93 protein-coding genes and 9 tRNA genes (2 of these 102 cut by a window edge) are annotated in these 115343 nt (G+C 41.6%); 30 read left to right on the top strand and 72 right to left on the bottom strand.

Going from position 1 to position 115343, the window contains the following annotated elements; all coding sequences use genetic code 11:
- A protein-coding gene (locus PSE69_RS05700) for a tripartite tricarboxylate transporter permease (RefSeq protein WP_004921210.1) crosses the window boundary here: on the top strand, positions 1 to 662 show its 3' portion. The gene continues 856 nt to the left of window position 1, outside the view; the window shows 662 of its 1518 coding nt (coding positions 857-1518); its start codon lies beyond the left edge, outside the window; the stop codon is at positions 660 to 662.
- A 177-nt stretch (positions 663 to 839) separates the two neighbouring features.
- The gene (locus PSE69_RS05695; protein ID WP_121874602.1) at positions 840 to 1283 is read left to right on the top strand and encodes a hypothetical protein; all 444 of its coding nucleotides are present in this window, start codon (positions 840 to 842) and stop codon (positions 1281 to 1283) included.
- A gap of 58 nt (positions 1284 to 1341) precedes the next feature.
- On the opposite strand, the gene fabB is transcribed toward PSE69_RS05695, so the two are convergent.
- A complete protein-coding gene (gene fabB, locus PSE69_RS05690; protein WP_121874601.1) occupies positions 1342 to 2556 on the bottom strand; it encodes a beta-ketoacyl-ACP synthase I in 1215 nt (404 codons plus the stop codon).
- A 204-nt stretch (positions 2557 to 2760) separates the two neighbouring features.
- Between fabB and mnmC the strand changes: the two genes are divergently transcribed.
- Positions 2761 to 4815, top strand: coding sequence for a bifunctional tRNA (5-methylaminomethyl-2-thiouridine)(34)-methyltransferase MnmD/FAD-dependent 5-carboxymethylaminomethyl-2-thiouridine(34) oxidoreductase MnmC (gene mnmC / locus PSE69_RS05685; RefSeq protein ID WP_204282975.1), 2055 nt, complete (start codon positions 2761 to 2763; stop codon positions 4813 to 4815).
- Positions 4816 to 4950: 135 nt separating this feature from the next.
- On the opposite strand, the gene PSE69_RS05680 is transcribed toward mnmC, so the two are convergent.
- The 11 genes from PSE69_RS05680 to hutI form a co-directional block, all read right to left on the bottom strand.
- Positions 4951 to 5475, bottom strand: coding sequence for a GNAT family N-acetyltransferase (locus PSE69_RS05680; RefSeq protein ID WP_104873584.1), 525 nt, complete (start codon positions 5473 to 5475; stop codon positions 4951 to 4953).
- Positions 5476 to 5533: 58 nt separating this feature from the next.
- Positions 5534 to 5806 (bottom strand): YfcL family protein, encoded by a 273-nt coding sequence (locus tag PSE69_RS05675; RefSeq protein WP_272675150.1) that lies wholly within the window; start codon positions 5804 to 5806, stop codon positions 5534 to 5536.
- 29 nt (positions 5807 to 5835) lie between these two features.
- Positions 5836 to 6384, bottom strand: coding sequence for an elongation factor P hydroxylase (locus tag PSE69_RS05670; RefSeq protein ID WP_004921221.1), 549 nt, complete (start codon positions 6382 to 6384; stop codon positions 5836 to 5838).
- 16 nt (positions 6385 to 6400) lie between these two features.
- Complete coding sequence (locus tag PSE69_RS05665; RefSeq protein WP_014656286.1) at positions 6401 to 7204, bottom strand: TSUP family transporter; 804 nt, start codon at positions 7202 to 7204, stop codon at positions 6401 to 6403.
- Between the two features lie 170 nt (positions 7205 to 7374).
- Positions 7375 to 8472: a chorismate synthase gene (gene aroC, locus PSE69_RS05660; RefSeq protein WP_104873585.1), complete on the bottom strand. Its 1098-nt coding sequence runs from the start codon at positions 8470 to 8472 to the stop codon at positions 7375 to 7377.
- Between the two features lie 74 nt (positions 8473 to 8546).
- Positions 8547 to 9479, bottom strand: coding sequence for a 50S ribosomal protein L3 N(5)-glutamine methyltransferase (gene prmB / locus PSE69_RS05655; RefSeq protein WP_004921227.1), 933 nt, complete (start codon positions 9477 to 9479; stop codon positions 8547 to 8549).
- 161 nt (positions 9480 to 9640) lie between these two features.
- The gene (locus tag PSE69_RS05650; RefSeq protein WP_014656287.1) at positions 9641 to 11038 is read right to left on the bottom strand and encodes an amino acid permease; all 1398 of its coding nucleotides are present in this window, start codon (positions 11036 to 11038) and stop codon (positions 9641 to 9643) included.
- Positions 11039 to 11244: 206 nt separating this feature from the next.
- Positions 11245 to 12777, bottom strand: a complete 1533-nt coding sequence (gene hutH, locus PSE69_RS05645; RefSeq protein ID WP_104873586.1) for a histidine ammonia-lyase — start codon at positions 12775 to 12777, stop codon at positions 11245 to 11247.
- A gap of 12 nt (positions 12778 to 12789) precedes the next feature.
- Positions 12790 to 14475, bottom strand: coding sequence for a urocanate hydratase (gene hutU / locus PSE69_RS05640; protein ID WP_004921233.1), 1686 nt, complete (start codon positions 14473 to 14475; stop codon positions 12790 to 12792).
- A gap of 380 nt (positions 14476 to 14855) precedes the next feature.
- On the bottom strand, positions 14856 to 15599 hold the full coding sequence (gene hutC, locus PSE69_RS05635) for a histidine utilization repressor (RefSeq protein ID WP_004921235.1): 744 nt from the start codon (positions 15597 to 15599) through the stop codon (positions 14856 to 14858).
- Between the two features lie 365 nt (positions 15600 to 15964).
- Positions 15965 to 17203 (bottom strand): imidazolonepropionase, encoded by a 1239-nt coding sequence (hutI, locus tag PSE69_RS05630; protein ID WP_121874599.1) that lies wholly within the window; start codon positions 17201 to 17203, stop codon positions 15965 to 15967.
- Between the two features lie 243 nt (positions 17204 to 17446).
- Here hutI and smrB point away from each other — a divergent pair, with 243 nt between their 5' ends.
- Entirely contained in the window at positions 17447 to 17989 is a 543-nt protein-coding gene (gene smrB, locus PSE69_RS05625) for an endonuclease SmrB (protein ID WP_004921238.1), read from the top strand.
- 97 nt (positions 17990 to 18086) lie between these two features.
- Here the strand turns inward: smrB and sixA are convergent, their stop codons facing one another.
- From sixA to PSE69_RS05605, 4 genes are all read right to left on the bottom strand, one after another.
- On the bottom strand, positions 18087 to 18572 hold the full coding sequence (sixA, locus tag PSE69_RS05620; RefSeq protein WP_004921240.1) for a phosphohistidine phosphatase SixA: 486 nt from the start codon (positions 18570 to 18572) through the stop codon (positions 18087 to 18089).
- A gap of 424 nt (positions 18573 to 18996) precedes the next feature.
- On the bottom strand, positions 18997 to 21186 hold the full coding sequence (gene fadJ, locus PSE69_RS05615) for a fatty acid oxidation complex subunit alpha FadJ (protein ID WP_004921242.1): 2190 nt from the start codon (positions 21184 to 21186) through the stop codon (positions 18997 to 18999).
- Positions 21186 to 22505, bottom strand: coding sequence for an acetyl-CoA C-acyltransferase FadI (fadI, locus tag PSE69_RS05610; RefSeq protein ID WP_004921245.1), 1320 nt, complete (start codon positions 22503 to 22505; stop codon positions 21186 to 21188). The genes fadJ and fadI overlap by 1 nt, the downstream gene beginning before the upstream one ends.
- A gap of 386 nt (positions 22506 to 22891) precedes the next feature.
- Positions 22892 to 23188 carry a YfcZ/YiiS family protein gene (locus PSE69_RS05605; protein WP_004921249.1) on the bottom strand — a complete coding sequence of 99 codons (297 nt, stop codon included), beginning with the start codon at positions 23186 to 23188 and terminating at the stop codon, positions 22892 to 22894.
- Between the two features lie 352 nt (positions 23189 to 23540).
- Between PSE69_RS05605 and fadL the strand changes: the two genes are divergently transcribed.
- Entirely contained in the window at positions 23541 to 24872 is a 1332-nt protein-coding gene (gene fadL, locus PSE69_RS05600) for a long-chain fatty acid transporter FadL (RefSeq protein WP_102780937.1), read from the top strand.
- Between the two features lie 918 nt (positions 24873 to 25790).
- Here the strand turns inward: fadL and mlaA are convergent.
- Positions 25791 to 26543, bottom strand: a complete 753-nt coding sequence (mlaA, locus tag PSE69_RS05595; protein WP_014656294.1) for a phospholipid-binding lipoprotein MlaA — start codon at positions 26541 to 26543, stop codon at positions 25791 to 25793.
- Positions 26544 to 27081: 538 nt separating this feature from the next.
- Here mlaA and PSE69_RS05590 point away from each other — a divergent pair.
- Together PSE69_RS05590 and PSE69_RS05585 are read left to right on the top strand one after the other, a co-directional pair.
- Positions 27082 to 27156, top strand: a tRNA-Arg gene (locus PSE69_RS05590).
- A 946-nt stretch (positions 27157 to 28102) separates the two neighbouring features.
- On the top strand, positions 28103 to 28315 hold the full coding sequence (locus PSE69_RS05585) for a HEAT repeat domain-containing protein (protein WP_104873590.1): 213 nt from the start codon (positions 28103 to 28105) through the stop codon (positions 28313 to 28315).
- Positions 28316 to 28895: 580 nt separating this feature from the next.
- On the opposite strand, the gene PSE69_RS05580 is transcribed toward PSE69_RS05585, so the two are convergent.
- Positions 28896 to 28962 (bottom strand) — tRNA-Lys (locus tag PSE69_RS05580).
- A gap of 848 nt (positions 28963 to 29810) precedes the next feature.
- Between PSE69_RS05580 and PSE69_RS05575 the strand changes: the two genes are divergently transcribed.
- The 4 genes from PSE69_RS05575 to PSE69_RS05560 all read left to right on the top strand — a co-directional run bounded on the left by PSE69_RS05575 (position 29811) and on the right by PSE69_RS05560 (position 35364).
- Positions 29811 to 31043: a YjgN family protein gene (locus PSE69_RS05575; protein ID WP_121874597.1), complete on the top strand. Its 1233-nt coding sequence runs from the start codon at positions 29811 to 29813 to the stop codon at positions 31041 to 31043.
- Positions 31040 to 32080 carry a M48 family metallopeptidase gene (locus PSE69_RS05570; RefSeq protein WP_121874596.1) on the top strand — a complete coding sequence of 347 codons (1041 nt, stop codon included), beginning with the start codon at positions 31040 to 31042 and terminating at the stop codon, positions 32078 to 32080. The genes PSE69_RS05575 and PSE69_RS05570 overlap by 4 nt, the downstream gene beginning before the upstream one ends.
- Before the next feature lie 346 nt (positions 32081 to 32426).
- Positions 32427 to 33740: an NAD(P)/FAD-dependent oxidoreductase gene (locus PSE69_RS05565; protein ID WP_014656296.1), complete on the top strand. Its 1314-nt coding sequence runs from the start codon at positions 32427 to 32429 to the stop codon at positions 33738 to 33740.
- A gap of 373 nt (positions 33741 to 34113) precedes the next feature.
- On the top strand, positions 34114 to 35364 hold the full coding sequence (locus tag PSE69_RS05560; protein WP_036940952.1) for an SLC13 family permease: 1251 nt from the start codon (positions 34114 to 34116) through the stop codon (positions 35362 to 35364).
- A 41-nt stretch (positions 35365 to 35405) separates the two neighbouring features.
- Here the strand turns inward: PSE69_RS05560 and PSE69_RS05555 are convergent, their stop codons facing one another.
- The 4 genes from PSE69_RS05555 to PSE69_RS05540 form a co-directional block, all read right to left on the bottom strand.
- Complete coding sequence (locus PSE69_RS05555; RefSeq protein ID WP_053110511.1) at positions 35406 to 36200, bottom strand: MoaF C-terminal domain-containing protein; 795 nt, start codon at positions 36198 to 36200, stop codon at positions 35406 to 35408.
- Positions 36201 to 36209: 9 nt separating this feature from the next.
- Positions 36210 to 36989, bottom strand: a complete 780-nt coding sequence (locus PSE69_RS05550; RefSeq protein WP_004921272.1) for an SDR family NAD(P)-dependent oxidoreductase — start codon at positions 36987 to 36989, stop codon at positions 36210 to 36212.
- A 184-nt stretch (positions 36990 to 37173) separates the two neighbouring features.
- The gene (locus PSE69_RS05545; protein WP_040133306.1) at positions 37174 to 37911 is read right to left on the bottom strand and encodes a cyclase family protein; all 738 of its coding nucleotides are present in this window, start codon (positions 37909 to 37911) and stop codon (positions 37174 to 37176) included.
- A 208-nt stretch (positions 37912 to 38119) separates the two neighbouring features.
- Entirely contained in the window at positions 38120 to 38965 is an 846-nt protein-coding gene (locus PSE69_RS05540) for a MetQ/NlpA family ABC transporter substrate-binding protein (RefSeq protein ID WP_227698385.1), read from the bottom strand.
- Positions 38966 to 39179: 214 nt separating this feature from the next.
- On the opposite strand from PSE69_RS05540, the gene PSE69_RS05535 reads away from it, so the two are divergent.
- The 5 genes from PSE69_RS05535 to PSE69_RS05515 all read left to right on the top strand — a co-directional run bounded on the left by PSE69_RS05535 (position 39180) and on the right by PSE69_RS05515 (position 45665).
- Positions 39180 to 40304 carry a CMD domain-containing protein gene (locus tag PSE69_RS05535; protein ID WP_121874594.1) on the top strand — a complete coding sequence of 375 codons (1125 nt, stop codon included), beginning with the start codon at positions 39180 to 39182 and terminating at the stop codon, positions 40302 to 40304.
- A gap of 4 nt (positions 40305 to 40308) precedes the next feature.
- Positions 40309 to 41769 carry an NAD(P)-binding domain-containing protein gene (locus PSE69_RS05530; protein WP_121874593.1) on the top strand — a complete coding sequence of 487 codons (1461 nt, stop codon included), beginning with the start codon at positions 40309 to 40311 and terminating at the stop codon, positions 41767 to 41769.
- Positions 41770 to 41772: 3 nt separating this feature from the next.
- On the top strand, positions 41773 to 42786 hold the full coding sequence (locus PSE69_RS05525) for a methionine ABC transporter ATP-binding protein (protein WP_004921283.1): 1014 nt from the start codon (positions 41773 to 41775) through the stop codon (positions 42784 to 42786).
- Positions 42783 to 43451 carry a methionine ABC transporter permease gene (locus tag PSE69_RS05520; protein ID WP_004921285.1) on the top strand — a complete coding sequence of 223 codons (669 nt, stop codon included), beginning with the start codon at positions 42783 to 42785 and terminating at the stop codon, positions 43449 to 43451. The genes PSE69_RS05525 and PSE69_RS05520 overlap by 4 nt, the downstream gene beginning before the upstream one ends.
- Before the next feature lie 486 nt (positions 43452 to 43937).
- Entirely contained in the window at positions 43938 to 45665 is a 1728-nt protein-coding gene (locus PSE69_RS05515) for a potassium/proton antiporter (RefSeq protein ID WP_076914141.1), read from the top strand.
- 367 nt (positions 45666 to 46032) lie between these two features.
- Here the strand turns inward: PSE69_RS05515 and PSE69_RS05510 are convergent, their stop codons facing one another.
- The 6 genes from PSE69_RS05510 to PSE69_RS05485 form a co-directional block, all read right to left on the bottom strand.
- Positions 46033 to 46326: a helix-turn-helix domain-containing protein gene (locus tag PSE69_RS05510; protein WP_014656306.1), complete on the bottom strand. Its 294-nt coding sequence runs from the start codon at positions 46324 to 46326 to the stop codon at positions 46033 to 46035.
- 1871 nt (positions 46327 to 48197) lie between these two features.
- Positions 48198 to 48273, bottom strand: a tRNA-Lys gene (locus tag PSE69_RS05505).
- A 29-nt stretch (positions 48274 to 48302) separates the two neighbouring features.
- A tRNA-Lys gene (locus PSE69_RS05500) sits at positions 48303 to 48378 on the bottom strand.
- A 52-nt stretch (positions 48379 to 48430) separates the two neighbouring features.
- Positions 48431 to 48506, bottom strand: a tRNA-Val gene (locus PSE69_RS05495).
- Positions 48507 to 48540: 34 nt separating this feature from the next.
- A tRNA-Val gene (locus PSE69_RS05490) sits at positions 48541 to 48616 on the bottom strand.
- Positions 48617 to 48653: 37 nt separating this feature from the next.
- Positions 48654 to 48729: transfer RNA gene (locus tag PSE69_RS05485), tRNA-Val, on the bottom strand.
- Between the two features lie 444 nt (positions 48730 to 49173).
- Here PSE69_RS05485 and gltX point away from each other — a divergent pair.
- The 3 genes from gltX to PSE69_RS05470 all read left to right on the top strand — a co-directional run bounded on the left by gltX (position 49174) and on the right by PSE69_RS05470 (position 50989).
- Complete coding sequence (gene gltX, locus PSE69_RS05480) at positions 49174 to 50595, top strand: glutamate--tRNA ligase (RefSeq protein WP_004921297.1); 1422 nt, start codon at positions 49174 to 49176, stop codon at positions 50593 to 50595.
- 204 nt (positions 50596 to 50799) lie between these two features.
- Positions 50800 to 50875, top strand: a tRNA-Ala gene (locus tag PSE69_RS05475).
- 38 nt (positions 50876 to 50913) lie between these two features.
- Positions 50914 to 50989, top strand: a tRNA-Ala gene (locus tag PSE69_RS05470).
- A 203-nt stretch (positions 50990 to 51192) separates the two neighbouring features.
- Here PSE69_RS05470 and PSE69_RS05465 read toward each other — a convergent pair.
- Positions 51193 to 51945 carry an SDR family NAD(P)-dependent oxidoreductase gene (locus tag PSE69_RS05465; RefSeq protein WP_014656307.1) on the bottom strand — a complete coding sequence of 251 codons (753 nt, stop codon included), beginning with the start codon at positions 51943 to 51945 and terminating at the stop codon, positions 51193 to 51195.
- Between the two features lie 132 nt (positions 51946 to 52077).
- Between PSE69_RS05465 and PSE69_RS05460 the strand changes: the two genes are divergently transcribed.
- The gene (locus PSE69_RS05460; RefSeq protein ID WP_004921302.1) at positions 52078 to 52494 is read left to right on the top strand and encodes a MarR family winged helix-turn-helix transcriptional regulator; all 417 of its coding nucleotides are present in this window, start codon (positions 52078 to 52080) and stop codon (positions 52492 to 52494) included.
- A gap of 10 nt (positions 52495 to 52504) precedes the next feature.
- On the opposite strand, the gene PSE69_RS05455 is transcribed toward PSE69_RS05460, so the two are convergent.
- The 4 genes from PSE69_RS05455 to zipA all read right to left on the bottom strand — a co-directional run bounded on the left by PSE69_RS05455 (position 52505) and on the right by zipA (position 57293).
- Positions 52505 to 52720: a DUF3820 family protein gene (locus PSE69_RS05455; RefSeq protein WP_004921304.1), complete on the bottom strand. Its 216-nt coding sequence runs from the start codon at positions 52718 to 52720 to the stop codon at positions 52505 to 52507.
- Positions 52721 to 52790: 70 nt separating this feature from the next.
- The gene (locus PSE69_RS05450; RefSeq protein WP_014656308.1) at positions 52791 to 53975 is read right to left on the bottom strand and encodes a NupC/NupG family nucleoside CNT transporter; all 1185 of its coding nucleotides are present in this window, start codon (positions 53973 to 53975) and stop codon (positions 52791 to 52793) included.
- A 231-nt stretch (positions 53976 to 54206) separates the two neighbouring features.
- Positions 54207 to 56222, bottom strand: coding sequence for an NAD-dependent DNA ligase LigA (gene ligA, locus PSE69_RS05445; protein ID WP_040133311.1), 2016 nt, complete (start codon positions 56220 to 56222; stop codon positions 54207 to 54209).
- A gap of 57 nt (positions 56223 to 56279) precedes the next feature.
- Positions 56280 to 57293, bottom strand: coding sequence for a cell division protein ZipA (gene zipA / locus PSE69_RS05440; RefSeq protein ID WP_171830977.1), 1014 nt, complete (start codon positions 57291 to 57293; stop codon positions 56280 to 56282).
- Between the two features lie 348 nt (positions 57294 to 57641).
- Between zipA and cysZ the strand changes: the two genes are divergently transcribed.
- The 5 genes from cysZ (at position 57642) to crr (ending at position 62678) form a co-directional block, all read left to right on the top strand.
- Entirely contained in the window at positions 57642 to 58406 is a 765-nt protein-coding gene (gene cysZ / locus PSE69_RS05435) for a sulfate transporter CysZ (protein WP_004921313.1), read from the top strand.
- A gap of 277 nt (positions 58407 to 58683) precedes the next feature.
- The gene (gene cysK, locus PSE69_RS05430) at positions 58684 to 59637 is read left to right on the top strand and encodes a cysteine synthase A (RefSeq protein WP_004921315.1); all 954 of its coding nucleotides are present in this window, start codon (positions 58684 to 58686) and stop codon (positions 59635 to 59637) included.
- Between the two features lie 354 nt (positions 59638 to 59991).
- Positions 59992 to 60249 (top strand): phosphocarrier protein Hpr, encoded by a 258-nt coding sequence (ptsH, locus tag PSE69_RS05425; protein ID WP_004921318.1) that lies wholly within the window; start codon positions 59992 to 59994, stop codon positions 60247 to 60249.
- A 142-nt stretch (positions 60250 to 60391) separates the two neighbouring features.
- Positions 60392 to 62119, top strand: coding sequence for a phosphoenolpyruvate-protein phosphotransferase PtsI (gene ptsI, locus PSE69_RS05420; protein WP_004921320.1), 1728 nt, complete (start codon positions 60392 to 60394; stop codon positions 62117 to 62119).
- Between the two features lie 49 nt (positions 62120 to 62168).
- Positions 62169 to 62678: a PTS glucose transporter subunit IIA gene (gene crr, locus PSE69_RS05415; RefSeq protein ID WP_004921322.1), complete on the top strand. Its 510-nt coding sequence runs from the start codon at positions 62169 to 62171 to the stop codon at positions 62676 to 62678.
- A gap of 171 nt (positions 62679 to 62849) precedes the next feature.
- On the opposite strand, the gene cysM is transcribed toward crr, so the two are convergent.
- The 8 genes from cysM to PSE69_RS05375 form a co-directional block, all read right to left on the bottom strand.
- Positions 62850 to 63734 carry a cysteine synthase CysM gene (gene cysM, locus PSE69_RS05410; protein WP_004921324.1) on the bottom strand — a complete coding sequence of 295 codons (885 nt, stop codon included), beginning with the start codon at positions 63732 to 63734 and terminating at the stop codon, positions 62850 to 62852.
- A 298-nt stretch (positions 63735 to 64032) separates the two neighbouring features.
- Positions 64033 to 65121, bottom strand: coding sequence for a sulfate/thiosulfate ABC transporter ATP-binding protein CysA (cysA, locus tag PSE69_RS05405; protein WP_014656309.1), 1089 nt, complete (start codon positions 65119 to 65121; stop codon positions 64033 to 64035).
- The gene (gene cysW / locus PSE69_RS05400) at positions 65118 to 65984 is read right to left on the bottom strand and encodes a sulfate/thiosulfate ABC transporter permease CysW (protein ID WP_004921327.1); all 867 of its coding nucleotides are present in this window, start codon (positions 65982 to 65984) and stop codon (positions 65118 to 65120) included. Before cysW ends, cysA begins: the two co-directional genes overlap by 4 nt.
- The gene (cysT, locus tag PSE69_RS05395) at positions 65984 to 66814 is read right to left on the bottom strand and encodes a sulfate/thiosulfate ABC transporter permease CysT (protein WP_004921329.1); all 831 of its coding nucleotides are present in this window, start codon (positions 66812 to 66814) and stop codon (positions 65984 to 65986) included. The genes cysW and cysT overlap by 1 nt, the downstream gene beginning before the upstream one ends.
- On the bottom strand, positions 66814 to 67836 hold the full coding sequence (locus tag PSE69_RS05390; RefSeq protein ID WP_004921332.1) for a sulfate ABC transporter substrate-binding protein: 1023 nt from the start codon (positions 67834 to 67836) through the stop codon (positions 66814 to 66816). Before PSE69_RS05390 ends, cysT begins: the two co-directional genes overlap by 1 nt.
- 263 nt (positions 67837 to 68099) lie before the next feature.
- A complete protein-coding gene (locus PSE69_RS05385; RefSeq protein WP_036940983.1) occupies positions 68100 to 68996 on the bottom strand; it encodes a Dyp-type peroxidase in 897 nt (298 codons plus the stop codon).
- A gap of 278 nt (positions 68997 to 69274) precedes the next feature.
- Positions 69275 to 69871, bottom strand: a complete 597-nt coding sequence (locus tag PSE69_RS05380) for an RpoE-regulated lipoprotein (RefSeq protein WP_004921336.1) — start codon at positions 69869 to 69871, stop codon at positions 69275 to 69277.
- A gap of 93 nt (positions 69872 to 69964) precedes the next feature.
- Positions 69965 to 70396 carry a GNAT family acetyltransferase gene (locus tag PSE69_RS05375; RefSeq protein ID WP_014656314.1) on the bottom strand — a complete coding sequence of 144 codons (432 nt, stop codon included), beginning with the start codon at positions 70394 to 70396 and terminating at the stop codon, positions 69965 to 69967.
- A 136-nt stretch (positions 70397 to 70532) separates the two neighbouring features.
- Between PSE69_RS05375 and hemF the strand changes: the two genes are divergently transcribed.
- Complete coding sequence (gene hemF, locus PSE69_RS05370; protein WP_004921339.1) at positions 70533 to 71450, top strand: oxygen-dependent coproporphyrinogen oxidase; 918 nt, start codon at positions 70533 to 70535, stop codon at positions 71448 to 71450.
- 155 nt (positions 71451 to 71605) lie between these two features.
- Positions 71606 to 72754, top strand: coding sequence for a M4 family metallopeptidase (locus PSE69_RS05365; RefSeq protein WP_014656315.1), 1149 nt, complete (start codon positions 71606 to 71608; stop codon positions 72752 to 72754).
- A 79-nt stretch (positions 72755 to 72833) separates the two neighbouring features.
- Here the strand turns inward: PSE69_RS05365 and rluF are convergent, their stop codons facing one another.
- From rluF to trmJ, 23 genes are all read right to left on the bottom strand, one after another.
- The gene (gene rluF, locus PSE69_RS05360) at positions 72834 to 73709 is read right to left on the bottom strand and encodes a 23S rRNA pseudouridine(2604) synthase RluF (RefSeq protein WP_121874592.1); all 876 of its coding nucleotides are present in this window, start codon (positions 73707 to 73709) and stop codon (positions 72834 to 72836) included.
- Positions 73710 to 73857: 148 nt separating this feature from the next.
- The gene (gene der, locus PSE69_RS05355; RefSeq protein ID WP_004921345.1) at positions 73858 to 75330 is read right to left on the bottom strand and encodes a ribosome biogenesis GTPase Der; all 1473 of its coding nucleotides are present in this window, start codon (positions 75328 to 75330) and stop codon (positions 73858 to 73860) included.
- Positions 75331 to 75468: 138 nt separating this feature from the next.
- Positions 75469 to 76641, bottom strand: coding sequence for an outer membrane protein assembly factor BamB (gene bamB, locus PSE69_RS05350; RefSeq protein ID WP_004921347.1), 1173 nt, complete (start codon positions 76639 to 76641; stop codon positions 75469 to 75471).
- Positions 76642 to 76784: 143 nt separating this feature from the next.
- Complete coding sequence (locus PSE69_RS05345; protein WP_004921349.1) at positions 76785 to 77408, bottom strand: YfgM family protein; 624 nt, start codon at positions 77406 to 77408, stop codon at positions 76785 to 76787.
- A gap of 10 nt (positions 77409 to 77418) precedes the next feature.
- On the bottom strand, positions 77419 to 78711 hold the full coding sequence (gene hisS, locus PSE69_RS05340; protein WP_004921351.1) for a histidine--tRNA ligase: 1293 nt from the start codon (positions 78709 to 78711) through the stop codon (positions 77419 to 77421).
- 215 nt (positions 78712 to 78926) lie between these two features.
- Positions 78927 to 80048: a flavodoxin-dependent (E)-4-hydroxy-3-methylbut-2-enyl-diphosphate synthase gene (gene ispG, locus PSE69_RS05335; protein WP_004921354.1), complete on the bottom strand. Its 1122-nt coding sequence runs from the start codon at positions 80046 to 80048 to the stop codon at positions 78927 to 78929.
- A gap of 153 nt (positions 80049 to 80201) precedes the next feature.
- The gene (rodZ, locus tag PSE69_RS05330) at positions 80202 to 81146 is read right to left on the bottom strand and encodes a cytoskeleton protein RodZ (RefSeq protein WP_004921357.1); all 945 of its coding nucleotides are present in this window, start codon (positions 81144 to 81146) and stop codon (positions 80202 to 80204) included.
- Positions 81147 to 81339: 193 nt separating this feature from the next.
- Complete coding sequence (locus PSE69_RS05325) at positions 81340 to 82521, bottom strand: bifunctional tRNA (adenosine(37)-C2)-methyltransferase TrmG/ribosomal RNA large subunit methyltransferase RlmN (protein WP_004921358.1); 1182 nt, start codon at positions 82519 to 82521, stop codon at positions 81340 to 81342.
- A 152-nt stretch (positions 82522 to 82673) separates the two neighbouring features.
- A complete protein-coding gene (ndk, locus tag PSE69_RS05320) occupies positions 82674 to 83099 on the bottom strand; it encodes a nucleoside-diphosphate kinase (protein WP_004921360.1) in 426 nt (141 codons plus the stop codon).
- A 243-nt stretch (positions 83100 to 83342) separates the two neighbouring features.
- A complete protein-coding gene (pbpC, locus tag PSE69_RS05315) occupies positions 83343 to 85664 on the bottom strand; it encodes a peptidoglycan glycosyltransferase PbpC (protein ID WP_272675143.1) in 2322 nt (773 codons plus the stop codon).
- 73 nt (positions 85665 to 85737) lie between these two features.
- Positions 85738 to 90786, bottom strand: a complete 5049-nt coding sequence (locus PSE69_RS05310; protein WP_014656318.1) for an alpha-2-macroglobulin family protein — start codon at positions 90784 to 90786, stop codon at positions 85738 to 85740.
- A 327-nt stretch (positions 90787 to 91113) separates the two neighbouring features.
- Entirely contained in the window at positions 91114 to 92076 is a 963-nt protein-coding gene (locus PSE69_RS05305) for an Rpn family recombination-promoting nuclease/putative transposase (RefSeq protein ID WP_014656319.1), read from the bottom strand.
- A gap of 426 nt (positions 92077 to 92502) precedes the next feature.
- Complete coding sequence (locus PSE69_RS05300) at positions 92503 to 92961, bottom strand: enhanced serine sensitivity protein SseB C-terminal domain-containing protein (RefSeq protein WP_004921371.1); 459 nt, start codon at positions 92959 to 92961, stop codon at positions 92503 to 92505.
- Between the two features lie 99 nt (positions 92962 to 93060).
- Positions 93061 to 94356 (bottom strand): aminopeptidase PepB, encoded by a 1296-nt coding sequence (gene pepB, locus PSE69_RS05295; protein WP_004921373.1) that lies wholly within the window; start codon positions 94354 to 94356, stop codon positions 93061 to 93063.
- 162 nt (positions 94357 to 94518) lie between these two features.
- A complete protein-coding gene (gene iscX / locus PSE69_RS05290) occupies positions 94519 to 94719 on the bottom strand; it encodes a Fe-S cluster assembly protein IscX (protein ID WP_053110534.1) in 201 nt (66 codons plus the stop codon).
- Between the two features lie 33 nt (positions 94720 to 94752).
- Positions 94753 to 95088: an ISC system 2Fe-2S type ferredoxin gene (gene fdx / locus PSE69_RS05285; RefSeq protein ID WP_004921377.1), complete on the bottom strand. Its 336-nt coding sequence runs from the start codon at positions 95086 to 95088 to the stop codon at positions 94753 to 94755.
- 2 nt (positions 95089 to 95090) lie between these two features.
- A complete protein-coding gene (gene hscA, locus PSE69_RS05280) occupies positions 95091 to 96941 on the bottom strand; it encodes a Fe-S protein assembly chaperone HscA (protein WP_014656322.1) in 1851 nt (616 codons plus the stop codon).
- A gap of 11 nt (positions 96942 to 96952) precedes the next feature.
- A complete protein-coding gene (hscB, locus tag PSE69_RS05275; RefSeq protein WP_272675142.1) occupies positions 96953 to 97474 on the bottom strand; it encodes a co-chaperone HscB in 522 nt (173 codons plus the stop codon).
- A gap of 157 nt (positions 97475 to 97631) precedes the next feature.
- Positions 97632 to 97955, bottom strand: coding sequence for an iron-sulfur cluster assembly protein IscA (iscA, locus tag PSE69_RS05270; RefSeq protein WP_004921385.1), 324 nt, complete (start codon positions 97953 to 97955; stop codon positions 97632 to 97634).
- A 148-nt stretch (positions 97956 to 98103) separates the two neighbouring features.
- The gene (gene iscU, locus PSE69_RS05265; protein ID WP_004921389.1) at positions 98104 to 98490 is read right to left on the bottom strand and encodes a Fe-S cluster assembly scaffold IscU; all 387 of its coding nucleotides are present in this window, start codon (positions 98488 to 98490) and stop codon (positions 98104 to 98106) included.
- A 24-nt stretch (positions 98491 to 98514) separates the two neighbouring features.
- Positions 98515 to 99729, bottom strand: coding sequence for an IscS subfamily cysteine desulfurase (locus PSE69_RS05260; protein WP_014656323.1), 1215 nt, complete (start codon positions 99727 to 99729; stop codon positions 98515 to 98517).
- A 117-nt stretch (positions 99730 to 99846) separates the two neighbouring features.
- Positions 99847 to 100344, bottom strand: coding sequence for a Fe-S cluster assembly transcriptional regulator IscR (iscR, locus tag PSE69_RS05255; RefSeq protein WP_004921396.1), 498 nt, complete (start codon positions 100342 to 100344; stop codon positions 99847 to 99849).
- Between the two features lie 106 nt (positions 100345 to 100450).
- A complete protein-coding gene (gene trmJ, locus PSE69_RS05250) occupies positions 100451 to 101182 on the bottom strand; it encodes a tRNA (cytosine(32)/uridine(32)-2'-O)-methyltransferase TrmJ (protein WP_004921401.1) in 732 nt (243 codons plus the stop codon).
- A 125-nt stretch (positions 101183 to 101307) separates the two neighbouring features.
- Between trmJ and suhB the strand changes: the two genes are divergently transcribed.
- Positions 101308 to 102111: an inositol-1-monophosphatase gene (gene suhB, locus PSE69_RS05245; RefSeq protein WP_004921404.1), complete on the top strand. Its 804-nt coding sequence runs from the start codon at positions 101308 to 101310 to the stop codon at positions 102109 to 102111.
- A gap of 219 nt (positions 102112 to 102330) precedes the next feature.
- Here suhB and PSE69_RS05240 read toward each other — a convergent pair whose 3' ends face one another.
- The gene (locus tag PSE69_RS05240; RefSeq protein ID WP_004921405.1) at positions 102331 to 103482 is read right to left on the bottom strand and encodes a 3-phenylpropionate MFS transporter; all 1152 of its coding nucleotides are present in this window, start codon (positions 103480 to 103482) and stop codon (positions 102331 to 102333) included.
- A gap of 81 nt (positions 103483 to 103563) precedes the next feature.
- The gene (gene glyA / locus PSE69_RS05235) at positions 103564 to 104817 is read right to left on the bottom strand and encodes a serine hydroxymethyltransferase (protein ID WP_004921412.1); all 1254 of its coding nucleotides are present in this window, start codon (positions 104815 to 104817) and stop codon (positions 103564 to 103566) included.
- 351 nt (positions 104818 to 105168) lie between these two features.
- On the opposite strand from glyA, the gene hmpA reads away from it, so the two are divergent.
- Positions 105169 to 106368: an NO-inducible flavohemoprotein gene (gene hmpA / locus PSE69_RS05230; RefSeq protein WP_004921414.1), complete on the top strand. Its 1200-nt coding sequence runs from the start codon at positions 105169 to 105171 to the stop codon at positions 106366 to 106368.
- Between the two features lie 221 nt (positions 106369 to 106589).
- On the opposite strand, the gene glnB is transcribed toward hmpA, so the two are convergent.
- The 5 genes from glnB to PSE69_RS05205 all read right to left on the bottom strand — a co-directional run bounded on the left by glnB (position 106590) and on the right by PSE69_RS05205 (position 112302).
- Positions 106590 to 106928, bottom strand: a complete 339-nt coding sequence (glnB, locus tag PSE69_RS05225) for a nitrogen regulatory protein P-II (protein WP_004921424.1) — start codon at positions 106926 to 106928, stop codon at positions 106590 to 106592.
- Positions 106929 to 106940: 12 nt separating this feature from the next.
- Positions 106941 to 108563: an NAD+ synthase gene (locus PSE69_RS05220; RefSeq protein WP_121875211.1), complete on the bottom strand. Its 1623-nt coding sequence runs from the start codon at positions 108561 to 108563 to the stop codon at positions 106941 to 106943.
- 118 nt (positions 108564 to 108681) lie between these two features.
- Positions 108682 to 110022 (bottom strand): two-component system response regulator GlrR, encoded by a 1341-nt coding sequence (gene glrR / locus PSE69_RS05215; protein ID WP_004921431.1) that lies wholly within the window; start codon positions 110020 to 110022, stop codon positions 108682 to 108684.
- Complete coding sequence (qseG, locus tag PSE69_RS05210; protein WP_004921434.1) at positions 110009 to 110860, bottom strand: two-component system QseEF-associated lipoprotein QseG; 852 nt, start codon at positions 110858 to 110860, stop codon at positions 110009 to 110011. Before qseG ends, glrR begins: the two co-directional genes overlap by 14 nt.
- A gap of 2 nt (positions 110861 to 110862) precedes the next feature.
- A complete protein-coding gene (locus tag PSE69_RS05205; protein WP_014656328.1) occupies positions 110863 to 112302 on the bottom strand; it encodes a sensor histidine kinase in 1440 nt (479 codons plus the stop codon).
- Between the two features lie 903 nt (positions 112303 to 113205).
- On the opposite strand from PSE69_RS05205, the gene PSE69_RS05200 reads away from it, so the two are divergent.
- Entirely contained in the window at positions 113206 to 114237 is a 1032-nt protein-coding gene (locus PSE69_RS05200; protein ID WP_014656329.1) for a methyltransferase, read from the top strand.
- Between the two features lie 54 nt (positions 114238 to 114291).
- Here PSE69_RS05200 and purL read toward each other — a convergent pair whose 3' ends face one another.
- Positions 114292 to 115343: the 3' end of a phosphoribosylformylglycinamidine synthase gene (gene purL / locus PSE69_RS05195; RefSeq protein ID WP_121875312.1), read on the bottom strand. It continues 2836 nt past the right edge of the window; only the last 1052 of its 3888 coding nucleotides appear in the window; the start codon falls outside the window, past its right edge — the gene reads right to left on this strand; its stop codon occupies positions 114292 to 114294.

The raw sequence follows: 115343 nt of genomic DNA, 5'->3' as shown, positions 1-115343 counted from the left end.
AAATCAGTGGGGCTAACAACCAGTTTGGTAACGGTGATGTACGAGGTGTTGCAGCGCCGGAAGCCGCTAATAATGCTTCAGCCTGTGGCTCATTTATCCCGATGTTGACCCTTGGTGTTCCCGGTTCAGGTACGACCGCCGTTATGATGGGCGCATTAACACTGTATAACATTACTCCAGGTCCTGGCATGTTCACGGAACAACCGGATATTGTGTGGGGATTAGTCGCGGCATTGTTGATAGCCAATATCGTTTTATTGATCATGAATATTCCATTAATTGGGCTATTCACACGCATGCTCTCTGTGCCACTTTGGTTCTTAGTACCGACAATCGCCACCATATCAGCCGTTGGAGTATACGCGGTTCACAGTACTACATTTGACTTACTACTCATGATGGGACTTGGCATATTTGGCTATATCCTACGGAAAATGAATTTCCCATTATCGCCGTTGATCCTTGGCTTTGTTCTTGGCGAGATGTTGGAACAAAATTTACGTCGCTCTTTATCTATCAGTAATGGTGATTTCGATATTCTTTGGAGTAGTTCGATTTCTCAATGCTTACTGGTAATGGCTGTACTTGTTCTCGCTCTACCACCAATTATTAAATTAATACGTAAAAAGCGCCAACACCAACCATCCACCCTCTCGGATTAAGCTTATATTATCTCATCGATTTCTCTGTAAACTTTGCCCCGACCGGTAGTTAGGGGCATTTTTTATTACTGAGCATCACATTGTATTTAGTACAAGGCGTTAAACATTCAGCAAGTCAGCCAATGTTCCCTTTACCTATTTATACTCAGTGAGCACTCTTAGACGACATTATTTGTTATGCTTAAATTGTTACAAGCTTTTTTTAAATGGCAGCCTAAGCCACTTTATCATAATCAATTTGTGACTGTATTCAATAACCTATACCAAATCAGTAGCGAGTACCCTGCCACAATAACGTATAAAGATAATGGTGAGCTATTAGCGAAGGCGGTTGGTAAAGTCCATCTGTATTGCGATGGCAAATTGGTACTACGCCTCACTAAGAATGTCAGTGTCATTACAATTGGCGTAGTGGATAACAAAGCAAAAGTGATTAATATTAAAAAAGATGTGTTCCGTTTTCCGTCAAATACATCATCATCACATCCGCCCTATTTATCACCAAGCAGTGATTCAGACAGCCATCATCATACAAGTCGTTCTGACGATAATCATAGTGGCCACTTTTCAGGCGGTGATTCAGGTGGAGGAGATTGTGGCGGTGGCGGCGGCGGTGATTGACCATAAAAAAAGCGAGAATCGAGGTTCTCGCTTTTAATTTGATAGCGTGAAAGACCAATTAGCCTTTATATTTGCTCATCACTAACGTTGCGTTAGTCCCCCCAAAGCCAAAGCTGTTAGACATAACTGTCTCTAATGCTTGCTCTGTCGGTTTCGTAACAATATTCAGCCTTTGAGCTTTAGGGTCTAAGTTTTCGACGTTGATACTTGGTGCAATAAAGCCATGCTCTAACATTAATAAGCTATAAATGGCTTCGTGAACACCCGCAGCACCTAAAGAGTGCCCTGTCATTGCCTTAGTGGCAGAAATAGCGGGTGAGTCATTACCAAATACTTCTTGAATCGCTTCGAGCTCTTTCGTATCCCCCACAGGGGTAGAAGTACCATGTGTATTGATGTAATCAACCTTACCATCAATGCCTTGCATAGCCATTTGCATGCAACGTACTGCACCTTCACCTGAAGGGGCAACCATGTCCGCACCATCTGACGTTGCGCCATAACCAACAATTTCAGCGTAGATATGGGCACCACGAGCGAGCGCGTGCTCAAGCTCTTCAACCACCACAATACCACCGCCACCTGCAATAACAAAACCATCGCGGTCAGTATCGTAGGTTCTTGATGCTTTGCTTGGAGTATCATTGTATTTTGTTGACAATGCACCCATTGCATCGAATTCACAGGTCATTTCCCAGCTCAACTCTTCACCGCCACCTGCAAATACAACGTCTTGTTTACCTAACTGGATCAATTCAACTGCATGACCAATACAGTGTGCAGAAGTGGAGCAAGCAGAGCTGATTGAGTAGTTCACCCCTTTAATTTTAAAAGGTGTTGCTAAGCAAGCTGAGATCCCAGATGCCATAGCTCGTGTAACCATGTAAGGGCCTACACCACGAAGGCCTTTTGCACGCATACCATCAGAGCCAGCAACTTGGTTACGCGGAGAGCCCCCGCCAGAACCAACCACTAAACCAGTACGTAAATTCGAAACTTGTTCGTCTGTTAAACCCGAATCACTAATTGCCTGCTCCATAGACAGATAGGCGTAAACTGAGCAATCACTCATGAAACGGCGGATCTTACGATCAATCAGACCGTCAGTATCCATTTTTACATTACCCCAGACGTGGCTACGCAGCCCCGCCTCTTTGAATTCTTCTGAGAAAGTGATCCCGGAACGACCTTCCTTCAGAGAAGCCAGTACTTCTTCCTGGTTATTACCAATACTGGAAACAATACCCAGGCCAGTGATGACTGCACGCTTCATTCATTACCTCATGTCTTTTAATAATGTGAGTACGGGATTACAGGTTGTCACTTTAGCTTACACTTGTAAGCTGAACAAGTCCGATCAGGGTAAATATTTGTATTTTTTTTTCATCGAACATAATAACATTTTTGTTCAAAGGTAGCCTTGATGCCTGTTCGGCGCTAAAATTCAATGATTATTTGGATAAGAACAGGCATAAGTGTGAAAAAGTCAGCCGTGCAAACAGCCCGCCTTAGCTGGAATGATGAAGGTACGCCAGTATCAGAACAATTTGATGATGTCTATTTTTCTAATCAAGATGGACTTGAAGAAACTCGCTACGTTTTTTTACAAGGAAATCAATTTCCAACGCGCTTTGAAACACATCCTTTTGAAACCTGTGTTATTGCCGAAACAGGCTTTGGTACTGGGTTAAACTTTCTTACTTTATGCCAATGTTTTGAAGAGTTTAAGCAAAATCATCCCAACGCAAAACTACAACGCTTACACTTTATCAGTTTTGAAAAATACCCCCTCAGCCAAGAAGACCTAAAAGCAGCCCACAGCCGTTGGCCTGAGCTAGATCCACTCTCCCAAATGCTCTGTGAAAAATGGCCTGATCCCCTACCCGGTAACCAACGTATTATCTTAAAAAATGGGGAAATCATTCTTGATTTATGGTTTGGTGACGTAAATGAACAATTACCTCTACTTAATAGCAATTTAAACAATAAGATAGATGCTTGGTTTTTAGATGGATTTGCACCTTCTAAAAACCCACAAATGTGGAGCGAACAACTGTTCACTGCAATGGCTAAATTTGCCCGCCAAGGAGGCACTTTTGCGACCTTTACCTCTGCGGGTTTTGTGAAACGCGGATTACAACAAGCGGGTTTCACTATCAAAAAAATTAAAGGTTTTGGTCGTAAACGGGAAATGTTAACAGGCAGCTTAGCGGATAAGCATGACGAAATGATGACACCTTGGTTCGCTCGTCAGCCAGCTGCAATACCAACCGATGTTGCTATCATAGGCGGAGGTCTCGCCAGTTTAACCACCGCCTATGCCTTAAATCAGCGCGGTGCTAACGTCACGCTCTATTGCAAAGACCAACAAGTGGCACAGAATGCTTCTGGCAACCGCCAAGGGGCGGTCTACCCACTTCTCAATGGGCGTGATAACCCTCTAGAGCGTTTTTTCGTCAGTGCGTTCCCTTATGCGCACCGCTTTTATCGTCATCTTTCCCAATCGGGGATCCCATTTGATAGCCAGTGGTGCGGTGTTTCTGAGCTAGCCTACCATGAAAGAAGCCGCAAAAAAATTGATGCGATGCTGCAAACTGAGTGGCCTGCTGCGTTCGCGGCTGCAAAGACACGTGAGCAGTTAACCGAGTTAGCAGGTCTTGATGTTAACCATGCTGGTATTCATTATGCTAAAGGGGGATGGCTTTGCCCCGCTCAATTATGTGAAAGCCTTATGCGCTATCTCGCTGAAAAAGGCGTTCAATTTCATTTTAATCACGATGTTGAGCAATTACAGCATTCTGAGGAAGGGTGGACTTTATCTGCGAATGTTTCCGGCAAACAGCAACAATATTTACATCAAACGGTTGTCATTGCTAATGGTCATTTACTTACCCAGTTTCAACAAACCCAACAACTTCCAGTGACCCCCGTGAAAGGGCAAGTGAGTCATATCCCAACGACACCATCATTAAGCCAACTTAACAATGTATTATGCTATGAAGGTTATTTAACCCCAGTAAATCCCAATAACCAGCAGCACTGTATTGGGGCAAGTTATCAGCGTAACCACTTAGATTTTGCATACAGTGAAGTAGACCAGCAAGATAATCGCCAAAAACTGCTCAATAGTTTGCCCGATGTGAGTTGGCCAGAAGAGGTTGATGTTTCTGCTCAACAAGCTCGCCAAGGGATCCGCTGTGTGATCCGCGACCATATGCCACTAGTGGGGAATATCCCTCACTTTACGCAATTAATGGCAGCTTATGAAAATTTACCTGAACAGATGGAAAAACAGGCAAATATTGTACTCGCCCCAACCTATCCTAATCTCTTTATCTTAGGGGCGTTAGGCTCACGAGGGCTTTCAACCGCGCCTTTGTGTGGTGAGTTACTCGCCGCACAAATCTTTAATGAACCACTGCCTTTAGATGATGAAACGTTAGCCGCATTGCACCCTAACCGCTTTTGGGTGAGAAAATTGCTCAAAGGCCGTGAAGTTAAAGTGATGCCACAAGAAAACATCATAAAATAACAGAATCCTGTGCTCTATTGACGTAATAATATCGAGCGCTTTATCGCTTAAAAAGCGATATGAATGAACAGCAAAAAATAGCCGCATTCGTTCAATGCGGCTATTAACGTCTAAAAACAGTAAGTTACTGCTATCTTAATTCGGACGGACTGTTTTAATCCTCATTGCACAACGATCAGCAGCATTAAACCCAGCATCAATTTCTTGTTGTAGAATTTCTTCTAACTCAGTGGGTAGAGCCTCTTCATCAATGATAGAAAATCCAAAACGCTGATAATACGGTGCATTCCAAGGGATTTCACGGAAAGTGGTTAGCGTCACATAGTCAAAGTGATGTTGTAACGCATATTGGAGAATATGCTGAATTAATGCCCGACCTACGCCCTTACCCTGCCACGATTGGCACACAGAAATTTCACCAATATGGAGGCTATGCGTTAATTTGTCGACATTAATAAAGCCAATGGGCTGATCGTCATTATCTACCGCCACCCATTCCCTATTGTCCTGAATAAACTGTAGATGATCTTGCTCTGATTGCACTTCATCGTCAGCAATCCAAGCAAATTGATGATGACCACGAAATACTTGCGCGGCAGAGCGCTCGATAGTAGGGAGTTTTTTTGCGTCGCACGGCTGTGCTTGGCGAATATGAAACATAAAATAAACCTATAAAAAAGAGGAGCTTCCTCCTCTTAATAATCAATATAGTGTGTGATTAACGCACGTCATCCAGTAAGGATTTCCACATACCTAAAACCAGCACTTGATCTGGTGGGGTGAGCTCTCCCCCTTTAATTGCCTGCTGAATACTCTCTTCAACACGTTGATAAAGTGCATCAACACTGGTTTCATTCTCTTGTTCAAGCTCTGGGACAGCAAGGGTTAGATGCCCACGCAAATAGCCGCCCGCAAATAATTCATCGTCACTTGCGTGTTCGACCATATCATCAATTTTTGTCAGTATGCGTGTTTCAAAATCCGCAAGCATGCTTAATCCTTACTCTCGTTAATGTGTCATTAGGCAAAAATATCTTCCGGATAAGGGAAGTCTTCTGCACAAAGTGGTGGAGTATTGTAAAACGTTTGTAACGCGTTCACAAAGCGTAATGGCCTTTCAGGAATACCATTTGCTAAATATTCCATCACTTGGCCATGTACTTTGCGCTGAAATGCGATACGGTCAGGCTCAAAATCCCCTTCTAGATTGTCGCAACTGACATTAAAAGGAATGCCAGCCGCTACACAAAATAACCAATCTAACGCCTGAGGTTTGATTTCAACGACTTCAAATGCACATTGCGTTTTTTCATCACGACCATCGGGGCAATACCAGTAGCCATAATCGACTTGCTGGCGTCTTGCCTCTCCCGCAATGCACCAATGCGAAATTTCATGCAGTGCGCTGGTGAAAAAACCATGTGCAAAGACAATGCGATGATAAGGTGTTTGCTCATCGGCCGGTAAATAAACTGGCTCATCGTCACCTTTCACCAATTTGGTGTTGTACTCTTCGCCAAAGCACTGTTCAAAAATATCAATCAACTGCTGATAATGATGTTTAATCATGGAAATTCAAATCATTTTAAAATAATGAAACAACCCAAGCTTTGATAGCATCGCCATGGCTGTCATGGAGCAATTTAATACTCATCAGCAAAGAGATGATCACAATCATTGGCCTGATCAGTTTTTGCCCTTTCGTTAACACCAAGCGAGCGCCTAGTCTTGCGCCAACCATTTGGCCGATAAGCATAACAAAACCGAGCACCCAAAGAACATGACCTCCGATAATAAAAAATATTAAAGAGCCAAAATTTGAGGCAAAGTTCAGTAACTTAGCATGGGCAGTCGCTTTAGCAAGGTTATACCCCAACAATAACACATAGCCTAATGCTAAAAATGACCCAGTTCCCGGCCCAAATGCACCATCATAAAAACCCATCGTCATACCAACAGCAACCCCAAAAACAGGCATACTAATACGTTGCTTACGATCTTGTGCACCAATTGACGGTGTTAACAAAAAGTAAAGGCCAACGCAGATAACCATGATAGGCAAGAGCTGTTTGAGAAAATCCGTATTAATCATTTGGATCAAGATGGCGCCTAACATGGCACCAATGATCGTCATGATAAAGGGGAACATTTGCTCTCGTAAGTTAATCGCTTTACGTCGAACAAAATAGAGTGACGATGAGAACGAACCTCCAACTGCTTGGAGTTTGTTAGTTGCAAGTGCCTCAACAGGCGTTATACCGACAGAAAGTAATGCAGGGATAGTTAATAACCCCCCGCCGCCAGCTATGGAGTCAATAAATCCCGCGAACAATGCAACACAGAAAAGTAATAAATAAATTTCAGGTGCAACAACAGTCAGCCAATCCATTTTTAATCCAAGTAACAGAATTGCCATTACGGCGATACGTAATCTACTCTGCCGCTGATAAACAAATACAAGCCCACAGAGTATCACTGCCCAGATGAGGTATTTTTAAGGAGGCGTCATCCAAACCTTCATATTAACAATAAGGGAGACTATGCCCCCTTACGCACTCTTTACGACAATCCTGAAAATGGTTTCATTGTGGGTATAACATCAGCACATTGCCCACGGTGACGTAAATAGTGATCCATCAATACAATCGCCATCATTGCTTCTGCAATAGGTACGGCTCGAATACCAACACAAGGGTCATGTCGACCTTTGGTGATCATTTCGACTTCTTCACCATCACGATTTAGCGTTTTACCTGAAACGGTAATACTGGAGGTTGGCTTCATCGCGATATGCGCAATAATAGGTTGGCTGCTACTTATCCCCCCTAAAATTCCCCCAGCGTGGTTTGAAGTGAAGCCCTCGCGAGTGATTTCATCGCGGTTTTCACTCCCTTTCAGGCCAATTACTCCAAAACCATCCCCAATTTCAACCCCTTTAACAGCATTAATACTCATTAAAGCATGAGCAATATCTGCATCTAAGCGGTCAAATACAGGCTCTCCCAATCCTGCTGGTACATTCTCAGCCACGACAGTCACTTTCGCGCCAATCGAATCTCCCTCTTTTTTTAGCCCTCTTAGTAACTCATCTAGCGCTTCTAATTGACTAGGGTCAGGGCTGAAAAAAGGGTTTTGCTCAACAATAGACCAATCTTTGATTTCACATTTCACTGACCCCATTTGTGTCAAACAGGCACGTATCGTGATCCCCAATTTTTCTTGTAGGTATTTTTTAGCGATTGCTCCAGCCGCAACACGCATAGCCGTTTCACGAGCAGAAGAGCGCCCGCCTCCACGGTAGTCGCGCTGACCATATTTTTGTTCGTAGGTATAATCTGCGTGCCCTGGTCTAAAGACATCTTTAATTGCGCTGTAGTCTTGAGAACGTTGATCGGTATTTTCAATCAATAGGCCTATGCTGGTTCCCGTAGTGACACCATTAAATACCCCAGATAGAATTTTGACCTGATCAGGCTCTCGACGTGCAGTAGTATAACGAGACGTTCCCGGACGGCGGCGGTCAAGATCCCCTTGTAGATCGGCTTCTGTTAATGCTAGCCCTGGTGGCACACCATCAATGATGCACCCCAAAGCCAAGCCATGAGATTCCCCAAAAGTGGTAACCCGAAACAGTTGCCCTATTGAATTTCCTGCCATACCAAATTCCTAATTAATATTTCATGATTGTTATTTTGATGTTGTGGTTGATTAGAATGCCGCGCAATATTTTCTTAATCAATATAAAGTTGAAAATGAGCATGATGTTCAACTAATTGCTCACGCGTCAACATAAATACTCCATCACCACCATACTCAAACTCTAACCAAATAAAGGGAATTTCTGGGTATTGTTCAATCAGATGTACCATACTGTTACCGACTTCGCAGATCAATACACCCTCATCACTCAGAAAGCGTGGTGCATTTGCTAAAATACGACGCACCAATTTTAAACCATCGCTTCCCGCCGCTAGCGCCAATTCAGGCTCAACGCGGAACTCTTCCGGTAAATCATCCATATCCTCAGCATCAACATAAGGTGGATTAGTCACAATTAAATCATACTTAACGTCAGGCATATCCCTAAACAGATCAGAGCGGATAGGAATAACGCGGTGCTCTAAACCATGATTCGCAATATTGTGTTCAGTAACGGCAAGCACATCGGTCGAGATATCGACCGCATCCACTTCCGCTTCAGGGAATTCATACGCACAGGCGATTGCGATACAGCCACTCCCTGTACACATATCAAGTATCGTTCGCGGCTCATCAGCCAACAAGCCAACAAAATGGTTGTTGATAAGCTCTCCAATTGGTGAACGAGGAATTAATACACGCTCATCCACATAGAACTCATGTCCACAGAACCACGAACAGTTAGTCAGGTAAGCCACTGGAACACGCTCATTAATACGACGCAATACACGTTCAATGATACGATGACGCTCCGTTGGGGTCAGGCGCGAGGTCAATAGTTCATCCGGTACATCAAGAGGTAAGTAAAGCGTTGGTAGCACTAATTGTAACGCTTCATCCCATGCATTATCAGTACCGTGACCATAATAAACATTGGCAGCATTAAAGCGGCTCATTGTCCAACGTAAAATGTCCTGAATGGTATGAAGCTCAGCAACAGCTTCATCAACGAAGATCTTTTCCAAGAAGGGTTTCTCCAGACTGTATATCGAAAGTGTTCAAGTTTGCCACGAAGTGAGACACAAATCAGCAGATTAATACAATAAAATCGCGAGGAAAACAGAGGGGAAGCTATTTAATGTCAAGAGGCCCCCTGTTTAAACTGGAGGCCTCTTAGGATAAGTCGTTATTCTACCGACTCAGCGTTGTAATTTACGTCAGTCTCCGCATTGGGTTGTTTAACCCACAGTGCATAAACGACGGCTAAAATCACCAACCAAACAATACCCACATATAAAGCAATACGTGTATCTTCAAAATAACCGAGTACCCCAAAGATAAATAGCATAAATATGATGGCAAGTGCTGGACCAACTGGCCATAATGGTACAGGGAATTTCAGTTTACTCACCTGCTCTGGCGTCATTTTGCGGCGCATGGCTACCTGTGATACCAAGATCATCAGCCATACCCAAATCGTGGCAAAGGTTGCAATCGATGCAATCACTAAGAACACTTTTTCAGGGATCAGATAATTCAATACCACCCCAACCAGCAAAATAATTGACATCACCAGTACGGTCATCCATGGCACACCATTTTTGGTCAGTTTAGTGAATACTTTCGGTGCCTGCCCTTCGTGTGCCATACCATACATCATACGGCCCGCCCCAAAGATGTCACTGTTGATAGCGGAGATTGCTGCGGTGATCACTACCACGTTCAAAATGTTTGCAGCCGATGCAATGCCTAGGCTATCAAAAATTTGTACGAATGGACTGCCTTGGTGACCAATTTGATTCCAAGGGTAGATACACATTAAGACAAATAAAGTTAAGACATAAAAGAGTAGGATACGAATTGGTACCGCATTGATAGCACGAGGAATTGTTACGTCAGGATTTTTAGCTTCACTTGCCGTAATACCAATGACTTCAATGCCCCCAAAGGCGAACATTACCACGGCAAACGATGCGATAACCCCTCCGATCCCATTTGGCATAAAGCCACCGTGCTCAAATAGGTTTGTAATACCGACTGCATGCTCAGAGGCTTGCCCAAAGCCAAACACCATAATCGCCGCACCGCCGATGATCATCGCGATAATTGCAACAATTTTGATGATAGAGAGCCAGAACTCCATTTCACCAAATACTTTTACATGACAAAGGTTAATTGCCCCGATAAAACAGATGATACTCAAAACCCAGATCCACTGAGCGACCTCAGGAAACCAGAGCTTCATATAAAAACCAAATGCGGTGACGTCTGCTAAGCAGACAATGAGCATTTCAAAAACATATGTCCAACCAGCAAAAAAACCTGCTCGTGGACCTAAATAGTGACTTGCATACTGTGAGAAGGAGCCAGCAAGGGGGTTATGTACCGCCATTTCCCCTAGGGCGCGCATCACCATAAAAACTGCCGCGCCACCAATAATATAAGCAATTAAAACCGCAGGGCCTGCCGTTTCAATCGCTTTTGCTGAACCATAAAAAAGACCTGTACCAATCGCTGCCCCGAGGGCCATAAACCGGATGTGACGCGCAGAAAGTCCACGCGTAAGTTTTGTTGTGCTTTGCATGATTTATCCTTCGTTTTTTATATACCCTAAATCATTCAAGCTACTTATCAGAATGATGAGTAGACACTAGCTCACTAAGGTGACAGACAGATATCTATCTCTCATGTCGCTTGAAGATTAATGGGTACTATTTTTAATAATGGTCGTGCAGATAAATACTACAAGCGGCCGATACATTGCCGACCGCTTATTATTTGCGTGATGTATTATTTAGGAAAAACCGAGTTTTCAGGGAACAATGTTGATAGCTTTTGTTCCGTAATGAGCTGAATTGCCGCATCAATATCAGGGGCAAAATAGCGGTCTTTATCATAATACGCGACTTTATCACGCAATATGTGACGGGCTTTTTCTAATACCTCGCTTGATTTTAAGCCCTCACGAAAGTCGATCCCTTGACATGCCGATAACCATTCAATGGCTAAAATGCCTGTCACATTTTTTGCTATTTCCCACAAGCGGCGGCCTGCTGCTGGCGCCATAGAGACATGGTCCTCTTGGTTTGCCGAGGTCGGTAAACTATCAACACTGGATGGATGTGCTAATGCTTTATTTTCACTCGCCAATGCTGCCGCAGTTACCTGAGCAATCATAAAACCAGAGTTGACCCCGCCATTATTAACGAGGAATGGTGGCAATTGAGACATGTGCGTATCCATCAATAACGCAATACGTCGTTCAGACAGTGCACCGATTTCGGCTAAAGCAAGCGCGATGTTGTCCGCAGCCATTGCCACTGGCTCCGCGTGGAAGTTACCGCCAGAGATAATGTCACCATTATCAGTAAAGACTAATGGGTTGTCAGAAACAGCATTCGACTCGATTAAAATTACCTCAGCCGCTTGACGAATTTGCGTCAAACAGGCCCCCATCACTTGAGGCTGGCAACGTAACGAATAAGGGTCTTGTACTTTAACGCAATTTTCATGAGATTGAGCCAACTCACTCGTTGGTGTTAACACCTCACGAAATAGTCTTGCAACATCAATTTGCCCTTTTTGACCACGCACCTCGTGGACGCGCGCATCAAATGGTTTGCGTGACCCCAATGCCGCTTCCACACTCAGAGAGCCACAAACAATACCGCTTAGCAGCAAGTTCTCAGCTTCAAATAACCCTTTTAGCGCAAACGCCGTTGATACTTGGGTGCCGTTTAATAGTGCTAGACCTTCTTTCGCTTCCAGTTTCAACGGTTTTAGCCCTGCTTTTTCAAGTGCCGATTTAGCGCTGAGCCATTTACCTTGATAGCGTGCTTTCCCTTCACCAAGTAGCAGCAAACTCATATGCGCTAAAGGTGCTAAATCACCAGAGGCACCAACTGAACCTTTAGCAGGAATAAAGGGATAAACTTGGTGATTCACTAACGCAATTAGGGCTTCAATCACTTCTAATCGAATACCAGAGAAGCCACGAGCTAAACTATTAATTTTTAAAACCATAATCAGACGAACCAATTCGTCATCAAGCGGTTCACCCACGCCCGCTGCATGTGACATCACAATAGAGCGTTGCAGCGATTGCAGATCTTTTGCAGCGATTCGGGTATTGGCTAATAAACCGAATCCTGTATTAATACCGTATGCCGTCTTATCTTCAGCAATAATCTTATTTACCGTTGCCACACTTTTTTCGATTGCCAAATGAGAGCGTTTATCGAGAGCAACCGTTACAGGCTGTGCAAGTACAATACGCAAATCATTCAGTGACATTTTTCCTGGATGGATAGTTAACTTAGTCATGCCCGGCTCCTCTTAGCGTGTTTTTAACATCGGTAGGTTAAGATTTTTTTCTTGTGCGCACTGAATCGCTATATCATAACCCGCATCAGCATGGCGCATGACACCTGTCGCAGGGTCATTGTGTAGAACACGAGCAATCCGCTCAGCAGCTTCATCAGTGCCATCGCACACAATCACCACCCCTGAATGTTGAGAGAAGCCCATACCGACCCCTCCACCATGGTGTAATGAAACCCATGTTGCTCCACTTGCTGTATTTAATAAGGCATTCAGTAAAGGCCAATCAGAGACGGCATCTGAACCATCTTTCATCGCTTCTGTTTCGCGGTTTGGGCTAGCAACTGATCCTGAATCAAGGTGATCTCGACCAATCACGATCGGCGCTGAAACTTCACCGCTTCTTACCATTTCATTAAAAGCTAAACCTAATTTCGCCCTATCCCCCAAGCCAACCCAACAAATACGTGCGGGTAAGCCTTGGAAACTGATACGTTCACGCGCCATATCTAACCAACGATGTAAATGCTTATCGTCAGGTAAAAGCTGTTTTACTTTTGCATCTGTTTTATAAATATCTTCAGGATCACCGGATAACGCCACCCAGCGGAAAGGACCAATACCGCGACAGAATAATGGGCGAATATAAGCAGGTACAAACCCTGGGAAATCAAAAGCATTTTTGACGCCCATTTCAAGGGCCATTTGACGGATATTGTTACCATAATCAAATGTTGGAATGCCTTGTTTTTGGAAGGCGAGCATCGCTTTAACATGTTCAGCCATCGATGCTTTTGCTGCTTTCGCTGTGCCTTCAGGATCTTTCACGCTACGCTCGCGATACTCTTCCCAACTCATCCCAACAGGTAAATAACCATTGAGAGGATCGTGAGCACTCGTTTGGTCGGTAACCATATCTGGGCGAACGCCACGTTTCACTAACTCTGGTAAGATTTCAGCCGCGTTAGCACATAAGGCGATTGATACAGCTTTCCCTTCCGAGGTGTATTTTTTGATACGCGCCAATGCATCATCCAGATCGGTCGCTTGCTCATCCACATAACGGGTACGCAAGCGAAAATCAATACGGCTTTGTTGACATTCGATATTCAGTGAACAGGCACCCGCGAGTGTTGCTGCTAACGGCTGCGCCCCGCCCATACCGCCTAACCCTGCCGTGAGCACCCAGCGCCCAGTTAAGTCACCATTATAATGTTGGCGCCCTGCTTCAACGAAAGTTTCATAAGTCCCTTGAACAATGCCTTGGCTACCAATGTAAATCCAGCTACCCGCCGTCATTTGGCCATACATTGCCAACCCTTTCGCATCCAATTCGTTAAAGTGTTCCCAGTTAGCCCAATGTGGTACAAGGTTTGAGTTTGCGATTAATACGCGAGGGGCATTTTCATGGGTTTTAAAGACGCCAACGGGCTTGCCAGATTGGACCAGTAGAGTTTCATCACTCTCTAAATTTTTAAGTGTTTCAACAATTTTGTCATAGCACTGCCAATTACGTGCCGCACGACCAATACCGCCATAAACGACCAGTTCATGTGGATTTTCGGCAACATCAGGATCTAGGTTATTCATCAGCATACGTAAAGGGGCTTCAGTCAACCAGCTTTTCGCGCTGAGAGTGTTACCTCGTGGTGCTCTGATATCACCATTTCTGTATTTATTATTTATCGTTGTCACATTCATACCCTCTTTCGATAGATTCAGCTTGTACTGATAACGTCTTTATATAGGTATAGTTGTATATACATGTACAATCAATACCCTATTTAACATCAAAATTGAGAATGAAATGCAGATAAATAATAATTACACATTATGTTTCAATGGATTATGAAAAAACCACATCAAATTGGTGGTTAAATTTTCTTCTAAATCTGCCAGTGAGATCACATTAAATTTACAATTAATTCACATCTTTCAAGGGTTTTAGCGGGAAATATCAAAATTCACCATGAGATTAAGATAAACCTTCTACTCATGGTCAATATAGCCGTAATTTTCAACATTTATTCGATAAAATACGCTAGGAAAGCAACCCCATAAAATAGCGTTGCCTTGAGATACTAAGAGGTAAAATGCCCTTTCAATTTATAGCGATGCCCCGGAAATAATAATTTCGTGCTAGTCACCACAAATGATTGGGACCATGTACGTCTTGAAATTAATAAGCAAGAAGAGCCTAACGCAATATTCAGCCATTTAGCGGCGCGCTCATCGGCTTCAATGGCCTCAACGATATGCTCACCTTCTGTTAATGGCGCCACCATTGAAAGGTAGTCATGAGGAGTGATAGTCAAAAAGTCTTGTTGTAGATAATCAGGAGCCGCTAGCGCATTGACATACCGATCTTCAATTTGCACTGGTACATCATTTTCGTAATGAATAATAATTGAATGGAATACCCTTGTTTCAGGGGCGATATTCAATTCCGCAGCCAACGAAACCGATGCAGCAACCTCTTCTAGCTTGATAATTTTACAGCTATATTGATGATTTCTTGCCAGAATTTCGGACTCGATGCTATGAACTTCAAATAGCGCTGATTGGCCTTTTGGCTCTGCGACGAATGTACCGACCCCTTGAACCCTAACTAACAGCCCTTCTGCTGTCAGCTCCCTTAATGCACGATTTGCCGTCATACGGCTACATTCGAATTGTTTGACCAATTCAGATTCCGAGGGAACACGATCATTCGCCTGCCACTCACCTGTATGGATTTTTTCTGTTATTAACTGTTTTACTTGCAAATAGAGCGGGATCGGGTTGTCTCTATTACCTTTTTTTTCTGCTGTCACAATCGTTTCCATTTTAAAAAGTAAAATGCCAAACCCTTAAAGTAAAAACTTAGGGTTACCGTTATACTATTAAGTTGTGCTATCAAATAGCGGATATTCTGACAGTCGCAAATAAAACTTAACCCTCTGTAAATACCCTACAAGTCTATTTACCAATTAAAGGCTAACAAAAACCCCTTACGGCATATATTACCACACAACAAATTGATAATGTTGGCAACACCAAACAATAGGAATTTTATGATTTAATGAATTTCTAACAAAAATAACTAATAATCAGCTGATTTTATCGACATTATTCTATTTGAAGGAACGGTTTATATTCTCATCCCGTTCCTACTCCACCAGCGTGCAAACTATCTGATACTTTAATTCACTTATGAGTTATGATGACTAATATTGCCTTGATAAACTCGCATATATAATGGCTGGCTACCTTGCTCATAAATCATCTCAACGGGGTCAACCGCATTCCAAACCACAAAGTCAGCCTGATAGCCGACCTTAAGCTGTCCATGGCTTGCCTCGCGACCTAATGCTTTCGCAGCATGACAAGTAACTCCAGCCCATACTTCTTCAGGTGTTAATCTAAATAGTACAGCAGCCATATTCATGATCATACGTAGTGAAGCGAAAGGGCTTGTGCCAGGGTTAAAATCCGTTGATACCGCCATTGGTATTTGATGTTCACGCAACAGTTCTATAGGTGGCAATTTTTTCTCTCTCAAGAAATAAAAGGCGCCCGGAAGTAAAACGGCTACTGTTCCACTCTCTTTTAGTGCACGAATACCATTAAGATCAAGATACTCAATATGGTCAACCGACACCCCCCGATAGCTAGCAACCAGTTCGCTGCCTCCAAGGTTGGACAACTGCTCAACATGCCCCTTGACTGGGATCCCCAATTTTTGTGCGGCTGCAAATAGTTTTTGGCTCTGTTCTAGCGAAAAGCCCACCGTCTCACAAAAGACGTCAACGGCTTCAAATAACCCTTGCTGCCACAATGTTGGCATAATATCCGTACAAATTAGATCAATATATTCATCAGCTTTATCTCTATACTCAGGCGGTACCGTATGCGCTGATAGCAAAGTTGAACTGACTGTTACTGGGTATGCTTCGGCTAATTTTTTGGCAACCATGAGCTGTTTTTGCTCACTCTTCAAATCCAAGCCATAGCCTGACTTCATCTCAATGGTTGTGACACCTTCACGGATCAGCGCCTCTAATCGCGGTTGTGAAACCTGATAGAGTTCATCTTCATTTAACGCTCGCGTGGCACGTACAGTAGAGTTAATCCCACCACCTTGTTGGCTAATAGTCTCATAAGAGACACCATTCATCCGCTGCTCCCACTCGGCCGCACGATTGCCACCAAAAACCAAATGCGTATGGCAATCAATTAAACCTGGTGTAATTAAGCGCCCTTCTAGATCCACTACTTTACAATTAGCTGTATCTAACTCACCTTTTGGTTCAATCGCCACGATCTTATTCTCTCGCGTGACCATATCGTGATTTTCTAAGAGTCCATATGCCACGTTAGATCCCAGATCCATTGTAGCAATGCGGCCATTTCGCCAGACGACATCATGAGCAAGTGTTTTAAATGACATAACAGATCCTATGGGTTTAATAAGTACATTTACCACTGCAATAGATAACAGGTATATATATGTATATACAATTAGTCAATACAGCTACAATTGTCAATGTAAACTGCCCATAACGTTAAAATTTTGTTAGTTAAATCTTATAATCCACAGCTATAACCTTCGTCATCAAAAATAGGTTACACTAATGTAGATAAGTACTATCTGAAAAAGATAATTAAACAGCTAGCTAAGATAATTAATCGAATGAAAAATAAATTTGAATTAGACAAAGATGACATTCATCTATTTAAAGAAGCTATTCGCGGCACAAAAAAGATAGCACAAGATCAAATCTTGCATACTCCTGTGCGAACAAAAGTCACTCATCCTTCAAGTAAAAAAGTCCAACAAGAACAAATCGATGCTTCATTTTATTTTTCAGATGAATTTCAACCTCAATTGGAAGATGAAGGCCCAACTCGCTATTTGAAACCCGGCTCTAGCCCTTACGAGCTGAAAAAATTGCGTCGAGGCGATTATGTTCCTGAACTTTTTCTTGATTTGCATGGCTTAACACAATTAGAAGCGAAACAGGAAATTGGGGCGCTGATTGCCGCATGTAAACGCGAAAATGTCTTTTGTGCGTGCATTATGCACGGCCATGGTAAGCATATTTTAAAGCAGCAAACGCCCCTGTGGTTAGCCCAACACCCAGATATTCTTGCTTTTCATCAAGCACCTAAAGAATGGGGCGGGAATGCGTCACTACTCTTATTAATTGAAACTCAAGAACACATTAGGCGCTAGCAATTTTCAGCGTCTTCATATTACACAATACAACGTTAGCCATTTTTCATCACGACAACAGACCGTTTAAAAGCCCCTAGGGGCTAACTGGTCGCCATTACTGATTGACTGAGAGTAATTGAGCTGGGCTGAGCATCCAATCTAAATGGGCTTTATGGTGCTTCACATCCATTTCAATGCAGGCAATCGAAGAAGTGATAAACATCGGAGGTGCTTCATGAGGGCATAACTCTGAAACTAAATACCCGACAAGAGGTAGATGAGACACCACCAATACGGCATTCGCTCCCATTATTGCTAGGTCACGAATATGATCTGCCACAAATGCCGCATTCCCACCGGGTGTTAACATCTCCATTACCGTAGCTTGTTCAGGTAGGCTAAGATGCTCACGGACAGTTTGTAGTGTTTGCTCTGCTCGAAGATAAGGACTTACTAGGACATGATCAATCTCTGGATGACGTTTATTCAACCATTGAGCCATCAATACCGAATCATCTTTCCCTTTTTGAGTTAACGCTCTTGCCGCATCACTTGCGGCCTGTAGTGCGGCATCACCATGACGCATAATATAAACTTGCATAATCCACCATCTGAGTAGCCTAGCAAATAACACTGGCTAATCTTTTTGTTAAAATAATTTATTGTCAGAGTCACCATCAGTGGGGCGAAAAGTGATTCTGCATCAAACTACCGACAAATAAAATGATTTAAGTAATTTTTTGCGTTTAATTTTGTCTGAAAAGCATGCAGCAGTGGCCTAATTATCTTATTGCTCCCGCTCCCATCGGCCCCTCTGACCTACCAATTAACTACATTAGAGACCATCTAGCTTTTTCTATTTTCAATCAATAAAAAACCCGATGATTGCTATATTAAAGCAAATACATCAGGCTTTTTGGTTACATCATCGTACCTTAAAATACACAGTTGTACGCTAAGTGGTATTTCAGGTTGTTAATTAAAGAAGCCACCGTTATGGCTGCTTGAAAGTGGCTTCACAATACTCAACTTTTGTTTGCTGGAAAAAAGGTTTCATTTGTTTGTGCCATCTGACACAAGCGTTCACAAGGGCGGAATTTATCACCGTAACGCTCAGCTAACTGATTCATCGTATCTACTGTTTTTTGAATACCTAAGTTATCCATATATCGGAATGGCCCACCAAAGAATGGCGGGAAGCCAATACCAAATACCGCGCCAATATCCCCATCTCGTGCATTTTGGATAATATTCTCATCTAAACAGCGAACAGCCTCATTGAGCATCAACATCACACAGCGTTCAGCAATATCAATTTTGCTCAAATGATTTTGTGGCTGAATACCGATTAATGAATAGATACTGCTATCTACCTGACGCTTTTTAGATTTTTTCCAGAACATCAATTTAGATGCGGGTTGATGCCCATACAAATAAAAGCCTTTCCCATTTTTCTTGCCTTTACGGTCGTCTTTATTCACTTTATCCAGAAGCTCAGGAGCCTTAAACCTATCACCAAAGCGATTGACTAAAATAGGTAAAATTTTAGTTCCGACATCAATACCGACTTCATCTAATAAGTTAAATGGCCCAACAGGGAAGCCAAAATCAACAAGCGCACTATCAATATGTTCAATTGATTCGCCACTCATTAAACATTCAGCCGCTTCACACAAATAAGGCGCTAAAATACGATTCACATAAAAGCCTGCATCATCCCCCACAACAATGGCCGTTTTACCTTGGCGTTTCGCAAAAGCCACCACCGTCGCAATGGTTTCTGCATCTGTTTGCTGATGAGGGATCACTTCAACCAGTGGCATTTTGTCAACAGGGCTAAAATAATGTAGGCCAATCACTTTTTCAGGGTGAGCTGCATTTTCAGCGATTTGATGAATAGGTAATGAAGAAGTGTTCGAGGCAAAAATCGCCTTCCCGTGGGTGACCTCTTGTACCTCTGCAACCATCTTTTGTTTTAGTGAAAGATCTTCAAAGACAGCTTCAACCACAATATCAGCGTGCTCAAACCCTTGATAATTTAGCGTGCCAGATATTTTTGCCATCACTGCATTACGCTCGCGAGCAAGCATGCGCCTTTTATTAACTCTTTGCGTTAATAGATCCCAGCTATAACGCAGTGAATGGGTAATGCCTTTCTCATTAATATCTTTAATACGGACAGGAAGATCACCTTTCATTGCGGTGACAAATGCAATCCCCCCTCCCATTAAACCGCCACCTAACACACCAATCTGCTTAAATGCGAGTGGTTTTGCACTAGAGCCCGTTTCATTTTTTAATGCCGTTGTCGCAAAGAATAAGCTTCTTAGTGCGGCTGACTCTGGTGTCATCACTAACTCGCCAAACGCTTTGGCTTCTGCCTCATATCCGGCTTTAGCCCCTTTTTCTACCCCTGTTTTGACAACCTGAATAATTTTCTCTGGAGCAGGATAATGGCCTTTCGTTTTGCGCATTACGGTTTGTTTGGCGCTGGAAAAGACTTTATTACGTAATAAATTACTGCTTAATAAACGATGTTGCCAATGAATAGGCGCGCGTTGGATTTTACCTTTTTTCGCCATTGCAATAGCGACATCTAACAGAATGGTTTCAGGCACGACATCATCCACTAACCCCATTTTTAGTGCCTGTTTCGCGCGTAACTGTTTACCCGTTAACATCATATCCAGTGCATTTGGTATGCCAATTAATTTTGGTAAACGTTGGGTTCCACCTGAGCCGGGAAGTAAGCCTAATTGGACTTCAGGTAGGCCTAAACGCGTTTTATCGTCATTCGAGCACACTCTGACATGGCATGCTAATGCAAGTTCTAACCCACCACCGAGACAGGCTCCATGGATTGCCGCAACAATAGGTAAAGGATAGTTTTCTAGCTTTTCGAAAAGCAGGTGCCCTTCTCGAGATAACTCACTGGCTTGCTCTTTACTTTGGCAGTTAGCAATCATGCTAATATCCGCGCCCGCGATAAAACTGTCTTTTTTCCCAGAGGTGATCACCAATCCTTTTAAACCAGGTGTCGACTGTGCTTGCTGTAAAATAGAGAGGAACTGTTGTGCAAACTCAGCCTTCAATGTGTTGACCTTTTCATTTGGTACGTCAATGAAAATGACACCCACTGTTTGGGCATGAACTTCAAGGCGAAAAGCTTCATGCACGAGGCCGGCTTGAACCCCTGTTTCTGAATGGTGCGTCATTATTCCACCTCCAAAATCATTGCAGCGCCCAACCCACCAGCAGCACATGCTGTTGTTAAACCAAACCCACCACCTCGGCGACGTAATTCATGCAGTGTTTGTGTCACCATACGCGCTCCTGTTGCAGCGAATGGATGACCATAAGCAATAGACCCACCAAGCACATTGAACTTATCCATATCTACTTCACCAATTTCTTTTGATAACCCCAATTTTTCTTGAGCAAATTGGCGACTAGAAAAGAGTTTAAGATTCGCTAGCGTCTGAGCGGCAAAAGCTTCATGCATATCGATTAATGTCAAATCTTGTAGCGTCAACCCCGCACGTTTAAGCGCTATTGGTGTCGCATAAGAAGGGCCTAACAGCATATCTTGCCAAACATCAATAGCAGAGAAAGCAAAGCTACGTATATAACCTAACGGGGTATAGCCTAATGCTTTAGCACGAGATTCCGTCATCATTAGCACGGCGGCCGCCCCGTCGGTCAGTGGTGTACTATTGGCTGCCGTCACCGTACCGTGTTTACGATCAAATGCAGGTTTTAACTTTGCATAAGAAGATAAAACTGAATTTGTACGGATATTATTATCTTGAGTGAAGGCTTGTTTGAATGGCGGCATGTAAGCACTCATCACCTCTTGCTCCAAAACACCACTTTCCCAAGCTTTGGTCGCGAGCAGATGTGAGCGATGCGCAAGTTCATCTTGCTGCTCACGAGTGATGTGATACGTTTTCGCCATTTGCTCCGCCGTATCCCCCATCCGTAAACCTGTCGAATATTCTGCAACGGCGGGTGCGACAGGTAACAGATCTTTTAGACGTAATTTCGACATCAATGAAAGCTTTTGCCCGAATGACTTCGCTTTACTTAATGACAAAAGCGTTGCTGCAAGTTTCTTGGAAACCCCGATAGGTAATACAGAAGATGAATCTGCACCTCCAGCAATACCAACTGAGATATGACCAGCCATCATACTCTCAGCAATATTTGCCATAGCCTGGAAACTCGTCGCACAAGCGCGAGAAACACTATAGGCATCCGTCGAGACACTCATACCTGTACCGAGCACTATCTCCCGCGCAATATTCGGGGCTTCTGGCATTTGTACCACTTGCCCAAACACCAGCTGTTCAATAAGTTGTTTTTCAATACCGCTTCGACTTAGCAGTTCTGCAACAACAGCTTTTCCCAGATCAACCGCAGCAATACCTTGATATGCTGTGGCTTGCTTGGCAAAAGGTAAACGGAGGCCGCTAATAATTGCTATCCTCTCTTTTGCTGCATAAGTGCTTTCGCCATGATGGGAAAGTTGATTCATGGTAGCTCCTGCTAAAAAGTGATAAACCGTTTTTTATGACCTCTAAACCTTTCATGCTGGTTTCTGTAGCCACAAGTGAAACCCGCACTTTAAAATAATAGGTGTAACTTATTTATATTTAACCGATTCTCGTAACCTGTTAAAAAAGTGCTTGTGGCTAACTGACCCTCGCTAAAGAGGTCTGACCTGTTTAATATTGTTAACATAAACGTTACATTCAGAAAATAGCGACATTAAGAAAATGCGAGCTTGCACACAACTTAATGAATATTAATGAAAGCAGAAAAGAGTTGAGCAGAAAATAAAGGGAATTAAATAGAAAAACACCTTCACTATAGCGCAATTAGACTATAGTGAAGGAGATAAAGAGTTAATCAGTTGTTTGATTAGCGTAAGCCTAATTGAAAAATCAGACTTTCTGCTTCACAACTAAAAGTAAAGTTTGCAGACAACTCAACACCACCTTCAACATTGGTGATGGAATGGTCGATAGCACAAGGTTCTGACTCAACAGATTTGGCCTTTTCAGTTAGCTGTTTCAACATAGATTCCGCTTCTTCATGGCTCGCGAAAACATGCTGATACGATGCAGTGCAATCTTTATTATCTAAAACTGTACCCACATCTACACAGCAGCAAGCAGCAGTTTCTTCCGCGCTACAACGGTTAATCGCATCAGTCATTTTACTCTCCAAATCAACAAACTGTTAAGTTGCTATCATAACGCTGAAAAAGAGAGAAAAACCAGTGTATATCAAGCCTATTCCCTGACTATCTGAGATAAGTTTGATCTAACCCCATAAATACTCATCAATGACAGAATTACGCCCAACGGATGTTGCCATTTTGTTAAATACATCGCAATTTTGAAAACAATTTGTATATAAACGAAAAACATGCTTGCAACATATGAGGTGGTCAGACCTATACTCTAGTAACTGGTCTGATTTGTCATAGAGGCAAGCGACCCTACAATTCTGCGCTTCTTGCGATAGAAGTCGCCTAATATACATAATAAACAAGAGGGTTTTGGTCATGAGCCAGAAAAACCTATTTACTCGATCAGCTTTAGCAATAGCAGTGGCAATAGTTTCATCTAATGCGGGCGCCGCTGGTTTTTTGCTTAATGAATATTCCACATCTGCGCTCGGACGTGCATTTTCGGGAGCCGGCGCACTCGGTGACAACGCAAGTGAAGGTAGTCGTAACCCTGCTGCAATGATGTTATTTGATCGCCCAGCCATTTCAGTCGGTGCAGTTTATATTGACCCAAGTGTTGATATTAAAGGGCGTGGAGCATCTCCTTTAGGCAGTAACTTAACCGCAAATGATATTGCACCAAGCGCTCTCGTGCCTAACGCGCATTTCATTTTCCCTATCAATGATAAGTGGGCGGTAGGTACATCAATGACCACCAACTTTGGCCTCGCAACTGACTTTAGTAAAAACTATGCAGCAGGCCCTATTGGCGGTAAAACTGACCTGAAAACAGCCAACTTAAATTTAAGTGGTGCATACCGTTTAAATGATAACTTTAGTTTTGGTTTAGGTGTCAATGCGGTTTATGCCGATGCTGAAATCACTCGCCATGCAGGTGATTTAGGTAAATTAACACCAAAACTTGGATTACCCCCTATTCCTGCTAGTACAACAATGGCAAAACTGACAGGCGATGATTGGGGCTACGGCTGGAACGCAGGTATCCTCTACGAACTCAATCCAGATAACCGTTTTAGTTTAACCTATCGTTCTAAAGTTACCGTCAAGTTTAAAGATGGTAAGTACTCAAATGACCTTCCAAGTAATAACCCTTACCTTAATGGCGCTGGTATTGTCGGCACTGATGGTGAAAAAATCAAAGGTAAGCTTGACCTAAACCTTCCTGATATTTGGGAGTTCTCAGGTTACCATAAAGTTGCTCCAAAATGGGCATTGCACTACAGCGTAGCTTATACTGGCTGGAGTGAATTCAAAGATTTAACAGCATATCGTAGTAGTGATGGAAAGCAATTATTCCACAAGGCTGAAAACTTTAAAGATGCTTGGCGTTTCGCTGTAGGTACAACCTATTACTATGATGATAACTGGACATTCCGTACAGGTATCGCCTATGACGAAAGCCCTGTACCGACAAAATACCGTTCAATTTCCATCCCAGACCAAGATCGCTATTGGTTAAGTGCGGGTACAACCTATGCATTTAATGAAAATGCTTCTGTAGACTTGGGTATTTCTTATATGTACGGTAAAAAAGTCAACATATCTGAGAAGTTAGTAGAAACTAACGCACTGCCACTTCCTGCTTATGAGTTTAAATCTGAAGGGTCAGCCTGGTTGTATGGTGTGAACTTCAACTACACATTCTAATTGTGTCGATGCAAATAAATAACAGGGGATGATCCCTCTGCCAAACCGTTAGCTAACCCCATGCTTTTCTACATGGGGTTTCTTGTTTAAGGAACATAATCGTTTAAATGATTCTCCCATTATCTTCTGAACGTCATTAATGAAAACGATAACTCATTTTAATTGGCACCAATCTCTCTTTTTAGTCCTAAAAGGATAAAAAAGAGTGTTAACCTAGTTACTGTCTCCATCTTATATGTCGTAGCTGCAATAAACCTAAAACACGGACAAACAGAAATAAAAACTCTCGCACCAAAAATTTACCTTTATACAAAATAATTAACTATTATCTATTCAGTTTTCTTGAAAATAAATACCCATTAATTATTAAAACAGAAAAATACACTACTTTAAATCTCCTTAAAAGTGAGTTTGAGGCCGTTCAGACCTGAAGTGCTCTTGACTTTTATCCCTGTAAATCTATAAATTAAATTGTGGCTTGAATGTTATCTTAGTATTAACTAATGATTTATCGGGCTTATCACTGTAAAACTATTTCAATTTCTTCTTTCTCGATCACTTCGTTGTAAATAGTTTTGCAATTCATTTTCATAACATCACACACCCTGCATGTTCTTGTCACTACGCCTAGTACAATGTAGTCATTGTCTGGTTCGGCGTAGCGCCGCTAGCATATAGGAAAAATAAATTAACGTTTAAGCAATAATCGTAAGCTAACCGTTAATTCTAAAGAGGTTAATATGACGATATAGAGAGGAGGTATTTATGGGAACACTGTTTACGGTTGGCTTTATTGGTGTTTTAGGTGTTATTGCTCTGATTGATGCAATCACTTCTCGAGGAAAACGAGGCAATGAATAATACTCTTATCACTCTCTGATGCCATACATAGCAAAAGAGAGTGATAGCTTCCTGTCATTAATCGATAGAATCTAAATCATCTTCGATAGCTGAGGCATTTGGATTTTCCGTCGCTTTTAACTCCCCACCACTTGATAAGAAATCATTTCGCTGGAAATATGCTTCGCGCATCAACAAATAAGGATCAGACGAATTTTTCAGCAATCCATCCGAATCGAGTAGCTGGGAACGCGTTTCGATGCCTTCTAAGGCCCATTTACCTGCCGACATCCAGAATGTCAGATAGCTCAACATTGGGTAAAGATCATCAACTAAATTACCGCCCTCTTCACGTGGTGTAAAACTACCGTAACCAGGTAACACCACATAAGGACCATAACCTACATCATAGTAACCCAATGTGTTACCAAAACGTTTAGGATCTTCTTTTGCTAACTGCGGGTTAGCCATTGAAGCTACATCAATGAGTCCTCCAACACCAAAGACGGTGTTAAGGAAGAAACGGTTAAAGTGTTTAAACCCTTGGCTGACTTCACCTCGTAAAAAGCTGTTCAGCATGCTGGCTGGCTCTTCAAGGTTGACAAAGAAGTTCGTTAAACCATTTCGTGCAGGCATAGGTACATAATCGCGCCAAGCAACGGCAACCGGCCTTAAGATATAGGGATCTAACACATTGTAGTTAAAATTGAACATCGCTCGGTTAAAACCTTCAAGCGGATCTGAGCGCTCCTGAGTTTCAGGATTAATTGAGCTTGAACACCCAACAAGCAAAACCCCCGCAAGAAGAACGCCACTCATGCGAAACTTCATAATACTCTCCATTCCCTGTACCACCAGCCATGGCACTTCAATTCAAATTATAAACCAATGCGTTTATATTAAAACCAAATAAATATAATTGTTAACCAATTTGAGTGCTCAATATGACCAAGCAACCATAACGCTAAGTATACATTATTAAGTATATTGTTTTTATAAGAAAAGTGATCAAATGCACGATTGGCTAACTGTATCCGTTACAATGGAGTAATAAACAGTACAGTGTTCACGAGGCTTAGAATGGGCTTTTTAAGATAAGCGATAAACATCGGCGCTCACTGAGTTTACTTAGCATTACTCATCAAAAATGCGAATCTCGATTTACGGCTTATCCCTGCATAGGATGAGCAATTCACGCCATAATTACCCTCAATAATAACATTACGTGTTTTTATAGTTTCATTAACATATCGCGCAAAAGATCACCTAAAACTATAGTTTATTACTCTTTTATAAAAGAAATTCCACGTAACAACTTGATTCAATTAGAAGTCAGAAGTAGAATGCCGGACGTTGTAACATAATTTATGTCCCCTTAGTTAAATGGATATAACGAGCCCCTCCTAAGGGCTAGTTGTAGGTTCGATTCCTGCAGGGGACGCCACTGTAAGCCAATAAACCCGCTATCCTCCCACTAAAAACCTGCTTTACCTGTCCGTTGAGTTAAATAATACTAAACTGAATAAATATTTCTCAGGGGAATATGGGGTCTCACACACTTTTATTACCCCAATGAAACTAAACGTAATTCCAAGATAACGCCTATAAACAAACCGATGATGATGGTTGATGTTTTAATGTATCGTCCACTGGCGCAAAGTTTTAATAGACTCGATAAAAAGAAAAACTTCATACTATCGAGTTATATCCTGCCATTAGTTTTGCGTGTCTTGCTGCACGACAAAACTGGAACTGCTCTGGCAAATTCTGTCCGTTACCCTATAGCAGCAATGATTTTCTCTTGTACACCATTAATCGACATTGAGTATCAATGCCCTAATGTGGCTAAGTCTGTTCAGCTCTTCATGCTATCAATTATCTAGCATTACTGCGGCATTGGCTGTGTTTTGTCGGCTTTACATCACCGCATAGCGTATTAGCACATTAGGCACTAACAATAGTAATCAACTTGCCTGCTAATACCCTCTAAACCATTTTTTATACGTCAAGCCTGTATTTTACTTTCGGCCTCTTTTCCGGTTTCATCTCGTCATGAATAAGTTAACACTGTTCCTTGTTGCTTGCGCGCGTGTAAAAGGTTTTCATCTCAAAGTCACTTATTAGCCACCATAGCTAATAGACAACATTAATCAAGCCCCCCATCAAAAAGCGATTGATTCCTCAAAGGCATGTTATTCAAGGCCCCACATTGCTTTAACTAAATCCCAGCACTGTGACATCCATTACCCGTTTAAGTTAGATTCCAAACATATTCCGAGTTAAAATAACAATTAATTTCATTTAGTGCTCAATAAATGAATGAAAATATTCTTTAATTCCATTTAATATATCAAAATGAGAAATCAAATATGGATTTGAAGGTAAGTTATATGGAAAATAATATAATTCATACACTCGTTGAATTAACAAATAGAGGTAATGACGATGTTAAAATAGCCGCAATCACCGCTCTCGGAGATTACAAGGCAACGATTGAACAGCAAACTGCTATTTCTAGGCTTATTGAGTTGTGCAAGGACCCCAATAAGGATGTGGCAATTTCAGCCATAAAAGCCTTAAGTAAGCTTGCAGAATTCTTTTAACTTATTGTAAACACTCCGTTCTAATGTAATTTAGCAAATACATCGCCTGCTGTTCGTTCTCAGCTATCATCACTAATCTTGTTCAACTGCTACATTAGGTCGTGCGGTATCTCCATGATTCTGTTTTGTCAATAACGAAGCCGACATGACCATCTCCGATATGTGAAAAAACACAATACAACCGCATTTAAGTTAAAATAAGTTTACGCCATCGCTAAGATGTGAGCGAGGAGAATGAATGTCATAACGCGCTATCATTACATTGGCGAAGCCTACTCATTAAGGAGCTGGTTTAGCTATCCCGACTAATCCACGACGTTTGGGTCGATAGAAAATAAATCTAATTACAGGATAAATAGCATCCTCCATGAATGCATCCACCTGCCTAACGCAATGCTTTGCAACGTCTAAGTTTATCACTGTTTTTTCTGATAACGCATCTAAAACATTTTATGAGCTTTTGTATTGTGTATAGCATTTTATAACAGCCTCACGAAAGGGATTACTGCTTAGTAAAAATTATTATTAATACGCATTTCAACAAACTCAAATTACCTTTTATCACCTATTCCGCTTATCATGGCGTCCCCTGTAGGAATCGAACCTACAACTAGCCCTTAAGAAGGATTCGTTATGTCCATTTAACTGAAAAGATATAAATTACCTTACAACGTTCGGATATTTCTTACTTCTAACTCATTCTCCATTTTGTGTGGAGAGTGAAAGTAACCATCATTAATATCTGAAATTACATATCTTCTAATCTAAATAACACATCCGTATTTTTTACTATTCATTAGCTAAGTAACATCAATACAAATCCTCTATCCCGATGGAATATATTTTTTGTCTCTGGTAGTTGTTGCACTCCCTATTAACTGTGCGACCTATCATTTTTATTTCCTTAGATAAAGAGATTTTTACTGTTATCAATGTTGAACCAACAGAGTCGATAAATCAAAAATGCTATTGTCACTCGCTATAAATGAACCACTATAGTATCGGCAGTCCCAATAATCTAAAAAAAGAAAGCTTTCCATTTCATGATAAAAATCATCAAATCCAGACATGTCCCATATAAAGTGTGAATCATACAGTACATTCACTCAAAATAGGATAATTCTTGAATTAACTCTTTTACTCTATTAAAGCTAATAAACAACCATAAGTTGTCCCTTTATGAAGATAAAAATTCTCATATGATGATTTATTTATATTGAGTTTTACTTAATAATAATTTAGATTAAGTCACAAAATTTGTGATTGGTAAAGCTGGGAATTTACATTTTTAACGAATAAACCGTTGTATCATATTTAGCTTGCTGTATTTTATACTTGAAAATTCACTAACCACTGTCATTTTCATCTAAATACACATCACTATGCGTTATATCTCATTAGTTTCAGCCTAATTGTCTACGTATAGCGTTTTAAAATGTAAGTTACTTTTTATATCCCCAGCACACTGTAAATAAAACATAAATAGAGTAACCTTATGGAAAACGCAACAAAAAACCTTTTGGATATCGATATTGAAAAGGAAGATATACGTAGTCAAGTTCATCATGTTAAATTTCATGGTGACAATACTGAGTATTTCTTTATATGGATAGTGAATGTTTTATTGACGATACTCACTCTAGGTATATATTCAGCTTGGGCCACCGTCAGAACCCGACGCTACTTCTTAGGTAATACTGAGGTTAATGGCTCACGTCTTGAGTATCATGCTTCACCTGTAAGGATTCTAGTATCTAGGCTTATTATATTTTTCTTTTTTGCATTATATTTAGCCGTTAACTATCTTTTCCAACCAATAGCATATGTTATTCTGTCCCTATTTTTCTTGATGCTACCTTACTTTATGATTCGCTCATGTCGTTTCCATGCCATTATGACAAGCTATAGAAATGTAAGATTTAATTTTCTCGGCAGTTATAAAAAAGGGTATTGGCACTTTTTTATCCTTCCATTATTACTTTTATTAGGTGCAATTGCTTTTTCATTCTTGGTAGGACAAGTCATAGGTTTAATCGCTATCTTTAGTTCAGCGAATACCAATGAACATATAAATCTGAGTAGATACTTTATCGGCACATACGCGACTTTGTTATTAATAGCGATTTCTTTATATGCCATTTTTGCAATAAGAACCAAACAATTGTATGAGTATTTCGCAAATAACTTTTACTTTGGCAAATCTGCATTTAAGCTAAAAATGAATTATCGGGCAGTGGCTAAAATTTATAGTATCGCTTTTTTAATACTGGTTCCTTTCATCATCTTAAGCGGGTTTAGCATCATCTCTATGATAAAAACCGTTATCATACACGAAAGCAACTTCAGTGAGTTAGAACCACCTGTTTTTTTGTTTTTATTCATATATTTATACTTATACGTAGGGTTTTTCTTCTCTTATAGTTACATTCATATCATGATGAGACGTGAGTTTTTCAATAAATTAGAATTCAGTAACGAGCTAAAATTTAGCTCATCCATCACCTATTTTTCTTACCTAATTTTACTGTTCTCTAATAGTCTTATTATTATATTTACGCTAGGGTTAGCTACGCCTATTGCTCAAATTCGCCATGCACGATATTTCGCCATGAACACTAAAATTACAGGCGATATGTCTCTAGAGAATGAACTCGCTCATGATGAGACTCACTCCAATTCTTTTCATGATGAAACGCTTGATTCCTTCGACTTTGGATTATCGTTGTGAACATAGTGGGTGAATATACTTATAATAAAAAGACACTGAAACACAGTGCCTTTATTGAGTTAGATAATGATAAGCATCAAATTACTCTTCACGTTAACGATGAAGTTAAAACATATCTATACCAAGATATTCATTTATCAAAACCACTAGGAACACTACCAGACTCTATCTATTTTTCTGATGGTGGATGTTTTACCTGTGATAAAGAGCAACATTTACGTAACAAACTCGTTCTGAAAAAAGGCAAACTCCATTTTGGTGTTATTCACTTTTTAGAACGTTATAAAATGGCTAGCCTGTATTTACTAGCCTGTATTATTCCTATGGTATATCTCTTTTTCCAATTCTTTCTACCATCAATGGCATCGATTATTGCTAAAGAGACTCCTGTTCGAATTCAAATGCACCTTGGCCAAGAAACACTCGTACTCTTAGATGAAAGTGTACTTGAACCAAGTAAATTGCCATTAAAAAAGCAGCAAGAACTTAAGGCGCTATTTGAAAGAATTACACCTCAAGAATTTAATAATTATGATTTAAAACCACGGCTTATTTTTAGAGACTACCCGAAACAAGCCAACGCATTAACATTAACTGACGGTACAATCATCATTACTGATGAGTTAGTTAACTTAATTGAAGATGAAAATGAACTTGTTTCCGTTTTATTACATGAAATGGGCCATCATTATCATCATCATATAATGAATTCTTTAGTGAGTTCATCATCGTTAAAATTTGTCAGCATGTGGATACTGCGCAAATCATCAGGGATTGAAGACATATTGTTAAATTCAGGTAATCAATTAATGACATTGAGCTACTCTCGGGATATGGAATTAGAAGCTGACCAATTTGCTATTGAGTATATGTTAAAACAAGAACGCCCTTTAGAGATGATGGAATCAATATTTATCAAGCTGGCTAACATATCACCTGAAATGAAGAGTAAGCTATTAAGTACCCATCCTCTATGGAAAGAGCGCTTAAATGCGATAGATGCATCTAAACCCTATAGTCAGGATAAAAAACACTAATCACCTCGCTAACATCCCTTTTTATCAATCACTGAATAGAGAATCCCCAATAATATGGAGATTCTCTATTTGCCTTATTGGTAAAAAAATCAACATATAACTGATTATTAATGGAATATTTATACGTTCGATATAGATAGCGTTTATGAAAACAATATGCCGCGTTTTATCACTCTGTTACCACACGAACATCGCTCTGTTTTATGTGAAATTGAGTTTTCTTCACTATCAAAAAATCAAATTTACGTTATAGTCATGATCTTTAAGTGTTATTTAACCTTTTGATTATGATGTCAATACCCATCATATATCGTCGCTAGCACAAGATATTATTAGGCAAAATTAGATGAAATACGCATCCGTGCCATTTAATCAAAACGAAAATGGTTGGTTAAATGAAACTTCACGCACTCCCCGATATCCGACCTTAAATCAAAATACCGACGCAGATTGGGTAGTTATAGGTTCCGGCTACGCGGGTTTATCTTTTGCAAGAAGACTTGCACACAACAATCCGAACCTTAAAATTATTCTCCTTGATTGCGCAACGGCAGCCGAAAGTTCATCTGCTCGAAATTCAGGATTTATTATTGGGTTACCTCATAATATTGGCAGTTCAACGGCCGAACTAAAGAAAGCCCAATTTTATCGCACGTTGCTTGAAGAAGGCATTCATCAGCTCGCGACATTAACTGAACAGTTTGCGATTGAGTGTGACTGGGAAAGTGCCGGCAAATATCATTGCCAAGTTGATAAAAAGAATGAACGTGTTTTACAAGAGTATGTCGATAATCTCAATACAATGAGTGAACCTTATCAATTACTCGATAAGGAGATGCTCTATCACAAATTAGGTACGCATTTTTATCATAAAGGGATATACACACCAAATTCAATTCTCGTTAATCCAGCAAAATTGGTGGTAGGCTTAGCACGCTCATTACCTGAGAATGTGAAAGTGTATAATTACACTCCCGTTATGGCAATACAGCCTGGCGCCACCATACAGGTACTGACTCCTTATGGCAATATTCGTACAGCAAACATTATGTTAGCAACGAATGCACTCTCTAGAGAATTAACACCAATTAATCATAACCAAGCAGCAATGGCGACATTTGCCAGTATCACAGCCCCACTTTCTCTCGAACAACAACAACGCTTACCAGCGATGAAGAGCTGGGGCTTAACACCTGTGAATGCTATTGCTGGCGCAACGTTACGCTATACCAAAGATCAGCGTATATTGATCCGCCAGCATGTTACCCCTGCGATATGTGGGCGGATCAGTGCAGAACAAACTTATCGAGTGACACAACAGCATCAACAGCTATTCAATAAAATCTACCCGCAATTAGCCGACGTTCCGATAACAAATACTTGGTCCGGTACAATCAGCGTTACCAGAAATGGTGCTCCTATTTGGGGCAAACTCATGAAAGGCGTGTATAGCGCGGGCGGTTGTAATGGCGCTGGGATCTCAAAACAAACCATAGCAGGAACATTATTGGCAGATTATGCTTTAGGAGTTGATAACCCTTTAATTGATGCCATGCAGCAACTTGGGCAAGCGAACTATTTGCCACCATCACCGATATTGGATATTGCAATCCACGCCTCATTACTGAAAGAAAGATATATTGGGAGAACGGAAGTATAATGGCAATCGAGTGAACTCTCCCATTCTAGTTTGATCTACATTCCGCACTAACCAATGGAACCCTTTTATCGCGTCATTTATTGGACCATTGGTTTCCCATCAGTAAGAAGTTTTACTGCAATTTGCTGCCTATTCATGCTAACACCATAGCCTATGTTATGTGATTGAACCTTTGCCCAATAAACCTGCTGTGAATGCTATTCAACGGTTATGATCGCCATCCATCGAATATTTTTTATTTAAGCCAGACTGATTAGGATTATCATTAAATGACTTTTCACAACTTATTATTATTTAAAGGTTATTCTAACTTGCTTCATTGATCCTTCACCGCTAAATTACCCGTAATTTTACTAATATGAGTGAATGGTTTATGAGCCTCACAATCATTATCTTTTTACTTGTTTATATTGCGATGGGGTTTGGTAAGCTCCCCGGTTTTAAAGTGGATAGAACCGGTGCTGCTGTTATTGGTGCCTTAGCCATGATGGCTGTCGGTAGTATTACCCCTCCTCAAGCATGGAATGCGATCGATTATCGTACTATTGGCATGCTATTTGGGTTGATGGTGGTTTCCGCCTCTTTTGTCGTATCTGGATTTTATAGCTGGACGGCAAACCGCGTTGCCATGCTCAAAGTCAGTGCCCCTGTGTTACTCGCTGTACTCATTGCTGTAGGTGGTTTACTTTCTGCTTTATTGACCAATGATGTTGTTGTGGTGGCAATGACCCCATTATTAGTTTCTATTACATTGTCACGGGGATTAAACCCTGTGCCTTTTTTGTTAGGGTTTTGCTTTGCTGCAAATAATGGCGCTTCTGGCTCCTTGATCGGTAGCCCACAAAATATGATCGCAGCCCAAGGGCTAGATATTTCATTTGTTGGGTTACTCCAAGCTTCGGCTGTACCAGCCTTACTCTCATTACCACTGACTTGGGCTGTTTTAGTTTTTCTTTATCGGAACCGTTGGTATCTGGCGAAAACATCCGTGGATGGAGCCGCGGCCCCCCCTACTCCATCTACTGATCCTGCAACAAAACTTGATGTATGGGAAACCAGTAAAGCGGGCATTATTACGTTAATTGTTATTATCGCTTTCGTCATCAGTGATATTCCAAGAGAGCTTATTGCATTAACTGCGGCTGGGTTTTTATTGCTAAATCGCTCAATTGCATCAAGTGATATGCTGAAATTAGTTGATGGTAATCTGTTATTACTGATTATGGGATTATTTGTCGTCAATGCTGCATTTGCATCAACGGGATTGCCTCAGCAAATGTTAAATGATTTACGGAATAACGGTGTTGAGCTAAATAACCCTATCGTACTTTTCTTGATCACTGGTGTGTTAAGTACCATTGTTGGTAATAACCCCGCAGTAATGTTACTGGTGCCTTTCTTATCATCCAGCGGTAATACCGACTCATTAGGTGCCGCCTTAGTACTTGGCTCGGGTTTTTCAAGTAATTTATTCGTCTTTGGTAGCCTTGCCGGTATCATTGTAGTCGAACAAGCTGCCGCTTATGGTGTGAAAATTTCGTTTTCGGAATTTGCCAAATCAGGTGGGATCGTCGCTTTATTATGTATGCTACTAGCAGCAGCATGGATAGTCTTGGTGCTTTAAGCAGAATGCCACTCGCGTAATAGCGAGTGGCATATAAATAATTATTTCGGATAGCTGGTTTTATTTAAAATAGTGGCATGCGCCCCAACGGGAAATAGGCTAACCGCACTAAAGGCCTGATCCTGATACCCCATGATCCCACCATCCGTCCTCATCATATCTAAATCAATCAGGATAATGCCGAGTGTTGGAATAATTTTCTCACGCCAAATAAATAAATATAGCTGCTCTGACACCTTAATATAGTGGCAGCGGTCAACATCAGCTAACCCCTTTTCGACCCCATCTAAACAATGCCACGCATAAAACTGTTCGTTAAGATAAACATGTTCATAGCGCTCTTTTGGATTATAGGTATACATATTGCGCATACCAATTAATTCAGATGTGTAGGCTGGTAAGGAGCGTTGAGCCTCTCCTAAAGTGCCAAAATAAATCTCCACTTCGACATCTGTCAAAGGGCGATTTTGCTCTACTTTACTAAAGGCAGAAATGCGAATATCTGCTTCGTCAGGGAGTTTACCTTGCACTAATACACAGTTACCGTCTTTTTCATTGATAATTAAGGTAACACTGGCTTGCCAATCATCTGGGGAGATAAAATTGACGAAATAAACCCCTGAACGAATTGAGGTAACACGGCAATCAATTGTCACACCTTGCCATTCAATTTGTTGATCTGCTGGAAAAGAAATATCTTCTTGCCGGTCTTTTTCAGCGAATCTCAATTGAAATGTTTTACCTGTTAATTGGTTATTGGTTTCTAAAATATAGCTATCTGGAGCAAAACCATCTGACAATGCGCCAACTTGGATAAAAGCCACTTCTTCAATCATAATAGCTCCTTAAGTAAAAGCGAGTGTAGGTAAATCAACGACGCTTGCACCACCATCAATAACCAGTGCAGCACCTGTAATCATTGATGCGTCAGTAGAGCATAAGAATCGGCATGCCAATGCGACCTCTTTTGCCGTTGCAGGGCGCTGTAACGGTACATCACGGCATACATATCGATAAGCGTCATCTAATGTAAATTGATGCTGCTCCATTAAAGGCTGCATCTCTTCATCTGCCATTGGTGTTCTAACCCAGCCGGGACAAACCGCATTCGCTCTGACACCTTGATGACCATAATCACGTGCAACGGAGCGCATCAATCCTATTAAGGCGTGTTTGGCTGTCACATACCCACACGCTTCCGGACCTGCGGCCAACGATGCCAGTGAGCCGACAAATAAGACATTACCGTGACTTTGCGTTAATAGGGGTATACAACCACGAACACTCGCAAAAGCACTATCAAGATTAGCTTTCATCGCTTGATGCCACTGTTGGTCATTCATATCTTCAACACGCCCCAACCCCATTCCGCCTGCATTGCACACCAGCACATCAATAGTGCTCGTATGTTGCTTAATTTGTGGCAAAATAATTTCGTTCCATGAAGTTTCAGTTGAGACATCAGCAACGATAGCAATGGCACCTGTTTCAAGTGCAACTGCATTTAGCGGCTCTGCACGCCGTCCAACAATAAAAACTTGATCCCCTTGCTGTGTGAATAGTTGCGCACACGCCGCACCAATCCCTGTGCCACCCCCTGTAATGATGACGGATCTTGAGTTCATTCAACCCCCCTATCGCTGGAATTGTTAAAACAACGTTAATTTATTTATTAATATAGAAATAAATAACCTTCGTTGACCATCGATCTAAGGAACGATATTCAGCAAAATACGGAGGTCGCGAATAAATTTATCGCTAAAAGGTATCAACCTGCCTCACAACAGGTTGATAAAGATAAGGGAAGCATTAAGGTAAGATAGCAAAAGAACGCACGGGAAAACCGCTCGCATTATTAGGTTTGGCAACAATATTAAAAATAACCGCCCCTCTCGTCGGTAATTTGTCCAGATTGGTCATCAATTCAATTTGATAGGTGTCCTGCTCTAGAACATAGTATTCACCTAATAATGCATTATGGCGACGAAAATCCTTAGCCGCATCGGTGTCAAAGGTTTCATGGCCTATTGCTTTGATCCCCCTTTCCTCAAATAAGAATTTCAATGCATCAATCCCCCAACCCGGTATCTGATTATTTCCCTCTGCATCTTTGTTATCCATCGCCTCCTGAGATGGCCAGCGATGACTCCAGTCAGTCCGTAGTGCAACAAAAGTATCAGGCTCTATTTTTCCGTACTCTTGTTCAAAATTGAGTACATCTTGACGTGAAAATGCAAACGTAGGGTCTTGCTTCGCTCTTTTTGATTGGTCAATCACAATTAGGGGTAAAACTAACTCTTTTAGTTCTAATTCATGCAGATAGCGTTTCCCTTCAACGAAATGGCAGGGGGCGTCAATGTGTGTGCCATATTGGCCTGGAAAAGTAAATTGTTGCGCAAAAAAACCATCTGGATAATCAAATAATGTCTTTATGCTTGCCGATTCAAACATAAAAAAATGCGGTGAATCTTTATCAAAAGGATGCGTTAAATCAACCCATGTTTTTGACTTTAATAATTTAAGTGCTGTGATTAAGTCATTTTCCATAATATTCCCCTGATGATGTGTTAATTCAATTTTTAATTTTTAGCTTGTTCAATAACTAATTAACGAAAAAAGCACAATTTGTCTAGATCAGTAAAGAGAGGAATTTTCATATTAAAAATAGAAGAGAAAATCGTATCACTCAAATAAAAAACCACCTAATATAAATATTAGGTGGTCAAATGTAACATAATAAAAAATAATAAATAGACTAGGGTTTTGGATAATTAGCCCATGCTTGAGGTTCAATAAAACCATCATAAATAGACTGAGAACGAATGTAATCAGCGTATTCTTTAGATTCAAAAGCCTCTTTTAAATCTTTTGCCCATTGGGAATTCACATTGTCTTGCATAACAGTCACAATCACCCGATGCTCTAATGGTGAATTTTCTACAACCAGCCCATCGGCAATACGCTGACCAGCGCTGGCAACATAGTTGCCGTTAACAACAACAAAATCAACATCATCTAATAAACGTAACCCCTGAGCTGCATCGGTTTCACGTATATCTAAACGGTATTTAGCAGGTTCGATATCATTAACACTAAAGGTTAATGTGCTGATATTCGGTTTGATTTTTATCCAACCTAACTCTTCTAAAATACGTGCGCCGCGCTCTGCATTTACGGGGTCATTGGATAAAGCAACGATCATACCGTCTTTCACTTCGTCTAATGATTTATGTTTATTCGAACGTAAGCTTTGTGGTGCACTCGGAGAATCAGTTAATGCCACCATATTAATATTATTTTTCTTATTATAAGCTTCCATATATGCACGACTCTGGTTTACCGAAGCATCGATAGAACCTTCTTCAAAGGCGGGATTTATTTGTCTATTTTGCGAAAATTGGCGTAAATTGACTTTATAACCCTTCTTTTCCAAGATGGGTACAATCCCTTTCTCAACTTGGTCGATATAATTACCAACCCCAAAACCTATAGTGATCTCTTTTTTATTCGGATTATCCTTTTCACTATTATCATTACATGCAGCTAATGCAATAACAGCGGTAGCAATAAGCGATAAGTATTTTATTTTTTGTTTCAACATGATGTTACGACCCTGTGTAAATAATGTGGCCAGTATAATCATATTTTTTACATCTTATTTAGATCATCTCGTTATAACTTAATACAAAAAGAATATATAACCTATTTTATATGCCTTTTAGGTATATTAATATAATAATTTGTTCGTTCGAATAACGATTCGCTTGATATGTAATGAAGGAGATAAAAAACGTTAAAAAAAAGTGAGTTATGAAATGCCGATTTTAAATTATGATTTAATTGATGCGCTAATCAATATAACACCAGAGTCTACCTTAGCAGATGCAAGGAAAGAACGTTCAAACGCGACAGAAAATACGCAAGCTGCTTTTGAAGCGATTTTTTCCGCACCGTCACCCCAATTAACCGGAGAAATTAAGTTTTTATTTGCGCGAATTATCGCTGAACAGACAGGTAGCCATGTGCTAGCCGATTTTTACAATCAATTATTAGGGCAGCGCTCACCTAACTTGAATACGCCAGCGCTTCAAGCCGCTGAACACTATTTACGCATATTGGTGAGCCAGCCAAAACAAACTCATTACTCCCTCATTCATGCCCTTATTGAACAAGGGTGGCACGAAGCGGATATTATCCTACTTGCGCAATTAATAACTTTTGTCACCTATCAAGCCCGTTTAATTGAAGGGTTAAGATTATTGCAAGGTAACAGTACTATCACCAAATCTGCTGAGCCAGTTACTGCTGGACAATGGAATAGCAACTCACACACTCATCAAGGCCAACCCGCTCCGACCGCCTTCACTCAAGATCAACTTGGATGGGAATCATGGCTACGAGCGAGAGATCCACAGACGCTAGAAGCAGATGAAGCTCAGGTGATGAAAAAATTCGGCCAACTTAATTCTGAATATTTTTTGCTGCTCGCCCATCAAAGTCACATTCTAACACTACGTACGCTTATCGATCGTGGCGTCTTTTATACCCTCGGCGGCTTACCTCGTTGGGAACGTGAATTTGCTGCTGCGGCGGTTAGCAAGGTGAACGGCTGCATCTATTGTGCTTCGGTACATGCTCGTAAAGCCAGCCAATATGCCAAAGAGCATAAAGCGGATGTTGAGAAGCTTATCGCAACGCCAGTAGGCGCGATTTTAGCTGAGGGTTTTGATGACCGTTTAACGGCGATTACGGATTTCACGACAGCGCTATCAACGACACCAATACGAGCCACGCATCAACAGGTTGAGACACTACGTCAACTAGGGCTAAGTGAGCTAGAGCTACTTGATTTGATCCAATCAACCGCCTTTTTCTCTTGGGCTAATCGACTGATGCTCTCACTCGGTGAACCATTTGAACTTAAACAGGACAAGGAGTGATCTCGTGACACAGCTAAAAGGGTTAAATGCTTTGGAAGAGCAAATCACTCAAGACCTACAAAACCTTAATCTGCCATTAAACCGCTGGTCATTATCGCCAAACCAGTCTGATGACCATCAATTAGATGTTGCAATTATCGGTGCGGGCATGTCAGGGGTCACGGCAGCCTTTGCCCTTAAATTACAAGGGATTGATGCGATAGTTTTTGATCAAGCCCCAGAAGGTCAAGAAGGCCCATGGCAAACGCCGGCCTTGATGGAAACATTGCGTTCACCAAAACAGGTGGTTGGCCCTGCACTCGCGTCACCCTCTTTAACTTTTCAAGCTTGGTTTAAAGCTCAGTTTGGTGACGATGAGTGGGAAGCACTTGATAAAATTCCTCGTTTACAATGGGGGGAATATCTACAATGGTTTAAAACCATGACGTCGCCAGTGGTTTTCAATCAATATCAATTAACTGATATTCAAGTCAACCCACAAGGTTGCCTACTCACATTTGCAACACCTAACGGTAAACAGCAATATCAAGCACAGCATGTGATCCTTGCGACAGGTATGGAATCCTTTAGCGAACCTAATATTCCAAGCTTTATGGCGGAGATCCCTTCTGCTTACTGGGAGCACTCTTACGCCGGTAGTGATTACAGCCGGTTTAAAGGGTTAGATATTGCGGTCGTAGGATACAGTGCCGGTGCTATGGATAGCTCGGCAACAGCACTTGAACAGGGTGCTCGCTCTGTTGAATTATTGATCCGAGCGAAAGATATGCCAAGGGTGAATCGCGGAAAAGTCGCAGGCAACCCTGGCTTTACTCAAGCTTATCACCAGCTTACCGATGCACAAAAATGGCATTACAGTGATTATGTTGCTAAAGCAAAAACGCCGGCCCCGCATGGCAGCACGCTGAGAGTCTCTCGGCATGAAAATGCTTATTTTAACTTTAATACACAGGTCAAAAAGATAGACATCAATGGTGAGAAACTGCATATCGCCACAACCACAGGGGAATATGTGGTCGATTACCTGATCTTAGCGACCGGATATCGCATTAATTGGCAGCGCCACAGTGCATTTAATCACATCGCGCCTTTTATTCGTAAATGGGGTGATGTGTATACCCCTTCTAAAGCTGAACAAAATAGTGAGTTTGCCTCCTATCCCTATTTAGGCCATCACTTTGAATTTCTCCCTAAAACCGATTGTGAGTTACCTAAGCTCAGTAATATTTACTGCTTTAACTTAGCTGCATCCTTAAGTATGGGGCCACTTATTGGTTTGATCCCTAATACCAATACAGGCGCGCAGAAACTGGCTGAACATATCGCTGCTCAGTTGTACCTCGCTCATCATGAGCAACATTTAGAGCAGGTAAAAAATAGCACTGAAGCGGAGCTACTAGGTGATGAATGGCAACCTGCTCTCCCCTATAGCCAGCGAACACCACAAACGAGCAATGTGGAGTGATTGATGATTACATTTAAAAATATTCAGAAGGTCTATGAAAAAGAAGGCCATTCACTCACTGCCTTACAGGATGTGAATTTGCAGATTCATGAAGGTGATATTTTTGGGTTTATTGGCTATAGCGGTGCAGGAAAAAGCTCCTTGATCCGTCTCGTCAACCAACTTGAAAAACCCTCGTCAGGTGAAGTGATCATTAATGGGAAAAATATTGCTCACCATAGTGCAACTGAAATTCGAGCCCATAAAAAAAGCATCGGCATGATCTTCCAGCACTTCAATTTGTTAGAAACGAAGACCGTTGCACAGAATATCGCCATGCCGTTATTGCTATCAGGAGTCGACAAAAAAGAAATTCAGCGACGCGTGGATGATATTTTAGCCTATGTAGAGCTGAGTGATAAAAAACACCAATATCCTGGGCAACTATCAGGCGGACAAAAACAGCGTGTTGGTATTGCTCGAGCATTAATCAATAATCCGAAAATTTTATTGTGTGATGAAGCCACTTCTGCACTTGACCCACAAACGACACAATCTATTTTGTCATTATTAAAAAAAATTAATCGTGAACAAAATATCACCATTTTGTTGGTAACTCATGAAATGGAGGTGATTGAGCAGATATGTAATCGTGTCGCGGTAATGGAGGCGGGTCGAGTTGTCGAAGAAGGCACTGTTTTAGAGATTTTCTCAGAGCCACAACATCCGACGACAAAAAAGTTTGTCCGTACCGTACTTAACGAAGAAATCCCTGAACGTGTCTTGCACAATTTAGAGCATCAAAGCAATGTTTACCGCTTAGAGTTTTTAGGTGCTTCCGCACAGCAACCCGTTGTGAATGAACTGATCTTACAGGATAAAGTTAAAATCAATATTTTGTTTGCCAATATGAAAGAGATAAGTGGTGTCGTGTTAGGCAGTATGTTTGTCCAGATCGTCGGCCATGATGAAGATATCGACCAAGGGATCGCATTTTTACGTCAGCGCGGTGTTGCTGTCAATAAGGGGGTACTATGACACAATGGCTTGATACCGCATTAACGAGTAAACAATTTTTACTCGCGATGTCTGAAACCTTCACTATGGTTTCAATTGCACTGGTTATCGGTTCCCTATTGGGGATTTTACTGGGGATTGCACTCGTTGTGACGCGCCCTGATGGGATTTGGGAAAATAAATGGGTTTATCGCATTATTAACCCAATAATCAATACGGTCCGTTCATTGCCTTTTATTATTCTACTCGTTGCAATGATCCCTCTAACACGTTTTATGGTTGGCACCTCTATCGGCACTACGGCTGCCATTGTGCCCTTAGTTATCTATATTGCACCTTATACGGCTCGTTTAATTGAAAACTCATTATTAAGTGTGCATTCGGGGATCATTGAAGCCGCAGATTCAATGGGGGCGACCAATTGGCAAATTGTTTGGCACTTTATCTTACCTGAGGCTAAATCATCGCTAATCTTAAGCTTAACCGCAGCCAGTATCACTTTAGTGGGAGCGACAGCCATGGCTGGAGCGGTCGGTGGTGGCGGTGTCGGTGACCTAGCACTCAACTACGGTTACCAACGTTTCGACAACGTTGCTATGGCAATCACCGTCGTTACATTAGTCATTATTGTTCAAGGAATACAAATGATTGGTGATTATCTTGCTAAGAAAGCAAGATTCCACTAATTCTAGATGACCGATATATCAGATTATATCGGTCAATCTACTCTTTTCCGTCCAATGCATCATTTTATTGATAATCTCCGCATCTTTTTCGCCTGTTTTCCTCTAAATAATTATTTTTCTAATTTATAGCTTATTGATTAGCGTGAAAATTACACAAAACGCCAACCTTTACTAACTTTAAAGTTAAATCCCACAAAAAAATATAAATGAAACCGCTGATTCCACCAAACAATGCGTTCAAAAGCTTATAAAAATAGCATAAGCATGTCATAACAATTTAAAAAAATGCAGTTAATCGTCAATTTATTTGTTGTTATCTGTTGTATAATCATAATGATATGTCAATGGAAATGTTTTTAAGTCGTTTTAAACAAAAACATTATCAATGCCATGTTAATCTGAGTTTTTTCTTCTTATTGCTGATTACTTTATACGCAACACTACTGCATCATCAGCGTTTTATTAACCTCTAACCTAAATCTGATTATGCCAACAATAGAACAACTGATATTACTGACATCCATACTGATTTTACTGGGTATTTTTTCTAGCAAACTTTCTGCTCGGCTAGGCTTGCCTATGCTTGTTATGTTCCTGTTTATAGGAATGTTAGCGGGTGAAGATGGCATAGGCCAAATCGCGTTTAACAACGTGAATGTTTCCTATGCTGTAGGTTCACTCGCATTAGCCTTGATTTTGTTCGACGGTGGCCTACAAACATCAGTTAAATCGATTCGACTTGTTTGGAAGCCTGCATTTACCTTGGCCACCTTTGGGGTGTTAATTACCGCGGGCATCACCGGACTCGCCGCGGCTTATATTCTTGGCATCCCCTTACTTGAAGGGCTGTTGCTTGGCGCCATTGTCGGCTCAACAGATGCGGCGGCGGTATTCTCCCTATTGCGTAACGCGGGTATCTATCTTAATGAACGTTTACAATCAACGTTAGAAATTGAAAGTGCTACCAACGACCCAATGGCAATTTTCTTAACCGTGGGCTTACTGCAACTCCTCATGAATCAAAGCGCTTCTGGTAGCGAATTATTATTACTGTTCGTTAGCCAAATGGGGATCGGTACACTTGTCGGCCTAAGTGTTGGTTGGATTTCAATCAAGATCATTAATAAAATTAAGTTACTGGCAACAGGGTTATACCCAGTATTAGTGGCGGCGTGTGGTCTATTATCATTCGGTCTAGCCAGTAACTTACAAGGTAGTGGTTTTTTATCTATCTTCGTTACAGGCGTTGTGATTGGTAATGCACGCTTTGTTTTCCAACGTAATACCTTTTTGTTCCATGATGGGCTGGCTTGGCTCAGCCAAATCATCATGTTCGTTATGTTAGGCTTGCTAGTTAACCCAAGCTCTTTATTAGAGGTCTGGTTTGAAGGGTTGGTGATCGCACTGGTACTCACCTTTATCGCTCGCCCCATCGCTGTCGTGCCTGTATTAAAATTCTTTAAATTCAGTCGTGAAGAAATTACTCTGGTTTCTTGGGTTGGTCTGCGTGGCTCTGTTCCTATTATCTTAGCGATCTTCCCTTTTATTTATGGTCTACCAGGTGCTAACTTAATTTTTGATGTGGTTTTCTTCGTGGTATTAATCTCAGCGACGTTACAAGGCTCTACCCTACCTTATGTTGCACGCAAACTTAATTTAATGCAGCCACCACCATTACTGCCCGCTGCGACTTTGGACATTACCGCTGTCGATCAAATTGATGCTGACCTAGTAGAGTATACGTTGGGTGAGGACTGTTCTGCTGTCGGCCGCCGTCTATCTCAATTGGCACTACCTGACCAAACTGTCATCGCAATGATCACTCGTGGTAAAAGCGTGCTCCCCCCTCGTGGTTCAACAAGACTAATTGCCGATGACCATTTGTTTGTCGTCTTGAAACCAGAAAATCGTTTATTCCTCGAACGGCTGTTCTCTGAACAAGTCTCTCCTGATTTAACCCCGATAGAATTACCCACTTCTGGGCTCAGTCTAAAGGGCACAACAAGGTTAGATGAGATTTATGAGTCTTATGGCATTTTAATCGATAATGAGAATAACCAGACACTGGATCAATTTATTTATAGCATTTCAGCAAATGAGCCAATACAAGACACCGTCATTAGCTTAGCGACATTACAGATAAGAATTAGTGAGATGATCGGCTCTCGAATTGTGACGGCAGTATTAGAGCCCCTTCCACAAGAAGATAATTAGTTCAACGGCAAACATCAGTTAATTCGATTTACAATGAAATTAACTGATGTTTATATCTGCCAGCCTCTTTTATTGTCTGGATGTGCGATTTTATCTGGGTGTATTGTTGATAGCTTTATCTTCTTTAGACTATTTGATGAGTTGTTATTTTTACTCATATAATTTTCTAGATTCTTAGCTACAAAAAATAAAAGCCCGTAAACGGGCTTTTATTTCGCAAAGTATAAATAAAGATAGCTACAATAAATTATCAGTATACTCAATAGAGAGAATTCTCAATTGTTATTAGCATATTAATGTTCTTAATTGAAACAATTAAGTTTTAATTGCTTAATTAAGTTCCACTTTGGAACATAATAACTGATGATTAAATGAGTGAATAAATAGAGTCATCAAACCCTTTAGATTCTTTGTCCTCATTAGCATGAGTATCATCTTGCAGGATTTCACTGAAGAATTCGCCCATATTTACATCTAATACTTTTAGTACTCTAACTAGACAATCAATATCTATACGATTTACCCCACGTTCATAACGAAATAGTTGTTGCTCACTGATATCAATCTCTTTAGCTAACTGAAAAACGGTATAGCCTTGAGATTTTCTTAACGATTTAATTTTTTGTCCAACTGCACAAGCGACAGGATATTTTGTATTCATAAACATTCTCGCTTCAACTTATATTATTAATGAAATAAAAAATCAGCAGGTGATTCTCTGTGTTTTTCTATTGTTATCTTTATTTATGATATAGCCATTTGGGTGTATTAACGACGATTCAGCATATATCTTGAGAGGGATGATATACTAGCCATATAATTAGTTTCAACTAATCCAAAAATGACATTGCAAATGTGTAACTAAATATTATCAGAATCACAAAAAGCCCACCACCTAAGTATTATTCTTTAATTTCAATAAGTTAATCTGTTTAACAATTAATAGTTGTTGTTCTATGCAGACATAGTCTAACAGGTAGCGGTAGAGTTATAATCTAAATTAACCTCATTTAACCGATAAAAAATCTAAAAATAAAAGAAATAAACAGAATAATTTAATACTGTAACACTATTAATGATTTTTCAAATCAATATTCATTTTATGAATACGCATAATAGGATAATTACAGCAATACTGTAAAACAAAGTAAAAAATGGAAATTTTTCCCATATTATCATTTTGATAACTTAAATATCAATAACTTATAACAATAGTCCTTTTGTTACAATCGGCAGAAAATACTTAATTTTTAAAGCAGCACAAAAAAACAGACTACAGCTATCATAGCTAACATAACAAAACATTAACGTTAAGTATCTTTTTGCTTTGCTATACATGAAGCATATCACAAAAAACAAAAAATTAAATTCCCACAAATAAACAGGTTTTTATCTCGCCACAACGCTCTAAAAGTGATATTTTTCTTATAGATTTTTTACATATATTAAACATGGGGAGTTTATGTCTACAAAATTTTTATCGGCAGATTTTTATCATGTTAAGCTCGACTGATACTCCTACAATTTTTTTGTTTTTAGCATCTGATATAGACAAATGAAATCTAATCCTCAACAAAAAGAACATCTACAGCATTATAAGAGTAACAATGTAGATTTTATCTAACCATTATTCTTAGCCCAATAAGAAGAGTATTTCTAGCAATAATCATTCGAAATTTATTTCCTTTTTTGATCCTACCTTCCTTATAACTCATATACAGCGTAGATATAGCGACAAATAAACACCATGCAAAATCATCTTTTAATGACGATCATTTATTGATAAGTTTTTATTGATGATCATTTTTGAACCAAACATTTTTATTAATACATATTTTAGGTGGTTTATTAATTACCTGATTAGTGACTAATAGCAACTTAATGAATATTTTTCGATATTGTAAATATTAAAACTAATTATCATTAATATTTTCATTAAATAAAATAACGGTAAGTGATAATAAAGCAAAGATAATGTGCTCGAATTAATAAGAGATTATTTTCATCAATTAGCACATTGGGTAATATTTAATATCTAAATTTAGGTTTAGACGTTGCTTTCAGCGAGTTTAATGACTGCGTTCAATTTGCACTCAACGCGTTTACAAGTTTTTTTATTATTATGCCCAGCTAACAGTCAATTAAGACTAAAATGCTGAAATATGCGCATTTAGCTCACTCTACAGCGGGAAATTTAATGGAGCTATCCGAGAAATGAATTTCTGTTATTTTATCCAGCACGCTGCGTACTAGAGCAAAATTGAATAAAAATGAGAGGTTGAAGTGTTATTATCTATGTGAGTGGTTATTTATCAATTTTACAAGCTAGCAAATCAATAAGCTCAGTGTCTTGGCTAAATCTCTGTTTGTTAGCTTCGCAGACATGACAAAAACGCTATCGATAAGCAGGGTTCGATGATCGCAAAGCGGTTACAGTGGGTTTGATTAGAATTTTAATGCGGTTTTTCATTGATACTTAAATAAACATCATGAAAATAAGGTGGTTATTGTTGATTTAGGGGATTGATTAGATGGTGGGTCGTGCAGGATTCGAACCTGCGACCAATTGATTAAAAGTCAACTGCTCTACCGACTGAGCTAACGACCCATCTGGTATGACTGATTTTAATATTAAGATGGTGGGTCGTGCAGGATTCGAACCTGCGACCAATTGATTAAAAGTCAACTGCTCTACCGACTGAGCTAACGACCCATCTATTAATTTTTATAACCAGTATTTATGAAAATGCGAGTAACTAATGAAGTGGTGGGCGATACCGGGCTCGAACCAGTGACCTCCTCCTTGTAAGGGAGATGCTCTACCAACTGAGCTAATCGCCCACTTCATGACAAGTTTCACATATTTGTAAATAAATGGTGGGCGATACCGGGCTCGAACCAGTGACCTCCTCCTTGTAAGGGAGATGCTCTACCAACTGAGCTAATCGCCCATTTATTTACTTCACTTACTTGTTTCATCGTCGACAGTGGTGGGCGATACCGGGCTCGAACCAGTGACCTCCTCCTTGTAAGGGAGATGCTCTACCAACTGAGCTAATCGCCCTGCCGTCGATGAAGGTGCATTATAGGGATCCCTCGTTCTGAGTCAACGGTTTTTGAATAGATTTTTTCTGTTCGTTGTAAAAATAAGCAAGGTGTTCCAATATTCACCAGAAAAGAACCTTATTTAACCAATAATTAAGCTTTTGTATCACCCAACCAATACAATATTAGAACAAAAATATTTTTATGCTGAGAAATTGCCTATCCTTTTTCTTTTTTTACGGATTTTATTTGCATCAACATCGATAACTTGATTGAGGTATCACTTTAGAGTGATAGAATAGAACAACATTTTAGACATGCTGACGTGTTTCTCTGGTGACCGATAGCGAGAAGAAATCTTTCGCTCACACATCAATGATAGGCTGTTTATATTTAACGCTTCCCTATTATTTAGAGAACGTTGGCATGTTAGAAACCACGTATCGCAATTAAGGCAATCTCGATGAGTAAAATTAAAACCCGTTTTGCACCTAGTCCAACAGGGTATTTACATGTTGGTGGAGCGCGTACTGCGCTTTATTCCTGGTTATTCAGCCGCCATAATCAAGGCGAATTTGTTCTGCGTATCGAAGATACGGACTTAGAACGCTCAACTCAGGAAGCTATCGATGCCATTATGGATGGTATGAACTGGTTAAATTTGAATTGGGATGAAGGCCCTTATTATCAAACGAAACGCTTTGACCGTTATAACGATGTTATTGACCAAATGCTTGAAGCAGGTACCGCTTATCGTTGCTACTGCTCAAAAGAGCGCTTAGAAGCGCTGCGTGATCAACAGATGGCATCAGGTGAAAAGCCTCGCTATGATGGCTGCTGCCGTGATCACGCCCATAACCATACGCCTGACGAGCCGCATGTTGTTCGTTTCCGTAATCCACAAGAAGGCTCAGTTATTTTTGATGATAAAATCCGTGGCCCGATTGAGTTTAGTAATCAAGAGTTAGATGACCTCATTATTCGCCGCACCGATGGCTCACCAACTTATAACTTCTGTGTGGTTATTGATGACTGGGATATGGAAATTACTCACGTTATCCGCGGTGAAGATCATATCAACAATACCCCACGCCAAATTAATATCTTAAAAGCGCTAGGAGCACCTGTTCCTGAATATGCACACGTTTCAATGATTTTAGGCGATGACGGTAAAAAACTCTCCAAGCGTCACGGTGCTGTAAGCGTTATGCAATATCGCGACGAAGGGTATTTACCAGAAGCACTACTCAACTATTTAGTTCGTTTGGGCTGGTCACATGGCGACCAAGAGATTTTTTCTCGTGAAGAAATGATTGAATACTTTAGCTTAGATGCAATTAGCAAATCAGCGAGCGCATTCAATACCGATAAGTTGCTTTGGTTAAACCACCATTATATTAATCAATTGCCACCAGAAGAAGTTGCCGTTCACCTTGCATGGCATATTGAGCAACAAAACATCAACACTGAAAATGGCCCGCAATTAGCTGAGTTAGTTAAATTGCTCGGTGAACGCTGCAAAACATTGAAAGAGATCGCTGAATCCTGCCGCTACTTCTATGAAGAGTTTGATGAGTTCGATGCAGATGCCGCGAAAAAACACTTGCGCCCTGTTGCACGTCAACCATTAGAAACGGTGAAACAAAAACTGTCAGCAATTACCGATTGGACAGCAGAAAACGTTCATCAAGCTATCGAGCAAACGGCCGCTGAATTAGACGTTGGTATGGGTAAGGTCGGCATGCCATTACGTGTCGCTGTAACTGGTGCGGGTCAATCCCCTGCGTTAGATGTTACCGTTCATGCGATTGGTCAAACACGTGCTATTGCACGCATTGATAAAGCGTTGTCGTTTATCGCCGAACGTGAAGCCTCAGCCCAGTAATTGATTTAATTAAGCCCCTATGATGGTTAGCATCATAGGGGTTCACACCTTATCAACCTTATAAGTACTCCTCTAATCTCTATACACTCCCTTATTCATTGACGAAATGCTCTATAATTCAGCAATTAAACTTAAAACCACATTATTTGATTGACACCCTGACATTGCTTGAATATTATGCCCTCCGTCCAAAAGATTTTGTTTGGGGCTATAGCTCAGCTGGGAGAGCGCTTGCATGGCATGCAAGAGGTCAGCGGTTCGATCCCGCTTAGCTCCACCATCTAATTCCCTGTTAGGTGGTATCAAAATCATTTTGTTGGGGCTATAGCTCAGCTGGGAGAGCGCTTGCATGGCATGCAAGAGGTCAGCGGTTCGATCCCGCTTAGCTCCACCACCTTATATCCTGTCAATAGTTAGTCAGCCTATTTCTGTTTTATCCCAATATAATAGATTGGTTCGGGATGTCATCCGGTTTTACTTCAGAAAAATAGCCGCTATTGAGATATAACACTTCCTCATACTATGGCTGTTTTTGATGCACTTCTTGTAAGAAGAAGTGGTTGCGGCTAGTCATGAATATCTATCACCACCGCATCCCTATTGTGCCGTATATCCCCCATCGACGGGTATAAATGCCCCTGTAATAAAACTGCTATCATCAGAAAGTAAAAATGCGACTGTTTTTGCGATCTCTTCACGCGTTGCCATGCGCCCCATTGGGTGAGTCGATGCCATCCATTCTTGAGTTTCTGTTGGTAAATTCATTATATTTGGCGTTGCGACATAACCAGGACCGATAGCATTAATCCTCACCCCTTTTTGAGCATACTCTAGTGCCGTTGCACGAGTTAGACCTAAAACAGCATGTTTTGCCGCTGTATAAGGTGAAATACCCGCAATACCAGTCACGCCATTACATGCAGATAAGTTCACGACGGCTCCGCCTCCCGCCCTGACGATTGCAGGTAATCCGTATTTTAATCCATAAAAAGTTCCACTCACATCAGTTGCGATAACGGCATCCCAATCCGCTAGTGGATAATCCTCAATAGTAACGCCATGAGGTCCTGTGATCCCTGCATTATTAACCAAATAGTGTAACGCCCCACACTGCTGCTCAATTTGTGTAATTGCTGCTTTAAATTGCTCGTGACTTGTCACATCCATCACTAAAGGAATAACACGTTCGCCACTTTGGTCTATCTTATTGGCTGCTGTTTGTAATGATATTTCGTTGCGTCCTGTTATAAACACCGTCGCACCACATTGGTATAAATGTAGTGCAATTTCTTCACCAACTCCTGTTGATGCGCCTGTCACTAAAGCGACTTTCTCTTGTAAATTTTGCATACTTCCTCTCAACATGATTAACTAAAGTTAATTAACTACACTGTATATGATTAACTTTAGTTAATCAATAGTCGATTTTATCGGATTGATAAGGCTATACTGTGTCAATAATCACTAACATGATGAGATAACATGGCAAATCAACTCGAAGATGCACTATCACTTTTGCAATGTACCTTGGTTGCGAGGCGTTTAAGCTTTACACCTGAACAGGTCACTTGGGGGCAATATGATGTATTAGAAATACTTCGGCTCAAAGGGGATCAAACACCAGGGCAATTAAGCCAACTGTTAGGCATATCTCGGCAGAATTTATCCAAGTTTCTTCGAGCACTAAAAGCACTTGGGTTCGTGAGCCAATACCAATCTGAACAAGATAAGCGAGAATTAATCACTCACTTAACCGATGAAGGTCGGGATTTTTTACAACGTGCAGCAACAGGCCGAAAAGAAAATGCCGCTAAAGTCAGTAGTGCTTTAACAGCGAATGAACAAGCTTTGTTTATCCAGCTTTCACAGAAAGTCACTGCGGCTTTAGGCCATGACTGACCCAATACAACTAAACTCGTTTTAAAGGCTTTACAAGACCATCTAGCCCCTCTATTTTTAAGCCTAATGCCATTTCCATCAGTTGCCCTAATCGCCCCTGTGGAAATGCCCCTTTTTTGTAAAACCATAGCAGGTATTCTTCAGGAAGATCGATCAATACACGACCTTGATATTTTCCAAATGGCATCCGCGTGTTTGCCATATCAATGAGATCTTGTTTTTCCATTTTTTCCTCCTAAAAGCAAAAACGGCATTCATAATGAACGCCGTTTTACACTTTACCACGCTTTTATGTTTTACAGAATTAAGCCAACAACAGCCGCTGATAGGAAGCTAACTAATGTTGAACCAAACAGCAGTTTCAAGCCAAAACGTGCAACCGTGTTACCCTGTTTCTCATTTAAGCCTTTGATTGCCCCTGCCACAATACCGATTGAGGAGAAGTTAGCAAAAGAGACTAAAAATACCGATAAAATACCGACTGAACGTGTTGATAACGTTGCTGCAACCTCTTTTAGGTCGCCCATTGCGACGAACTCGTTAGTGACCATTTTTACCGCCATGATCCCACCGACTTGCAATGCTTCTTCAGCAGGGATACCTAATATCCAAGCAAATGGGTAGAACACGTAGCCCAGCATGGTTTGGAACTTGATATCAAAAATCGCCATACAGATACCATTTACCATGGCAATCAAAGCGATAAAACCGATTAACATGGCTGATACGATAATCGCAACTTTAAAGCCGGCAAGGATATATTCACCCAACATTTCAAAGAAGCTTTGACCTTCATGAATATTGGTCATCTGTAACTCTTCTTCGGCTTCAGGTGGGTATGGGTTGATTAAGGAAAGGATCACGAAAGTACCAAACATGTTAAGTACCAATGCTGCAACCACAAAGCGCGGTTCTAGCATGGACATATATGCACCAACTATCGACATAGAAACCGTCGACATTGCCGTTGCAGCCATGGTGTACATTCTACGTTCAGACATTTTGCCTAGCTGATCTTTATAGGCAATAAAGTTTTCAGATTGGCCTAATAGCAGTGAGCTAACCGCGTTAAAAGACTCTAGCTTGCCCATACCATTGACTTTAGATAGAACCGTACCGATTACACGGATCACAAGAGGCAGCACCTTAATATGCTGTAAGATACCGATCAGTGCGGAAATAAAGATGATTGGGCAGAGGACTTGCAAGAAGAAAAACGCTAGATTGCCTTCGATCATGCCACCAAAAACGAACTTGGTCCCTTCGGCTGCATAACCTAATAAATGGGTGAAAACACTTGCAACGCCTAGTACGAATGAAGAACCGACATTAGAATTCAAGAAGAAGTATGCTAATGCAATTTGAATAACCAGTAGTTGAAAAACATAGCGTAGTCGTATCGCCTTACGGTTACTACTGGCTAAGACTGCAAGAGCGCCAATTACAACAAGGGATAGAACAAAATGCAGGATCGAGGTCATATGCGACTCCATACAAATTTAATAAAGCGGTTTATGTATCTATTCTATGTAATAGCCGACATTTAAATGAGACGGGAATCACATTAGTATGAAAACGACCCCAGTGTATTTTGCAAAAAATATATACCGATCACATTACTACAGTAAATTCTAATTCTTAGGTGGTAGATTGATACAGATCATATCATTACCCATTTTCTGGGTAATGATACTTCAAACTCTCGTTAATTATTAGGCTTCTAATAAGCGAATTAGCTCATTTTCGTCAATGACAGGTATACCTAGCTCATTTGCTTTTGCCAGTTTTGAACCTGCCGCCTCACCTGCAATGACTAAATGCGTCTTCTTAGAGACACTGCCAGAGACTTTAGCGCCGAGTGCCACTAATTTATCTTTTGCTTCATCCCGTGTCAGTTGGCTCAAAGAGCCCGTCAATACCACGGTTTTCCCTGCAAATGGACTATCTATCGTACTCACATCTACCGCAACAGCTTCTGGCCAATGAATATTCGCCTTATCTATTAACGCTTGAATGACAGTTTGATTATGCTCCTCGCGGAAAAAGTTAACGACATGCTTAGCCACCACATGACCAACATCTTGTACCGTTTTGAGTGACTCCTCATCTGCCGCCATTAGGGCTTCAAGGGTGCCATAATGCGCCGCTAAATTTGCCGCGGTAGCCTCACCGACCTCACGAATGCCTAACGCATAAATAAAACGAGCGAGAGTCGTTGATTTCGATTTATTTAGGGCTTCCACTAAATTTTGTGCCGACTTTGGCCCCATGCGATCTAAACCCGTCAATATCCCTGCACTTAATTGGTACAGATCAGCCGGATTTTTCACATATTCTTTTTCAACTAATTGGTCGATGATCTTATCGCCCATGCCATCCACATCCATCGCACGGCGTGAGACAAAATGTTTCAGTGCTTCTTTACGTTGTGCGCCACAAATCAACCCACCAGTACAACGCGCAACGGCCTCACCTTCGACACGTTCCACATCAGAGCCACAGACTGGGCAGTGAGTTGGGAAAACAATTTCTCGGCTATCGGCTGGGCGTTCAGACTCAACAACACTCACAATTTGAGGTATCACATCGCCCGCACGACGGATCACAACAGTATCACCGATATGAACCCCTAAGCGCTCAATTTCATCAGCGTTATGTAGCGTCGCATTACTGACTGTCACGCCGGCAACTTGAACTGGTTCCAAACGTGCAACAGGCGTAATTGCTCCGGTACGTCCAACTTGGAATTCAACATCTTTTAGCAATGTCATCTGCTCTTGAGCCGGGAACTTAAACGCCGTTGCCCAACGAGGTGCCCGAGACACAAAGCCTAACTCTTCTTGGGTTGCAATGTCGTTAATTTTAATGACTACCCCATCAATATCAAAGCCTAATGTTGGGCGAGCTTTTTCTATCTCATGATAAAAGTCCAATACCGCCTGAGCGCCTGTCCGTAATTGCACATACTCACTTACAGGTAACCCCCACTTCTTAAACTGCATCAGTCGCTCATAATGAGTATCTGGCAGTGTTTCACCTTCCACCAGCCCCACGCCATAGCAGTAGAACGTTAAAGGCCTTTTCGCTGTAATACGTGGGTCTAATTGGCGTAATGACCCCGCTGCCGCGTTACGAGGGTTAGCGAAAACTTTTCCACCTGTACGGCGCGCTTCCTCATTCAATGCTTCAAAGCCTTTTTGTGGCATAAATACTTCACCACGAATTTCTACCCTAGCAGGAATATTTTCACCCGTTAAACGAAGTGGAATAGCACGAATTGTACGAACATTAGAGGTAATATTTTCCCCCACAGTTCCATCACCGCGAGTAGCGGCTTGGATGAGTTCGCCATTCTCATACAGTAAGCTCACCGCAAGGCCATCTAATTTTAATTCACAACAGAAGGTTTGTTCTTGCTGATCTTTTAATCGGTCTCTCACGCGTTTGTCGAAAGCAAGATAGCTTTCTTCATCAAATACGTTATCAAGCGATAACATCGGTATTTCATGACGTACGGTGTCAAACGCCGCTAATGGAGCCGCACCCACTCGCTGAGTCGGTGAGTCACTGGTGATCCATTCAGGATGTTCCGCTTCGATAGCCTTCAGCTCTTCCATGAGTTTGTCATATTCTGCATCTGGGATTTCAGGTGCATCTAATACATGATATTGATATTCATGATGACGTAATTGTTGTTTGAGTGTATCGAGATGTTGTTTTGTAGTCATGTTTCACCAGTAAAGATAAAAAACCCCCAGTTAAGGGGGTTTCGTTGATTCTGATATTTAATTCAGTGTGTTGCGGATCCGAGCATGGTACACCTCAATTTTCTGAGGTGTGAGCATTTTACGCTCATCATCAAGGACTACGCCCCCCACATCGGAAGCAATACGCTGTGCAGCTTGCAACATCAATTTGAAATTTTGCCCAGCTTCACCATACGATGGCACCATCATAAACATAGAGATACCCGGAGTGGTGAACTCTGACATCGTTTCTGGATCAAAAGACCCCGGTTTCACCATATTAGCAAGACTAAATAAAACCGGCCCTGTTCCCGATGGATGCACATGTCGATGGAAAATACGCATTTCACCGAACTGGAAGCCCGCTTGAAGAATGCTTTGCAACAGCGCTTCACCTTGTAGAACTTGCCCCTGAAGTGCAGCTACATGAAGAACCAGAACCGTCTCCTTGTTGTTCTCTGAAGATTGGTTTTGCGGTTGTTCAGTTTTCTTCTCAGTGTGCGCCTGTTCCTGTTCATGGTGTGTCGGCTGTGGCCCCTCTTGCTCTTCGTGAATGTCAAAATCAAATTCTGGTTGTTCAGGCGCATGCTGAGTGCGCCCATTCGCTGTAGAGACTGGTGTCGCTATTGGTTGAACCGTTGGTTCCACCTTCATCGCGGGTTGTTCATTTACAGCATTAACGCGCGAGTCAATATCAGATTCAACAGGCTCTGAACGCTCAGGCGTAATATTTAATACAGGCTCGGTATCACGAGTAGAAGGTGTAATGGGTGGCAAATCAGGTTCGGCACGACGTTCTTCTTGAACCTGACGAGCAGGCTCAGAAACTACCGGTGAAGAGACGGGAGGCTCTACCTTTTGAGTTTCACTGAATAATGCAGAATCATCATCATAATCCGATGATTTATCCTGACTGTCATGTTTTCGGCGTTTTACGGGACGATCACGGAATAACTTAGAGCGCTCTTTACGGCTGGTCCATAAACCATGCAGTAATAACGCAATTATGGCTATCGCACCTACGACCACTAATATCAGACGCAAATCCTGCATCGCTGCTATCTCTAATTGTTGAATGATAATGCCACCACGGCAAAAAATAAGCCAAAATACTTTAAGTTGCAAGCCAAGGCGCACTCCCGCTCCCCTCGCCCCACATTGCGGTATGATTTTGGGGATTTCAGCGGTAAAACGCCGTCAACCGAAAAACAACTTAAAAAATGACGGATATATCTTAAGATTATTTGTCAAACGTGCTAAGTGCAACCCCCTAAACGATTTTCTGATAAGAAAGAGACAATTCTGCTTTCGTTTGCTGCTTTTTTAAGCAAATACTGACTAGCCAGCCTAAAAACCTATCTATATGATACATAGTCAACCGCAAAGGAGAGAATAAGAAGTATGATACAATCGACAGATTCGCAACAAAAAAGCCATTCAGGTTTTTATTACTTCGTTCAAGGATGGCGTCTTGTTACACGTCCAGGTATTAAACGTTTTGTTATTCTACCACTTTTAGCCAATATCATCTTACTTGGTGGTGCATTTTGGTGGTTATATACCAAACTTGGTGGTTGGATTGACCAAGTCATGAGCTATATTCCTAGTTGGTTACAATGGCTTGATTATCTTATTTGGCCTATTTCCGTTATTTCGATTTTACTTATATTTACTTACTTTTTCAGTACGGTTGCCAACATTATCGCCGCACCGTTTAATGGTTGGTTATCCGAAAAGCTCGAATCAGAATTAACCGGTGTGCCCGCCCCTGATGGCGGTATTGTTGATATCGCAAAAGATGTTCCACGCATGGTTAAGCGTGAGTTTGTTAGGATCGGTTATTATCTTCCGCGCGCTATTGGCTTATTAATTTTGTTTTTTATCCCTGGTATTGGGCAAACTGTTGCTCCCATTCTTTGGTTCCTATTCGGTGCGTGGATGATGTCAATCCAGTATTGCGATTATCCATTTGATAATCACCGCGTTAGCTTTAGTGAAATGAAAAATGCTTTAGCCAAAGACCGCATGAATAATATTCAATTTGGTGGAGCAGTTAGTGTGTTAATGATGATACCTATCCTTAACTTGATTATTATGCCTGTTGCCGTTTGTGGCGCGACCTTAATGTGGGTTGACCAATACCGCGCTCGTCATGCACGCTATTAATTATTCACTGATTTGATCAAGAGTGCGGGGGGAATTTACACCTCGCACTTTTTCATCTTCAACCTCCCTCAGACCACAGACACAGCGCAACATATTTTATGATAGGTGCTTGTGTCACAACCTTTTACTTATAATTTTTCCATATAAGATAGCAATTCGTTATAAGCTTATACTTAATTTATATTTGCAATAATAGCGAGTTCACGTATGTTTGGAGTCAATCTTATCTATCATTCTCAGTTCTAAATAGGCAACTGCCTGATTATAAGGATATCCCATGAGTAAAATTTATGATGATAATTCGCTAACCATTGGCCATACCCCATTAGTACGTTTAAAGCATTTCGGCAATGGCAATATCTTAGCGAAAGTTGAATCACGCAACCCAAGTTTCAGCGTTAAATGCCGTATTGGTGCGAATATGATTTGGGATGCTGAGAAAAAAGGACTTCTGACCAAAGAAAAAGAGCTGGTTGAACCTACTAGTGGTAATACAGGGATTGCTTTGGCGTATGTCGCCGCGGCTAGAGGCTACAAATTAACATTGACCATGCCTGAAACGATGAGCGTCGAACGCCGTAAACTGCTTAAAGCATTAGGGGCGAATCTTGTATTGACTGAAGGCGCTAAAGGGATGAAAGGCGCCATTGAGAAAGCCGAAGAAATCGTCAACAGCAATCCGCATAAGTATATTTTGCTGCAACAATTTAATAATCCAGCTAACCCTGAAATTCATGAAAAAACGACAGGACCTGAGATTTGGAGTGATACTGACGGTAAGGTTGATGTTGTTATCGCGGGTGTGGGAACTGGGGGTACTATCACCGGTATCGGTCGTTATTTGAAAAAAACCAAGGGCAAAAATGTCACTCTGGTTGCGGTAGAGCCTGAAACGTCCCCTGTTATTAGCCAAACGCTAGCAGGAGATGAAGTCAAGCCAGGCCCACATAAAATTCAAGGGATCGGGGCTGGTTTCATTCCTGGCAACCTAGATATCACGCTTATTGATAGAGTATTTAAAATCAGTGATGATGAAGCCATTCAAACTGCCCGCCAATTAATGGAAAAAGAAGGGATCCTAGCAGGGATTTCATCAGGTGCTGCTCTTGCAGCCGCAGTAAAACTCGCAGCTGAACCTGAATTTAAAGATAAAAACATTGTTGTTATCTTACCTTCATCAGGCGAGCGCTATTTATCAACGGTTCTATTTTCCGATCTATCCGCCGAGTAATTTTAAAAACCGTTAATTAATCGTTAAAAAAGCACCTAATTGGTGCTTTTTTTGTGGAATGGATCAAACTTTAGCACGTATTGAGATGATTTCTGACCTAGGGTTTAGTATTAAACATAGTAATTATTTTGAGCCACGAAATTAATCAACTTTAAGTCAAAGATTTGTTCAATTACTCATATTCTTTGCGATTTAAATTGACATTATTTAGGCCAATAAACTGAAAAAGTGTTGATACGCAACAAAGTAGGAAACCTTTTTAACAGTTAATAATCTAACAATACGCAAACCTAAGTTTATTCAACTACACTAGCTTAGGTCATTATAAAAAACTAAAGTTATTGAGGAAATAATATGTTCCAGCAAGAAGTCACTATTACAGCACCTAACGGCTTACATACTCGCCCTGCCGCTCAATTTGTGAAAGAAGCCAAAGCATTCTCTTCTGATATTACTTTGACTTCTGGTGGCAAATCAGCAAGCGCAAAAAGCCTATTTAAGTTACAAACTCTAGGCTTAACTCAAGGTACTGTTGTGACAATTTCTGCCGAAGGCGAAGATGAAAAACAAGCAGTTGAGCATTTAGTTAAACTGATGGGTGAGTTGGAATAACCGCACAAGCAAGAGAGCCTGTGTCACCGCATTAATCTTCATCCCTGAATGGCATCATTCAGGGATATCAGTTTACACACAGATAAGCTTACTGTTGTCTTTTCAACATCAGAACACCTACCCGCAGTAGTAAGGTAATATTATGATTTCAGGAATTTTAGTATCCCCAGGTTTTGCTTTTGGTCAGGCTTTAATCCTCAAAGAAGATCCTATCACTGTCAGCACAAAAAAAATTACTGACGACCAGATAGAAACCGAGATCCAACACTTTATTGAAGGACGTAACAAATCAGCCGAACAGCTCAGCTTCATTAAAGAGCGAGCCGAAAAAAATCTTGGTGCAGAAAAAGCTGAGATCTTTGAAGGCCATATTATGCTGCTGGAAGATGAAGAGCTTGAACAAGAAATTGTCTCTCTAATCAAAAGTGATAAAAAAACAGCTGATGCCGCGGTTTACTCCGTTATTGAGGATCAAGCCCAAGCGCTCGAAGCACTTGATGATGAATATTTGAAAGAGCGTGCTGCCGACGTACGCGATATTGGTAAACGCCTATTAAAAAATATCCTCGGTATGCCTATCGTCGATTTGAGTGCCATCGACAAAGAGGTTATTTTGGTTGCAGCTGACCTAACACCGTCAGAGACGGCACAATTAAACCTTGATAAAGTATTAGGTTTCATCACCGATTTAGGTGGTCGTACATCACATACCTCAATCATGGCTCGTTCACTGGAGTTGCCTGCCATTGTCGGCACCTCAGATGCCACCGCGAAAATCAAAAATGGTGACTACCTCATTCTAGATGGTGTCAACAACCACATCTATCTGAACCCGTCAGATCAAGAAATTGATAAGCTGAAAAAATTCAATGAAGAATATCAGCAAGAAAAAAATGAACTGGCAAAATTAAAAGATTTACCTGCAATCACACTGGATGGTCATCAAGTCGAAGTGTGTGCAAACATCGGTACTGTACGCGATGTCGCGGGTGCTGAGCGTAACGGTGCTGAAGGGGTTGGTTTATATCGCACTGAGTTCCTGTTTATGGATAGAGACTCACTGCCAACTGAAGAAGAACAGTTCCAAGCATACAAAGCTGTTGCCGAAGCAATGGGAAGCCAAGCTGTTATTGTGCGTACCATGGATATCGGCGGTGATAAAGACCTGCCATACATGAATTTGCCAAAAGAAGAGAACCCATTCTTAGGCTGGCGGGCAATTCGTATTTGCCTTGATCGCAAAGAAATTCTACATTCTCAGTTAAGAGCTATTTTAAGAGCCTCAAGTTTTGGTAAACTGCGTATTATGTTCCCGATGATTATTTCCGTTGAGGAAGTTCGCGAACTAAAAGCAGAACTTGAGATGCTAAAAGGTCAATTACGTGAAGAAGGCAAAGCCTTTGATGAATCAATCGAAGTTGGTGTCATGGTGGAAACCCCTGCCGCAGCGGTTATTGCTCATCATTTAGCAAAAGAAGTTGACTTTTTCAGTATTGGGACGAACGATCTCACTCAATATACTCTAGCTGTTGACCGTGGTAATGAGCTGATTTCTCACCTCTACAATCCAATGTCGCCTGCTGTATTGAACTTGATTAAGCAAGTCATTGATGCATCACATGCAGAAGGCAAATGGACAGGAATGTGTGGTGAATTAGCAGGTGATGAACGTGCAACCTTGTTGCTGCTTGGTATGGGGTTAGATGAATTTAGTATGAGTGCAATTTCAATTCCTCGTATTAAAAAATTAATTCGTAATGCAAACTTTGCAGATACTAAAGCACTGGCTGAGCAAGCCCTTGCCCAACCAACCGCAGACGAATTGATGAAACTTGTTGATACCTTTATCCAAGAAAAAACGTTATGCTAGGAGCAGCACATTAGTTCGGTCCCATATAAAAACGATTAGGAGAAGGTCCATGGGTCTGTTTGACAAACTGAAATCACTGGTTTCGGATGATAAAAATAGCAGTGGCAGTATTGAAATTATCGCACCTCTATCGGGTGAAATTGTCAATATTGAAGATGTTCCCGATGTTGTTTTCGCTGAAAAAATTGTTGGTGATGGTATCGCCATCAAACCAGCAGGGAACAAAATTGTCGCTCCTGTAGATGGGACTATTGGTAAGATATTTGAAACCAATCATGCGTTTTCTATTGAATCTGATGATGGTATTGAACTATTTGTTCACTTCGGTATTGATACAGTCGAACTGAAAGGTGAAGGCTTTAAACGTATCGCTGAAGAAGGGCAATCCGTTAAAAAAGGTGATTTGGTTATCGAGTTTGACCTTGCATTGCTGGAAGAAAAAGCAAAATCAGTTCTAACGCCGGTTGTGATTTCTAATATGGATGAAATTAAAGAGCTGACTAAGCTTAGCGGTAGCGTTACCGTGGGTGAAACAGTTATTATGCGCGTTAAAAAATAACGGCAATCCCTTTTAAGCTTTTCAAATAAAACCACCAGATAGCGTTGTATGACCTCTGGTGGTTTTTTTATGGCAGGATAAAATCCATCGCCATCATATCTGTTGCAATCAACGACTCACCTATATTCGAGCACATTGATGCTTTTGTCAGTGTCTAGATGGCGATGCTAATTAATCGTCAAACACGCCCGTAGAAAGATAGCGATCGCCTCGGTCACAAATAATGGCAACGATCACCGCTCCAGGATTCATTTTAGCCACTCTCAAAGCGCCTGCAACCGCACCTCCTGAACTAACACCACAAAAGATACCTTCTTGTTTAGCGAGGGCTCTCATCGTCTCCTCAGCCTCTTCCTGATTAATATCTAAAACGGTATCAACGAATTCCTGATTGAAGATCCCCGGAAGATAGCCTGGCGACCAACGGCGGATCCCCGGAATTTGGCTTTTTTCCGCTGGTTGTAAGCCCACAATCTGAATATGTGATGATTGTGATTTTAAATAACGACTGACACCCGTGATAGTTCCTGTCGTTCCCATACTTGAAACAAAGTGAGTCATGCGCCCATCGGTTTGCTGCCATATCTCAGGGCCTGTGGTCTTAAAATGGGCTAATGGATTATCGGGGTTATTAAATTGGTCAAGGACCTTCCCTTCCCCCTTCGCTTCCATTTCTTGAGCTAAATCGCGAGCGCCCTCCATGCCAACTGAAGTACTGACTAAAATGAGTTCAGCACCATAAGCCTTCATTGAGGCTTGGCGCTCTTTACTCATATTTTCGGGCATCAATAGTTTGAGTTTATAACCTTTGACTGCGGCGATCATTGCCAAAGCAATCCCGGTATTGCCACTCGTCGCTTCAATCAATGTATCACCAGGTTTTATTTCACCACGTTTTTCCGCTTCTGTGATCATTGAATACGCGGCTCTATCTTTGACGGAGCCAGCCGGATTATTACCTTCTAGTTTGACCCAAATTTCAGCGTCCATCCCCTGTGTCAAACGCTGAAGTTTAACTAGCGGCGTATTACCTATAAATTGTTCCAGAGTTGCCACTGTCTATTCCTTATTCTATTTATCTATAATCACCATTTCGAATGATATAGATAGTATCCTAACACCTACAAATTAGCAGCATGAAAAAAATTCACTTATATATCAGTAATTAATAATTCTGGTCGATGTTATTACTAATATCGATAATATGATATGTTTACAGGGAATTTGACTGAAAATAGTCTCAAAAAAATGCCATTGGTCAGATCAAAAATGGTCAGGCAGGCATAAATTACGTTTTAATATCGAGGGATATTGCGTTGATGAAATAACAACATCAACGCAATATTAGGAATGGTTAGGCACTTTTAGCTAACTGGGGAAATAAGAGCTCATTTTCACCTTGGTAAATTTTAGCCTGTTGACTACCAAGGAAATAGTGCTCACCACGCACAGGCGTTACATGAGACGATTGCCAAACTACAGAGAGAGGTTCATGCCCCCAACCTATAGGCTGTACCGTTAACTGCCAGAAATGCCCTCTCGGCCCTGATTCAATCACACGAACCGGTAATCGGTGCTGTTCATCAACGTCTTTCTTCAGTGTTATATCCCATGGACGTAAAAACACATCCACCTCGCCTTGTTGGGCACTTGCATGATGTAGAGGGAATTCATAACCATCAATATGTAACTGAGAACCTTTAATTTGCCCATGGAGTTGATTCACTTCCCCCATAAACTCCAACACAAAACGCGTTTCAGGACGTTGCCAGATATCATCAGGAGTGCCAACTTGCTCAATATGCCCCTGACTCATCACCACTATTCTATCGGCAACCTCCATGGCCTCTTCCTGATCATGGGTGACAAATACACTGGTAAACTTCAATTCATCATGTAATTGACGTAACCAGCGGCGCAATTCAATACGTACCTGAGCATCCAACGCACCGAAAGGCTCATCTAGCAATAAAATTTGTGGCTCTACAGCCAAGGCACGGGCCAGCGCAACACGCTGTTTTTGCCCTCCTGAAAGCTGAGAAGGATAACGAGAGGCCAAATGCGCCAACTGAACCATATCAAGTAATTGCATGACTTTCTGCTTGATAGCTTGCGATGATGGGCGTTGTTTTCTTGGCATAACGGTGAGACCAAACGCGACATTGTCAAACACCGTCATATGACGAAACAGGGCATAATGTTGAAATACAAAGCCAACATGCCTATCTTTAGCATGAATACGGCTAACATCTTGACCATGGAAGCGTAGTAAGCCATGGCTATGCTGTTCTAACCCTGCAATAATCCGTAACAGTGTTGTCTTACCTGAACCGGATGGACCGAGCAGTGCCACCATTTCACCAGATGCAATATCTAATGAAATATCTTTCAACACTTGCGTCCTACCAAACAATTTCCCAATTTTTTCAATTTGAATACTCATGGTAAATGAACTCCTGATTCGGATTGCTGCCGGCTCAAATGCCATTGCAATGCACTTTTAATAATTAAAGTGATAATCGCCATTACAGCTAGGATCGCAGCAGCAGTAAATGCGCCTACGGTGTTATAGTCTTGATGCAATAATTCTACTTGTAACGGTAGCGTATAGGTTTCCCCGCGTATGGCACCAGAAACAACGGACACGGCACCAAATTCACCTATTGCTCGAGCATTAGTCAGAACAACACCATACAATAGTGCCCAACGGATATTTGGTAAGGTAACTCTCCAAAACATTTTCCAACCTGAAGCGCCCAGTAAGACTGCCGCTTCATCTTCGTGACTACCTTGGCTTAACATCAGTGGAACTAATTCCCTAACCACAAAAGGACAGGTCACAAAAATGGTCACTAATGCCATACCGGGCCACGAGAACATTAATTGGATATCATAACTTTCTAGCCAGCCCCCAAACCAACTGTTGGAGCCATAAAACAGTAGATAAAGTAACCCCGCGACCACTGGCGATACCGCAAAAGGAATATCGACTAGGGTTAATAACAGTTGCCTACCAGGGAACTGAAATCGAGTAACTAACCACGCGAGCATGGTGCCAAAGATCAAGTTGACAGGCACCGTTATCAGTGCAATAAGGACCGTCAGTCCAATAGCATGCAACATGTCCGCGTCATTCAAATTCATTAAAACCGCATCAATACCTTTGGAAAAAGCGGTCAAAAATATCCAAATAATTGGCACCACCAACAACATGACTGAAAACAATATGCCAGTGATAATCAAAGACCATTTAGCCCAATTAATCGGTTGACGAGAAGCCCCCGTAACAGGTGTAACCTGAGCCATTACTTTCCTCCCAACCTTTTGCCAAAGCGGCTTTGTACGACATTGACGCTAAATAGCAGTAATAATGAAACCGCTAAAATAACAGAAGCAATCGCACTCGCTGCTGGGTAATCAAACTGTTGTAACTGACTAAAAATCATCAAAGATACGACTTCAGTTTGCCAAGCAATATTTCCTGCAATAAAGATAATGGCACCAAACTCCCCCAAACTTCGGGTAAAAGACAATACTGTTCCTGCAATTAATGCGGGAGAAACTTCAGGCAATACCACCCGTCGAAATGTTTGCCAACGGCTTGCACCCAATGTTTGTGCCGCCTCTTCATATTCAGGCCCAAGCTCTTCTAACACAGGCTGTACCGTTCGTACAACGAACGGAATACTGGTAAAAGCCATTGCGACAGCAATGCCGAGCCAAGTATTTACTACTTTAATATCAAAGTGATGCAGAAACTGCCCGTACCAGCCAGACGCTGCAAATAACGTAGCTAATGTTAAACCTGCCACCGCGGTAGGTAAGGCGAAAGGCAAGTCAACAAGACCGTCTAAAAAAGTGCGGCCAGGAAAACGATACCGAGTCAAAATCCAAGCGAGCAGCATGCCAAAAACCGCATTAAATAAACTCGCAACCAGTGCAGCCAGTAAGGTGACTTTATAAGCGGCAACGACTTGCGGATAGCTGATCACATCCCAATATTGTTGCCACGTCATTTCAGATAACTGAACGACTAACGCACTCAAAGGTAACAGCAGGATCAAACAGGTATAAAATAGGCTGCTACCTAGTGTGAGGCCAAATCCTGGCAAAAAGCGTTTCCCTGACTTACGCATTAACGGCGCCCTTCTGCCATCAATTTGTCAAACTCTCCGTTCGTCGCAAAATGGGTCTCCATCACCGCAGGCCAACTCTTAAACTGTGATTCGACCGTAAATAAGCGGGTTTCAGGGAACTTATCTTTATTTGCCGCCATGACTGCCTGATCGTTCACCCGATAGTTAAATTTAGTGATAATTTCTTGAGCTTTTGGACTATATAGGTAATTAAGATAGGCTTTCGCCACCTCTTCCGTACCATTTTTCTGAACGTTTTTGTCAACCCAAGCAACTGGGAACTCCGCCAGAATATCGACAGGAGGAACGATAACTTCATAGTCCGTTTCACCATACTGCTGACGAATATTGTTCACTTCTGATTCAAAGCTAATCAATACATCCCCAAGGCCTCTTTCAATAAAGGAAGTTGTGGCACCACGCCCCCCTGTATCGAACACTTCTACATTTTTCAAAAACTGCTTCATCTGCTCGCGGGTTTTCTTTTCATCACCTTTATTTTCTTGCGCATAGGCTCCCCATGCCGCTAAATAAGTGTAACGACCATTACCCGATGTTTTTGGATTTGGAAAAATCAGCTTCACGTCTTCACGCGCTAAATCATCCCACGTTTTAATGCCCTTTGGATTACCTTTACGCACTAAAAACGCCATCGTAGAGTAATAAGGTGAGCTATTATTCGGTAATCTTGCTTGCCAATTTTCAGGGATCAACTTGCCTTTATCATGCAAGATTTGTACATCTGTCACTTGGTTATAAGTCACCACATCAGCCTTTAAACCTTGCAAAATAGCTAAGGCTTGTTTCGATGAGCCAGCATGTGATTGCTTGATCGTTAATTTGTCATCAGGGTGCTGTTCATTCCACTGCTTTTCAAATTCAGGGTTTAGTGCAACAAATAGCTCTCGGGCGATATCATAAGAGCTATTGAGCAGTTCAGCCGCTACCAACGGTGCGCTCCCCATCAATGAAAATGTTGCGAGACTCGCTAAGGCTGTTTTCTTTAAAATCGCTTTTTGCATTAGGCACCTACTTATGACTAAACCAAAACTACGCTAATGAGGTTACTTTATCTGCTTTGTTTATAACTGTGTAGCTATCAATTGCCTTTTAATATATCAAATTGGTATATTCAAGAAATTATGGCAATAAGCAAATAAATTATATTAGTTATCATAAAGTTGACTGCGTGAAAGGCCTTCATGAAGGCGCTAAGCAATAGAAGGGAAAAGTAGGATATTGACGCAAAAGTAAATTGCCGCCAGATGGCGGCAATAAGAATAATTTATAACGACAATAAAGTGTCAATTGAAGGGGCAAAATAGTAGCTTCCTGATACTGCTTTGGTCATGCGTAACAGGTCATCATATTTACCATCTTTTTCACCAAACATACTCAAAAGCTGCTGTTCAATATTATGGAGGCGCGCGCAATACGCAACGAAGAATAAACCATGTTTGCCGCTTGCCGTACCATATGGCAAGCTATGACGCATAATCGACAACTCTTCCCCATCTTCTTCAACTACCACGCGAGAAACATGTGAAGTCACATTACGTTCGCTTTCATCCAGCTCCACACTGTCTTTTTTGGTGCGACCAATCATTTTCTCTTGTTCTTGTTCAGAGAAACGGTCCCATTTATTGAGGCTGTGCTCATAACGCTGAACAAGAATATAACTGCCTCCCATATCAATGCCATCAGCAATTAATGCAACTTCAGCAATTTCTTCACCTTGTGGGTTTTCGGTTCCATCAATAAAGCCACTTAAGTCGCGCTCCTCAACCCAACGGAAGCCGTGGATCTCTTCTTCGACTTTAATTGCTGAGCCGAATGCTTTTAGTGCCGCCTGTGCCAATGAAAAATTAATATCATGGCGTTGAGATTGGATATGAATAAAAATATCACGCTGTGTTGCTGGCGCTAACCCTTTACCTAATGGATGAAATGGTTTTAACTCAGGCGCGCTTTCCGGTGTTGATAGCTGTTTCCAGATATCAGAGCCGAAGGCCACTACAGCCCCTAATCTATCTGTTGGATACTGCTCTTGTAATTGAGTCAGTGTTTCAACAAAACGCTGACAACCTGTTTTTATATCAGCCAGAGACCCTTGCACCATTGCTTCAATGAAAATACCGAAACGGCTATGATCTTTCAAAATACCGCTCTGAGAATGAGACATGCTAATCAACCTCTTTTAAATAATTTATTATTTATGTCTAGCGATATAGTATCTCATCGATGACGATTTTCACCTGTTTTAACGCAAATATTGGCTAACATTTAGAAAAATGCACAATTTATTCTTAATAAGATAAGTGGGTTAAGAGGGGATCGTATATTAGGAGGGAATAACAACGTATTTTACCTTAATAAAACACGTTGTTATATCAATTAAATGTTTAGAACATAATCCAAAGCTATCGACCAATAGCTCTCTATCATCACGCTAAATCACCATTATTTTTTCCAAATAATTTGTGATACCGTCCAGCTCTTTAATTCATCATCCGGTGGCATTAAACCTTCTGGCCCTTGCCATTTACCATTAAATCGATAAATGATATGGGATGTTTGCGGGGCTACACACTCAACAGTCGGTTGATTATTAATTGGCTCAGCCATTTTACATGCGCCAAAAGCTTTTTCATAAATACCGCTAAATGATGAACCAATTTTCGTTCCCCATTCAGTTTTAATGTCAGGGTCATCCACAATAATACGTGAAACATAACCTTTTTCAGGGCCAATCACTTCAATTTTAACCGTCTCATCATCGATACCTTGAAACACGGTCACAATTTCACCTTGCTCAGTTTGCATCCCACTTCGTATCGTGTAACGGTTATCTAATCGCTCCTTGATGATGTCAGCTTGCATTGGTGTGAACCCTGTGATCTCCCCCACACCCGCTGCCTTTGCAGTAATAGGGCTACTAAACCAGTTCATTGGTGAAAGTGAAGACCAAAACCCCCCTGAGCCTGCACAACCCGATAGCAAAAACACACCACTTAGCGCGACTATCTGAGAAAGCTTCACAATTACACTTTTGGGCATAACATCCTCTATTTATTGGCTGACTGACTGCTTACTGTGACAACCTTTTTCTGAAAACATTCCAGTTTATAACGAAATAAACACACAACAGCATTAAAAATCCAAATCACGATCCAGTGTTTTTGTATAGATAAGCCTTGCTGGCTGCTCTTCTTCATATAACATTTTTTCGAACATACAGATAGCAGCGTCAGACTCCTCATTCACAAGGAACTCAATTCTGCCGCACCCTCTTGCTCGCAATTTTTTCTCTAAGCGACTAATCAGAGCATTGGCAATACCTCGGCCACGAAACTCTGGATGAACCGCAAGATAGCATGCCGTTCCTCTTATTCCGTCATATCCTCCCATCACAGTGCCAACAACCTCACCTGTCACTTCCGCAACAAGAAAAAGATCTGCACCACACTGGAGTTTTCGTTCAATATCAAGTTCAGGATCATCTCCAAACTCATTTAAATCACAGCGTTCCCACAATGTGATGACTTCTTCAAAATCGCTTTGGCGAAAGATGCGTATTTCCATGTTCATGACCCGTTTTAACTGAGTTTTCTGCCATTATCACCGCTTTTTGCGCACAATCAATATTCAATATGCCTTTTTTAACTCAAAAGGGTATACTTTACTCACTTTTTTTTACCAACCGTTCTATTGGAAAACAATGAATTACCCTGATATTTTTCAAGTAAAAACATTTTTGCTTGAACTACAAGAAACCATTTGCCAAAAAATTACTGAACTGGATGGTAAGGAAACCTTCCTAGAACAAACATGGGAACGCGCAGAAGGTGGCGGAGGCCGCAGCCGTGTGTTAACTCAAGGTGCTATTTTTGAACAGGCAGGCGTTAACTTTTCCCATATTCAAGGAACAAAACTCCCGAGTTCAGCAACCGCTCACCGCCCTGAATTAGCAGGTCGTAGCTATCAAGCTATGGGAGTCTCTTTGGTGATCCACCCTCTGAATCCCTATATTCCAACCACTCATGCAAATGTCCGTTTTTTTATTGCAGAAAAAGAGGGTCAAGATCCCGTTTGGTGGTTTGGTGGTGGTTTCGATTTAACCCCTTACTATGGTTTTGAAGACGATGTGATCCACTGGCACACCATTGCACACGACCTCTGCGCACCTTTTGGTTCAGAAACTTACCGCAAATATAAAGCGTGGTGTGATGACTATTTCTTTTTGAAACATCGCAATGAGCCACGAGGCGTTGGTGGGCTATTTTATGATGACCTAAACCAACCTGATTTCGAGACTTGTTTCGACTTCACACAAGCTGTTGGTCATGGTTTTTTAGATGCCTATGTACCTATCGTAGAAAAACGTCGCCACCATCAGTGGGGAGAAAGAGAGCGTCAATTTCAACTGTATCGACGTGGTCGTTATGTTGAATTCAACCTCGTGTGGGATCGCGGTACACTATTTGGTTTACAAAGTGGAGGACGTACAGAATCCATTTTAATGTCAATGCCTCCTTTAGTCCGTTGGGAATATGACTATCACCCTGAGCCCAATACCCCCGAAGCCAAACTGTATAGTGACTTTTTAGTCTCTAAAAAAGATTGGCTGGCGAAATAAGTGTAAAAATCATTTTTTATAAAGTCGCCAAAGCACTTGGCGGCTTTAGTAACAAAAAATAGCAAAAATTATCAAATATAATTAATTATCAATCAGTTGCACTCATCTCTTTGTAGCTTATGATTCCATTTCCACCCACAAAATGGAGTCTATTTATGAATCATATTCTTGGTCGTTCCTATCTTCCCCCATACCTTGTTGATCACTTATATAAAGAATCTCAATGCCAAAAGCTTAAATCCACACTACTTCATATCAATGAATTAATGAGCAGAGGCTATTCGACGGAAGATAAAGAACACCTAAAACAGTTATTTACTTGTTCAGCCCGCCCAGGTACAAACTACGAACGCATCATCCGCGATGCACAGGAAAAAGCATTTTTACCTAACCATACCCATTCTAACCTACCTATCTGCTCTCGTTCTGACCTTTCACTGGAGCCTACCTATCCGAGTCCTGATGAACTTCATATGCCCCATGAAGACTATCTTATTGTTATGAAAGAAGGTGATCCTGCACAACCATACACACCCGTACAGATTGTTTATGATTCTATTGGCTATGTTAGGCAGTTTTATAAAGAGAAGCTCAACATTGATAAGATCTTTGGTTGTGATTCGCAAATCAATGCGGTAGTTCATTTCGACAAAAATTATCCAAACGCATTCTGGAATTCACAAGCTATCTATTTCGGTGATGGTGATAGTATCTATTTTGGCCCGTTTTATAATGATATTGATATTATTGCACACGAATTAACCCATGGGTTTATTACCTTTACGACTGATTTTGATTATATTTTCCAGTCAGGCGCCTTGAATGAATCCGTTGCCGACGTTGTCGGTATTATGGTTAAACAGTATGTAGCAAATGAAACAGCAGCTGAGTCCAATTGGCTGCTCGGTGAAAACCTTTTTATCAATAAAGCCAAAGCTCCTGCTTTACGTTCTATGGCCGCACCGGGAACCGCCTATCGCCTTTCGGAAACAAACAGAGACCCACAAGTCGGTCATATGAGAGATTACAAAAATCTGTCTATTTTCCAAGACAATGGTGGTGTGCATATTAATTCAGGTATACCTAATAAAGCATTTTACCTGCTGGCGACAACGTTAGGTGGTTACTCATGGGAGGTAGCGGGACAGATTTGGATCCGTACTATGTTTGATAAGACACTTAGCACGCGAGCAACATTTGACGATTTCGCCAAAGCAACCATTAGAACAGCGACAGAAAAATTTGACCATCATGTCGTTAATCTTACTCGCAAAAGCTGGGAAAATGTCGGTATCTACGTTTAAGTTTGCAAATAAAATGCCCTGTCACTAACAGACAGAGCTTGTCAGCCATAAAATACGGCTGACATTTTAAAACATAAGGTTAGCGTCTTTTCTTTTTACGGCCTGGTTGAGTGAAACGTTTACGAGACGCAGTATCAGCCATTCCTTTAAGCTTGCTACCTGCATTTGGCTTGCTACCCGTTTTCCCTGCCGTTGATGTTTTCGGTTTAACAGACTTTTTCGGCTTAGCCTCTGATTCTGATTTTTCAATCATCTCAAATAGCTTAATTAGCTCATCATCTGTTAAGTCACGCCATTCACCTAATGGGATCCCAGAAAGATTCACGTTCATAATACGCACGCGTTCTAACTTAGTGACCTCAAAACCAAAATATTCGCACATGCGACGAATCTGACGATTTAACCCTTGAACTAACGTGATCCGAAATACAAAAGGAGCTTCTTTCTTTACTTTACACTTTTTAGTTACCGTGCCTAGGATAGGTACGCCAGCTCCCATACCACGAATAAAATCATCAGTAATAGGCTTGTTAACCGTGACTAAATACTCTTTTTCATGCTCATTACCCGCACGCAAGATCTTATTCACTAAATCGCCATGGTTTGTGAGAAAAATTAGCCCTTGAGAATCTTTATCTAAGCGACCAATAGGGAAAACACGTTTACTGTGATTAACATAATCAACGATATTATCTCTTTCCCCACTTTCCGTCGTACTCACAATACCAACTGGCTTATTCAGCGCAATTAACACTAAGTCTTCTTCATTCCTAGGTTCAATAAGTTGTCCATTTACTTTGACAACGTCACCACTAAAAACTTGATCGCCGATAGCCGCACGTTTGCCATTAATAAAGACATTTCCTTGCTCAATATAACGATCCGCATCACGCCTTGAACAAATTCCACTCTCGCTAATGTACTTATTAAGACGTGTCGAAGATTTAATTTGCATGGTTACCCTCTGTAATCTGCATAGATAGGGAGCCAAACGGTTGAACCTAGCTCACTTTAAATAATAACGGATAGTTATTAAAAAGCCGTAACAGAATAATTTGTTACGGCTTTTTCAGAAGCTTCACGTTGACGTGCGACTTCTTCGCTTAGCGTTTTTTCAAATGTTGCATTAAACGCTTACGTTTACGCAATTGAGTTGCTGTTAGCTGATTTTTCTTATTCGCATAAGGGTTTTCACCTTCTTTGAATTGAATACGAATTGGTGTACCCATCACTTGCAATGAACGGCGAAAATAATTCATCAGGTAACGTTTATAGCTATCAGGCAAATCAGAAACTTGATTACCATGAATAACAACAATTGGCGGATTATGACCCCCCGCATGCGCATATTTCATTTTCACACGACGACCACGGATAAGTGGAGGTTGATGCTCCTCTTCCGCCATCTTCATAATACGTGTTAACAATGCAGTACCAACACGGCGTGTCGCAGACTCATAGGCCTCTTCAACGGATTCAAACAGGTTACCTACACCACTACCATGCAGCGCTGAAATAAAGTGAATACGGGCAAAATCCACAAAGCCGAGACGTAGCTCTAACATGTCTTTCACATGTTCACGATCTTCAGGCTTCATTCCATCCCATTTATTAACCGCAATCACTAATGAACGACCAGCATTAAGAATAAAACCAAGTAGTGACAGGTCTTGATCGGAAATACCTTCCCGCGCATCAATGACCAACAACACCACATTCGCATCTTCAATCGCTTGCAGCGTTTTGATTACCGAAAATTTTTCGACCGTCTCGGTGATCTTACCGCGTTTACGGACACCCGCTGTATCAATTAAAACGTATTCACGCCCGTCACGCTCCATTGGAATATAGATACTGTCACGAGTTGTGCCTGGCATATCAAACACCACAACACGCTCTTCTCCAAGGATACGGTTAGTCAATGTTGATTTACCCACATTTGGGCGCCCGACGATCGCTAATTTAATTGGTAACGTTGTTGGATCAAACTCCTCGTCTTCTTCATCAAACTCAGCTTCAGCCTCTTGCGCTGCCCAATACGCCGCGTTTTCTTCTTCCTCGGTTAGCTCGACTTCTTCTTCTATTTCAATGAAAGGTTTTAGCGATTTTTCGATTAGCTGGGTCACACCGCGACCATGTGACGCTGCAATAGGGTGGATTTCACCTAAGCCAAGTGAATAAAAGTCTCCAATTACACTGTCAGCATCAATACCATCCGTCTTATTGGCGACCAGATATGTTTTTTTCTTACGGCTACGCAGGTGTTTTGCGATACCTTCATCAGCAGGCATTAACCCTGCACGTGCATCGACCATAAATAGAACCACATCAGCTTCTTCAATCGCTTGTAAGGATTGTGCTGCCATGTGGGTTTCGACGCCTTCCTCAGTACCATCGATACCACCCGTATCAATAATAATGAACTCATGCCCTTCCACTTCGGCACGACCATATTTGCGATCACGAGTCAGACCAGGAAAATCCGCTACCAGTGCATCACGGGTACGGGTTAATCGATTAAATAACGTGGATTTTCCTACGTTTGGACGCCCAACCAGCGCTACGACGGGTATCATTATTTGATGCCTCACTACTCTAATTAACTAAAAGAATCCCGGTTCTTAAACAAAACCAAACCAGAAAACAAAAAACGAAACGGTTCCTACCACTAGGAACCGTTGATTTTAGCGAGAAATTGACAGCTTGTCAGAAAATTAACGAGTTAACAGATAAACTGTTCCGTTTCTTGCCTGAACCATTAGCTTATCACTGGCAACAACTGGGCGGCTATGCAGACCTGAACTGTTAATTTTGTTTTGTGCTACAAAACCACCAGTGCTCATGTCTAACCAATGGAGGTAGCCTTCTTTATCACCAACCACAAGGTAGCCATTGTACATTTCTGGTGCACTTAACCCACGATTAAGCAGATCTTCTTGTGTCCACAGTGTTACGCCATCGCTCTTACGCACAGACAATACACGATCATTTTGGTCGACCAGATAAAGGTTTTCACCTGAAAGCACCATGTTATTGACAGAGCCGAGATCGCGTTTCCATTTTATTTGTCCTGAACGCATATCAAGTGCTGCGAGTGTACCGTTATACGCAATTGCATAGATAGTACCATCATCAATAATTGGCGTCATATCAACATCATCTAAGCGACCAATTTCTGTAGAGCTAGTCACTTGAGAGATACGTTGTTGCCAAATAAGTTGACCTTGGGATAAAAGTACAGCACTAACGCGGCCATTATCACCACCAACAATAGCGGCACCATAGGCAATACTTGGCGCTGATTCACCACGTAAAGACAATGATGGTGTATCCATATTCACTGTCCACTTGATTTCACCACTATTCTCATCAAGTGCTTGCAACATGCCATTACTAGTATGAACAATAACTAAGCCATCATTGGCTACTGGGCGAGAGAGGGCTTCACCCGCTACTTCGACATCCCATACCACCGAGCCATCTTCTTTATTCAATGCAATGACTGTTCCGCGTTCAGTACCAATATAAATATGGTTACCCGAAACCGTTAACCCACCCGAAAGCAGTGCGGATAAGTTAGCAGAAAGAAAACCTGTGCGCTTAGAAAGGTCTACTGACCAAATTTCTTTACCGCTCTCCAGTTCTAATGCTTTCACTATTCCTTTACGATCGGCAGCATAAACAGCACTACCATCCCATACTGGCGATAGGTCAGAATAAAACTGCTCTACACCATTACCGACTGATTTATCCCAAACGATCGTTGGAGTAAATTGGTTTTCAACCTGAGGAAGTGGTGCCATAACGATAGAATCAGTTTCGCTGGAACAACCGGCAAGTAAAGCTGAAGCGACTAAGCCAATCAAAAGTGTTTTCCGCAACTGCATAATAATCGTTTCCTTTCTTCTTATAAATTATACTCATCCAATTTCAAGCCGTATCCTGTTGATATCCATTGATTTCCCCCTATCGCGTATGTCTATCGCTCTAAGGGGGGATTGGCCTATCGATTAGATACGACCCTAATAATTTAGAGTACAGATACGTTGTTCAGTTTAAGGGTAAGAAGTTCTTTAAGCGTCTGTGAGCCTTCACTATCTAGCCCTTGAGTATATGCAGCTTTTGCGCCTGCATTGTCGCCTTTATGAAGTAATGCATCTCCACGAACATCTTGTGCAGCAGCCTGCCATGCCTTTCCTTTGATGTTACCAACAGAAGCTAATGCTGCATCAGCATTCCCTTGTGCAAGCTGCACTCTTGCTAAGCGGAAATTAATTAAATCAAGCATATCATCGGTTTTTGCTTTAGTTAAAGCAGCAGACAATGATTTTTCAGCCAACGCTAAATCGCCTTTATCGACAGCCACTTGAGCCAATTCTAGTCCGATCATCGCGCTGTATACATCTGTTGTATCCGCAGCGAATTTTTGCGCAGCTTCAATACCTTGAGTAGAGCCTGAATGCAGTTCTTCGCTCGCTTTTGCAAACTGTTGAGCGCTTTCTTGCAGCATATTTGTTTTATGTGACTGCCAGTAATTCCATCCCCAAACAGCCCCAACCCCTAAAACAAGCCCGACCACCAATGCCACGCCATTATTAGCAAAAAAGCGTTTAATCGCATCAACTTGTTCATTTTCGTTTGTATAAACTTCCACGTGCCTCTCCTTAACCTAACAGTTCAGCTAAACGCTGTGCCAATTGCTGCTGCGATACTGTTTCTTGCTCACCTGTTCGTAGATCTTTTACCCCGACTTGGTGATTAGCGATTTCCTCTTCGCCTAAAATCAACGCAACTTTAGCGCCCTGTTTATCTGCACGCGCTAATTGCTTTTTAAAGTTACCGCCGCCATGGTTGGTCATCACACGTAAGCTTGGTAGAGCATCACGTACTTGCTCTGCTAATAACAGCGCCGATTTTTGGCTATTTTCACCAAATGAGGCTAAATAAACATCCGTGACAGATTCATCAGCAATAAAGCCAGGATTTAGGCTTTCAACTAATAGAACCATACGTTCCATGCCCATAGCAAAACCGACTGCTGGGGTTGGTTTGCCGCCCAATTGACCGACTAAACCATCATAACGTCCACCAGCACATACTGTACCTTGCGAGCCTAGCGCTGTTGTCACCCATTCAAAAACGGTGCGGTTGTAATAATCCAGACCACGCACTAAACGTTGATTAACACGATACTGAATACCCGCTGCATCTAACAATTTGCATAAACCATCAAAATGCTCACGAGATTCATCATCTAAATAATCAAATAGCTCAGGAGCATCATTTAATAACGCCTGTACATCTTGATTTTTTGAATCAAGTACACGCAATGGATTCGTGTACATACGGCGTTTGCAATCTTCATCGAGTTTTTCTTTATGCTGCTCAAGGAAGGCCACTAATGCTTCACGATAATTTGCACGAGCGTCTAAAGAGCCGATTGAGTTTAACTCTAACGTCACATGTTCGCTGATACCTAATGCGCGCCACCAGCGTGCTGTCATCATTATCAGTTCAGCATCAATGTCTGGCCCCGCCAGACCGAAAACTTCGGCGCCAAGTTGGTGAAATTGACGATAACGGCCTTTTTGTGGGCGTTCATGACGAAACATGGGCCCTAGATACCATAAACGCTGTTCCTGATTGTACAGCAAACCATGCTCAATACCTGCACGGACGCAACCGGCAGTATTTTCAGGGCGTAAAGTGAGACTTACCTCTGCTTTATCTGTGTCGTGACGGTCGATAAAGGTATACATCTCTTTTTCGACAACATCGGTCACTTCACCAATCGCTCTGCTAAATAGCGGGGTGTGCTCTACAATCGGGGTACGGATTTCACTAAAGCTGTAACCCTGCAAAATATTTTTAAGTACTGCTTCAATTTTCTGCCAGACTCGAGTGTCTGCCGGCAGATAGTCATTCATGCCACGAACGGCCTGGATATTTTTTGCCACGTTATGTCTCTATTTTTTCGGAATCGAATAGACTCGATTATAAAAGCGAAATGTCATTGGGTTCAATCGACAAACCACAATATTCCGCTTCAATCGGGAATATTCTGCTCTTTTTGGGTTTGTCCGTTTAATTTTTACATCAAGCTATGCGCTGAACCCCCGTCAAAAAGTCATAAAAACAAAAACTGGCCCTCAATGAGCCAGTTGTTTGACAATTATTTTTCGACTTGGTTTATCTTTATACGGTTATTTTCATCAAGCATTGCTGCTTTTGCGCGAATTTTCGCCTCAAGCTGATCAATAATATTGTCATTATCAAAACGCTCTTTTTGGCGAACGCCATCTTCATAGAAACCACTTTTGGTTTTCGCGCCAGCCACACCTAAAGTAGAAACCTCGGCTTCACCCGGGCCATTCACTACACAACCAATAATAGAGACATCCATCGGCGTGATAATATCTTCGAGGCGCTGCTCCAAAGCATTTACCGTACCAATCACATCAAATTCTTGGCGTGAACAGGTTGGGCAAGCAATAAAGTTGATGCCACGTGAACGGATCCGTAACGATTTTAGAATATCAAAACCGACTTTCACTTCCTCAACAGGATCCGCCGCGAGTGAGATACGTAACGTATCGCCGATACCTTCAGCCAACAACATACCAAGACCAATTGCTGATTTCACTGAACCAGAACGAGCCCCACCCGCTTCTGTAATACCGAGGTGAAGTGGTTGATCAATTTTTTGCGCCAATAAACGATAAGAGCCGACGGCAAGAAAGACATCCGACGCTTTAACACTGACCTTGAACTGATCGAAATTCAGCCTGTCCAAGATATCAACATGTCGCATTGCTGATTCAACCAATGCTTCAGGTGTTGGCTCACCGTATTTTTCTTGGATATCTTTTTCCAGTGACCCGCCATTGACCCCTATACGGATAGGAATGTTGTGATGACGAGCACTATCAACGACTTGGCGAATACGCTCTTCACTGCCGATATTACCTGGGTTAATTCGTAGGCAGTCAACACCATATTCAGCCACTTTCATCGCGATACGGTAGTCAAAGTGAATATCCGCAACCAATGGCACATTCACGCGCTGCTTAATTAATTTAAAGGCTTCTGCTGCATCCATCGTAGGAACAGACACGCGGACGATATCAACACCTACACGCTCAAGTGATTGGATTTGCCGCACAGTGGCTTCAACATCCGTCGTGCGCGTATTCGTCATAGATTGGACAGCAATGGGAGCACCATCGCCAATAGGCACGTTACCTACATAAATTCGGGTGGATTTACGTCTTTTTATCGGTGATTCATTATGCATTTTAATTTTACTCTCTGGACATCCATGTGCTCTTAAACACTGTTGTGTAGTTGATAATCATTGCTTCGATGACCACTATACACAAAAACGCAAACTGCAAACTATCACAATTCTAGTTTTAGGATACAGTTTGCGTCTTCTTAATTTGTGACTTTATGCTTCAGGTATTTTTAATTTAGCAGAACGATTCGCTTTAATAAAACGGCTTAAGTCAACCACATTACCATTGAATTTGATATCAACGTTTGCGGGCGCACCAATATTCAAGCGGTAAGGCAATTTACCTTGTAAATCCAAGGTGTCGCCGCTGTTCTTAATACCACTATACAAGACTTTATTATTCGCATCGCGAACTTCCAGCCAACATGAACCTTTAAAGCTCATGGTGAGCGCATCTTGAACGACAGGGGTAGCTACAGGCTCTTCCGTTGATTGAGTGCGATCAACGCTCACTGTTGTATTAGGTGAATTCGGTAACGGAACGGTTTTTACTGGCAAAGATTCAATTGGCTGATTCTCTGTCGCTTGAGCGGCGTTTAAGTCGACAAGGGTACCTTCACCTGTCTCAGATGTATTTGTTGGCGTCTCTGTTGACCCATTGGAAAGCTCAACTGGATTTCCACTTTCATTTTGCTGAGATATAAGCAAATCATTTTGATTTGCCATCGTAACAAATTCATTTTGTTGTTTTTGATGATCTTGCCACCACCAAATACCAACCATAGCAATTAAAACAATGACAATTAGCCAGGTTAGTTTCATTAACCAACCTTCACGCTTCTTACGCTTTTTACCTAAAGAGTAACTCTGCATTGATGAGACTGTTGATGCCGCAATCGGCTCATCATTTTTAAGTAACGCATTCAATTCACTTTCAGGCACATTAACCATACGCGCATATAAGCGCATATAACCGCGTAAAAACGTAGGTTCAACGCCAGCAGGTTTCACATCCTCATCGATTTCCCTTACCGTACTAACTTTAAGACACAGACGCTCCGCGACTGACTCTTGTGTTAATCCCATACGTTCACGCGCTTGAGACAATAATTTTCCTACAGTGATTGGGGTTTGTTCGGTATTGTTATCGATAGTCATTTGCTGGCAACACTGTTTCCGAGTGAATGAAATATAAAGCTATTTTTCCTTAGCTTTACTCGTAATAATCCTAATGTGATAATTATATTAATATCATCACCTACAAAACATTGTAGGTGATGAGGGCCATTTTGCCTATCCATAAATGACCCAAATGATAATTAGACCAAATATTTAGACTTTATCTATAACTTCAGACTGCTTTCACCTTAATAGGTTCCCCAGCCATACGTTTTTTCAAGGTCCGTTTTGTTCGGTCAATCACTTCTCCCGCCAACTGACCACAGGCGGCATCAATATCATCACCACGTGTTTTACGCACAATCGTTGTAAAGCCATATTCCATTAATACTTTTGAAAAACGATCAATACGACTATTCGAACTACGACCATACGGCGCCCCAGGGAACGGGTTCCAAGGTATCAAATTAATTTTACTTGGCGTATCTTTTAAACATTCCGCTAATTGGTGAGCCTGTTCAATACTGTCATTAATGTGGTCAAGCATGACATACTCTACCGTGACACGACCACCATTCGCATTGGATTTGGATAAATAACGTCTTACACTGCTCAGGAATGTTTCTATATTGTATTTTTTATTGATAGGTACAATATCATCACGGATATCATCAGTCGGTGCATGTAATGAAATCGCCAAAGCGACATCAATCATATCCCCTAATTTATCCAGCGCAGGAACAACACCGGAAGTTGACAGTGTGACTCGGCGTTTAGATAAACCAAAACCAAAGTCATCCATCATGATTTCCATCGCGGGAACCACATTATTCAAGTTCAGTAATGGCTCCCCCATTCCCATCATAACCACGTTGGTAATAGGACGACGACCACTGGATTTTAATGAACCAATAATTTTTGCTGCGCGCCAAACCTGCCCGATAATTTCAGAAACCCGTAAGTTACGGTTAAATCCTTGTTGAGCGGTAGAACAAAATTTACATTCCAACGCGCAACCTACCTGTGAGGAGACGCACAAGGTTGCACGATCATCTTCTGGAATATAAACCGTTTCGACTTGCTGGTCACCTACCGTTATCGCCCATTTAATGGTGCCATCTGCTGAGCGTTGTTCTTCAGCAACTTCAGGAGCACGAATTTCAGCGACTTCCTTTAGTTTTGCTCTTAACGCTTTATTAATATCTGTCATTTGATCGAAATCGTCATAACAGTAGTGATAAATCCATTTCATGACTTGATCGGCACGGAATGGTTTTTCACCCATTTGCGCAAAAAATTCACGCATCTGCTTGCGATTCAAATCCAGCAGGTTAATTTTTTGTGTGTTGTTTTCTGGTGTGACAGAAATAGCGGAGGAAGTTGCACATTGTGCACTGGTTGTCATATCGGACATGTTAAGTTGCCTCGTTGTTACACTTTCGGCGAGTGCTACTTTGGTAGCACAACGTTCATAATAAAATCGCCCTGTTAACAATTATATTAACAGGGCGTCGCATTGTACAAACTTTATAAGAATAATGCTAATGCATTACACTAGTTTACCAATTAGCGTGGGCAGATTTCGTCTTCAGTGAAGAAATACGCGATTTCGCGGTTTGCTGATTCAACAGAATCTGAACCGTGAACCGCATTCTCAGTGAAGCTGTCTGCATAGTCAGCACGTAGAGTACCTGCCAGTGCATTATCTGGATTAGTTGCACCCATTAGGTCACGGTGACGTTGAACTGCGTTCTCGCCTTCTAGTACTTGCAGCATAATTGGACCAGAAGTCATGAATTCAACCAGACCTTCAAAGAAAGGGCGGCCTTTGTGCTCTGCGTAGAAACCTTCTGCTTGCTCACGAGTCAAATGCAACATTTTGGCGGCAACGATTGAAAAACCAGCGCTTTCAAAACGATTATAGATTGCACCAATAGCATTTTTCTTCACTGCGTTTGGTTTAATAATAGAAAATGTACGTTGAACCGTCATAAATAACCTCTTAGCGATATCGTGACTTTTACTTTTGTATTCTTAACTTTCATGTTAATCAAAACACAAAGTAGATGTCAGTTGTAGTTTTTTATATTGTTTATCTTCTGATGACGAGCAGCAGAAATTAAGGCGTTGATTATAGGGGCTACGATTACAATTTCCTACAGTCACATCAACATTTTGTTAAACTTTTTATAGCAAAAAACACTATTTTTTTGACTCAGTCACACTTTTTATTTGTTACTTGACTTTAAAATTAACTGACGTGACTTGCCCACCAAGATCTAATACCGAAATTTGATAGTTTCCTGCCTTATCGAAGGTCAGTAAAACGCTGCCATTGTGCTCAGTCTCTTGGATCTGTTCACCATTTAAAAACCACCATTGCTGCCCTTGCCCACCTTGTGTCATTAGACGCACATCCAAACTCGTTTTTCCTGGTAGCCGTTGCAGAATTTCACCATCACGGATGCCCGAAATAAACAAAGGTGGTGTTTCCGTACGCAATGGAGGACAGGACGAGTCGATTGGCGGTAAACGATTTATCCGTTTTTCACTCTGTGGTAACCAAGACTCTAAGGTAATCGGCCACAAATAAACCTCTTTTTCCACTGCATTAGGGCAATCAGGAGCAACCTGCAACCCTTGTTCATTTACCCATTTTTTCTGACGTAACCCCAATAATGATTCTTGATCTTTCGCCATTAATGTTGGCGGGATCGTATTATCTAAAATCCAACTTAAACGGCGTTGCCGACAATTACTATCCCCTTCTGGTAATACAGTGCCGCTAGGCCAACAGATCATCGCTTGACTGACCGTTGATGGCTTGGTGTCTTTTGGCATCAATTGATTCGATTGATACAAACGCCCTAACAATAAATTATTCACTTGATTCATAATGGGGATCGCGGTCGCATAACCTAATTGCCCGGCAACAGGAGTACCATCGGGCCGCCCCACCCACACTCCTATTGTGTAGCGTGGATTTACCCCGATAGCCCAAGCATCTCGATAACCATAGCTAGTACCTGTTTTCCACGCTAAATTAACTTGCGCGGTCAAACTACTATCAGGAACAGGGCGCGCTTCACCACCCATAATACGCCGAATAATCCATGCCGCACCCGCTGACATTAATTGGCGATCACGTATTGTGTCTGTTGGACGATAGCGCAATGGCGACACTTTCCCTTGGCGAGCAAAAGCACTATAAGCCGCAACTAGCTCATCCATACGAGCGGCAGTGCCACCTAAAATTAACGACAAATTAGGTTCGCTAGCTAAAGGAAAACGTAATTCTGTTCCCACATTACGTAATTTCGCCGTAAAACGCTTACTTCCGTAAACGTCAAGCACTTGTACTACGGGTAAATTCAGTGAACGGACTAATGCGTCACTCACACTCACAGGCCCATTAAAACCGCTATCAAAGTTCCCCGGTCGATAATCATCGAAGCGTCGAGGCACATCTTGCAGTAAAGATTCAGCGTGGATCAAGCCATCATCCATCGCTAAAGCATATAAAAAGGGTTTCAATGTTGACCCCGGTGAGCGCCAAGCCGTGATCATATCGACATGACCAAAACGGCTATTATCTTGAAAATCGATTGACCCAATATAAGCTTTCACACTCATATCAGTATGATCAACTACCAATATTCCTAGCGATGTCTGCTTAGGAAGCTGGTTTTTCCAGTTAATTGCCATCTCTTCCAATTGGCGCTGCAACCCTGCATCAATGGTGGTTTCAATGACCGTTTCTTGTGCATCTTTGACAACTCGGCGCGCCAACAAAGGCGCAGAATTCGGATTTTTGCGTGGCGCTAACCAAATCTGTTCTTGTTTAATATCTTCAATTTTATCTGCTGGCCACACCTGATATTCCGCGAGTCTATCGAGCACTTTATCGCGTGCAGCTTGCGCTCTTTCGGGGTAACGGTCTGGCCTTAGTCGACTAGGTGCTTGTGGCAACACCGCAAACAATGCCGCTTCACCCGAGGTTAATTTATCAGGTGCTTTGTTTAAATAGACCCAACTGGCCGCACCGATACCTTCAATCGTACCTCCATAGGGAGCTCGGTTAAGATACATTTCCAGTATTTCATCTTTTGAATAGTGATATTCAAGTTGTGCAGTACGCCATAACTGTTTCAATTTCCCTGTTATGGTGCGGTCATGGGGATCGACTAACCGAGCAACTTGCATTGAGATCGTACTTCCACCAGAGACAATGCGCCCTGAACTGACGTCTTGCCACAATGCTCTCAGTAATGAAAATGGGTTAACACCGGGATGTTGATAAAAATGACGATCTTCGTAGGTCAATAATGCTTCGATAAACTCAGGGGAAACTTGATCCAGTTTTACGGGGTAACGCCATATTCCTTCTTTATCCGCAAAACGCCAAAGTGGTGTACCATCCTGGGCAACGACCGTGCGCGCCATCTCAACTTGTTTTATCGGCAATGGCCAAATCTTATCTGCCAGCAAAAATAAAAGAGGCAAAAAAATCACCAAGCAGAGCAAAACCAACCCAGCGCGTCGTAATCTTTTTTTCATAGATGGATATACCGCAAACAAATAGCCCTTATACCGAAATCATCACGCATCCAGTATAAGGGCTGATTAAAGATTAACGAACGACTTCTAATTGGCCGTTAGCTTTACCTACCGCACGCCATTCAGGAACATACATCGATTCCACTTGTGGAGCCGGGATAGAATATACCCCCGGTGTCACGGCACGCGCCAAATAGACTAATGTTGTCGGTCTATATTGCTCAACCTCAACGGCTGCCACAAAGCGATCATCCCGATATTCCATATGGTTGACTTGTGATTGTTGCATATCATCAATCACTTCCTGCAAGTTTGGCGCAGTTTCACTCAGATTAGCACTACTATTTGCTAAGTTCTGGTTTTCAAGCTCTAAGCCAGCAGGCAATAAATCAACCACTAAAGCATCAGGTACTCTTTGTGAAGCATTAACTTCTAATTTCACCACGACCATTTCACCTGTTCTTAAACGATCGAGTGAAATTGGACGACCTTGCAGATCTAAATAGGTTCGTTTCACATTCAACACATTCGAACTTGGTGTTGGCGTATACAATGGATAACCCACTACGTTCAATTGGCCATACAACGTGTTCGTTCCTGTATTTTCGATACTATAACCTGTTTTTAGCTGCTCTTTAGTTAAAAACTCATTGATAGGCTTATCTGAGGTCATCGGTGGTTGTTGACCATTAATGACCGCTTTCCATGGGGTTTCTGTATTATTCACATAATAACGTCCCGCCAAGTACAGCGCATTGCTCTCTTGAGTTGAGAAGTACTGTTGAGATACCAAGTTGTTTGAAAGCATTTGCAGTTTTTGATCACGTGCTTTTGTCATCAATTGGTATTCATTCAGTAACGCAACGATCATCGCATCATCACGAATGATTGAGCCATAATCCCCACTGTAGCTGTAACGAGCTCGCTGCTTTTTCAACCCATCAGCAATTACATTATCACCCCGTGTTTTATCGCCCATCAAATTTAAAGCGATACCCAACTGTACTAGTGGCAACCCACTATTGGCTTCCTGACTTCTTGAGTAGAGTTGTCGTAATGCTCCGAGAGGCGCCTTTTGCTGTGTTGCAAGTACTAAGCCCGCATAGGCTTGGGCTGCAAAACGTGCGGCTGATTGATCATCTACATAGGGGTAATTAATTTGATTACCATCTTGTAAATAGCTCAATAAACGACTATTAGCATTGGTTAATGCCTCTTTCGGCACCGTATAACCACGCTGATTTGCTCGGTTAAGGAAATCCGCAGCATATGCCGTTAGCCAGTACTCTTCTCTACCGTTACGATCCCATAACGAGAAACCACCATCAGGACGTTGCATGCTTAATAAATGAGGGATCCCCAATTCAATGGCTTTGCGACGGTCATCATCTGTCTGCGATTTTATACCTAACTTATTCAGCTCTGCTTGTGAAGAGTATAACGATGGATACAAGCCACTGATTGTCTGCTCAAGACAGCCATATGGATAAGCAAATAGCTCACGAATATAGCGGGCAATCTGCAATGGTGGACGGCTAGTTAGTAAAACTTGACCTTCGAGCGTATTAGGGGAGAGACCTTGTAAATTCTCGGTTGGTAATGACCATTGCTCACCCGGCTCAATAGCAACAGCATAAGAGACCGTTTCCGCAGGCTGTGCAGGGCGAACCCCAACTTTCCAACTATTGCTATACGCTTTCAATGATTCATCTGGCAAATCAATACCATTGATTGTCATTGAAACCTCACCCTGACCATAACCATAATCCGCGCGAACTGGCAACGTTACCGTTGTACGTTTACCTTTCACTAAGGCTAGCTCTTTCGTGGCGGTTCCTTCTAATTTCACCATTCCAGAGGCTTTAAAAGTCACTGTCACATTTTGTGTATTGTCCGTCGTGTTAGTGAGATCTAATGAGAAGTAAGATTTATCACCACCAGCCATAAAACGTGGCATCGACATTTGAGTGATAAGCGGCGCCGCTACCACGACTTTACTATCAGCATGACCAAAATCCTTCTCATTCCATGCTTGAGCCATTACGCGCAACTCACCATTAAAATCAGGGATCGGTAAGCTAATTTCACCTTCACCATTTTTATCTAATGTGACAGGTGCCGCCTGTTCCGCAATGATTTGCACTTCTGTAAGTGGCTTCATTCCACCACGATCTAATGAAGTATCTTCACCATCACCACCAAAACGTAAATTTGCTAACTTACCTTGGCCTTCAATGAGGTGACCGTACACATCGTACTGATCGACACTGTAACGTTTACGACCAAAGAAGGCGTCATACGGATCGGGCGTTTTAAAATCAGTAATGTTCAACACGCCAGTATCCACAGCAGATAGCAATACATTGACTTTTTCAGGTAATGGCTTGCCATCTTGTGCCGTCGCTTTCACTTTAACGATAAGGTCTTGGTTTGGACGCATTTGGGTTGGTGCTGAGAGCGCTAATCCAATCTTGCGATTTTCATCCGCTAACGGAAGATGAAGTACCCCAATCGCTCGCTTAACCGTTGCCTCTTTCGAGTCATCTCCTGGACGAACAACGACCGCAGTAATGTATAGGTCATGGCGAGCCCACTCTTTATTCACTGGTACCTCAATTTCCATTCCTTTTTCAGGAACATCAATTTCTTGCCACCACAGTGGACCATTACTTGATTCAAGTAAAATATAACCTTTACCCGCTTTTGGTGATTCCACACGAACTTTTGCTTTTTCACCCGGTAAATAAGCCGGTTTATTTAAACTCAGCTTAACTTGATCAGGGCGCACAGCCCCATTACCGCCCGTATTGTCTTGCCATGAATAACCGGCCCAAAACGGTAGACTGGTGACTAATTGGTTATTTTCATTGATAACCTCAAGACGGAAGGCACCCCAATCAACAGGAAATGAGACTTTTGTTGTCTGACCTTGACTAATCTTGATGTTTTCATTGGCCATCACTAAATCTTTTTGATCATAGTTTGATGTCCAACCACCACTTTCAGACCAATTCCAATAATAATCACGACGCTCATAAATTAGGCGTGCAGTTAAATTGTTGGCCTCTAATTTATTTCCGGCAGCATCAGCAAAGACAAGCTCAAACTCCGCTAAAGAATTTTCATCAACATTATAGCGTTGGGCATAGCGGTCAGTTCGATAATCATAAATTTCCTTTTTATTGAATAATGGGCGAATACCCACCATCTCCCTTGCTGGCCATACGGCTTGCTCAGCACGACGGGTCACCGGACGCCCGCCAGCCTCCAATAGACTAACTTGCGCAATAACTTTTATTGGGGAGCGTAAAGATTCCCAATTACTTTGTGGCACACTAATGGCGGTTTCACCCGTATCATCTAGCGTTAAATCGAATTCATCAAGCTTACGTTGCAACCCTTCTTCGCTCGCAAAACCAAATTCAAATCCAGGTAATTTAGCTACGGCTTCACGATCAGGACGAATAAATATTTGCCCTTGAAGTTCATTACCCGCGGCGGGTGCACCATATAAATAGCGGCCTTGAATATCAAACTCAACAGGCTGATTATTCAAAATAGGTTTATCTTTTGTAGTGACATCTAATGCCATGCGTTCAGGCATAAAGTCTTCAACATTGAATTTATAGTAACGTAGTGGTGACCCGTCACCTAAATCAAAGCGTAATGACCAGCCCCCCGTTTCCGCTGATTGAGGAATTTCATACTGGTATTGATACAAACCATCATGGTCTTTCTCAGGTTGCCACACAAAACTTCTAACAACCTGTCCATCCGTTTTTAAAACATCCACTTTAACAGGTTGCGCTTTAAGTGGATTTCCATCACCGTCGCGTAATAACCCATTAACCAATAACAGTTCACCTGGGCGATATAAGTCACGTGGCCCAAACACAAAAAATTGTTTTGCGTATCCAGTAGGGCCTGAAATATCAAATTCAGAGAGGTCTAAAGCAGGTTGAGTAAGGTCAATCATGCTCGTTTGCCCATCAAGGGTCGCTAGCAATAATTTTCCACCCGCTAATTTATCTAATTTGGCATGCCCCTCGCTATCAGTAGTCGCTTGGTTAACCAATTGACCTTTTTCATCAAGGATACGCAGCTCAACGCCTTTAAGGGCTGAACCTTTTGCGAGTGATTGCGTAAAAACATCAACCTGATCTTGATAGCTATGCAGTGAGACCCCTATGTCACTCAGGGTGAATACTGTTGCAGGGAACTGATAACTGTAGCTACCCGCTTTTTGCATGATAGCTAGGTAGACGCCGTCTTGCTGTAGCTCTTTAATGTCTTTTAAAGGTAGTAAAACGGTTTGGCGAGTGTTTTTATCAGGATTGAGGTCAAAGCGCCCTGTATAAGCAAGTTCGGTTTTATTGAGAAACTCTTCTGAATACCAATATTCATAGTTACTACGGTATTGCCACATTGACAGAAATTGTGGTAATTGCTTTTCGTCAATACGGAAAAAATTCACATCGACTTTATCTACATTCAGCGCAATAACGGGCAATCCTTGTGCTACTTTGCTCGGTAATAAGGAGCCTTTGCTTGCAAAACCAACAGTTGGGATAATCTGTGCTGTTTGCAGTTTTTTCTCAAATGGTTGCTCTATCGTACGCCCATTTATCGCCTTAATCCCTGTATTTACTGTGAGATTTAACTCTCTTGATGGCGGTAAGTGACGAAAACGTAACTCCATTTTATTATCGGATAGTTCCCAAGCACCATCCAATTTTCCTGATTTCACATCAACTAAATTTAAATATTGACTAAAATCTTGCTCCTCATATAGCGGCACAGAGAAGGTGACAACCATTGCGCTTGCCCCATCTAGTTGCAACTCAGAGGCATCAAGAATAGTTAACTCTTTACCCGCATAGCGCTTCATCATTTCAGCTGCTGATAATTTCGGCGTAGCTCCCTTTGCCGCCGCTAACGGTGCCGTTTGAATCACTTTTTCTGTCGTTGCACTTTTTTCGGCTACGACGCTGTTTTCTTTACTATTTGTGTTGTCTGAATTATCACAACCTGTTAGTGCAATAACTGAGGCTAATGCTGCTACAATATAACGTTTTTTTGTTTTTAGACCCGCCAATGAAGCCCAACGAATATGTTGATTCATGACCGATTCTTCCTTTTATAGTTAATATATGATGCTTTTACTTCCATCTATAAGTTGGAAGCTACAGAAATCTTGGCTGGATGTTAAAATAAGCAAAGACTGAGATAGTGCGTAAATCGGTTACACAATTTAACAGATTGTGCGATTAGTACCTATAAGACAAAGCGGAAAAAACCCTAACTATTTTAGGCATCAGTACATATAAAACAGATATTAACGCACATAAGATAATCCATTAATGTATCAGTAGGCGGTGTTGTGATGATTTTGTAAGATACAAAGAAAAAATAGAGCCCTTCACATCAACAAAGCAGGGCACCTGTCACATCACTGGAGGGAAATAAGTTCTTCTTGGCTTAGCCCTGTACTTTCCATAATTAACTCAAGACTAATTCCATTTTTTAAAAGTGTTCTAGCGGTGGCAAGATTTGCCTCATGTTTGCCTTTTTCAATACCTTTTTCAATGCCTTTTTCAATGCCCTCTTCCAGACCTTGTTGATGCCCTTTTTCCCAGCCTGCTTTTACACCTTTATCTTGCAAACGTTGTGCAATATTCATAATAACCTCTTGATGCTTTTCAGTTTTTTCACTCAACTGTTGGACTATTTTCTCAACATTTTCTGCATCCATCGTAAAAAATAGATAGTTGAGAATAGTGATGACATCGCTATCAGTATTATAGTGATTATTGAGCGCTTGAGCCAATAGGGAGATCACATGCTCACTTTCCTCCCGCAAATGCTTATGTTTCATAGCCAATTCCATAATTGCAACCTTACGATAATTAACAATTTCATTATCATCAATAACCGTGACATCGACTAAAGGAAAAGAACGTGTGTACAAGTTATTAGCCACATCCGCGAGAGGAAAACAGTCAGTCCATAATTGTGAATATGGATAAGGTGAACTCTCCCCGTGATAAAACAAAACAGGTACGACTAGCGGCAAGTTCTTATGCCCTTGTTGCAAATGCTGATTCATCGCTAAAAATGCATAATGCATTAATCGCCATGCCATCAATTTGTCTGGTGAAGATTGATGTTCGACGAGTAAGTAAATATACCCTTCTCCTTCTGTCGTTTGAACTGAATACAACACATCTGATAATCGTGAACGCAATTGTTTGTCTATGAAAGAAGAATTAGTGAGAGTTAATGTTTCAAAATCACATAATGCATGAATATGCTCTGGTAAATGAAAATGAAAAAAATCTTTAGCATTTTCTATTTGCGCCATGAAACCTTTAAATGCCGCATCGTGAGCTGAGTGTCGTTGTACTTTCTTCATTAGCGAACCTTATCTAAGCAGACCTATAAAAATCATTGTGATATTTATTTGCAGGCGATTTTGGTGATTGCCTTAGAAGGGAGCATCGTATTTTAAATGACCACTATAACTCGTCATATATTAAGTCGTTACTGACTACACTCACACTAGCCATATCGTTATCGACACAGCAATATTTATGACTTTAAACTATTTAACCATCAATATGGACGATGTACCCTACTATTTGTCATTACATGACAAACCTATCATCTCAATACTGAAAAGGTCATTAGTCGCTCAATTAACTCACGACAAAAGTTTCTCTGAAAAATAGTATGATTCTGAAACGCTATATGTAATGACGCTCGCTGCTTAGGTTATTTAAGCTATTGGTTTAATGAGGGATAACTACCCCACAGTGGGCCACTAACCCACTGCAGAAGCTTATTTGGTGTTTTTAATTGGGATTGAATCACGTAACCAACTGCCTAACTTACGTTGATAGAAAGGTTGAATATGTTCGGTAATAAAATGGCTAATACCCTTTTCTGCTTCATTAACTAAACAAAAATCAATGGACTCATTATCGTCTAAATATTCACACGCTAATGTTCCCGCTTGATGAATAATCTCATCGATATTCTCAGTTCCTGGCACAAACTCTAATGCCACCATTAAAATAGCTTCATCACCCTCTTGGTTTTCTTCTTGGGCAGATACTAAAAAGGCACGGCGTACCACCTTATGCTGTTTAAAACATTCAGTTAAGACCCCTACTAATGCTTCAGGCTCTTCTTCAAGTGCGCTTAATTTTAACGATGCCCCTTGAGGAATAACCAACTCAGTAAATTCGATATTGTTATCGTTGCTAAAAGGTTTATTCGATTCGGATTGCTGCGACATGCTTATGCCTCATAGAAAAATAATTAACCCTATAATAAAAAAACGGGCACGAAAAGTCGCCCCCTTCGTCCCCGCTAATGTTTATTAAGATAAAACTTTTTAGCCTGCTTTTTTCATCAGTAAGTTTGCTATCGTTCTTACACCAATTCCCGTTGCACCTTCAGCCCACAGGCTCACTGGTGATTTACGGTACGTTGCTGAACAATCAATATGCACCCAGTTTTGACGATAATTCTCAACAAAATGGGATAGGAATGCGGCTGCGGTACTTGCACCTGCTGTATGGGATGGTGCAGCAATGTTATTTAGGTCAGCAAACCCCGACGGCAATTGCTGGCGGTGGAATTCAGCCAGTGGTAAGCGCCAAAACAGTTCAAACTCTTCATTTGAAGCATCCATAAGCTCAGCAACCAGTTTATCATCAAAGCTAAGCACTGAATGATAGTCGTTGCCAACTGCGGTTTTTGCAGCCCCCGTTAAAGTTGCCGCATCAATAATCAGCGATGGCTGCTCTTTACTTGCATCAATCAAGCCATCAGCCAAAACTAAACGACCTTCTGCATCTGTGTTCATCACTTCAACAGACTTACCATTGCGGTAACGGATGATATCACCTAATTTAAAGGCATTGCTGCTAACCATATTGTCAGCCAAGCAAAGGAACAATTTAACGCGTTTTTTCAGACCACGATTAATAGCGAGTGCCAGAGAACCAACCAGCGTTGCTGCCCCACCCATATCTGCTTTCATTGAGTTCATGGATGATGAAGGTTTGATACTATAGCCACCTGAATCAAATGTGATCCCTTTCCCAACTAAGCAGGCAAAAACAGCCGCGTGGGGGTTGCCTGTAGGGTTGTAATCTAACGCTAATAAAGCAGGCGCACGGCTTGAACCACGACCTACCGTATGAATACCTGCATACCCTTGCTCAAGTAGATCATCACCTTTAATGATACGGTAACTGATATCTTCAGCATTAATATGACACAACAAATCAATCGCACGTTGCGCCAGTTGCTCTGGCCCTAACTCATCCGCTGGCGCATTGATCACATCGCGTACCCAATCAATTGTACGGATACGGTTTTCTAATTCTTGGCGATCCGCTTCTGGCAAAACTGGCCACTCTATTGTTCTTGCCCCTTTTGGTGCACGAAAACCTTGCCAAAATGCCCAACTTTTTTCTAGATCCCAACCTTCACCCGTTAAAGAAACATTACGAATACCTTGGCTATCCAATTTACGCCCTGCACTTTGTACCGCGCACAACTTACCCGGATGCTTTAAATGAATAGTTATTCCTTTATCGCCAGAACTCACTAACGCCCCTTCACCCCAACAAGGTGCCGCGGCTTCAAATGAAATCATTACTGGCATAATTTGTTTTGTCATCGTTTCTCCCACTTTATCTGTATCTGTTTTTTACAGGCAGCTCTTGTCTAAATCAGTCGCTGATAGAAGTAACTTAACCGATTAACGGCCAAATAGGTATCAAGATAGTGCTCATAAATAAAAACCGGACGAGTTGCCCGGTTTATCTATCAAATTTGAAAATTATTCGAACTCATCCAACCAAACCAATAAAATGGCTTCTAAGATTTTCTCGTTGGATTTTTGTGGATCATCGTCGAACTCTTCTAATTCACAAATCCATCGGTGCATATCCGTAAAGCGCACAGTTTTTGGATCCAAATCAGGATACGCATCGTACAGTGCTTCACCGATTTCTCGGCTATTCGACCATTTAAGGCTCATATTTGCTTCCCCACACAGCGGATTATATCAGTATTAATGCTCACGAGCGTGATTAATTGTATATTTTGGGATCTCAACAACCAAATCTTCGTCAGCGACCAAAGCTTGGCAGCTTAAGCGACTTTCTGGTTCTAATCCCCATGCCTTATCGAGCATGTCATCTTCTAATTCGCTGCTCTCTTCGAGAGAATCAAAGCCTTCGCGAACAATACAGTGACAAGTTGTACAAGCACATGATTTTTCACATGCATGTTCAAGTTCAATGCCAACTCGCAATGCTGCATTTAAAATTGACTCGCCCTGTTGTGCATCAACAACTGCACCTTCCGGACATAATTCTGTATGAGGTAGAAAAACTATTTTAGGCATAATTATATCTCATCCACAGATTGGCCTGATAGCGCTTGGCGAATAGAAGCATCCATTCGACGCGCCGCAAACCCCTGTGATTGCTTATCCAGTTGTTTAATGGCATTTTCAATAGCAGTAGGGTCTGTGCCTTCTACTGCTTCAATTAATATATTGACGGCATTATCAATCGCTGACTCTTCGTCGGGAGTCAATAGATTAGCATCTTGCTCTAATGCACTAGTCAAACTCTCAAGCACTCTTGCTGCTTCAACTTTTTGTTCCGCTAAACGGCGTGCATTTAAATCATCTTGCGCATTAGTCATTGAATCTTTAATCATGCTTGAAATTTCAGTATCAGTTAACCCATATGAGGGCTTCACCTGAATAGAAGCGGCTACTCCCGTCGATTTTTCCATTGCACTGACGCTTAACAAGCCATCCGCATCCACTTGGAAAGTGACACGAATATGAGCACCACCAGCAGCCATTGGCGGAATATCGCGTAATGAAAAACGTGCTAATGAACGGCAATCTGAAACCATTTCACGCTCACCTTGTACCACATGCACAGACATCGCTGTTTGTCCGTCTTTAAACGTCGTAAACTCTTGGGCACGTGCTACAGGTATCGTGGTATTACGAGGGATAATTTTTTCGACTAATCCCCCCATCGTTTCAAGACCTAACGACAATGGGATAACATCTAACAGCAACATGTCACTATCAGGCTTGTTGCCCACTAAAATATCAGCTTGGATGGCAGCACCAATGGCTACTACTTTGTCAGGATCAATCGAAGTTAATGGTTGTTTACCAAAAAATTCACCAACCTTATTTCTGACTAAAGGCACGCGGGTAGAGCCACCAACCATCACCACATTTAACACGTCATCAGCATCTACTTGTGCATCTTTCAATGCACGACGGCAGGCCATTAATGTGCGTTTCACATGGTTTTGTATTAACTGTTCAAACACCTCACGCTGAATTTCTCCTTGCCATTGTGGCAATGAAATTTGTGCGGTTTCAGCCTCACTAAGTGCGATTTTCGCTTCGGTTGCAGCATTCAGTAATTGACGATTTAAATGGTGGTCACCTTGTGTCTGAATACCTGCTTGCTCGGCAATCCATTTGGCTAATGCTTGGTCAAAATCATCGCCGCCCAGTGCGGTATCGCCCCCTGTAGCAAGGACTTCAAACACGCCACGACTTAGGCGCAAAATAGAAACATCAAATGTTCCGCCTCCTAAATCATAAACAGCGATGACCCCTTCTTGGCCTGAATCAAGACCATAGGCAATAGCCGCCGCTGTCGGTTCATTTAATAAACGGAGAACATGTAAACCGGCAAGGCGGGCTGCATCTTTTGTTCCTTGGCGTTGTGCGTCATCGAAATAAGCGGGTACGGTGATCACGACACCATCCATTTCTCCGCCTAATGTTTCTTCCGCTCTCTTTGCTAGCGTTTTTAAAATATCTGAAGAAACTTGGATCGGATCAACTTGCCCTGCTGCCGTTTGAATAAAAGGAAGCCCATTTTCACTAGCAGTGAAACGATAAGGTAGGTCGGGATAACGTTGTTGGATGTCAGCCAATGAACGCCCCATCATTCTTTTTACCGAAATAATGGTATTAACAGGGTCACGCTCTGCTAGCTGTTTTGCCGCCCAGCCCACTTGTTTATTATCGGATTGATAATTGACGACCGATGGTAGTAAATAACGCCCATCATGATCAGGTAAAGCCGTTGCTTCACCGCTACGTACCGTGGCGACCAAAGAGTGAGTCGTACCAAGATCAATCCCCGCCGCCAATTTACGTTGATGTGGTGCGGCTGTCATGCCTGGTTCGCTGATTTGAAGTAAAGCCATAATCGTTTCTCTTAAAAATCATCCAGTAAACGTTCTTCGAGTTGTTCAGCTTGTTGCTGTAATTTATCGAGAAAACGCAATTTACGTACCGTATCTGCCGCCAATTCCCACTGTGCACTATCGAGTTGCTCAACCATCAATGCGGAACGTGTTTTTTGCATTTGTTTTACTTTCGTCATGAACGCTGTAAGCAAATCAGTCGTATTATTATGGTGCTCAATATTATCGAGCTCTTCTCGTAGCTCTAATTGCTCCATTAAGAATGCAGTGTCGTGCATAGTATGTTGTTCGTTATTAATATCAATCCCTTGTAGTAATAACATATATTCGGCACGTTTTAGTGGATGACGAAGAGCTTGGTAAGCCGCATTGATCGTTGCCGCTTGTTGAAGCGCTTGCATTTTTTCCTGTTCCGTACAGGCAGCAAAGCGATCTGGATGGTATTGGCGCTGTAGCGATTGAAAACGTTGCGTTAATTGTTCATTATCGATCGCATAGTTGGGCGTTAACCCAAAAAGAGTAAAATAATCCATAAGTACTTAGTTTCTCGAACTGACGCACTCATGCACTTCGTCTAGTTAGCTATCAAAACTCACTCACAATGTTAAATAATCAGCGCGAATATTCGCTTTCGATAGGTGTCAGGAGCCACGAAATGCATTAGTTAAAAATATTGCCTATAAAAAGACATTATACGTGAAAGCTTTCACCACAACCGCACTCACTGCTGACATTGGGGTTATTGAATTTAAAACCTTCATTTAAGCCTTCTTTGACAAAATCTAGCTCAGTACCGTCTAAGTAGACAATGCTTTTACCATCAACGATCACTTTGACACCTTTATCTTCAAAAACGGTATCTTCTTCATTGATAATATCTGCAAATTCGAGAATATAGGCCATGCCTGAGCAACCTGATGTTCTGACACCAAGGCGTAAACCTTCACCTTTACCACGGCTTGCGAGGAAAGCTTGAATACGTTGCGCAGCACTTTCTGTTAGAGAAATAGACATTGCGAACCTCACTATAGAAACAAACAAGGCAGATACTCACTAATTGGTAGCATCCGCCTTAAAAATTAATCAATTATACCGACCGATGTTTTCATCACACGGATTTTAGTTATTTATGTCCATGTGCCCATTAGCCGGAATTAAAGCCTTATTTGCCTTGGCGTTTGCTTTTATAATCCGCAATGGCTGCTTTAATTGCATCTTCAGCAAGAATCGAACAGTGAATTTTCACTGGTGGTAATTCTAGCTCTTCAGCGATAGCTGTATTTTTAATCGCTTCGGCTTCATCTAAGCTTTTACCTTTCATCCACTCAGTGACAAGTGAACTTGAAGCAATTGCTGAGCCACAGCCGTAAGTCTTGAAACGCGCATCTTCAATGATTCCATTATCATTTACTTTGATTTGCAGTTTCATCACATCACCACAAGCTGGCGCGCCAACCATCCCGCTACCTACGCTTGGGTCGTTATTGTCGAATGAACCCACATTACGTGGATTTTCATAATGATCGATGACTTTTTCACTATATGCCATTTTTAAACTCCTGAAACTGTCTGATTAATGGTGAGACCATTCGATGCTGTTAAGATCTACGCCGTCTTTGAACATTTCCCATAAAGGAGACAGTTCACGTAAGTGGCCAATTGCGCCATGAATCTGTTTGATTGCATAGTCAATTTCTTCTTCTGTTGTAAAGCGACCTAAAGAAAAACGAATAGAACTGTGAGCAAGTTCATCATTCATTCCAAGGGCACGTAGAACATAAGAAGGTTCTAGGCTTGCAGAAGTACATGCAGAGCCAGATGATACCGCTAAATCTTTAAGAGACATCATCAGCGATTCACCTTCAACATAGTTGAAGCTGACATTCAGAATGTGTGGAGCACCGTTCTCTAAATCACCATTGAGGTAAACTTCTTCAATATCTTTAATGCCATTCCAAAGACGCATGCGCAGTTTACGTAAGCGTGCTGACTCCTCAGCCATTTCTTCTTTTGCGATACGGTAAGCCTCACCCATCCCAACGATTTGATGGACAGGTAATGTACCAGAACGCATACCACGCTCATGACCACCACCGTGTTGTTGAGCTTCAAGGCGAACACGTGGTTTACGACGCACATACAAAGCACCGATACCCATAGGGCCATACAGTTTATGTGCAGAGAATGACATCAAATCCACTTTCAGAGTGGACAGGTCGATAGGGAGTTTACCAACACTTTGAGTGGCGTCGACATGGAAAATAATGTTGCGGCTACGGCACATTTCACCGATGGCTGCGATATCTTGAACGACACCAATTTCATTATTCACATGCATAATAGAAACAAGGATAGTATCGTCGCGTAAAGCAGCTTCTAAATCTTTCAGGTCAATCAAACCATTGCTTTGTGGTGCAAGGTAAGTCACTTCAAACCCTTCACGCTCAAGCTGGCGGCAGGTGTCTAAAACTGCTTTGTGCTCTGTTTTACAAGTGACAATGTGCTTGCCTTTCTTTTGATAGAAATTAGCGGCACCTTTGATAGCTAAGTTATCAGATTCTGTTGCACCTGAAGTAAAGACAATTTCGCGTGGATCGGCATTCACCAATTCTGCGATTTGATTACGTGCAATATCAACGGCCTCTTCTGCTTGCCACCCAAAACGGTGAGAGCGCGAAGCGGGGTTACCAAAAATGCCGTCCATTGTTAGACATTGCATCATTTTTTCAGCAACACGTGGGTCAACGGGTGTTGTTGCTGAATAATCAAGATAAATCGGTAATTTCATTGCTCACTTACTCCAAAAGACAAAATTGTCTTCATTTTCTAACGATACCTATGATGATCATTCATTCGAACCCCATCACTTTGTGTATCAACTGCAATTTATTAAAATATTATATAATTAAGCACGGACATTAATAATCGTTTCAGGTGAAAGACCACCTAATGTTGCCCGACGTTTTTCGTTATCTTGTCTATCGGCGACATCTATGACTTCTTGATTTTTAACTAATTCATCAAGGCTAATGCTGCTTAGGAAGCTTGTGATCCTATCGCTCAAATCACGCCACAGCGCATGCGTTAGACAACGGTCACCATTTTGACAACCTTCTTTGTTACCTTGACAACGTGTCGCATCAACAGATTCATCAACCGCGGCAATTACTTGAGCAACAAAAATTTGATCAGCATCGCGGCCTAGCAAATAACCACCACCTGGGCCACGAACACTCGAAACAAGCTCGTTTTTGCGTAGACGAGCGAAAAGTTGCTCAAGATAAGAGAGGGAAATTCCCTGACGCTCAGAAATATCAGCTAAAGGTACAGGCCCTGTCTGAGAGTGTAATGCGACATCTAACATCGCCGTTACTGCATAACGCCCTTTGGAAGTGAGTCTCATAACATATACTCCGTGGTAAAATATTGCCCAATTGTGACATTCCCGACTAATTTAGTCAACTATTTACCTGACTAATTTACTCAAGTATTTTTCACGGAGTGATAACTCATTTTTTTGCCCATTTTTCCATTGAAGTCAGGATACCACGTAAAATATGTAGCTCCTGAGTTTCAATGTGTGCACGGGTGTATAAACGTCTCAATTTATTCATAATTAGACCCGGATGCGCCTTACGAATAAACCCTGATTCATTCAACACACTTTCAAGATGCACATAAAAACGCTCAATATCTTCTACCGGCGGATATTCTACCTCATCCTCCTCCGAGTTCACTGCGTTTTTTTCCTCTAGGGCTAAATAGGCCATGCGAATTTCGTAACTGACCAACTGAACCGCCATCGCAAGGTTTAATGAACCATATTCAGGATTGGTAGGTATATAAAGATGGTACTGGCATTTTTGCAGCTCTTCATTGGTCAGCCCAATACGCTCACGGCCAAAAATTATGGCAACAGGCGCCGTTTTCGCTTGCATCACTGATTTTTCGCCACATTCACGCGGTGCAACCATCGGCCAAGAAAGTGTCCGAGAGCGCGCGCTCGTGCCAATGACTAATTTACACCCTTCTAGAGCTTCATCCAATGAATTGACTATCGTGGCATTGCCAATAACATCGCTGGCTCCTGCAGAAAGCGCAATCGCATGCGAGTCAGGCTGTACTTGTGGATTAACGAGATAAAGGTTGGATAAACCCATGGTTTTCATGGCTCTAGCAGTAGAGCCCATATTGCCAGTGTGTGAGGTCTCAACAAGGATAATGCGGATATTGTCTAACATGGTTTAGTCGTTTTTCTAAAAAATAATCGCAAGAGTCTAACACAAAATTGCTTATTGTGACGAACATCTATATAATCCGCCCACTCAAAGTTTTTCGTTCTTTAACATTCCAGTGGAAAAAGCCCATGCATCCGATGCTAAATATCGCCATACGTGCTGCGCGTAAGGCTGGCAACCACATAGCAAAAAGCTATGAAACGCCTGACAATGTTCAAATCACTCAAAAAGGCTCTAACGATTTCGTCACCAACGTTGACCGTGAAGCAGAACATTTAATTATCGAGGTCATCCGTAAATCTTATCCTGACCACACTATCATTACTGAAGAAAGTGGTGAGTTACTTGGTAAAGAAGATGATATTCAATGGGTAATCGATCCACTGGATGGCACCACTAACTTCACAAAACGTTTCCCTCACTTTGCTGTTTCTATCGCGGTTCGTATTAAAGGCCGTACAGAAGTCGCCGCTGTTTACGATCCTATGCGTAACGAGTTATTTACCGCTGTTCGTGGTCAAGGCGCACAATTAAATGGTTATCGCCTACGTGGTGCCGATGCTCGCGAACTCGATGGCGCGATCGTGGCAACCGGTTTCCCCTTTAAGCAAAAACAGCACGCCGTTGTGTTCATGAACATCATGAGCAAAATGTTTGAGAGCTGTGCAGACTTCCGCCGTACAGGCTCAGCGGCTCTTGACTTGTGTTACGTCGCTGCGGGTCGTGTCGATGCTTACTATGAAATTGGTTTAAAACCATGGGATTTCTTAGGTGGTGAACTGATCATGCGTGAAGCTGGCGGTATTATGACGGATTTTGTTGGCAACCATAATTACTTAGCTTCAGGTAATATTGTTGCGGGTAGCCCACGCATTGTTAAAGAGATTTTATCTGTGATGCGTGAAGAATTATCCGAGTCACTGAAACGTTAATGATTTAATAAAGGTGTTGGGGCTTCCCCCAATGCCTTTAATTCTCCCCTCTCATATAACCCACCATAAGATAACTCAATTTGATAGAAAGCATTTTAGTGTCACGTTTTTTACTATCGATTACACCACCAAAATGCCTTCTTGTTAGTGATTTTGGATTGTTCATTCACTTCAGATATATATCTAACCCTGATATTTAGGAACAAACCCAAGTTAACCTTATGATTGTGCTACAACTTTCGGTCTAATAAACAAAGCAGGGATCGCCAATAGTGCCATTAAATAAAAGACTAAACCGTGATTGTCTGGCACACGCTCATAGATAGCCCCCACCACAACAGTGATGATAGCTAAACCGCCCCCTGTTGCTAATGCTGAATAAACACCTTGTAATGGAATAATTTCATTTTCTTTTCGAGCACTGATAAAACGCATTGCAGCGAGGTGGCATACGGTAAAGGTTCCACTGTGCAATATCTGAACAACAATAAGGACTGGTAGTGAGGTAAATGCCCCCATTAGCCCCCAACGAATGATGCCGCTGATGGCAGATAGCAAAAGTAGATTTCGTGAACTCCAACGACGAAATAGTTTGTTACTCAACATAAAAACCACAACTTCAGCAACAACGCCAAGTGCCCAGAGGCGACCTATAACGATGTCAGAATAGCCTGCTTCCTTCCAAAATAAAGAGGCATAGCCATAATATGCAGCATGTGCGCCTTGCAACAAGGTGACACAAATTAGGAACGTCACTACGTTTTTATCCGCAATGAGTTGTCTAAATGAGAGTTTATCTTCTCCTGCAACTTTAGGTATGCCTTTAGGCATAATTGCAGGCGTTAACATTGCCGTGAGTAATAAAGCTAAGCAGCTAATAATTAAAGCCACCATAATGGATTGATGACCTAATATATCGGCGAAATATCCCATCGCTATGGAGCCAATAATAAAAGCGACGGAGCCCCAAAGCCTAATTTTGCCATAATCAAAGGGAAACTGCTTTTGCCATGTTCCTGCCAGCGAGTCACCGAGTGGCACTAATGGCGCAAAAAATAAGTTAAACCCAGTCATGACAAAAAATAGCCATGCCCAATGGGAACCAAAGGAAAAGGCAACAGCAAAGAGTAGAGACAATCCTGCCAATATTCTTAATGCGTTAATGAGTTTGGATTGATCTTTAACCATCGGTGTAATAAACATTGCACCAAGGAAACGCGCAGCTAACCCAATCCCTAATAACACCCCGCTCATTTCAGCATCAATACCTTCACCTTGTAGCCAAATTGGCCAGAATGGTAGAAAAATACTGTAAGCGAAAAAATAGGTAAAATAATCAATCGCTAGCCAGCGAGTTGATGGAATTACCATCACTCCTCCTTGTTTTTCAATGCAAAAAACCCGCTTTTACCAAAGTGTAGAAGCGGGTTTTGAAACTAAATTAATTTTATTTTATGCGTAAACTGGGTATTTTGCGCAAATATTCAATACGTTTTGTTTGATACGTTCAATGGTCGCTTCATCATTGAGGTTATCCAGAACATCGCACATCCAACCAGCCAGTTCACGTGCATCGCCTTCATTAAAGCCACGACGTGTGATCGCTGGCGTACCAATGCGGATACCAGAGGTAACAAATGGACTTTTCGGGTCGTTAGGAACGCTGTTTTTATTCACCGTAATGTTTGCACGACCCAATGCAGCGTCAGCATCTTTACCTGTAATACCTTTATCAACCAGATCCACTAAGAACAGATGGTTCTCTGTGCCACCGGACACTACTTTATAACCGCGTTGTTGGAAAATTTCTACCATTGCTTTCGCATTTTTCGCAACTTGTTGTTGATAAACTTTAAATTCAGGTTCCATCGCTTCTTTCAATGCGACCGCTTTACCTGCAATAACATGCATTAACGGGCCACCTTGAGAGCCAGGGAAGACGGCTGAGTTCAATTTTTTGTACAGTTCTTCGTCACCACCTTTCGCCAAAATCAGACCACCACGAGGGCCAGCTAATGTTTTATGGGTCGTTGTAGTAACGATATGTGCGTGTGGAACTGGGTTAGGATAGACGCCTGCTGCGATTAGACCCGCAACGTGAGCCATATCAACGAATAGATAAGCATTGATGCTATCTGCGATTTCACGCATTTTAGCCCAATCAACAATACCAGAATATGCAGAGAAACCACCGATGATCATTTTTGGCTTATGTTTCAATGCTTGTGCTTTGATATCTTCGTAGTCGATTTTTCCGCTTTCATCGATACCGTAAGGAACGATGTTATAAAGTTTGCCAGAGAAGTTGACTGGTGAACCATGGGTCAAGTGACCACCATGAGCAAGGTTCATACCCAATACGGTATCACCCGGTTGCAGCAACGCCATATAAACAGCCGCATTAGCCTGTGAACCTGAATGAGGTTGTACGTTAGCATAATCTGCACCAAACAGCGCTTTTGCACGATCGATAGCTAATTGCTCGACAACGTCAACATACTCACAACCACCGTAATAGCGTTTGCCTGGGTAGCCTTCTGCATATTTATTCGTTAGCTGAGATCCCTGAGCTTGCATCACTCGTGGACTGGTATAGTTTTCTGAAGCAATTAACTCAATGTGTTCTTCTTGACGGACGACTTCTTGTTCCATTGCTTCCCACAGTTGTGGATCATAATCTGCAATATTCATTTCACGCTTTAACATTCGCTTCTCCTGCCTCAGCCATTCAATAAGTTGATAACAAAACTATCGCAATAGCACACAGTGTAAACTCTTTTTCTTCAGGGTGATAGCCCTAAAGAAAAAATATACGCAAACGTTTGCATAAATTTTCTCAGTCATAAAAGACTATCAAGCATACCAAGATAAAATCAGCCATATTCGCATTGCTAAAAGATTAAATCCTATTTATTGGGTGACTCTTTTATAAAGTTTCTATTTTTAAACTCTTTTTATAATAGACCTATTTACTTTGTGTGTTAAAAGTTATAAATTGCATTTAAAATACATGTTATAAAATTCATCATCGAATGAAATTATTTCAGGAGAGCCTGTATGCTAGACAGCCAAACTATCGCTATTGTTAAATCCACTATCCCAGCCATTGCTGCAACGGGTCCCAAACTAACTGCTCACTTCTACGACAGAATGTTCAAACAACATCCTGAGCTGAAAGATATTTTTAACATGACGCATCAAAGTAACGGCTCACAACGTGAAGCCTTATTTAATGCGGTTTGCGCGTATGCAACACATATTGAGACGCCCGAAGCATTGATTTCTGCTGTAGAAAAAATCGCACAAAAACATGCAAGCTTGAATATCAAACCTGAACACTACCCTATTGTCGGGGAAAATTTATTGGCTGCTATCGATGAGTTACTCAACCCAGGGCAAGAAGTGTTAGATGCTTGGGGTAAAGCTTATGGTGTCCTTGCTGATATTTTTATCAATCGTGAAGCAGAAATTTACCGCCAAAATGCAGATAAAACAGGGGGCTGGGAAGGTTTACGTGAGTTCCGTGTTGCGGCTAAACAGGCGCAAAGTGATGTGATCACAAGCTTTGAGTTTGTCCCTGTCGATGGTCAGCCTGTCGCAGATTATCGTCCAGGCCAATACATCACTATTTATATCAATGATGACAGCCTAACTAACCAAGAAATTCGCCAATATTCACTGACCACAGCACCAAATGGTCGTAGTTATCGTATTGCCGTTAAACGTGAAGATAATGGTGTTGTCTCCAATTATATTCACCAAAACTTAAATGAAGGTGATATTGTTCATTTAGCGCCACCATGCGGTGATTTCTTTATTGATATCGATAATAAAACCCCTGTCACTCTCATTTCTGCGGGTGTCGGTTTAACACCGATGCTGAGCATGCTCAATTCATTAACTCAGGAAGGCCATGAAGCACAAGTTAACTGGCTACATGCCGCCGAAAATGGTGCCGTTCATGCGTTCCATCATGAGGTAAATAAACACCTTGCTCACCATCCACATAGCCAATCCGCTGTTTGGTTTAATCAGCCACGTGCAGAAGATAAACAAGGATTTGATTATCAATTTAGTGGCTTAATGGATCTTTCGCAGGTTAAAGCGTGGTTAGACGTTCCAAATATGCAGTTCTATTTCTGTGGTCCAGTTGGCTTTATGCAATACATCGCTAAACAACTGATTGAGATGGGCGTTTCAGCAGAGAATATTCATTATGAGTGCTTTGGCCCTCATAAAGTTCTACCTTTAAATTAATTTTAAATAACCTATTTAAATTTCGCGGTAACGGTTTTGCATACTAAACACTCTTTTAATCCCATTCCTGTGTTTATGCCGTTACCGCTTTTTATTAAATAATGACTAAGCTATTCCATGATGTTTGCCCCACGACCATTCCCTAAATAATGCGTAGTAAGTAGGGGTCGATGGCGCGGCTCCCTTGAAATGTGACTAGAGCCGCGAAAAAAGCATGGAAATTAAATCGCCTCTTCGTCCTGCTCACCAGTACGAATACGGATCACGCGAGCAACATCGTAGACAAAAATTTTGCCATCACCAATTTTGCCAGTTTGTGCCGTCTGCATAATAGTTTCTACGCAGCTTTCGACAATATCATCGGGCACAACAATTTCAATTTTGACTTTAGGCAGGAAGTCCACCATATATTCGGCGCCACGATAAAGCTCGGTATGACCTTTTTGACGACCAAAACCTTTGACTTCTGTTACCGTCATCCCAGTGATCCCCACTTCCGCTAACGCTTCTCGGACATCATCCAGCTTAAAAGGCTTAATAATTGCATCAATTTTTTTCATAAATAATTCCTGTTATGACCAGTTTTTACGGCCAAAACCTGACGTGATTGGATAACGACGATCTTTTCCGAAATTACGCACCGTAATACGTGGTCCAACTGGCGCTTGACGGCGTTTATATTCGTTAATATCGACAAGACGCACAACGCGATGAACCGTTGCTTCATCGAAGCCTTGCTCAATCAATTGTGCCACGGAATAATCTTTTTCCACATAAGCTTCAAGTAACGCATCTAAAATATCGTATGGCGGCAAGCTATCTTGATCGAGCTGCCCTGGTGCCAGCTCCGCCGATGGTGGCCTATCGATCACACGTTGCGGTATCGCAGGAGAGATCGTATTACGATATTTCGCTAACTCAAAAACCAATGTCTTTGGTACATCTTTTAAAACATCAAAACCGCCCGCCATATCACCATATAAGGTTGAATAGCCAACGGCAGATTCACTTTTATTACTGGTCGTTAAAACTAAACGACGGCGCTTATTGGACATCGCCATTAAAATAACAGCACGGCAACGCGCCTGTAAATTCTCTTCGGTAGTATCAACAGCAGTACCTTCAAACATTGGTTGAAGTTGTGACATAAAAGCATCAAACATAGGTTCGATTGAGACAATATCAAACTCAACGCCAAGCAATTCAGCCTGCTCTTTGGCATCATGGATACTCATTTCTGAGGTATAGCGGAATGGCATCATCACGGCCTGAACGCGTTCTTTGCCAATCGCATCCACCGCTATTGCCACTGTTAATCCCGAATCAATCCCACCGGATAAACCGAGTATAGCGCCATTAAAACCATTTTTATTGATATAATCGCGAGTTGCCATCACCAAGCCTTGATAAACCTGTGCAACTGGTGACAGTGCTGGTGCTAGCTTTTCCATCGGTACCGCGGATAACTCATTAAACTGGCAATTAACGATTTGCTCATCAAAATCAACCAGCTGATGTGTGATTTTACCGTCACTCGCCAGCACTTTAGAGCCACCATCAAAAATTAACTCATCCTGACCGCCCACTTGGTTCAAATAGATGATAGGTAATTGTGTACGCTGGCAATGCCTTACCAATAAATCACTCCGACTATGATCCTTGTTACGATCATATGGGGAGGCATTAATCGTCAACAATAGTTCGGCACCGGCTTGCTTAACGGCATCCACTGGCCCATCGAACCAAATATCTTCACAAATTAATAAGCCTATACGGTAACCTTTAAAGTCAACCACACCGGTTTTATCCCCCGCAGAGAAATAGCGAAGCTCATCAAAAACACCATAGTTTGGCAGCTCTTGTTTGAAATAGCGGGTGAGGAGTTTTCCTTGGTAGAAAAAAGAGAGGGCGTTATACATTTTCCCCGCTTCTGTCCACGGGTGACCAACAACAATCGCTGTTTCCGTGCTCGCATTTTGTAAGCGTTCTAATTGCACTAAACAACGTTGGGTAAAATCCGCACGGAATAAAAGATCTTCCGGTGGATACCCCGTGAGTGACAGCTCAGAGAACACAACAATGTCAACGATATTCTTTTGTTCTTCAAAAACTTGCAACATGCGTTTACAGTTGCCTTCAATATCGCCAACTAACCAATTTAATTGAGCTAGTGAAATATTAAGCTTACGGCTCATAAGGTATTTCTTCTCCCGAGCATTGATATTGATACCTTAATTCACTCTTCACTAGCCATTACCACGGCAGCGATAAATTGAGTGACTTAAACACGATAAATTTAGATGATAAGGCCAATTATTCTTTAAAATCATTAGCCTCTAAATCATGACGTGCCAATAATTTATAAAATTCAGTACGATTTCTGCCTGCCATGCGAGCGGCTTGTGTCACATTCCCTTTTGTCATCTGTAATAGTTTACGTAGATAGTTAAGCTCAAATTGGTTACGTGCCTCAACAAACGTTGGAAGTGCCGTATTTTCACCTTGTAACGCTTGGCTAACCAGCGCTTCACTGATCACAGGTGTTGTAGTCAATGCGACGCATTGCTCAATGACGTTAACCAATTGACGTACGTTGCCCGGCCAACTGGCTGACATCAAACACTTCATAGCTTCTGTCGAGAAGCTACGAACAAACGGCTTATGCCTAGATGCCGATTCACGTAGTAAATGGTTAGCTAAAATAGGTATATCCTCCGCTCTCTCATTCAGGGCTGGGATGCGCAAATTCACCACATTCAGACGATAATAGAGGTCTTCACGAAACTCATTTTTTTCCATCGCCTTCGGTAAATTACGGTGTGTTGCAGAGATAATACGCACATCAATATCTAAATCACGATTACTGCCAAGAGGACGTACCTTGCGCTCTTGTAATACGCGTAATAATTTAACTTGCAGCGGCATTGGCATATCGCCGATTTCATCAAGAAATAGCGTTCCCCCATTTGCGGCAAAGAATAGCCCTTCTCGGCTACTCACAGCCCCTGTAAAGGCCCCTTTTGCATGGCCAAATAGCTCAGATTCAAGTAATTGTTCTGGTAATGCGCCGCAGTTAATCGCGATGAATGGTTTGCGTGCCCGTGGGCTTGCCTTATGGATTGCCTGTGCTAAGACCTCTTTACCTGTACCACTCTGCCCATTAATTAATACGCTCACATCCGATTGCGCGACCATATGGGCTTGTTCTAACAGTCGGATCATCAACGGGCTGCGGGTAACAATGCCTTCACTCCACTCTTCATCACTGATTGGTGTTGAAGATAATGCCAATGCTTCATCAATGGCCTTGTAGAGCGCATCTTTATCAACAGGTTTGGTTAGGAAACTAAATACGCCGCGCTGTGTTGCTGCAACGGCGTCGGGAATTGAGCCATGGGCGGTGAGGATTATCACGGGTAAATTAGGGTGTTGCTTCTGGATCTCATCGAACAGAGCCATTCCATCCATTTCATCCATTCGCAAGTCACTAATCACCAACTCTATTTTTTCTTTTTGAAGCAATTTTAGCGCTTCTGGCCCACTTTCCGCGGTGGTGACTTTAAAACCTTCACTGCTTAAGCGCATACCCAGTAATTTCAGCAGACTAGGATCATCATCCACCAGCAGAAGATTTGCTGATTTACGGTTGGTCATTGCGCTCATTCTCCGATGGGTTATTAGTTGAAGAGTTACCATCCTCAGCGACTGGTTTTTCCGTTTTAGCCGCTTCTTTTGGTTGCTTTTTATCTACCGCTTCAACCTCTTTTTCCGTTTCATTGGTAATTTGTTTGCGAGAGGAGAGTTGCCTCTCAATGTCAGTTAAATTTTCTAATTTACGTGAGGTTGTATTCAGTTCAAATACCAGTCTGGCATTTTCTTCTTTCATACGGTCAAGTTTATTGTCTGTATCTTGCTGTAGCCGCTTAAAACGAGAATTGGCTTCAGCAAGATTAATTGTTTGTACCTGTTGTTCACGCCAAAGTTGTAATAACGGGCGAATTGCCGTGGGGAAATTAAGGCTAAAAGTGTTCATACTGTCGACCATTTTGCGTCGTTCAGCAATTGTGGGTTCAGCCGCGCCCATTAAGATACTGTGCTGAAATGCGTCCGACCAATTTTCAATCTGTATCTGTGATGCCTGCTTGCGTGCTGTAGCAGGGTCGAGACGATCGGCACAGTCCATCATCCTCAACCAAAAAAGTGCATTTTCTCGCGCATTAGGCTGATAATTTTCCCAAACGCCCTCACATGCCGCATAGCGGTAATCGGTCACTTTAACTTCAGGGACAACAACTTGAGCTAACGTATCTAAAGAAGATTGCCCATTTTGAGTCGTACAACCCGTTAAAATGAGTGACAACAATAACGCGCCTATATGCACCGCTTTTTGCTTTTGGATGAATGTAGAGTTTTTTTTCGTTAACCCGATATATCGCTTTGGTAACACCGCAAAGCGTAATGCAACCAAAACATCTGTAGACCTATTTGCCATTATTATTCATTCTCTGCAGTTAAAGGCAGTTCAATTCTAAAGCAGACATCTGCTAATTTATTGGGTACTAGTGAAAGTTCACCCCCCATTTGCTTAATGCAATCATGTGCAATACTTAGCCCCAATCCGCTGCCTTTGACAGCTCCTTTTCTCACAAGCGACCCTTGGTAAAAAGGTTCAAAAATCATACTTTGTTCTGACTCAGGAATTGGTGTGCCAGTATTAGCAACTTCAATAACAAGCTTATTATCTATTCTGCGGCTTGTGATCCAAATATTACCTGATTCACTGCCATAGTGCACCGCATTGGAGTAGATATTATCAATAACCCGTCCTAGTAGCGTTGGTTCAGCAAGGCAATGGTCAATACGTAGACGAATATCCGTTTGAATATTTTTCGCTCTCGCAGGTAAATTATGAGCCATAACAATGTCTTCAATCAATTTTTGCAAATCAACATGTTGTGCTTCTGGCGGGCTATCTGCTAATTTACGATTATAATCAAGAAGCTGTTCAATAAGTTGCTGAAGATGCTTACTGCTGTTATCAAGAATTTCTACAACCTCTTTTTGTGACTCGGTAAGCGGCCCCGCCACTTCATCGGCCAGTAATTCAGTGCCTTCACGCATACTTGCTAATGGTGTTTTCAGCTCATGGGAAATATGCCGCAAAAACTCATGGCGCTGCGATTCTAACCAAGCTAAGCGTTCACTTAACCAGATAATCCGCTGCGCTAACGAGCGTAGCTCTCGAGGCCCTTTAAATAATTTTAAATTATTTGTCAGCGTTCTGCCTGTGCCTAATCGGTTGATCATACGTTCGATGCCTTTCACTGGCCCGATAATCATTCGAGTAAACAAAGCAACTAAGAGCACACTCAATAAAAAGAGGATAAGGCTCTGCCAACCAAAAAGCTGTCCTTTATTGGCAATTGCTTTTTGTAATTGCTCCCCTCGACTAAATATTACGTCGCGGGTCTCTTGTATTAATGCATTATTCTGCTCTGAGAATTGGCTTAATGCTGCGGTGACTTCTTTAGGCGGTTCACTATTCTCACAAACTACCGTTTTTAATTCTTCCAACGCGCGAGTCAGTGCCGATGTATCTGCATTTTTAGGCAGTATCGTTTTTTGCCGCTCAAACATCTGCTGATAATCAGAAAACTGCTTGAGGTAGAGGGTATGTAATGAAGCATCTTTCAAAACACAGTATTGACGATAGCTTCTTTCCATTTCTAAAGCTAGCCCTCCCATCGCTTCACTTCGCCGGGTATCTAAAAGTGTTGTTTTATTGATTTGAGCAGCTTGATTACTTAATTGCTCCAAGCTTTGGTAAGCCTGATAAGCCAGAACCAATAGTGGCAATAGCACTAACCAAAATGCCATGACAACCAATTGGCGCAAGGAGCGCGGAAATAGACGCCATTTACTCAATGCATTCATCTCACACCTGTTAAACGAGGTTCCATGGTAACAGAACTGAATGAATTACGTGAACTTGATGATCACCACAGTTCGATTTTCCCTCTTATTTCATAAGAGTCACGCTAGTTACAGCAAGCAATGTGCCAATCTCATTGAGAATAAACAAGAAAAATTATGGGGGGATAAATACAGGAAGGCGGAATAAAGAGTTCAACTTTATTCCGCCAGCGATTTACTGATGTGATATATGATTATCTCTTTATAATCATATAGGTGGTGCCTCACTCCACGTGTCGCCCTGTGTTTGATAAGGCTCGAAAGCGAATATCTGTGCTGTTGGACGGTAGGCACCTTACTTTGGCATCATTCTTGCTTTATGTGGTATGTTCCCACCCTAATGTGGACCGACATAATAATGTTGAATGAGCAACTGAATATTATTATGCACACATCGTGCCAACTTTTCAATATATTTATTAATTAATTGAAAGATAAGCACTTTTATTTTTCCGGTTTCTTATTTCTTCTTTTTCACCTCTAAAATTTTTCTTTCTTTCCTCTATACTGTCTCCTTTTAAAGACACCCACCACAGCATAGAAAATTATTTTTATTTTTCAACAAATTAAATGTCTCCATTTGGAGACACCCAAATAAGGGGTTTGTCGCCAATTTTATACACCTCGAAAAAAAACCTCATCACCTGAATAAAAAAACCTCAGGATAATTAATAAAATTGATATTTATTGCGAGACCAACAGAAATTCAAATTAAAGCGAAAATAATAAACACTATGGCACCCTTAATTTTTATTGATAAAAATTAAGGGTATTTTCCAAGAAATCATTTTACTAATCTATACCTCGCGAAAATACTTAACTTTTACTTATTGATTTGATAATAAAGATTCGATGAGGAAATTTATGAATATGCAATCAAGTAACACAATAGAGCAGAACGATATGCAAGCCGCGTTGTATGTGCTTGAGCAAACTATTGGTTTTGTATTTCAAGCAGCACTACGCGCCGCGGTGCAGTTAAATATTGCGGATCATTTAATGCAGGAAGCAAAGACCGTTGAGCAACTGGCTGCTGAAATAAAGGCAGATGCGAGAGTCGTGAAAAAAATTCTTCGAGTACTCGCAACCCGTAAAATTTTTACTTGTTTAGATGGCACTCATTACGCATTAACGCCAGAAGCGACCTTTTTATGCACTGATCACCCCTACTCATTGCGCCCTGCTATTCTCTGGTTGACTGATAAAACCTTTTGGCTAACGAGCGCAGAGTTCACACAATCCGCTTATGGTAAGCGCGTATTTGAAGATTTATTCGGAAGTACATTCTTTGATTACTGGGAAAAGAATGCTGATCAACCAGATGGCTTTGATGAAGGGCAAGCTTCTTTATCAAAAATTGAAAACGAATTTATCCTAAAAAATTATACTTTCCCAGAAAATATCATTGTTGCCGATATTGCTGGCGGCTTAGGCAACCTGCTACTTGAAGTATTGGCACGTAATCCGTCATTAAAGGGTATCCTATTTGATAGGAAACATGTGCTAGAAAAAAATATTCTACATCGGCTCAAAGATAATACCCGTTGGACATTACAACCCGGCTCTTTTTTTGAACAGTGTCCAGAAGCTGATATCTACCTATTGAAATACATAACTCATGATTGGAGTGATGATAAGCTTATTGAGATATTTAAAACCATCCGTCGCGCCATGAAACCAACCTCAAAATTACTGGTCATGGACGCGATTATCCCCGAAGATAATCGCCCCCATTTTGGAAAGGAATTAGAGCTTATATGCTTTAGTGTTATTCACGATAGTAACGAGCATACAGAAGCTGAATTTAACGCATTGTTCTCGCAAGCAGGTCTAAAAATCAACCGAATTATTCCAACAGAAAGCCATATTGCTATCATTGAAACCGTTCCTGTCTAATCGGCAACGACGAAAAAATAGCCCCGTATTACGGGGCTATCAGATTCAGGCTGCTTAGCCTAATTGCTTACGCGCATTACGGAAAATACGCATCCATGGGCCATCTTCACCCCAATTTTCTGGGTGCCAAGAGTGACTTACAGTACGGAATACACGCTCAGGATGCGGCATCATAATTGTTGCGCGGCCATCCATTGATGTCACCGAAGTAATACCATTCACTGAGCCATTAGGGTTAGCAGGGTATTGCTCTGTGACCTGCCCATAGTTATTCACAAAGCGCAGTGCTACTAATGAATGATTTTCCAATTGCTGAATATGGGCAGGATTACGCGCCTCAACCAAACCTTCACCATGAGATACCGCAATCGGCATGCGTGAACCGACCATATCTTGAAGCAATAAGGAAGGGCTCTTAGCTACCTCAACCAAACTAAAGCGCGCTTCAAATCGTTCTGAGCGATTGCGTACAAAACGAGGCCACAGTTCTGCTCCTGGGATCAACTCATATAAATTGGACATCATTTGACAACCATTACACACGCCAAGGGATAATGTATCTTGACGAGCAAAGAAAGCAGCAAATTCATCACGTACTTGGTTATTAAACAGGATTGATTTTGCCCAACCTTCCCCAGCACCTAATACGTCACCGTATGAGAAGCCACCACATGCAACTAAGGTTTGGAAGCCTGCCAATGATAGATGCCCCGCGAGCAGATCACTCATATGGACATCAACCGCATCAAAACCAGCACGGTCAAAAGCAGCTGCCATTTCCACATGAGAGTTAACACCTTGTTCGCGCAACACCGCAACTTTAGGGCGTACACCAGACAGGATATAAGGTGCTGCGATATCCTCTGCAATATCGAAAGTAAGCTGAGTATTTAGACCAGGGTCTTGGCTATCCAACTTCGCTTTATGCTCTTCATCTGCACACACCTCATTATCACGTAAGCGTTGCATCTGCCATGTTGTCTCAGCCCACCACTCACGTAATGTACTGCGAGATTCCTGATAAACAACAGTATCACGACTATTAATCACTAATGCATCTTCTTGGGTGACCGTACCTAGATAATGTAAACATTCACCTAAACCCG

Origin of the sequence: Providencia sp. PROV122 (assembly GCF_028482365.1) — a bacterium.
GTDB classification, from domain to species: domain Bacteria; phylum Pseudomonadota; class Gammaproteobacteria; order Enterobacterales; family Enterobacteriaceae; genus Providencia; species Providencia stuartii.
The sequence above is the reverse complement of the archived record's forward strand: the minus strand, read 5'-3'. Positions and strand labels throughout refer to the sequence as shown.

Bases quoted from the DNA above. Each gene is read 5' to 3' on its own strand.
- PSE69_RS05695 (WP_121874602.1), top strand. From the start codon at position 840: ATGCTTAAATTGTTACAAGCTTTTTTTAAATGGCAGCCTAAGCCACTT.
- fabB (WP_121874601.1), bottom strand. From the start codon at position 2,556: ATGAAGCGTGCAGTCATCACTGGCCTGGGTATTGTTTCCAGTATTGGT.
- PSE69_RS05680 (WP_104873584.1), bottom strand. From the start codon at position 5,475: ATGTTTCATATTCGCCAAGCACAGCCGTGCGACGCAAAAAAACTCCCT.
- PSE69_RS05675 (WP_272675150.1), bottom strand. From the start codon at position 5,806: ATGCTTGCGGATTTTGAAACACGCATACTGACAAAAATTGATGATATG.
- PSE69_RS05670 (WP_004921221.1), bottom strand. From the start codon at position 6,384: ATGATTAAACATCATTATCAGCAGTTGATTGATATTTTTGAACAGTGC.
- PSE69_RS05665 (WP_014656286.1), bottom strand. From the start codon at position 7,204: ATGGATTGGCTGACTGTTGTTGCACCTGAAATTTATTTATTACTTTTC.
- aroC (WP_104873585.1), bottom strand. From the start codon at position 8,472: ATGGCAGGAAATTCAATAGGGCAACTGTTTCGGGTTACCACTTTTGGG.
- PSE69_RS05650 (WP_014656287.1), bottom strand. From the start codon at position 11,038: ATGCAAAGCACAACAAAACTTACGCGTGGACTTTCTGCGCGTCACATC.
- hutH (WP_104873586.1), bottom strand. From the start codon at position 12,777: ATGACTAAGTTAACTATCCATCCAGGAAAAATGTCACTGAATGATTTG.
- hutU (WP_004921233.1), bottom strand. From the start codon at position 14,475: ATGAATGTGACAACGATAAATAATAAATACAGAAATGGTGATATCAGA.
- hutC (WP_004921235.1), bottom strand. From the start codon at position 15,599: ATGGAAACGATTGTGACAGCAGAAAAAAAAGGTAATAGAGACAACCCG.
- hutI (WP_121874599.1), bottom strand. From the start codon at position 17,203: ATGTCATTTAAAACACTTGCTCATGATGTCGTCTGGCGAAATGGCCGC.
- smrB (WP_004921238.1), top strand. From the start codon at position 17,447: ATGAAAAATAAATTTGAATTAGACAAAGATGACATTCATCTATTTAAA.
- sixA (WP_004921240.1), bottom strand. From the start codon at position 18,572: ATGCAAGTTTATATTATGCGTCATGGTGATGCCGCACTACAGGCCGCA.
- fadJ (WP_004921242.1), bottom strand. From the start codon at position 21,186: ATGACGCACCATTCAGAAACAGGGGTTCAAGCCGGCCTCGTGCATGAA.
- fadI (WP_004921245.1), bottom strand. From the start codon at position 22,505: ATGAATCAACTTTCCCATCATGGCGAAAGCACTTATGCAGCAAAAGAG.
- PSE69_RS05605 (WP_004921249.1), bottom strand. From the start codon at position 23,188: ATGACTGATGCGATTAACCGTTGTAGCGCGGAAGAAACTGCTGCTTGC.
- fadL (WP_102780937.1), top strand. From the start codon at position 23,541: ATGAGCCAGAAAAACCTATTTACTCGATCAGCTTTAGCAATAGCAGTG.
- mlaA (WP_014656294.1), bottom strand. From the start codon at position 26,543: ATGAAGTTTCGCATGAGTGGCGTTCTTCTTGCGGGGGTTTTGCTTGTT.
- PSE69_RS05585 (WP_104873590.1), top strand. From the start codon at position 28,103: ATGGAAAATAATATAATTCATACACTCGTTGAATTAACAAATAGAGGT.
- PSE69_RS05575 (WP_121874597.1), top strand. From the start codon at position 29,811: ATGGAAAACGCAACAAAAAACCTTTTGGATATCGATATTGAAAAGGAA.
- PSE69_RS05565 (WP_014656296.1), top strand. From the start codon at position 32,427: ATGAAATACGCATCCGTGCCATTTAATCAAAACGAAAATGGTTGGTTA.
- PSE69_RS05560 (WP_036940952.1), top strand. From the start codon at position 34,114: ATGAGCCTCACAATCATTATCTTTTTACTTGTTTATATTGCGATGGGG.
- PSE69_RS05555 (WP_053110511.1), bottom strand. From the start codon at position 36,200: ATGATTGAAGAAGTGGCTTTTATCCAAGTTGGCGCATTGTCAGATGGT.
- PSE69_RS05550 (WP_004921272.1), bottom strand. From the start codon at position 36,989: ATGAACTCAAGATCCGTCATCATTACAGGGGGTGGCACAGGGATTGGT.
- PSE69_RS05545 (WP_040133306.1), bottom strand. From the start codon at position 37,911: ATGGAAAATGACTTAATCACAGCACTTAAATTATTAAAGTCAAAAACA.
- PSE69_RS05540 (WP_227698385.1), bottom strand. From the start codon at position 38,965: ATGTTGAAACAAAAAATAAAATACTTATCGCTTATTGCTACCGCTGTT.
- PSE69_RS05535 (WP_121874594.1), top strand. From the start codon at position 39,180: ATGCCGATTTTAAATTATGATTTAATTGATGCGCTAATCAATATAACA.
- PSE69_RS05525 (WP_004921283.1), top strand. From the start codon at position 41,773: ATGATTACATTTAAAAATATTCAGAAGGTCTATGAAAAAGAAGGCCAT.
- PSE69_RS05520 (WP_004921285.1), top strand. From the start codon at position 42,783: ATGACACAATGGCTTGATACCGCATTAACGAGTAAACAATTTTTACTC.
- PSE69_RS05515 (WP_076914141.1), top strand. From the start codon at position 43,938: ATGCCAACAATAGAACAACTGATATTACTGACATCCATACTGATTTTA.
- PSE69_RS05510 (WP_014656306.1), bottom strand. From the start codon at position 46,326: ATGAATACAAAATATCCTGTCGCTTGTGCAGTTGGACAAAAAATTAAA.
- gltX (WP_004921297.1), top strand. From the start codon at position 49,174: ATGAGTAAAATTAAAACCCGTTTTGCACCTAGTCCAACAGGGTATTTA.
- PSE69_RS05465 (WP_014656307.1), bottom strand. From the start codon at position 51,945: ATGCAAAATTTACAAGAGAAAGTCGCTTTAGTGACAGGCGCATCAACA.
- PSE69_RS05460 (WP_004921302.1), top strand. From the start codon at position 52,078: ATGGCAAATCAACTCGAAGATGCACTATCACTTTTGCAATGTACCTTG.
- PSE69_RS05455 (WP_004921304.1), bottom strand. From the start codon at position 52,720: ATGGAAAAACAAGATCTCATTGATATGGCAAACACGCGGATGCCATTT.
- PSE69_RS05450 (WP_014656308.1), bottom strand. From the start codon at position 53,975: ATGACCTCGATCCTGCATTTTGTTCTATCCCTTGTTGTAATTGGCGCT.
- ligA (WP_040133311.1), bottom strand. From the start codon at position 56,222: ATGACTACAAAACAACATCTCGATACACTCAAACAACAATTACGTCAT.
- zipA (WP_171830977.1), bottom strand. From the start codon at position 57,293: ATGCAGGATTTGCGTCTGATATTAGTGGTCGTAGGTGCGATAGCCATA.
- cysZ (WP_004921313.1), top strand. From the start codon at position 57,642: ATGATACAATCGACAGATTCGCAACAAAAAAGCCATTCAGGTTTTTAT.
- cysK (WP_004921315.1), top strand. From the start codon at position 58,684: ATGAGTAAAATTTATGATGATAATTCGCTAACCATTGGCCATACCCCA.
- ptsH (WP_004921318.1), top strand. From the start codon at position 59,992: ATGTTCCAGCAAGAAGTCACTATTACAGCACCTAACGGCTTACATACT.
- ptsI (WP_004921320.1), top strand. From the start codon at position 60,392: ATGATTTCAGGAATTTTAGTATCCCCAGGTTTTGCTTTTGGTCAGGCT.
- crr (WP_004921322.1), top strand. From the start codon at position 62,169: ATGGGTCTGTTTGACAAACTGAAATCACTGGTTTCGGATGATAAAAAT.
- cysA (WP_014656309.1), bottom strand. From the start codon at position 65,121: ATGAGTATTCAAATTGAAAAAATTGGGAAATTGTTTGGTAGGACGCAA.
- cysW (WP_004921327.1), bottom strand. From the start codon at position 65,984: ATGGCTCAGGTTACACCTGTTACGGGGGCTTCTCGTCAACCGATTAAT.
- cysT (WP_004921329.1), bottom strand. From the start codon at position 66,814: ATGCGTAAGTCAGGGAAACGCTTTTTGCCAGGATTTGGCCTCACACTA.
- PSE69_RS05390 (WP_004921332.1), bottom strand. From the start codon at position 67,836: ATGCAAAAAGCGATTTTAAAGAAAACAGCCTTAGCGAGTCTCGCAACA.
- PSE69_RS05385 (WP_036940983.1), bottom strand. From the start codon at position 68,996: ATGTCTCATTCTCAGAGCGGTATTTTGAAAGATCATAGCCGTTTCGGT.
- PSE69_RS05380 (WP_004921336.1), bottom strand. From the start codon at position 69,871: ATGCCCAAAAGTGTAATTGTGAAGCTTTCTCAGATAGTCGCGCTAAGT.
- PSE69_RS05375 (WP_014656314.1), bottom strand. From the start codon at position 70,396: ATGGAAATACGCATCTTTCGCCAAAGCGATTTTGAAGAAGTCATCACA.
- hemF (WP_004921339.1), top strand. From the start codon at position 70,533: ATGAATTACCCTGATATTTTTCAAGTAAAAACATTTTTGCTTGAACTA.
- PSE69_RS05365 (WP_014656315.1), top strand. From the start codon at position 71,606: ATGAATCATATTCTTGGTCGTTCCTATCTTCCCCCATACCTTGTTGAT.
- rluF (WP_121874592.1), bottom strand. From the start codon at position 73,709: ATGCAAATTAAATCTTCGACACGTCTTAATAAGTACATTAGCGAGAGT.
- der (WP_004921345.1), bottom strand. From the start codon at position 75,330: ATGATACCCGTCGTAGCGCTGGTTGGGCGTCCAAACGTAGGAAAATCC.
- bamB (WP_004921347.1), bottom strand. From the start codon at position 76,641: ATGCAGTTGCGGAAAACACTTTTGATTGGCTTAGTCGCTTCAGCTTTA.
- ispG (WP_004921354.1), bottom strand. From the start codon at position 80,048: ATGCATAATGAATCACCGATAAAAAGACGTAAATCCACCCGAATTTAT.
- rodZ (WP_004921357.1), bottom strand. From the start codon at position 81,146: ATGACTATCGATAACAATACCGAACAAACCCCAATCACTGTAGGAAAA.
- PSE69_RS05325 (WP_004921358.1), bottom strand. From the start codon at position 82,521: ATGTCCGATATGACAACCAGTGCACAATGTGCAACTTCCTCCGCTATT.
- ndk (WP_004921360.1), bottom strand. From the start codon at position 83,099: ATGACGGTTCAACGTACATTTTCTATTATTAAACCAAACGCAGTGAAG.
- pbpC (WP_272675143.1), bottom strand. From the start codon at position 85,664: ATGAAAAAAAGATTACGACGCGCTGGGTTGGTTTTGCTCTGCTTGGTG.
- PSE69_RS05310 (WP_014656318.1), bottom strand. From the start codon at position 90,786: ATGAATCAACATATTCGTTGGGCTTCATTGGCGGGTCTAAAAACAAAA.
- PSE69_RS05305 (WP_014656319.1), bottom strand. From the start codon at position 92,076: ATGAAGAAAGTACAACGACACTCAGCTCACGATGCGGCATTTAAAGGT.
- PSE69_RS05300 (WP_004921371.1), bottom strand. From the start codon at position 92,961: ATGTCGCAGCAATCCGAATCGAATAAACCTTTTAGCAACGATAACAAT.
- pepB (WP_004921373.1), bottom strand. From the start codon at position 94,356: ATGACAAAACAAATTATGCCAGTAATGATTTCATTTGAAGCCGCGGCA.
- iscX (WP_053110534.1), bottom strand. From the start codon at position 94,719: ATGAGCCTTAAATGGTCGAATAGCCGAGAAATCGGTGAAGCACTGTAC.
- fdx (WP_004921377.1), bottom strand. From the start codon at position 95,088: ATGCCTAAAATAGTTTTTCTACCTCATACAGAATTATGTCCGGAAGGT.
- hscA (WP_014656322.1), bottom strand. From the start codon at position 96,941: ATGGCTTTACTTCAAATCAGCGAACCAGGCATGACAGCCGCACCACAT.
- hscB (WP_272675142.1), bottom strand. From the start codon at position 97,474: ATGGATTATTTTACTCTTTTTGGGTTAACGCCCAACTATGCGATCGAT.
- iscA (WP_004921385.1), bottom strand. From the start codon at position 97,955: ATGTCTATTTCTCTAACAGAAAGTGCTGCGCAACGTATTCAAGCTTTC.
- iscU (WP_004921389.1), bottom strand. From the start codon at position 98,490: ATGGCATATAGTGAAAAAGTCATCGATCATTATGAAAATCCACGTAAT.
- PSE69_RS05260 (WP_014656323.1), bottom strand. From the start codon at position 99,729: ATGAAATTACCGATTTATCTTGATTATTCAGCAACAACACCCGTTGAC.
- iscR (WP_004921396.1), bottom strand. From the start codon at position 100,344: ATGAGACTCACTTCCAAAGGGCGTTATGCAGTAACGGCGATGTTAGAT.
- trmJ (WP_004921401.1), bottom strand. From the start codon at position 101,182: ATGTTAGACAATATCCGCATTATCCTTGTTGAGACCTCACACACTGGC.
- suhB (WP_004921404.1), top strand. From the start codon at position 101,308: ATGCATCCGATGCTAAATATCGCCATACGTGCTGCGCGTAAGGCTGGC.
- PSE69_RS05240 (WP_004921405.1), bottom strand. From the start codon at position 103,482: ATGGTAATTCCATCAACTCGCTGGCTAGCGATTGATTATTTTACCTAT.
- glyA (WP_004921412.1), bottom strand. From the start codon at position 104,817: ATGTTAAAGCGTGAAATGAATATTGCAGATTATGATCCACAACTGTGG.
- hmpA (WP_004921414.1), top strand. From the start codon at position 105,169: ATGCTAGACAGCCAAACTATCGCTATTGTTAAATCCACTATCCCAGCC.
- glnB (WP_004921424.1), bottom strand. From the start codon at position 106,928: ATGAAAAAAATTGATGCAATTATTAAGCCTTTTAAGCTGGATGATGTC.
- PSE69_RS05220 (WP_121875211.1), bottom strand. From the start codon at position 108,563: ATGAGCCGTAAGCTTAATATTTCACTAGCTCAATTAAATTGGTTAGTT.
- glrR (WP_004921431.1), bottom strand. From the start codon at position 110,022: ATGACCAACCGTAAATCAGCAAATCTTCTGCTGGTGGATGATGATCCT.
- qseG (WP_004921434.1), bottom strand. From the start codon at position 110,860: ATGGCAAATAGGTCTACAGATGTTTTGGTTGCATTACGCTTTGCGGTG.
- PSE69_RS05205 (WP_014656328.1), bottom strand. From the start codon at position 112,302: ATGAATGCATTGAGTAAATGGCGTCTATTTCCGCGCTCCTTGCGCCAA.
- PSE69_RS05200 (WP_014656329.1), top strand. From the start codon at position 113,206: ATGAATATGCAATCAAGTAACACAATAGAGCAGAACGATATGCAAGCC.